The sequence below is a fragment of the Streptomyces lanatus genome (genome assembly GCF_014655715.1).
Taxonomy (GTDB): domain Bacteria; phylum Actinomycetota; class Actinomycetes; order Streptomycetales; family Streptomycetaceae; genus Streptomyces; species Streptomyces lanatus.
In genome coordinates this window covers 115,233-230,092 of sequence record NZ_BNBM01000018.1, presented here as the reverse complement: position 1 = coordinate 230,092, position 114,860 = coordinate 115,233, and the positions used below count along the sequence as shown (strand labels likewise).

Here is a 114,860-nt window from a genome sequence, read left to right as displayed (position 1 = left end):
AGCGGCAATCCGATCCCGGTTTCGCGAGACAGCGGTCCCGGCAGGCGCGGAGCGCCCGTGGTGGGCTCATGGCCGCCGGGGCGGTGGTGGCGCTGGTCTGCCTCACAGTGGCCGTCGGGCAGCTCACCAGCGATGCGCAGGCGGGTGCGGGGACCGTGGTGTACGGCTTGAGCTTCGCCTCCGCGGGGCTCGGCGTGGAGTTGGCGCGGCGCGGACGCACCCGGCTGGCCATGATGGCGGTCATCTTCGCGGCGGCGGGCGCCTCACTGGCGGACGCGCTGTCCTGACCCGACCGCGTCACCCTGCATGCGGGCACCCGACCGGTCAGTCGGTCCCGTCCGGCCCCCGCGAGAAGGCCGTGTCGCCCGCGATCGCCACGATCGCGTCCTTGACGAGCAGCACGCGCGGCGGGGAGCCCTGTGCCTTGTCGCCGGGGTCGTCGAGGGCGGGGGTGCGCCAGATCTCGGTTCCCTTGCGGCTGTCCAGGGCCAGCAGGCGGCCGAAGCGGTTGGAGAAGTAGACGCGCTTGTACGTCGCCGAGACCGCGGGCGCGGACAGGCTCTCCATGTCCGTCGCCTTCTGCCAGAGCCGCTTGCCGCTGTCCGCCGACACCGCGGTGACCGTCCCGTCGGAACGGGCGAAGTAGACGACGCCGTCCACGAGGGTGGCCGCGCCGGTCAGCGGACGGGCCAGCGGGAGCCCGCTGGTCCGCCCGGTGTCCGGGTCCACGCGCAGCAGGGCGCTGTACGGCCGTTCGTATCCGGCTTCGTACACGTCCTTCGCCGTCTGGGGCGCGAGGAACAGGGGCTGCCCGTCGACCGCGCCGAGGGCGAGCGTCTTCTTGGGGAGTACGGCGATCTCGGTCAGGCTGCCGGGGCGGAGCTTCATCAGGGCGACGGGGGCCTGGCCGGGCTCGCGGGCGGCCGTGCACAGGGCGTAGGGGGTGCCGCCCAGCACCGACGGGGCGCAGTACTCGTCCAGTGAGGGGGCCTGCCACAGTTCCTTGCCGGAGGACCCGTAGGCGATGAACTGGGAGGCGTCGGGGGAGAGGGTCAGCAGTCCGCCGTCGTACGGGATCGCGGCCTCGGACTTGCTGATGTCGCGCTGCCAGCGCCGGTCCCCGGTGTCGGCGTCGAGGGCCACGAGGCGTCGGGTCGCGTCGTCCGGATCCTCGTACACATAGACGAGCCCGTCGCGGACGCCGATCGGCTGCACGCCCTGAGGGCGGGTGCCGGTCCGCCACAGGGTGCGGCCGGTGGCGGGGTCGATCCTGGCGGCGGTGAAGCCGGTGCCGCCGCAGTACAGGGCGGTGTCCGTGTCCGCCACGCATCCGGGTTCCTGGTAGTCGAGGGGGACGCCCGTCACGTCGTGGCGCAGGGGCTCGGTCCACGGCCGCCAGCCGGCGGGCAGCGACGCGGTACGGGCGGTGGCGTCGGCGGCGGTGGTGGTCGTCGTGTCCCCGCCCGACATGAAGACACCCACCCCGACGAACAGCCCCGTCACGGCCAGCGCCGTGGCGAGGCCGGTGAGCAGCATCCGGGTCCGGCGTCGCCTGCCGGTGGCGGTCACGGCGTCCGCGGCGGCGGTGGCCGTACCCCAAGGGGCGGGACGGGGCCGGGGTTTCGCGGGCTCCCTGGTCCTCGGAGGCGCGGTCGCGTCGGATTCCGGCAGGGCCCGGAGCGCGCCGTGCATGTCCGTCAACTCCGGCCGCGCGGTGGGGTCCTTGTCCAGGCAGCGCCCGACGAGGCCGAGGAGCGTCTCGGGTACGCCGTCGAGGTCCGGGGCCTCGTGCAGGACCTGATAACCCGTCATATAGGGGCTGTCGGCGTCGAACGGCCCCGTGCCGACCGCCGCGAACACCAGCAGCGACCCCAGCGAGAACACGTCCGAGGCCGGGGTCACCTCACGCGGAGAGGCGAGCTGTTCCGGCGACATGAAGGGCGGAGTGCCGATGATGCGCCCGGTCATGGTGAGGCTCTGGTGGTCGGCGGCGCGCGAGATGCCGAAGTCGATGACGCGCGGCCCGTCCTCCGTCATCAGGACGTTGCCCGGCTTGAGGTCCCGGTGCACCAGGCCCGCCCGGTGGATGTCGCGCAGCGCCTCGGTCAGCCCCAGCCCCAGCGCGCGCAGCTCCCGCAGGCTCAACGGGCCGTCCTTCTCGACGACTTCGGCGAGCGTGGGCCCCGGCACATAGAGCGTCGCCATCCACGGCTGCCCGGCGTCCGGGTCGGCGTCCACGACCGGCGCGGTGAAGGCGCCGCTCACCCTGCGCGCCGCCGCGATCTCCTGCCGGAAGCGGGTACGGAACTCCTCTTCCTGCGCATACGACCCGTGGACGACCTTGACCGCGACCTGCCGTCCCGAGGCGGAGACCCCCAGATAGACGACCCCCATGCCGCCCGCCCCGAGCCGGCCGAGAAGGGTGTACCCGCCTATGGACTCCGGGTCCCCGGTGCTCAGGGGCGTCATCGCCGATCATCCTCCCCAGCGCCGGCCTGCCTCACGGGGATCAGACTAGGGCCTGCCTTCTCGGAGCCGGAGGCGGAGGCGGGCATGGGCGAGGCGGGGTCAGTTCGTCGACGCGCCCGTCAGGTCGGCCAGTTCGGCGGCGTAGAGCAGCGCGGGGTCGAATCCCATGCCGGTGAACTGGCCCGCGAGTTCCAGGGACAGGACGCCGTGCAGCCGGGTCCAGAAGGTCAGGGCGCGGTGGAGGACGGCGGGCGGGGCGGGGTGGCCGGCCGCCCAGTCCCGGTGGCCGGCGAGGTGCGCCTCGAACCGTGTCTCCGGGCCGTCGGCCGGCAGTGCGGCACAGGCGTCCAGGATCATCGCCATGATCTCGGAGGAGATCGCGGTGGTGTCGTCGGGCGCGTGGTAGCCGGGGACGGGTGTGCCGTAGATCAGGAAGTAGCGCTGCGGGTCCCGCAGGGCCCATTCCCGCAGGGTGTGCGCCAGCCCGGCCACGTCGGCACCTTCCTGCGAGGCCGCGCGGAAGGTGTCGGCGAGGCTTCGGTACGCCTCCCTGACCAGCTCGGTGATTAGCTCGTCGCGACCGCCGTAGTACCGGTACAGCGCCGGTCCGCTCATGCCCATCTGCTTGGCGATCGCGTTGAGGGACAGCGCGGACGCGCCCGCCGTGGCGATCTGCTCCCACGCGCGCTGCTTGATCTCCGTACGCACCTGGGCGCGGTAGCGCTCGCGCGGGGTCTTTGCTTCCTGATTCACCATGGTTAGAGGTTATCACTGAAGTTATTGACACTCCCGGATTCGTCGAGTTATAACTTCTAACGAACGCGAAGCGGGATAACGAACCGCTCGCCTGCTCCATGGAGGTCGCCATGAACACCGAAGGACTCGTCGAGGTCGTACTGCCGGGCAAGGTCGCGCCCGAGGGGTTCGAGATCCGGCACGGGACCGTCCCCACCGCCGGCCCGGGCCAGGTCGTGATCCGGATGGAGGCGACCGGCGTCTCCTTCGCCGAGCAGCAGATGCGCCGCGGCCGCTACTACGACCAGCCGCCCTTCCCCTTCGTCCCCGGCTACGACCTCGTCGGCACGGTGCTGGCGACCGGCGAGGGCGTCGACCCCGGCCTGGCCGGCACCCGGGTCGCCGCGCTGCTCAAGGTCGGCGGCTGGGCCAGCCATGTGCTCGTCGACGCGGCGGACGTGGTGCCGGTGCCGGACGGGATCGGCGCGGCGGAGGCGGAGACCCTCGTCGTCAACGGCATCACCGCCTGGCAGATGCTGCACCGCAAGGCCCGCGTCCGCGCGGGGCACACCGTCGTCGTGCACGGCGCGAACGGCGGCGTCGGATCCGTCCTGGTCCAGCTCGCTCTGGCCGCGGGCGCGCGGGTGATCGGTACGGCGTCCGAGCGCCACCACGACGCTCTGCGGGACCAGGGAGTGGTGCCCGTCGACTACCGCACCGCCGATGTCGCCGCCCGCATCCGCGAACTCGCCCCGCGCGGGGTGGACGCCGTCTTCGACCACGTCGGCGGGCGCGGCATCGTCGACTCCTGGAGCCTCCTCGCCCCCGGCGGCACCCTCGTCTCGTACGGCAGCGCCTCGACCCGGGACGACGAGGGCTCCAAGCAGTGGCCCGTCCTCAAGCTGCTGGCCCGCGTGTGGCTGTGGAACACCCTGCCCAACCGCCGCCACGCCTACTTCTTCAACGTCTGGGCCGGCCGGGCCCTGGCCAGGAACCGCTTCCGCGCCCGCCTGCGCACCGACCTCACCCAGGTCTTCACCGCCCTCCAGCGCGGCGAGGTCAGCGCCCGGATCGCCGCGCGACTGCCGCTCGCCCGCGTCGCCGAAGCCGTACGGCTGGCCGAGTCGGGGACCGTCGCCGGAAAGGTCGTACTGACGCCGTAGCGCCACCCGACTGAACCGACCACCGCAACGACACGAGAGGAACACCATGTTCAGCACCGGCACTTCGAAGTCGCACGGCGCGGGAAAGACCGCGGTCGCGCTCGCGATCGCCGTCACCGCCACCCTCGCCGGCACCGTCCCGACCGCCCAGGCGGCACCCGCCACCGGCACCGGTACGTCGCGGTGCGGCGGGCAGGGCGTCGACAAGCACGCCTTGATCCGTTACGAGTCGGACATCGTCATCAAGGCACCCCTGAGCACCATCTGGAAGCTCCAGACCGACGTCGAACGCTGGCCGGCCTGGCAGCCCCCGGTCACCTCCGCCGAACGCCTAGACCCCGGCCGTCTGAAAGCGGGTTCGCAGTTCCGCTGGACGACCCCGGCACCGGCCACCCCGACAACCCCCGCCACCACACTCACCATCACCTCGACCGTCCAGCAACTCCGCCCCCACAACTGCCTCCTGTGGAGCGGACCGGCCGTCGGCGAGGGCCTGAGCATCGACGAGGGGGTCCACCTGTGGACCTTCAGGAAGGTCAAGGGCGGCGTCCACGTCCACACCGAGGAGACCTGGACGGGCGCCCAGGTGGAGGCGGACGTCCCTACGGCGACCGAGGCACTCGGGGCGGGTCTTGAGGCGTGGCTGCGGGACCTGAAGGCGACGGCTGAATCAGCTTGACCGGTCGGATTCAGACGGTCTTGACGGTGCCGCGGACCGAGATGACCATCCCGACCAAGCCGCTGTTGCGGTCGGCGTCGTGCGACCCGCCGGCTCAGGGAGCCGTTTCCGACGACGACTCCGTGGCCGCCTCAAGTCCCGTCAGTGCCGCGGACACCTGCTGCCGCATCGTCTCGGAGAGCGCGCCGCCCTGGACCGTCGTCACGAGTTCGTCGGCGAGGCTGTGGAGCTTGGTGTTCGTGTTCTGGGAGACGCTGACCAGCACGGTCCAGGCGTCCTCGGGGCTGAGCCCGAAGGACGCCATCAGAATGCCTCTGGCCTGGTCGATGGCGGGACGCGTCTCCATGGCCCGGCGCAGCTGGTCGACCTCGTCACGGAGGTCCTTCTGCTCCTCGTGGTTCACCCGTGCTCCCTGGTTGAGGCCGCCTGTGCCGGGCTTGTCGGGCTGCTCCCCTCCCTCAGGTTGCGCCCTCATGTCAAACCCGTCAAGCGATACCGGAAATAGATTTCGGTCTTTCCAATACGCGAACAAGTGGTCCTATGCTGAAGGGATGGGAGAAGTGCCTGAGCCGCATACCGGGTGGACCTTTCTCACCAACCATGCCCGGGTCCTGGCGGCGATCGCCGACGACCACACGACCCGCATCCGAGACATCGCCGCTCACTGCCGGCTGACCGAACGCGCGGTGGGGAAGATCATTTCCGATCTGGAAGCCGGCGGATATCTCACCCACACCCGCGAAGGCAGATCGAACACCTACCGCATCCGATCGGGAACCACCCTGCGTCACCCGGCGGAGTCGGGGCTGGCCGTGGCGCAACTGCTGGGACTGCTGGCCGACGACGACGCCCGGCGACAGGGCCTCGTCGACGGCGGCGAACGGCATGGCGCGGGCCGGGAGGGCGCGGAGTCGCCGTAAAGGTGCCTGCGACCCCGCCGTCACCCGTCACCCGTCGGCGACGAGCGACCAGACCTCCACGTCATGCCGGACGCCGTCCAGCGCCAACGCCGAGCGCAGGGCCTCGCCTTCGAGGGGCCCGGCATCACGTCCTTCGACCTGTCGAGCGGCAGCTGGATCTTCTCGCTGAAGTCGACGGCCGGATCGCGGGCCCGGGGCCGGTCCTTCCGCTCCGCAGTGGCTGTGCACCGCGATCCTCGCGGTCATCGGCCTGGAGACGGGTGCCCCGCCGATGGTGGTACTGACGTTGTTCCCGGCCGACCGAGATCCGGGGGATCGGAACGGGCTTCATGGCCGCGAGGCGGTTGCCGGATACGGCGATCGACGAGGGCCTCTGCCTCGGGGCCGGCATCCTTCTCCTCCCTGAATTCGACGGCCCGTTCCCGGACGCGAAGGCTCTCCCCGCCGTTCGACTCGCCCCCCCCGGCCCGTCTCTCCGGTTCCAAGGGTTCGGTCACTGTCCCCGTCTTCGCCCCGGACGACCCCACCAGGATCGCCGCGGTGGTCGGCCTCGGCTTCCCGGAGCCCCGCGAGTTCACGGACGAGGAGATCGCGCGCTACAAGGCGGATGCGACAACGGTCCTCAACATCAGCTCGGCTTCAGGATGATCGCCTGGCCGCCCGCCGGCGCCATCGCCACGTCCAGCGTGGTCTCCGAGGTGACGGTCCGGGTGCCGACCACGACCGGGGTGCGGAACGGGTCGGTGCCCGGTGTGCCGTCGGAGTAGACGGTCGCCGTGTAGGTCCCGGCGCCGAGGAAGGACAGGGGGATCGACAGGTTCCGGGGTGTCTCGTTCGTCATGGCGCCGACGTACCAGGTGTCGCCTGCGCGGCGGGCGACCGCCACGTACTCGCCGATCGCCCCGGCCAGGGTGTGGCTCTCGTCCCAGGTCGTGGGGACGGCGTTGAACCAGGGCAGGCCCGGCCAGTTCGCCGGGTTGGAGTACTTGGACGGCTTGTCGTACCAGAAGAGGAAGTTGAGGGGCTGGTAGTACACCGCGGCCATCGCCATCTGGTGGGCGTTGGTCGTCCTGTTGCGGGACTGGCCGTGACTGGTACCTCGGCTGGGTCGAGAAGACCGAGGCTGCCGTACGGCGGGGCCGCTAGGACGACGACAGACTCCGCGCCGCGCACCCTGACAGATGTCAGGTACCCAGGTCCGCCCCCCTGCCGTTCACTGAGGTCAGCAGATGCAAACCGCAACCTCTCGGGGGCACAAGAATGATCCGCAGTAAGAAGATGTTCGCCGCAGGTCTCGCCACCACCGTCTCGGCGGTGGCCCTGTCCCTCGGCGCCGCGGCCGCCCCGGCGTCCGCCGCCGGCTCGGTCGACTGCCGTGGCGCGGTCCACGGTGTCGACACGGACCGGGGCATCGCCAGCTGCACGAACAACAGCGACCGCACCATCCGGTTCCGCGCCGAGGTCGTCTGCGGCCGGGCCCCCGACGTCTCCGGTGACTGGGTGACCCTGAACCCGGGCCAGTACGGCCAGTCCTCCGCCACCTGCGCCTGGTACAGCACGGGTGTCGGCAGCGTCGGCTGGACCATCCAGTAACACCCGGTCGCACGGCGGGGAAGGGGCGGCGGCCGAACTCTCAGGAGTCAAGGAGTACGGCCGCCGCCCCAAGCGCTTGGTCGAGTACGTCGAGTACTTCGGCGCACGACCGGAGTCCCCTCAGAACTCCAGCACCTCGCGGTCCAGCGGATACCGCGCACGGTGAGGGCCCGCGTACGGCGAGCGCGTGATCGGCAGGACGCCGGTCGGCTGCAGGCCCAGGTTGTCGTCCCAGAGCCGGGGTTCGACCTGTCCGAGGACGCGGAACTGCCGGAAGGTGAACGGCGGGCTGTCGGTCGGGAAGAACTCGGCCGTGGTCATCACCTGGAAGTGCAGGTGCGGCGTGGTGGAGTTGCCGCTGTTGCCGATCAGCCCGAGGACCTGGCCGCAGTCGACGCGGTCGCCCTCCCGGACCTTGAGCGAGCCTGGCTTCAGATGGGCGTAGAGCAGATAGCGGCCCGGCGCGACTTCCACGGTGACGTGGTTGCCGACGGTGTCCTGGATCGGCGGGGTGGGCGGTGTGACGGGCGGCGATTGGTCCGGGAGTCCGTCCTGGACCTCCACCACTCTGCCGCCGGCCGCGGCCACGACCGGCTGACGGTAGCTCAGGTAGCTGTCGAGCCGTGTGGGGTCGCCTTCCCAGGTCTGCCCTCGCTCGCCGACCCGGTACCAGTCGATCGCGAAGCGCTGCGGCACGTAGAAGCGACCGTTGATCGGGGCGAGGCCGCGCCGGTGGTGGGTGTTGCCGCAGCACGACTCACTGGAGTACCAGGTACCGGGCCGGACAGGCGGGCTCAGATTCAACGGCGCGCTGTCGGAGGTCGGGGTGGCCTGCACCGTCTCCTCGAAGGCGGCGGGACCGGAGGGGCTCAGGACGGCGCCGGAGAGATGGTGTTCGAGGACCGCGGGCACCGCCCGACCACGCTCGAGGACCAGGTCGAGCCAGATGACCCACTGCTGGGAGCCCTGGATGACGGTCGGCGTCGGCGCCGGGGGCGCCGGGGTGTAGCCGTCCGCACCCGGCAGGGGGTCACCCACCGGATTGGCGGCCTCGGCCAACGCCTGCCCGCTCAGCGAGCCGACGACGCGGTGCGTGCGGGCGTCCTGGACGTCGACACGGTCGAGCCGCAAGGGTGTGCTGCTGGGCAGTGAGCTCGTGGTGAGCAGTTCGTACGAGAGATGCGTCCTGCCGTCCGTGGCGACGAACGGCGTCGGTTCGGTCATCACGGCCGCCGTCAACGGCGTGAACTGTGTGCCGGGCGGCAGAGTGGCCGCGCCGGTCCCGAATCCGGGTCCCGCCGAGACCACCAGCATGCCGACCGCGAGCACGGCAGCGGCGAGCCCGCGAAGTAGCGGGCTGCGGCCAGTGCGGTCGCGAGAATCGCGCTCTGCCATCGCGCTCCTTGATTCGTCGGATCCGGGGCCGCGAAGGACGCCGGCACGCCCCGTGCCGAGACGCAGGCTCATGTAATCCGGCCACGCACCACTCCGGGCGCAGGGCACCGGAGGCAGCTGCCGAACTACACCCGTCCAGCGGCATCGACCACCGAGCCCTCACCTCATGGCCGCTTCGGGGCACTTGGGGGCCGCTTTTCACCGTGACCCCTTGTTCTGGCCGGTGTTCAGCGCGCCTCTGCGTTCGGGCCACACCATCTACGTCGTCCACTCACCACATGACGAGTCTGGCCCTGCCGCTCATGCGGCAGGGCCAGAACCCAAGATCTTCATCGACCGTCTAGGGGGCTTTTGATGGATCTGGGTGTTCCGGGACGCTCAGCCGCCGTACTCGATGGCCGCGCCGCCGACGCCGGTGCTCAACGGGCCGCAGCCGATACTGACAGTGGTGGTCCCGCCCGGCGTCACGTAGTACCAATTCGAGTAAGCGTCCGGGGACCAGCCGCAGATGGCGTGTACGGAGAACGCGTGCAGCTGCGTCCCGGGGTTGAAGCACTCGCCGTAGGCGCGATTGTCCGCGACCCAGGCCCTGCACTGCAGCACGTTGGGCTCCGCTGCCGCCGCGGGTGAGGCGGTCACAAGACCGACTCCGCCGGCGAGAGCGATCCCCGCTGCTCCGGTGACGAGTGCGCGTTTCCAGAGGATCGTCATGTCCTGCCCTTCTGTTCCGCCCCGTGCCGGGCGTCCTGCGCGAAAGGCTAGGAGACAGGCAGGCAGGAGGGATCCTGACAGATGTCAGGGCTCCCGGGCATGGCACGACGAGGCCCGGTGTGCTGCACAGTTGCAGTCATCTGAGGAGGCAGACACCCGACGGTTTCCCGACCGCATCGGGGCGTGCCCCCCCGCTGGTCGCCGGGGCGGGCGTAGCCTCGTATGCGCCGAGGGCTTCTCGTGCGCCGGCGCATGTGCCGAGTGCCGTTCTCGGCGAACGACGATGCCGGGTCGGACCCGTCCGGGCCCGGGGGCAGGGTTCGCCTCATGACTGCGCACATGCCGGCCCGCCCAGCGACCCCCCTTCCCGGGACGCCTCCCGAGATACCGTGTCCGCCGCGACACCGGCAGGGGCCGTCACCCGACAGGGGCGAGTTCGTCCGGCCCTTGACCCGGCGCCAGATCGACGACCGGATCTGGGAGCTCGGAGAGTTGTACGCTCACACCTCGTCGAGCGAGCCGGCCGAGCCGGGGTTCCTCGACCCGTCGGACCGGGCCGGGTCCGACGCCTTCATGCTGCGGCTCGCCGGTCATATGCGGCGGCCCGGGTTCGAGCTGCTCGTCGCGGAGGCCGTCCGCCCTTCGGGCGCCACCGTCCTCACGGCATGTGCCTACGGCTTCCCCATACGCGGCACCGGCCCCTGGTGGCAGGGCCTCGACGGATATCTCCCGGAGATCCTGTTCCGTGCCGCTGTCTCGGGCAAGCTCTTCGCGGTCGCCGACGTCCTCGTGGAGCGCCGGGTGCGCACCCAGAACCTGACCCGCGAGTGGAACCTCGCCCGGCGCCTGCAGAGGCGGCTGTTGGGAGGACACACCGGCGCACTCGGCGTCACCCTGGTCGACCGCGGTGACATGGACACCTACCGGGCACTGCTGGCCTGGGGCTGGAGCTGCCTCCCGGCTGAGGACGCCGGGGCGTCCCGTTTCGCCCCACGCCGCCTGCTGGTGCTCCGCTGAACGGGGTGGCATTCCCGCCCGCCCGACCAGAGTTCCGGTACGGGAACCGGCTACGGGGTTGCGTGCCGTGCCGCCGGCGGCCCGTGGGAAGGCACACATGCCCGCCGGGTGGCGGGGCGCACTCCCGCCCACCCGGCGCTGACGCAGCGCCGGTGCATCACAGGGACAGGGAGAACTAGCCGGCGGCCGGGCACAGTGTGCCGAGGACGTCCCGCAGGCGGACGCGGTCCGTGTAGGCGGAGCTGTCGCGGTGCGTGACGAGTTCGGCCAGGGTGACCGAGCCGGTGCGCTCGTCGTCCCCGTCGCACAGGAGCAGATACTCCACATCGGCACCGGCCATGACGGACAGGGCGACCTCGACGGTCATGTCGTCACCGACCCGCAGCTCGGTAGTGTCCCCGCCGCAGGCCCTGGTCGTGAGGTCGGGAGCGGTCGGGTTTCGATGCGTCCGGACCGGTGTCATGGCTGCCTCCTGTGGTACGGGCTTCTGGTCGGGACGGCTCCGGACGGGTCGCCGGGCCGACGGTGGATCGCCTGCACGTCACGCGGCGTGGCGCTGCCCTGCGGACCGGCCCCGAGCGGTGCGCCCTCGACGGCTCCGGGCCGAGGCCGACGCACGGGCCGCGGCCCCGCGGAGCGGCTCCATGGTCGGCGCGGGGATGACGACGGGGACACCGGACGGGGCCTTGGCGCCCGTGATGCGGCTCAGCTCCGCCTCGCCCGAACGCACCGCGGTGATCTTCGGGTTGATGCCGGCCGAGCCCATCAGCCGGGTCATGCCGCGACGTTGGCCGGGCGTCACCAGGGTGACGACGCTGCCGGACGCGCCGGCACGGGCCGTACGGCCGCCACGGTGCAGGTAGTCCTTGTGATCGCCGGGCGGATCCACGTTGACGACCAGGTCGAGGTCGTCGATGTGGATGCCGCGCGCCGCGACATTGGTCGCCACCAGCACCGTCACCTGCCCGCTCTTGAACTGAGCGAGAGTCCGGGTGCGCTGTGGCTGGGACCGGCCGCCGTGCAGCGCGGCGGCGCGGACGCCGCTGCCGAGGAGGTGCTTGGTCAGCCGGTCCACCGCGTGCTTCGTGTCCAAGAACATGATCACCCGGCCGTCCCGCGCCGCGATCTCGGTGGTCGTGCGGTGCTTGTCCGCCTCGTGCACATGGAGGACGTGGTGCTCCATCGTGGTGACCGCACCCGCCGACGGGTCGACGGAGTGGACCACCGGGTCGCTCAGATAGCGGCGGACGAGCAGGTCGACGTTGCGGTCGAGGGTCGCGGAGAAGAGCATCCGCTGGCCGCCGGGCCGCACCTGGTCGAGCAGCGCGGTGACCTGGGGCATGAACCCCATGTCGGTCATCTGGTCCGCCTCGTCCAGGACGGTGATGGAGACGTCGCGCAACCGGCAGTCGCCTCGGTCGATGAGGTCCTTGAGCCGCCCCGGCGTCGCAACGACGACCTCTGCCCCGTTCCGCAGCGCATGCGCCTGCCTGCCGATCGACATCCCGCCGACCACGGTGGCCAGCCGCAGCCGTACGGCACGGGCGTACGGGGTGAGGGCGTCGGTGACCTGCTGGGCGAGTTCGCGGGTGGGTACCAGGACCAGGGCCAGCGGTTGCCGCGGTTCGGCGCGCCGGCCCGCCGTACGGGCCAGGACCGGGAGGCCGAAGGCGAGGGTTTTGCCGGAACCGGTACGTCCACGGCCGAGTACGTCACGGCCGGCCAGGGAGTTCGGCAGGGTGGCCGACTGGATCGGGAAGGGCACGGTCACACCTTCGTGGCCGAGCGCGGCCAGCAGGGGTGCCAGCATGGCGAGTTCGGCGAACGACTCGACGGCGGGCAGCGCGGGCTCGATCGTCTGCGGCGGAGTGAAGTCGGCGCTGGGCGCGGCGGGTCGGTCACCCCGGCCCTTGGGCTTGTGCCGGTGCCGGGTGCCGGCGCGGCCTGTGCCGGAGCCCTCGGAGTGATCGTAGGTACGGGTGGGCCGGGTGGTGCGTGAAGGACGTGCTCGGTTCATGCGGAACCTTCCTTGATGCAGGCGCGTATCAAGGAATTCCCGCAGCACGATGAAGAGCGCAGAGAATCGCGAGAACGGGCCGAAGACAGCAGGGGCTCATTCCCCTGGAAAAGCAGCGAGCTGGGGCCCGCACCCCAAGGTGCGGGCCCCAGCTGCGAAATATGTGTCAGAGCCGGTGTCAGGCCGGAACGATGTTCTCGGCGGTCGGGCCCTTCTGGCCCTGAGCGACGTCGAACGACACCTTCTGGCCTTCCTGGAGCTCACGGAAGCCCTGGCTGGCGATGTTCGAGTAGTGGGCGAAGACGTCGGCGCCGCCGCCGTCCTGCGCGATGAAGCCGAAGCCCTTTTCGGCGTTGAACCACTTCACAGTGCCGGTGGCCATATCATTTCTCCTTCGGAAACGGTGCTCGAAGCTCGCCATATGCGGGCTTCGTGTCGCCGTGATGATCAACCCGTCGGAAAATGAATCCTTTTGGCAACCACAACTGCAACCTGATTCGACAGTAGCACGGCGTGGTCGATCGCGGGCCGGGAATAGTTCCGCAGGTCTTCTTGTTTAGGGAATGGGTGTTTTACCGTCGGGTTCGGCCCGCGTTGGTGTCGATGAGGATCTGCACGGCCTGCTTGGGGTTGTCCGCACTGATTGCTTCGGCCATCGCGGCCCGCGCCGCGTCGGGAGGCGTGTCCGGCGGTATCACCAGCAGGGAGAAGTAGTCCTGGTCTCCTCGCGTCACGAGCGCGGTGTCGTCGCCCACGGAGAAGGCGTCGATGTGCACGACACGGTCGTCGACGGTCATCCGCGTCGGCATCTCGTCCCAGGCCCCGGAGTCCAGGCCGATCCGGGTGACCGGTCCGAGGCGCTCGGTCAGTGCGCTGATCAGGCCAGGCAGTTCGGTGGCGGGGTCCCTCGAACGAGGCCACCACGCACCGTCGAGCATGCCCTGGCGGTCGTGGGTGGTGGTGAGCCGCAGGAGAGCCGTTCCGGGGCGCAACGACTCGTGCACGCCGTCCGCCAGGAGCCCTTCGGGATGCGAGGTAGGGGAGTCCGGCATCGCGCTCACCTGCCTTTTCGCGTTGCCCGAGCCGAGGGCTCGCGGTGTGGGGGTCGGCCGAGCGGCCACCCGACGGAGAGGGTCCTGCATCCTGGCTCTCCCTGCTGTTCACGTTACTCCTGCCGGTCCCGGGTGCGGCATTCCACTGCCGCGGTCATGAGCGGCTCGGCCTCCTCCGCAGCCGTACGACCTGGTTGCAGACGAACATTCGGCCCGGCGCAACGGGGGAAGCTCCGCCAGGAGAGGCGACGGGCTGCCCCAAGCCGGCATTGCTGTGCGTCAGAGGTCCTTTGCCGGCCAGTCCAGCAGCCGGGCACCGATCACCGCGGTCTGGAGCATGTAGCGGTGCGCCGGATCAGCCGGATTCGCGCCGGTGAGCTTGTGGATGCGTTCCAGCCGGTAGGTCAGGGCGCGCACGCTGAGCGAGAGACGGCGGGCGGCCTCGGCGGCCACGCAGCCCGAATCGAAGTAGGCGGTGAGAGTGCCGAGCAGGGGCCCGGCGCCACCGCGAGCCGTCGTCAGCGGACCGAGGCTGCTCACCACGAGATCCGCCATGGCCTGCCGGTCGCGGGTCAGGACGGGGTACACGAGCAGGTCCGCAGCGTGGAGGACCGGGTCCTCCAGTTCCAGGCGCTCGGCCAGTTCCAAGGCGTTCAGCGCCTCTTCGTACGAGTGGACGACTCCGCCGGGGCCTGGCTGGGCTCGCCCGATGGCGACGCGGCCGCCTTCCGTGGCCGCGTGGGCCTGCTTGGCGAAGAACGCGAGAACCTCGTCCTGGTGGCCGGAGGCGATGCAGAGGAGCCGGCCGTCCTTGGTGGTGAGCAGGATGCTGCGGTCGCCGAAGCGGGAGATGAGGGCGCGTTCCACCTGGCGGGGGACCGGGGCGCCCTCGTCGTAGGCGGTGGGACCTTCGGCGACGGCCACGGCGTGGGCGTGTGAGAGGCGCAGGCCGAAGCGTTCGGCGCGTTCGGCGAGGCGCCCCAGGTCGCTACGGCCGTAGAGAAGGTCGTCGATGAACTCCCGGCGCGCGGCCTCCTCCTGACGAACAGCGTGGCGTTGGGCGCGTTCGTAGCCCTCCGAGAAGGCGTCTATGACCTGGTGCAGGGCGGCCAGGGCCGAGTCGGCTGTGCCGGGAGTGGCCGGCCACGCCGCGCGTGCGGCGGTCAGATGGGCGCTGACGAGGGCGCGCAGTCCGTGGCCGGCGTCCGCGGCCAGCTCACCGAGGTCCCGGCGGGAGGTGAGTTCCTCCCGGGTGAGGCGCCGCCCCGTGGCCGCGACCTCGGCCAGAATCTGGGCACAGCCCTCCAGATACTGCTCGGGAATCTCCCGTTCCACCACGTCGCCCCCGGGTTCTTGACGCGCCGGTGACGGTTTCTTAGCGGCTTACCGGCACGCAGACACTAATGAATGCTGCCGGGACCCGGCAATGCGCGGGCGGGGGAGTGCCGTGCACCATGACCTGCGGGGAGCACTGCGGGGGATTCCGGTGCCGGACACCGGCAGGTGTCCGGCACCGGAGCCCGGAGCACGCGATGCGTCACCGAGACACGGCGGACGAGCACTGCGGCCGGAAAGGGGGACCAGCTGATGCGGACGTTTCTGGCGGTCGCCACCGGTCTGCCCACGATCCTGCTGACCGCCGCCCTCGTCGTGGTGCTGTGCTTCTGGATCCTGGTTGCCGCGCGCCTCACCAGCACCCACAGCTTCGATGCGGACCTGGATCTTCGTGCGTGGGGCATGGGCGGCGTGCCGGTGGCGATCGCCCTCTCCTCGCTGACCCTTCTGGCCTGGGCCCTGAGTGTGGGCGGGACTCTCGTCCTGGTCGTGTTCACCTCGCCGGGACCCGCCATCGGACTGCTGCGCATGGTCGTGCCGGTCCTTGCGCTGCTTGCCGCATGGCGGATGACCCGCCTGTTCGTACGGCCCCTGCACCGTCCCTTCCCCGATGAACCAAGTCCGTCCGACCGACTCCGGACAGAGGACAGGAACAGGGACAGGGGCCGAGGCCGGGATCTCATGGACCACGCGGCCTGACGCACGGCGCCACCGGGCCGCGACCCGCCCTCCTGCCTCACGTTTCAACTCCCTTACGCCTCACCTTCCTTATGCCCTAAGGACGTATGCAATGAATGCCATCACTCTGGGCGTCGGCGTGCTCGTCGTCGTCGCCGCGCTCGCCGTCCTCGTCGTCTCCCAGCTGTTCCGCAAGGTGGAGCAGGGCAAGGCGCTGATCGTCTCCAAGCTGCGCAAGGTCGACGTGACCTTCACCGGGCAGGTCGTGCTGCCGGTGCTGCACAAGGCCGAGGTGATGGACATCTCGGTGAAGGCCATCGAGATCACGCGGACCGGCAAGGACGGGCTGATCTGCCGGGACAACATACGCGCCGACATCCGGATCACGTTCTTCGTGAAGGTCAACAAGACCGTCGAGGACGTCATCAAGGTCGCCCAGGCGGTCGGTACCGCACGGGCCAGTGACCGGGACACGCTGCAGGAGCTGTTCCACGCGAAGTTCTCCGAGGCGCTGAAGACCGTCGGCAAGCAGCTGGACTTCACCGACCTGTACACCAAGCGCGACGAGCTGCGGTACCGGATCATCGAGGTCATCGGCGTCGACCTGAACGGCTACCACCTGGAGGACGCGGCGATCGACTACCTGGAGCAGACGCCGCTGACCCAGCTCGACCCGGCCAACGTTCTCGACGCCCAGGGCATCCGCAAGATCACCGAGCTGACAGCCGTCGAGCACGTACGCACCAACGAGGCCCAGCGCACCGAGGAGAAGGAGATCACCCGGCAGAACGTGGATGCCCGGGAGGCCATCCTGGAGCTGGAGCGTCGGCAGACCGACGCGGAGATCAAGCAGCGGCGGGAGATCGCGACCGTACGGGCCCGGGAGGAGGCCGAGACGGCGCGGGTGGTGGAGGAGGAGCGGCTGCGGGCCCAGGGCGCGTTCCTGGCCACCGAGGAGAAGCTCGGGGTGCAGCGGGAGAACCAGGCCCGTGAGGTCGCCGTCGCCGCGAAGAACCGCGAGCGGGTCATCGCTGTGGAGAACGAGCGCATCGAGAAGGACCGTCTCCTCGAAGTCATCGCGAGGGAGCGGGAGACGCAGCTGACCCGGATCGCCGCCGAGAAGGAGGTCGAGGCGGAGAAGCGGGACATCGCCGAGGTCATCCGCGAGCGGGTCGCGGTGGACCGTACGGTCGCCGAGCAGGAGGAGTCCATCAAGAAGCTGCGCGCCGTGGAGGAGGCGGAGCGGCAGCGGCAGGCCGTGATCATCGCCGCCGAAGCCGAGGCGCAGGAGAAGCTGGTCAAGGACATCAAGGCCGCCGAGGCCGCCGAGCAGTCGGCCACGCACCGTGCCGCCGAGGAACTGACCCTGGCCGAGGCCCGGTTGAAGACGGCCGACCTCGACGCACGGGCCAAGCTCCGCCTCGCCGAGGGCGTCCAGGCCGAGGCGGCTGCGGAAGGGCTCGCGGCGGTCCAGGTCCGCGACAAGGAGGCCGAGGTCATCGAGAAGGCCGGCCGCGCGGAAGCCGAGGCGACGCAGGCCCGGATGAGGGCCGAGGCCGAGGGCACCAAGGCGCGGGCCCTCGCCGAGGCCGAGGGTATCGGCGAGAAGCTGAAGGCCGAGGCGGCCGGGCTGACGGAGAAGGCGGCGGCGATGGCCGCCCTCGACGACGCGTCCCGTGGCCACGAGGAGTACCGGCTGCGGCTGGAGGCCGAGAAGGACATCCGGCTCGCGGGCCTGGACGTGCAGCGTCAGGTCGCCGAGGCGCAGGCCACTGTGCTCGCCACCGGGCTGGAGAACGCCGACATCAACATCGTCGGCGGCGAGTCAGTCTTCTTCGACCGGCTGGTGTCCTCGATCGCGCTGGGCAAGGGCATCGACGGCTTCGTCCAGCACTCCGAGACCGCGCAGGCGCTGGCCGCGCCCTGGCTCGACGGCACCTCCAGCTTCACCGACGACCTGGGCCGCATCCTCGGCTCGGTCTCCACGGCCGACGTGCAGAACCTGACCGTATCGGCGCTGCTGATGAAGCTGATGCGGACCGGCGGGGCCGACTCGGGGCAGTTCCAGCAACTGCTCGACAAGGCCGGCGAGCTGGGTCTCGCGGACAAGCCGCTCAGCGCCCTCAACGGCAAGGCCGTCCACGCCTGACCCGCCCGCCCCGGTCCGGAGCCGCCGCACAGGGGACGGCGGCTCCGGACCGTGTTCCTTCGACTTCCTGAGAGGGAATCCATGACCACCGGCCTGGACACCGGCGCGTACGAGCCATCGGACACCGGGACGTACGAGCCACTGGCCTCGGGTACGTACGACGTTCTGCGCGACCGACTCACCACGCAGGCCGCCGAGCTCGCCCGCCGCACCGAGGCGCTCAACGCCCGCCGGGGCGAGGAGTTCGGCTCGATGCGGCTGGAACTCGCCCGCACGGAGCGGCTGCGTACCGACGACACCGTGGTGCCCCGGGACATCGTCGCCGTGGGGGACGTGCTGCTCTTCGGCTACAACGCCGTCCCGGGCCGCGAGGCGGACACCGGCGTGGGCGAGGTCCTGGCCCTGCACGACCGCACCCTCGGGCGGCTGCCGGACGACGCCGTGCCCGGCCTGCTCGACGACCCCTCCTTCGTCCGGGAGTTCGCGGCGCTGCACCGCTACTACCGCCAGGCCCGTCTCCTGCGACTGCGCCTCGTCGAGGACAAGCTGCTCGCCGTCTTCCAGACCGGGGAGAAGACGGACGACATCCGCGTCCTGCGCTGGTCCCTGTCCGGCGACGGCCGGGCCACGTTCCTGGACGCACGCGGCGACCGTGACCACGTCCTGCCGGCCTCCCACGATGTCGAGTGGACGCCGGTCACCCGCGACGACCACGTCCTCGGCCGCCATCCCCATGTCTCCGTCGATGGCGAGGTGTTCGTCTCCACGGTCGGCGGCACCCTCACCGTCAAGACCGAGGACGACACCGAGACCGCTGAGGGCATTCACAGCGAGCCGGTCGACGAGCCGCTCCAGTCCCTCGCGGACGCGGACATCGCCCACGCGCGCGTGGGCGCCCTGATCCTGCTGCGCGTGCGCCCCTACAAGGAGGCCACCGACCGCCACCTGGTGTACAACACCCTCACCAGGGCCGTCGTCCGCCTCGACGACATCGGCAGGGCCTGCCGCCGCCTGCCGGACGACCAGGGCATCGTCTTCCCCGGCGGGTACTGCCTGGCCTCCGGGACCCACAAGACGTACGAAATCGACACGGCGGAGCTGGAGTTCGAGCGGGAGATCCGCTCCCCGAACGGCGAGGACGTGCTCTACGCCTTCCACGCGAGCGCCGAGGGCCGCAGCCTGCTCCTGCCGTACAACACGATCCGCAAGGAGATGGCCGCCCCGCTGTCCTGTCACGGCTGGGCACTCCTCGGCGACGGCGCGCTCGTGGTCCTGCGTGCCGAGAGCGACGACCCACGGCGCGTTCACCCCGCACAGCTGTGGAACTCCCCGTACGTCTCGGACACCCACGCGGCCGCCCAGCCCGTCGGCACCGGCCCACTGGCCCGCGTCGGCAACGCCGACCTGGTGCGGGGCATCTCCGACTGCCTGTCCATCACCGGGGCCGTCGCCGAGACGACTCCCACCAGCGAGGTGTACGGGGCGCTGGTGGCCGCCTGCGTCCGGGTCGCGGACACCCACCACTGGTTGGCCGACCCCGAACTCGGTGATCTCCAGACCCCGTTGGCGCAGCTGACGGCCACGGCGGAGCAGGTCCTGGCCGAGTTCGAGACCGTGCAGACCCTCACCCGGCGGGCCACCGACGCGCTCGACGAAGCCGCAGCACGGATCGCCGCCGTCGTACGACGGCTACGCGGTGAGGCGCCGCGTGGAGCCGCCGCGTGGGTGACCGGGCTGACGGAGCTCCGCCAGGCGCAGGGGCACCTGCTGACCCTCAAGGAGACGCGGTACGCGGACCGCGACCGCATCGACGAGCTCGCCTCCGACACCGAGGCCGATCTGGTCGCGTTCGGGCAGCGGGCCGTCGCCCACCTGGCACGCGAGGACGCCTTCGCCGGCCACCACGTGGACGTCGAGCGGCTCATCGAGGATGCGGAGGCCATCGCCACCGTCGCGGAGACCGGGCCCATGATGGCCCGCCTCGACGAGCTGGCCGAAGGGATGAGCGTGGTGACCGAGGTGGTCGCCGGGCTCGACATCGGTGACGCCACGGTCCGTACGTCCGTACTGGAGCGCGTCGCCGAGGTCCTCGGCGGAGTCAACCGGGCTCGCGCCATCCTCGAAACCCGCCGTCGTTCCCTCCTCGACCAGGAGAGCCGGGCCGGGTTCGCCGCCGAGCTCGCGCTGCTGGGCCAGACCGTCGCCGGGGCCCTCGCCGCGGCCGACAGCCCCGACGCGTGCGACGAACAGCTCTCCCGCCTCCTGGTCCAGGTGGAGAACCTCGAATCCCGGTTCGCCGAGTTCGACGACTTCCTCGACACCCTCGCGGACAGGCGCGACGAGGTCCACGAAGCGTTCTCCGCCCGCAAGCAGACCCTCGCCGACACCCGCGCCCGTCACGCCGAACGCCTGGCCGGCTCCGCGACCCGCGTCCTCACCACCGTGGCCCGCCGGGCCGCGACCCTGACGGACGCGGACGCGGTCACCACCTACTTCTCCTCCGACCCGATGCCGGCCAAGGTCCGCCGTATCGCCGACGAACTGCGGGACCTCGGCGACCAGGTGCGGGCCGAGGAACTGGACGGCCGCCTCAAGGCAGCCCGGCAAGAGGCACTTCGCGCCCTGCGCGACCGCACCGACCTGTACTCCGACGACGGCCGCGCCCTTCGCCTGGGCCACCACCGTTTCGCCGTGAACACGCAGCCCCTCGATCTCACCCTGGTCCCGCACGGCGACGGCCTGGCCTTCGCGGTGACCGGCACCGACTACCGCTCCCCGGTCACCGACCCCGACTTCACCGCCACCCGCCGGTACTGGGACCGCCCCCTGCCCTCGGAGTCGCCCGAGGTCTACCGCGCCGAGCATCTCGCCGCCCGCCTGCTGGACGAACACGGTCCCGAGGCCCTCGCGGAGGCCGACCTGCCCGCCTTCGTGCGGCAGGCAGCCGAGACGGCGTACGACGAGGGTTACGAGCGCGGCGTCCACGACCACGACGCGACGGCGATCCTCACCGCGCTCCTGCGCCTGCACGACGAGGCGGGACTGCTCCGCCACGAGCCCGTCGCCCGGGCCGCTGCCCACCTGTTCTGGGCGCACGGGACGACGCCCGAGGCGCGCGACAACTGGACGCGGCGTGCGGTGTCGCTGGCCCGGGCGCGGGACACCTTCGGCCTCGTGCCCGCCATCGCCGACCTGCGGGCGGAACTGGCGGAAGCGATCGGAGGCGAGGACGCAGGCAGCTCAGCCGCCTACCTGTTCGAGGAGCTGACCACCGGACCCGACGGCTTCGTCATCAGCGCCGGCACACGCACGATGCTCGACAAGTTCCGCCGCACCGTGGGCACATCCGCCTACGACGACGACCTCACCGCACTCGTCGAGCCGGCCGCCCGCAAGCAGCTCGTCGAGGCATGGCTGTCCTCGTACGCCTCCTCCACCGGCCTGGACATCACGCCCGGCGACCTGGCCGAGGCGGTGGCCGCCGAGCTCTGCCCGGATCTGGTCCGGCACGAGTCCGACGCGGCACTGACCGAGACCGTCGAGGAGCTGCTGGGCACGCACCCGCGCATCACCGGCCGCAAGCTCACCGTGCGCATCGACGAACTCCTGGCCCGTACGAAGCACTTCCGCCTGCACGACGTCCCCGCCCACCGTGCGTACCAGCGCCACCGGACAGCCCTGGTCAACGCCGAGCGCACGCGGATCCGCCTGGACGAGTACCGGCCGCGCGTGATGTCCGCTTTCGTACGGAGCAGGCTCATCGACGAGGTCTACCTCCCCCTCATCGGCGACAGCCTCGCCAAGCAGCTCGGCACCACGGGTGAGTCCAGGCGCACCGACACCGGCGGACTGCTCCTGCTCATCTCGCCGCCCGGCTACGGCAAGACGACCCTCATGGAGTACGTCGCCGACCGGCTCGGCATGGTCCTGGTGAAGGTCAACGGCCCGGCGCTGGGCCACGCCGTCACCTCGCTCGACCCGGCGGAGGCGCCGAACGCCACCGCCCGGCAGGAGATCGAGAAGATCAACTTCGCGCTGGAGGCGGGCAACAACACCCTCCTGTACCTGGACGACATCCAGCACACCTCCCCGGAGCTGCTGCAGAAGTTCATCCCGCTGTGCGACGCCACACGTCGTATCGAAGGTGTGCGGGACGGCGAGCCGCGCACCTACGATCTGCGCGGCAAGCGGTTCGCCGTATGCATGGCAGGCAACCCCTACACCGAGTCCGGCAGCCGCTTCCGCGTGCCCGACATGCTCGCCAACCGAGCCGACGTGTGGAACCTCGGCGACGTCCTGACGGGCAAGGAGGACGCCTTCGCGCTCAGCTTCATCGAGAACGCCCTGACCTCGAACCCGGTGCTCGCTCCCATGGCCGGCCGCGAGCGCACCGACCTGGACCTCCTCATCCGCCTGGCGGAAGGCGACGGGTCGTCCCGTGCCGACCGCCTCACCCACCCGTACGCCCCCACCGAGCTGGAGCGGATCCTGGCCGTCCTGCGCCACCTGCTCACCGCCCGGCGGACGGTTCTGGCGGTGAACGCGGCCTACATCGCTTCGGCGGCCCAGTCGGACGCGACCCGCACGGAACCGCCCTTCCAACTGCAGGGCTCCTACCGCAACATGAACAAGATCGTGCAGCGCATCCAGCCCGTCATGAACGACACCGAGCTCGCCGCGCTGATCGACGACCACTACACGGCCGAGGCACAGACTCTGACCACCGGTACCGAGGCGAACCTGCTCAAGCTGGCGGAACTTCGCGGCACGCTGACGGCGGAACAGTCGTCGAGGTGGGCGGCGGTGAAAGCGGCCCACGTCCGCTCTCAAGCCCTCGGTGGTCCCGAGGACGCGCCCCTGTCCCGGGCAGTCGCCGCGCTCGGCCTGCTCGCCGACCGGATCGCCGCGATCGAGACGGCGATCGACCGGGCCGCCGACCCACGCCACTCGCCGGCGAACTCCCGGGCCCGCCACGCCGCGGGGCGGCAACCGGGAGGGGAGGAGCACTGACATGCGTGCTGTGGGCGGGATCCATGAACACGACGGCCATAGCGTCCTGCCCGACCGGTGGATCGGCCCGGGTGTCTTCACGGGCGGTCGTCGCGATGCCGGTTTCGAGGAGAAGCTCGCGCTGATCCATGGATACCGGGCCGACGCGGCCACTGATTGACGGCATGCCGGGCCGCTGTCGGCTCAGTCCGTCCGTCCTGTCCTCTCCGGACCCGTGCCGTGCGGCTGTCGGCCGAGGAGCTCGGCCAGACCCTGTCGGGTGGCGGCCAGGACCACCCGGTCACGAGGACGCAGGACGTAGCCCGGGTGAATGTCCCATACGAGCCCGGCGGGCCGGTCGGAGTCCTCGTGCGCCGGGTTGGCGGCGAGGTCGGGGAGCCGGTCGTCCGGGGCGGCGGTGTCCAGGGCCAGGACGCGCCAGGCACCGGCCCGGAACGACTCGGCGACCGTGCGCCCCTCCAACTGGGGGTGTCCGGCGACGTTCAGGGCCGCGAACAGCAGGACGCGGCGTTCGACCGGGATCGCCCCCAGGATCTGGCGGCCCATCATGGCGCCGGCGAAGGCGGGCGCGGCGAGCGTGGACACGCTACGGCTGCGGGTGAGGGCGTGAGGGTGGGCCGCGCGCAACGTGCGGTACAACGCGGTGGCGAAGTCGTCGTCGTGCAGGCGCAGCGCGACCCGCAGGCCGGGAGCGCACGATCGCACCGTAGCTGACCGTGGTTCACCGGTCTTATGGGTCCGCGAGGAGCATCCCCACGTGCCGCCCGCCGGCCAGCGTCTCTGCCTCTCGTGAACGGTCTTCCGCTACGCGAAACGTGCAAGCAAGAACCCTCCAGAGTCGCCCCTGGTCCGAATTCACCTGCCGACGCGGCGGGGATCGGCTGACGCTTGAGCTTGCGCTGGGAAACCGATCGGTCTACTCTTTTGGAAACCGATCGGTTTCCCATTCTCCGGAGGTAGTCATGACCGCTCTGAAGGGCGCCAACGTCTTCGTCACCGGCGGCAGCCGCGGCATAGGCAAGGCGCTGGTGGAGGAGTTGTACGCGCGCGGCGCCGGCAAGGTCTACGCCACCGCCCGCGACCCGCGCACCGTGACGCACCCCGACGCGGTCCCGGTGGCGCTGGAGGTCACCGACCCGGCCTCGGTGGCCGCGGCCGTCGCGCAGGCGGGGGACGTCACCGTGCTGATCAACAACGCCGGCGCCTCGGTGGGCGGGTCCTTCCTCGACACCCCGGTCGACGACATACGCCGGGAGTTCGAGACCAACTTCTACGGCCCGCTCCTCGTCGCCCGGGCCTTCGTGCCGGTCATCGAGCGCAACGGCGGCGGCCACCTCCTCAACGTGCACTCCGTGCTCTCCTGGATCGCGCTCGGCGGCTCCTACAGCGCCTCCAAGGCCGCCCTGTGGTCGCAGACCAACTCCCTGCGCCTGGAGCTGCAGCCGCGCGGCATCGCCGTCACCGGACTGCATGTCGGCTACGTCGACACCGACCTGACGACAGGCGTCGACGCCCCCAAGTCCGACCCCCGTGACGTGGCCGCACTCGCCCTCGACGGCATCGAGACCGGCGCCCACGAGGTCCTCGCCGACGACATCTCGCGGCAGGTCAAGGCGGGCCTGGCCGGTGACCTGGCGGGGCTGTACCCCCAGCTCGCCAAGTAGACCGGGCCCCACCATCAACCACAATCTACCGGAGAGGGTATTGGCGATGAGCGTGAATTCAGCGAAGAAGAAGTTTTACGCCCTGAATATGTTTGACGTGGTCGACGTGGAGAAATACCTGGCGTATTTCAGCCGCTTGCCCGAAGTGGCTCCGCAGTACGGTGGTCGCATGGTGGCATTCGGCCGCTTCCGGGACAACGTGGCCGGTGACCTCGCGCCACGACAGGTTCTGTTTCTCGTTGAGTGGGAGTCCGAAGAGGCGTTCAACAGCTTCCGGGACGATCCGGAATTGGCCGACCTGCATCCGCTGCGGGAGAGCGGGACGGCGTCCTATATCTGGCAGACGTTCGACGGGTCCGATATGAGTGACCCCGCCGACGTTTCGCTCGACGATGTTCTGGCGGTGCTCAAGCCCTAGCCTCGATCTTTCCGTGAGGTTGTTCTTCAGCCGGCCAGCCGGTTCATCTTGCGGATCTGCTTGTCGAAGACCGCGGCGGGAGCGAGGCGGCGCAGTACGCGTGCGCGTCCGGCCAGGGGGCCGGCGGTGTAGCGCGGCTTCGGCTTCGGGGCGGTCGCTGCCGCGACGATCGCCTTGGCGACGATGGCGGGGGCGTCGCCGCCCCTGACAGCCTCCGCCATCACGCGGTCGACGGTCTGCCGCTGCTTCGCGTACACGTGCAGGGGGATCTCGGGTTTCGCGCTGTTGGCCTCGAACCCGGTCCTGGTGTAGGCGGGTTCGACGATGAGCGCCCGGACACCGTGGTCACGGACCTCGTGGTCCAGGGACTCGGTGTAGCCCTCGATCGCGTGCTTGGAGGCGGCGTAGGCGGCCATGTAGGGCTGGGGCAGGAACCCGAGCACGGACGAGATATTGATGATGCGCCCCCCTCGCCGAGCGCGCATGTGCGGCAGGACCTCGTTCACCATGCGCATGACCCCGAAGACGTTGGTGTCGAAGACGGCCTGGGCCTGTGCGACGGAGGTTTCCTCCGCCGCCCCCATCGAGCCGACGCCGGCGTTGTTGACCAGGACGTCGATCCGCCCGAACCGTTCGCTCACCTCCTGGACCGCGGCGGTGACCGAGGCGTCGCTGACCACGTCGAGGTCGAGGAGCGTCACACCCTCGAGCGGGGTGACGCGTGAGGTGTCGCGGCCTGTGCCGACCACGTGGAAACCCGCTGCGACGAGGGCGAGTGCGGTTTCCTTCCCGATGCCGGATGACGCACCCGTCACGAGTGCCACCGGCCGATCTGTCGTCATCATGGACTCCCGCGTTCACTCGAAACCGATCGGTTTCCGCTACAGTAAACCGATCGGTTTCTGTGTGCAAGTTCAAGCAGGGGTGGGGTCATGGGCGGAGTCAGTGCGCGGGAGCGGCGCGAGAGCGTCATTCGCGCGGCGATCGCCGAGTTCGCGATCGCCGGCTACCGCGGCACCACCACAGCTGCGATCGCCGAGCGGGTCGGCGTCACGCAGCCGTATCTCTTCCGGCTTTTCCCGGACAAGAAGGCGATCTTCGTCGCCGCTCTGGTGCGGAGCGCGGAGGACACTCGCCTGGCTTTCGAGCGGGCGGCCGACGGGGTGGAGGGAGGCGAGCGAGCCCGGCAGGTGATGGCGGACGCCTATGCGCAGCTGATCTCGACGTACCCCGAAACGCTCCTGATGCAGATGCAGGGATATGCCGCCGTGGCGGCCGCCGAGGCGCAGGGCGACGACCTGATCGGTGAAGTCGTCCGGGCCGGCTGGATGAGCATCTGGGAAACCGTGCACCTGTCGCTGGGCGCTGATGCCGAGAGGACCGCAGGCTTCTTCGCCTGCGGCATGCTCGGCAACACGCTCACGGCCATCGGGCTTCCCGCGAACGCCGGGAGGTGAGGGGGTCCGAACGGGGATGCGTCAGTGCACGCCCGCCGCGTCGAGCAGGGTGGTCACCGTGGGTGCGACGAGCCCGGTCAGGTTGTCGGCCCGAATTCCCGCGCGGGCGCTCGCGCCGTCGAAGACCAGGCTGAGCTGACGGGCCAGCAGATCGGGATCGCTCGCCCCGCCCTGCTCGGCCTCGGCGCGGAAGAAGGCCGTCAGGTTCGCCTTGACCTGGTGGGCCACGCGGCTCGCCGGGTGACTCTGGTCCTTGAGCTCGACCTGCACCGCCAGATACCGACAGCCCCGGAACTCGGGCGCCCCTGCCTGCGATTCCACCTGCTCGAAGACGTGCAAGATCCGCTCGCGGGGTGACCGGCCGTCGTCCGCCGCGGGCAGGAGAGTGGCCGCGTAGGCGGAGGCGCGCTCCTTCAGGCTCGCCGCCAGGAGTTCGTCCTTGCTCTCGAACAGCTGGTACATGGAGCGCTTCGACACCCCTGCCGCCCTGCACAGCGCCTCTACGCCGATGCTGACGCCGTCTCGGTAGGTGAGCGTGGCCGCCGCCTCCAGCAGGCGCTCCCTGGGGCTCAGTTTCACTTCGGTGCTCATGCCGTGAGGTTAAGCGTGAAAGGGTGACTGCCGCTCATGACGTACGTGTCTCCCGGCCGGTGGACGCGGAGCGCCTCGCCGGGGGCTGCCAGCCGCCGGTGACTTCCTTGACGGGCTTGTGGGGGAAGCGGCGCCGGGCGTACTCCTGTGCCTGGGAGCCCGGCAGGACGTACAGGGTTTCCTTCTTGTCCTGGAGCGGGCGCAGCACGGTGTCCATGAACGTCTTGCGGTCGTCCAGGTACGGGCCCAGGACGTCCTCGCCGGCGGGGCAGACGGCGAGGCAGTAGCCGGACTTGTAGCCGGGCGGAGAGCTCAGGCTCTGCCACATGGAGGCGCTCTCGGAATCGCTGACCCGGGAGCGGTAGTCGGCGGCGTCCTCGCTGTCGGCCACGGTCTGCGCCCAGTCGGTGAACCCGCTCATGAACTCGCGGTAGTTGTGCGTGGTGCAGGCCAGTGCGTCGAACGCGCCGTCCTTGGCGATGGCGCCGACCGGACAGGCCGCGACGCACAACTTGCAGTCGATGCACGGGTTGTAGTCCAGGGCCTGCCCGTACTCACTCACCTCGGCGTCCACCAGGACGGTGACCAACAGGATGAAGCTGCCGAACTTCGGGTGGATGACGTTGCGGTGCAGGCCCATCACACCGAGCCCGGCGGCCACCGCGACCGTCTTGTGCGCCACCACCCAGATCCGCTCGTGGGGGAAGCGGTCCATCTCCTGGGGGAAGCCGACGGAGGGATTGAGCGCGCGGTGACCGGCGTCCTGGAGCGCCTGGGTAACGCCGCGGGCGGCGTGGTTGGCCTGCTCGTCGGTCTGGTGGAACTCCTGGTTGGCCACGCTGCGGGCGGGGGAGCGGCAGTTGTCGCGGTTCATCCGGACCGCCATCGCGATCAGGGTGCGGGTGCCGGGCAGCGCGGACTGCGCGTGCTCGCGCTCACCGGCCAGGTCCGGGTGGTCCAGGCTGACCGCGGCGACATCGTCCGCCCCGGCCGCCAGGCACAGCTCGCGCAGCCAGGCCGCGTCGATCACCGCGGGCGGGCGTCCCGCGTCACCGGTCCTGCGCCGGGCGAGTACGGCCTGTACGGAGGGGTGGGCGGCGAGCTTCGCCGGAAGCCTGGGAGGCGGGGCCGTCGGTTGCCCCTCGGCGTTGCGCGCGGCAGTCATCCGTACTCCTCGGGATTCGAGTCACCGGCTCTCCCGCACAGCGAGAAACCGATCGGTTTCACCACCGTAAACCGATCGGTTTCTGGACGCAACCCCGTGCGGCGAGCCGCTCCTTCGGGCCGATGGTCAAGTTCCTCCCGGGCGTGGGCCGGTCGCCGGAGGCCGGGTGTCGCGCGATGCGTCAGCGCATGCCCGCCGCATCGAGCAGGACGGCCACGGTGGGAGTGATGAGCCCGCCCTGAGTGTCGGCCTTGATTCCCGCACGGGCGCTGGCGCCGTCGAAGACCAGGATCAGCTGACGGGCCAGCAGGTCCGGGTCGCTCGCCCCGCCCTGTTCGGCCTCGGCACGGAAGAAGGCGGTCAGGTTCTCCTTGACCCGACGGGCCACCCGGCTCGCGGGGTGGCTAGGGTCCTTGAGCTCGATCTGCACGACGAGGTACCGGCAGCCCTGGAAGTCGGGTGTGCCCGCCTGCGCCTCCGCCTGTTCGAAGAGGTGCATGATCCGCTCGCGGGGTGGACGGTCGTCGTCCGCCGCGGGGAGGAGCGCCGTCACATAGGCGGAGGCGCGTTCCTCCAGGCTTGCCGCCAGCAGGTCGCCTTTGCTCTCGAACAGCTTGTACATGGAGCGCTTGGACACCCCCGCCGCCTTGCACAGCGCGTCGACGCCGATGTTGACGCCGTCTCGGTAGGTGAGTGTGGCCGCTGCCTCCAGCAGTCGCTCTCGGGAGCTTGGGATTGCTTCGGTGGTCATATTCTGAGGTTAACTCGATCCCGGGCCGTTAAAAACCGATCGGTTTACGATGGCGCCGCGAGGAAGCGTAGAAGCCGGGCGGCGCCTCGATGGGGGTGGGACCCCCGATGGCCGGCGTGTCCACCGGCCCGGGAATTCAGCCCACATCATCGGGCTCAGTGGGCGATCACAGGCTCGCCCTCCGACGGCGCCAGAGCCGCATTCGGCATCAGGAACGCCGTGAGCGCCGCGCCGACCACGAAGATCCCGGCGCCCCACGCCAGGGTGGCCGTGTAGCTCTCGACCCCGGCCTGGGCCATGGTCAGTGCGCTGGGCTTGTGTGAGGACAGGTAGTCGGTCGCGGCCGATGAGGCGACGGTGGTCAGCAGTGCCGTGCTGATCGAGCCGCCCACCTGCTGGCTGGTGTTGATCAGCGCCGAGGCGACGCCCGCGTCCTCGTGGTGCACGCCTGCGGTCGCACCTTGGAACGAGGTGGTCATCACCGCACCGATACCGAGGCCCAAAAGGATCATGCCCGGCATGATGTCGGCGACGTAGCCGCTGTCCAGCGTGAGCCGGGTCAGCAGGGCCATACCGGATGCGGAGACCAGGAAGCCGGCGCTGACCACGACCTTCGGGCCGACCCTGGGCAGCAGCAGCGAAGGCACTGTGGTCGACGCGGCGACGATGCCCGCGACCATCGGCAGGAAGGACAGACCGGCCTCGATCGGCGAGTAGCCGATGCTGGCCTCCAGGTAGTAGGTCAGGAACAGGAAGATCGAGAACATCCCCATGCCCAGGACGAACACGGCCAGGAACGAGCCGCCTCGGGTCCGGTCCAGTACGACTCGCAGCGGCAGCAGCGGATGTGCGACCCGGCGTTCCAGCCAGGCGAACACCGCGAGCAGCACCACCCCGCTGATCATGGAGCCGAGGGCGACCGGGTCGGTCCAACTGGTGGATTCGACGTGCGCGAAGCCGTAGACGATGCCGAACAGCGCGGCGCTCACCACGACGGTGCCGGGAATGTCGATCTTGGGTCGCTCGGTGACCGCGGGCTTGGCCAGCAACAGCAGCGCACCGGCCAGCGCGACGCCCGCGAAGATGACGTTGACGTACATCACCCAGCGCCACGACGCCCATTCGGTGAGCATGCCGCCGAGCAGGAGTCCGACCGCGGCGCCCGCACCGGACAGCGCACTGAAGATGCCGAACGCCTTCGGCCTCTCCGCCGGGTCGGTGAAGGTCACGCTGAGCAGTGAGAGTGCCGCGGGCGCGAGCAGCGCGGCGAAGAGGCCCTGGGCCACGCGTGCCGCGACGAGGATCTCGAAGCTGCCGGCCGCGCCACCAACGACGGAGGCGACCGCGAAACCGATCAGGCCGGTCACGAACGTCGTACGCCGGCCGAACAGGTCACCGAGCCGGCCCCCGAGCAGCAGCAGGCTGCCGAACGCCAGGGCGTACCCCGTGATGACCCACTGCCGGCTGCCGTCGCTGAAGCCGAGGTCATGTTGCGCTTCGGGCAGCGCGATGTTCACCACGGTCGCATCGAGCGTGACCATGAGCTGTGCCACGCCCAGCACGACGAGCACCCACCAGCGCACGGCGTGTGAGCCGCGGCGGCCCGAGTCTGTTGTCCCGGAGGCGGGCGCCCCGCGGTCGAAGGTGGTACTCACTTTTCCCCTTAGTCGCTGGTCATGGGCTGGCCATCGATCGGAAACCGATCTGTTTCCACCTAGGAAAACAGATCGGTTTCCACGGTGCAAGCGAGGGGTCCTCTTTGGCCTTCGGGTGACTCGGCAACGCCGAAGCCGGACGGGTGGGAGGCGGCAAGCGGCACAAGCTTGCGCTTGGAAACCGGCCGGTTTACTCTGCTGAAAACCGGTCGGTTTCTCGCCGTGAGGGCAGTCGTGATCGCGCTGAAGGACGCGAGTGCCCTCTGCGCTGGCGCCAGCAGTGGACAGGCGAGGCGCTTGTGGAGGGGTCACCCCAGGCACGTATGCGCAGTTCACACACAAGGAGTCGGCGAAATGCCCAGCCAGGATTCACGTCCCACGATGCACATTCCCGGCACCACCAGCCACACGATCGCCCCTCGCGCAGGACGTCACAGCCGCGAGGGAACGCTGCGCTACCTCAAGGCGGGCGCTGGTGCTCCGCTGGTCCTGCTGCACACCGTGCGCACGCAGGCCGAGCACTTCCGCTCCCTCATCCCGTTGATCTCGGACCAGTACACCGTGTACGCCCTGGATCTGCCGGGGATGGGTTACTCCGAGATCGTGCCCGGTGCGTCGTACGACGAGCCGGCGATGCGTGCGGGCGTGGAACGGCTGCTCACCGAACTCGACCTTGAAGATGTGACGTTGGTAGGAGAGTCGATGGGGGCGGTGCTCGCCCTGACCACCGCCGCAGATCTGCCGGAGCGGGTCCGGCGCGTCGTCGCGGTGAACACGTACGACTTCCGCGGCGGAATCGCCCGGTCCAGCCTTCTCGCCCGTGTGGTGGTCAGCGGTGTTCTCGCCCCGGGGGTGGGCCCGGTGATCGCCGGGGTGGAGCCCAGGCCGGCCCTCCGCAAGATCCTTCAGGGCGGCCTCGGCGACAAGACCGCGCTGCACGAGGACTACGTGGACGAACTCCTCCAGGTGGGCGCCCGATCCGGCTACCCGACCGTCGCCCGGGCCGTCTACCAGGCCCTGCCCAGCCTCATCGCCGCCCGCTCGCGCTACCGCGAGGTCAAGGCGCCCGTCCACCTCGTCTACGGGGAGAAGGACTGGTCCCGGCCCTCGGACCGGGAGGCCAACAAGCAGCTGCTTCCGGCCGCCGACTTCACCCAGGTTCCCGAGGCAGGCCATTTCATCGCCCTGGAACGGCCCGACGTGCTGGCCGACCTGTTGAACGCAGTGGCCTGACCGCCGGGACCACTGACCCAAGGAGAAGTGCAGCGCGGAGATCGAGATCGACGTCGACGTTTCGGCGCGGTGGCGCGGGGCCGTGGCCGGTGGCTCGACGGCCTCGTCGACCAGCTCACCGCCGAGGGCATCACCGCCGGCGCGTTCCCCGCGGACGTACTCGACCGCGACGCTCTGACCCAGGCGCTCCAGGACGCCGCCACCGCCTTCGGCCGCATCGACGTCCTGGAGTACTCCCCGGTCGGAACCTTCGGCTCCACCGTTTTGACGGCTCCGTCCGAGACCGAGCCGTCCCATGTGGAGGCCGAGATGAACTTCCGGCTGTACGGGGCCATCGCCGCCACCCAGGCGGTGCTTCCCGCCATGCGCGAGGCCGGAGCGGGCACCCTGCTCTACACCACCGGCGCCGGCTCGATCTGGCCGGACCCGCGGGTGGCCAACGTCAATGCCGCCGCAGCAGCACTGCGCAACTGGGTGAAGAACCTGCACGGGGAACTGGCCGGCACCGGCATCCAGGCTGCCCACGTCGGTATCGACGCTTCGATCGGCGTCTCCGTCATCCCCAGCTGCCGTGGGTGAGCGATGTCCCGTCCCCGCTGGTGCGTCTGATCGGCGCCGCCGAGTTCGCTGCTGCCCTCGGGCTTGTCCTCCTTCTCGCCCTCGGACAGAGGCCGGTGCCAGGAGCTCGTGCAGGACGAAGCGCGGTCCCTCAGCCGTGGCGGGGCCGCAGGCCGTTGTGGCTGCGGCCCCGCTCGGGCGTTGGGGTCAGGACGGGTCGCCGTACTGGAGGCCGCGCCCGTTGGTGCCGACGTAGACGCGGCCGTAGGTGTCGGGGTCGCCGGTGATGACGCCGACGCCGCCGATGGCGCCCCACTGGTGGTCCTTGTCGTTGACGCGGAGCCAGGTGGCGCCCTTGTCGGTGGAGCGGAAGACTCCGGTGACGTCCTTGACGGTGCCGATCAGGTAGAGGGCCTGGTAGCCGGTGCCCGGCTTGGCCTTGCCGAAGCCGAGGGCGGAGGCGGACTGCACCGACCTCAGCGTGGTGAAGGTGCGGCCGCCGTCGGTGGAGTGCAGCAGGCCCTTGTCACCGCCGGCGATCCACAGGTCCCCGGCGATTCCGGGGACGGCCGTGAGCTTGCCGGAGGGCAGGTTGCCGGCGCGGGCGGTGAAGGTCGCGCCGCCGTCGGTGCTGGCGTAGAGCGTGCCGCCGGACAGGGAGTAGAAGGTCCTGGCCGAGGAGCGGTCGGCGACGACCACGGCGTCGTTGCCCAGGCCGCCGACCCTCGACCAGCTCGCCCCGTTGTCGGTCGAGCGGTACGGGGCCTGACCGGCCTCGGTCCAGACGATGGCGGAGCCGTCCGCCGCGAGCGCGACATGGCCGTCCTGGGCACCGGCCACCGGCTCTGCCTTGAAGCCGTTCCAGCTGCTGCCGCCGTCGGTGGAGTAGGCGCCGTCCTGCGCGCCGCCCCGGCCGACGCGGACCATCATCGAGGGCTTGGACTGGGCGAAGTCGATGTCGGTGCTGTTGGTCATCATCGGGTTCTTCAGCCGCCCGGACGGCACCTTGGTCAGGTCGTCGTGCCGGAAGCCGCCCTGGTCGCCCATGGAGGTGATGACGGTGGCGCCGCCGGGAGGGGCGATCGCGTCGATCAGCGCGGTCTCCTCCAGCCCTCGGGCGCCCATGCTCCAGTGGCTGGTACCGCCGCTGTCGGAGGCATTGGCGTCCTTGCTGCGCAGGATGCCGTTGCCGGTGCCGTACAGCACGTGCCCGGAGTTGAAGGGATCGATGGCCAGAGCGGTCATCCAGTGCCCGGTGTGGGTGCCGACGTACGGGGCCGCGGCGGCGCTGCGCTTCGACTTGTCGGCCAGTGCCTTCCAGGTCGTGCCGCTGTCGGTGCTCCGGTAGATCTCGTCCTCGGGCCACCAGCGGCCGAGGGTGGTGACCATCACCGTGGACGGCTTGCGCGGGTCGACGGCCAGACCGGAGAACCCGTAAGAGCCCTGGGACGGGGAGACGTTCTTCCACGCCCCGGAGGCCGGCGTGTACTTCCACACCGAGCCCCCCGTCACGCCGTTGGGTCCGAGGTTGTTGGTGTACGTCAGGTACAGCGAGCCGTCACCGGAGAGCACGCCGTGCTGCGGCATCTGGCCGGTGGGCTGCCCGGAGACGGCCTGCCAGGAGCTGCCGCCGTCGGTGGAGCGGTACAGGGAGGTGGACCTGTCGCCGACACCGACGTAGATCGTCCTACTGCCGGCCTTGCCGTACGTCACGAAGGAGATGCCCCCGCCGCTGCCCGCCCCGTCCTTGACGGGGAACGACGAGACCTGCCGCCATGTCACGCCGTGATCGGTGCTGCGCCACAGGCCGTTCTTGCGGCTGCCCAGCAACAGGTTGCGGTTGTCCGCGGGGTCGATCACGAGGCGTTCACCCGCCCCGCGGCCGTCCTCGTTGCCGCCCACCTTGAACGGCAGATCGGTGCGCTTGAAGGTGCGGCCCCGGTCCGTGGAGCGCAGGATCGCGCCGTTGCCCGCCCAGTCGTTGGTGTAGGTGCCCGCCGAGAGGTAGAGCCGCTTGGGGTCGACGGGGTCGGTGGCCACCGAGTCGATGCCCAGCAGGTTCCAGTCCTTCTCGCCGATCCAGTCGGTCAGGGGGATCCACTGCTCGGCCCCGGTGTCCCAGCGGTAGGCGCCGCCCATGTCGGTGCGCGCGTACAGCAGGCCCTTCTCGCGCGGGTTGAACACCAGCCCGGTGACGTAACCGCCGCCCACCACCTGGGCGTTCTTCCACCTGTACGGTCCGGCCGCGGCCGTGGTCTGCGCGGTGCCGGTCCCGGACGCCTGGGTCCCGCCCGTCTTCACCAGCTTCCACTGCTGGTTGGCAGTGCCCCGGCCTGGATACTGGATGACCGTCGCGCCGTCGGCCGTGGAGCCCCCGGAGACGTCCAGCACCTGGCCGCTCCTGCGGGAGGTGAGGGTGACGGCGTCGGCACCGCTCACCTCGTCGATGCGCCACTCCTGGGAGGTGGAGGAGCTGTCGGTCTGCTGCTCGGCGGCGGCCGCCTGAGCGGTCGAACTGCCCGCTATGCCCAGCACTTTGCCGCTGTTGCGGTTCACCAGCTCGTAGTAGCCGCCCCCGGTGGGCTTCAGCTTCCACTGCTGGTTGGCGGTGTTCTGGTCGGTCCACTGCTGGATACGGGTGCCGTCGGCGGTGGAGAAGCCGTTGACGTCCAGCGCCTTGCCGCTGCGCACGGAGACCAGCCGGTAGTAGGCATCGCCGTCGACCGTCGCGGCCTGCGAGTCCTCCTGCGCGTACAGGAGATACGGCACGAGGACGGCGGGCACGCCGAGCAGCAGACCGGTGGCGGTCCAGCGGCGGCGGTGACGCCCGCGGCGCCCGCCGTTCGTGGGGTTGTCCATGGGGGTGAGGTTCTCCTTGCGTGCTGTTCACCGGAGGAAATCCGGATCCCGGCCACCGGAACTGGCCGGATCCGCTCCCTTGTCGCCACAGGCCCCACACAGGGTTGCCGTGAGTCGGGAACTTTTTGCAGGTCACCTCGTGGTGAGGCAGACGTCGATCAGCGTTCACGATGGCGTCGGTGCCCTCGACATCGACGGCCTAGGCCCGGAATGACACCGAACCGGGCGTCCTCGGCCGGCTCGGTGAGACCAAGTCCGAGGCCGGCGTGCGGACCGTCGTTCTTCCGGCCTTTCTCCACAAGGAGGTGAAGCGGCACGTCGCTTGGTTCGCTGAGAAGGGACCCGATGGTCTGATGTTCGTGGGTGAGAAGGGAGCTCCGTTCCGCCGGACATCCTTCGGTCGGATGCGGCGGCGGGCTCGTGCTCCTGTCGGTCTCCCGGACGGAGCTGCCCGGCCTCCGCCGCCGGGACGTCGACCTCGACAACCTCCGCGTCCGCGTTCGCCTGGGCGAGCCGGAGCGGATGAACGGGCGGCGGGTCCAGGGCGACACCAAGTCCGAGGCGGGCACCCGGACCGTGATTCTTCCCGCCCACCTCCGCCGGGAGCTCCGCCGGCACCTGGAGAGCTACGCCGAGTCGGGCCCTGACGGTCGGCTCTTCGTCGGCGGGAAGAGTGCACCGTTCCGTCGCAGCACCTTTGGACGGAGGTGGTGCAGAGCTCGGGAAGTCGTCGGTATGCCCGAGGGCTTCCGGTTCCACGATCTCCGGCACATCGGACACACCCTGTCCACCCGATCCGACGCCACCCGTGCCGGGCAGTCCTCCGAGCAGGCGGCGCTGATCCATCAGCACTCCGCCGACGAGCGTCAGCAGGAAGTTGCAGCCGGCCTCGACGCGACCGTCCGCAAGGCACGCCAGGATGCTGCGGCCGTGCCAGAACAGCTCACCGCCGACCCGCCGATCAGCGTTCCGGCACGGATCTGGCACGGCGCCCGAGGGCGCAGGACTGCACCGTTGTTGACCGTGGTTCACCGGGAGGTAGCAGCTCGCTTCGACGGCGCAGGCGTCTTGCGCACCTTCTGGCCGGTCGTCCCCGCCCAGGCGGGCCGAGCAGGGCGGGACGACCAGCGGGCCGTGTCGGCCCCCGTCGACCGCCCGGCTGCACACAGCCCTGGCATCGCTTGCTGGCCCCGGCCTCCGGAAACTACTCTGAATGCGCTTACATTGTCTACGGTTCACGTTCCGACAAGCACGGGGGTCCCGTCCCATGAGCGTTTCCGGTCCTGCCCCCACGGTGTACGACGTGGCCGAACGGTCCGGTGTCTCCATCGCCACGGTGTCCCGCGTCTACCGCAACCCCGAGGCCGTACGGCCCGAGACCCGGGAACGCGTCCTTGCCGTGGCCCGTGACCTGGGCTATGTGCCCAGCGGTAGCGCGCGGGGGCTCGCCAGCCGCTCCACCGGCGTCCTGGGGCTGTGCTTTCCCGACTACTCCGACCCGGACGTGGAAGCGGCGGCGGCCGATGACGACGACGCGGCGATGCTCTATTCGGACGAGATCATCCGGGGCATGGAACGGGCGGCACGCCGCCACGGCTACGCGCTCCTGATCGCGGGATCGCTGCAGGGCGGCTCCGAGGTGGCCAAGGTGGCCGGGCGGGTCGACGGGTTCGCGGTGATCGCCCGCACCGTGGCAACGGCGGAGCTGGAGGCCATCGCCCGGCGTCAGCCGGTGGTGATGCTGGCCGGGCCGCGCGAGGACGTCGACGGCGCGGACCACCTGGATCACATCGAGGTCGCCAACTTCGACGGCCAACGGGAACTGACGCGCCACCTCATCGAGGACCACGGCCTGCGCCGTCTCGCCTACATCGCCACCGGCGAGGACTCCCCGGATGTGCAGGCCCGCTTCCGGGGGTTCCTGGCGGCCTGCCATGCCGCGGGGGTGGAGGTGGATGACGAGCCGGCTCTGCGGGTGTGGATGACACAGGCGGAAGGGGCGCGCGCCGCGGACGTGCTGTGCGAACGGGGCGGTGAGCTGCCCCAGGCGTTCCTCTTCGCCAATGACCAGATGGCTGTCGGCGCTCTGCACGCGCTGGAACGGCGGGGGTTGAGGGTTCCGGACGACGTGGTGGTGACCGGCTTCGACGGGATTCCCCTCAGCCGTCTGGTCCGCCCGCCGCTGACCACCGTGCGTCAACCGATGCTGCGCATGGGGGAGGCGGCCGTGGACCTGCTCGTGGAGCGTCTGAGCGGTCAACGCACGGGAGACCCGGTGTCGATGATGCTTCCCGTGGCGGTCGTGCCCCGTGCCAGCTGCGGATGCGGCGAGGAAGTGGCGGCGGGGCCTGGCGGGCGGTGAGCCGCGCGTCCGCTTGTGCGCGGTGCGGTACCCACCTGAAGGCTGAGCGGTTGAGGCGTGCGCCGGGGGCTCCCCGGCGTGCTGTGCGGATCACTCCGTGACGGACCCGAGGTTGCCATGGTCGCCCCATCGCCCGGGGCTTCCCGTCATGCATCAATGCGTCGTACACATCCCGACGGCTCCGACGACTCCGATGGCTTGAATCAGTGGAGCGAGGGCCGCGGGTACGCGCCCCCGTTCCGCCGTCGCCCGCTGTGTCGATTTCCACAGCGGGCGCTCCGCCTCATGCCCGCCATTACATGAATAATCCGGCATATCTGTGCCGTCTGATGTCGCCGCCGTTACGGGAGCGTGACCAAGCACCCTCTTGTCAGGCTCGAAGAGTCTGCCCGACAGTGTGATGTATGCGCTTACAGGTAGCGCATACATCGGCCATTCCCGACGAGGAGCCGTCCATGCACCACGCCGCCAGAACCGCTTCGATCGCCGTCACCGTGGCGTCCGCGCTCACCCTCACCGCGTGCGGTGGCTCCGGCGGTGACGACGTCGGTGCCGATGCCAAGCAGACCCTGACCGTCTGGGCCATGGGCGCGGAGGGCGAGAAGCTCGTCGACGTCGCCAAGGAGTACGAGAAGACCCACTCCAACATCACCATCAAGGTGACCCCGGTCGGATGGGACGTGGCACACCAGAAGCTGGTCGCCGCGTCAGCCGCGGGCAAGCTGCCCGACGTCATGCAGATGGGTTCGAGCTGGCTGGGCGAGTTCGCCGACATGGGCGCCCTGGAACCGGTCGACACCAAGGTCTTCCAGAAGGGCGACTTCTTCCCGGCCGCCTGGGAGCAGGGCACGTACGACGGCAAGACCTACGGTGTTCCGTGGTACGTCGACACCCGCGTCCTCTACTACCGCACCGACCTGGCGAAGAAGGCCGGCATCAAGGGCGCCCCGGCCACGATGGCGGACCTGCAGAAGGCGGCCGAGGCTTATCAGGACAAGGCCGGCACCAAGTGGGGACTGAACATCCAGCCGAGCAATCAGGACGCCGTCCAGAGCTTCTACCCGTTCCTGTACTCGGCGGGCGGCGCGGTCCTCGACGACAACGGTAAGCCCGTCGTCAACAGCCCCGAGGCCGTCAAGGCGCTGGAGAACTACGCCGGCCTCTTCAAGAAGGGCCTGAGCGACAAGACGTTCCGGCCCGGCTACGACGTCACGAAGGACTTCAACAGCGGTGCCGTGCCGATGTTCTTCAGCGGCCCCTGGACCATCGGCCTGATCGACGACAACTTCCCCGACCTGAAGGGCAAGTGGGCTGTCGCTCCCGTACCGGCCGACAAAGCCTCCGTGTCGTGGGCCGGCGGGGCGAACCTGGCGGTCTCGGCGGACAGCTCGCACAAGGCCGCCGCGCAGGAGTTCATCCAGTACCTCACCGACACCAAGAACCAGGCCGACTGGTACCAGCGCACCAAGGATCTGCCCGCCAACACCGCCGCCTGGAAGTCGGGTGAGCTCGCCACCGACGCGAACCTGAAGGTGTTCCGCGAGCAGGCGGAGACCGCGAAGGTCCTCCCGGCCGAGCCCAAGGGCACTGAGATCACCGCCAAGGTCGACGACGCCATCGGGGCGGTCACCCAGGGCAAGTCCTCTGCGAAGGCGGCCCTGGACAAGGCGCAGTCCGAGATCGAAGGACTCGTGAAGTAGGGGTGTGGCCGGGATGTCCCTCGTGACCGGATCGGCCGCCGACGACGCGGCCTCCAAGACGAAAGCCCGCCGGGCCGGAGGCGCGAAGCCTCCGGCCGCAGCGGCGGGGCGGCGTAGCCGGGGCCGCTCGCTGAGCAGACGCAATCTGCACGGCTGGCTGTTCTCCACCCCGTTCCTGGTGCTGTTCGGCGTCTTCATGCTGTTCCCGATCGTCGCGACGCTCCTGATGAGCTTCACCGACTTCGGGGTGCGCGACGTCAGGCAGCCACTGGAGGCGGAGTTCGTCGGCCTCGACAACTACGTGAACCTGTTCGGCGACGACACGTTCCGCACGGCCCTGTTCAACACCGCCTACTTCGTGGTCGTCGGCGTACCGGTGACGGTCCTGCTCGGCCTGCTGGCCGCGATCCTGCTGAACAACGGCATCGACCGGGCCCGGACCTTCTTCCGGGTCGGCTTCTACGCCCCGGTGGTCACCTCCATCGTCGCGGTCGCCGTCGTCTGGCGCTTCGTGCTCAACCCGACGGACGGGCTGATCGCGGGCCTCGCCACGGAACTGGGCGCGAAGGCACCGGACTTCCTCGGCTCCGAGACCTGGGCCATGCCCTCGCTCATCGCGCTGGCGGTGTGGCGCAACCTCGGCACCGTCATGGTGCTGTTCATCGCGGGGCTGCAGGCGATCCCCACCGAGGTACGGGAGGCCGCGCGCCTGGACGGGGCCAGTGGCTGGGGGGAACTGCGGCGCATCACCGTGCCGTTGCTGCGGCCGACGCTGCTCTACGCCACCGTCATCACCACCATCGGCTACCTCAACGTTTTCGAGGAGCCCTTCGTGATGACCCAGGGCGGCCCCGACAACGCCACCCTGACCGTGTCCCTGGACATGTACCGGGAGGGCTTCAACTTCTTCCACATGGGCTATGCGAGCGCCATGGCGTACGTGCTGTTCGTGGTGATCATGGGCATCACGGTGCTCCAGCTCCGACTGCTGAAGGACAACACCCGATGAGCGCCCCCACGGCAACCGCACCGACCGGCCGCCGCAGCGAGGGCCGCGTCCGCAAACCGCTGCTGTACGTGATCGCGTCGCTGGGCCTGCTGGTGATGGCGGCACCGCTGCTGTGGATGGCGCTCTCCGCGTTCAAGACGAAGAAGGACCTGACGGCCAGCCCGCCCGTGTGGCTCCCGTCGCAGTGGACCCTGAGCAACTTCAGCGAGCTGCTCGACCAGCTGGACATGCCGCTGTACTTCATGAACTCGCTGATCGTGGCGGTGCTCGTGACCGTGTCCAATCTGCTGTTCTGCTCGATGGTCGGCTACGCGCTGGCGAAGCTCGACTTCACCGGCCGCTCCAAGGTCTTCGGCGTCGTGCTCATCGCCCTGATGGTGCCGGGAAACCTGCTGATCCTGCCGCTGTACGTGCTGATGAACAGGCTCGGCCTCATCGACACCTATGCCGGGCTCGTCCTGCCCTTCGCGGCGGGCGCCTTCGGGGTCTTCCTGATGCGGCAGTTCATGCAGTCCGTCCCGGACGAACTGCTCGAAGCGGCCCGGATCGACGGCGCCGGCGAGTGGTACATCTTCTTCCGCATCGTGCTGCCGCTGGTCAGACCGGCCCTGGCCACCCTGGCGATCTTCACCTTCCTCGGCTCCTGGAACAACTTCGTCTGGCCACTGATCGCGACCAACGACCCCGGCAAGTACACCCTGCCAGTGGCCCTGGCCACCTTCGCCAACGACCCCAACCGCACCATCGCCGGCGGCAACGGAATGCTGATGGCCGGGTCCCTGCTGGTGGTGCTTCCCGTCCTGGTCGTCTTCATCGCCCTGCAACGCCACTTCACCCAGGGCATCGCGACCGCCGGCCTGAAGTAGCCGCCACCCCTTCATCTCACCGTCCGGCTCCCGCGCCTCACGTTCGCCGACCGGACCTTCCTGCCCCCACATCAGAGAGACAGAAACGCACGATGACGCACACCGCGACCCGCTTCCCCGACGGCTTCCTGTGGGGCGCCTCCACCGCGGCCCACCAGATCGAGGGAAACAACGTCAACAGCGACTGGTGGCGCAAGGAGCACGACCCCGCGGCCAAGATCGCCGAACCGAGCCTGGACGCCTGCGACAGCTACCACCGCTGGGACCAGGACATGGACCTGCTCGCCGAACTCGGCTTCACCGACTACCGCTTCAGCGTCGAATGGGCCCGCATCGAACCGGTCCCCGGCACCTTCTCCCGGGCCGAGATCGCGCACTACCGCCGCATGGTGGAAGGCGCCCTCGCCCGCGGTCTGCGCCCGATGGTGACCCTGCACCACTTCACCGTGCCGCAGTGGTTCGAGGACCTCGGCGGCTTCACCGCCGACGGGGCCGTGGACCTGTTCGCCCGCTACGTCGAGGCGTGCGCGCCGATCATCGCCGACGGCGTGCGCCACGTGTGCACCATCAACGAACCCAACATGATCGCCGTGATGGCGGGTGCCGCGAAGGCGGGCGATCAGGGCTTCCCGGCGGCGGGACTGCCCACCCCCGACGAGGAGACCACCCACGCGGTCATCGCCGCGCACCACGCCGCGGTCAAGGTGGTGCGAGCGGTCAACCCCGACATCCAGGTCGGCTGGACCGTCGCCAACCAGGTCTACCAGGCCCTGCCCGGCGCCGAGGAGGTCACCGCCGCCTACCGCCATCCCCGCGAGGACGTCTTCATCGAAGCCGCCCGCGGCGACGACTGGATCGGCGTCCAGTCCTACACCCGCACCAAGATCGGCACCGACGGCCCCGTTCCCGCACCCGAGGACGCCGAGCGCACGCTGACTCAGTGGGAGTACTACCCGGCCGCCGTGGGCCACGCCCTGCGCCACACCGCCGACGTCATCGGCCCCGACATGCCGCTGATCGTCACCGAGAACGGCATCGCAACCGCCGACGAGACCCGCCGTATCGACTACTACACCGGCGCCCTCGCAGCGGTCGCCGCAGCGATCGGGGACGGCCTCAACATTCAGGGCTACCTGGCCTGGAGTGCCCTGGACAACTACGAGTGGGGCTCCTACAAGCCCACCTTCGGCCTCATCGCAGTCGACCCGGTCACGTTCGAACGCACACCCAAGCCTGCCGCCGCCTGGCTCGGCAACCTCGGCCGCACCCGCGAACTCCCGCGCGCCGCCTCCTGACACACGCGGCCGGGCGCTCCCTGCCCCGCTGAGCCCGGCCGCGTGACCGGGAGCCGGTGGGACCCCTGACCCCCACCGGCTCCCGCCTCCTTGTCCAGCCCATCCCTCACCCCACGCGCACGCCCCTTCACCCGCCCCGCTTCGAGGAGTTGAGCCCGCATGAACCGTCGTCGGTTCCTCACGTCCGCTGCCGCAGGAACAGCAGCCGTCTGCGCCACCGGACCCATCGCCTCGGCGGCTCCGGCGGCCGATACCCGCGCCGCCTCGCACACCGCGCCGCTGCGCACCTGGTTCGAAGCGACCTACCGCTCGATCACGGCCATGACCACCGACTTCGGCCTCACCACCGACAAGATCGACGTCAGCGGCACCGGCACCCCCGTTCCCTCACGGCAGACCTCGCCCACCAACATCGCCTGCGGGCTGTGGTCCACGGCGGCGGCAGGCGGCCTCGGCGTGATCTCCCGCTCCACCATGCACCACCGCCTCGCCCGCACGGTCGCGGCCGTCGAGAAACTGGAACGCGCCCACGGCTGGTGGTTCAACTGGTACGACGCCCACGACGGCTCCGTGCTGACGACCTGGCCGGAGAACGGAGACACCGTCCGCCCGTTCCTGTCCACCGTCGACAACGCCTGGCTGGTCACCGGCCTGAAGATCGCCGCCGACGCCGACCCCGCGCTGCGCCCGCGCATCGCCGCGCTCCTCGACGACGCCGACTGGTCGTACTACTACACGCCCTACGACGCGGCCGACCCGGTGGCCGGCCCCGGCCAGCTGCGCGGCGGCTTCTGGCCCGACAAGCCCGGCAAGGGCGAACCCACCGGCCACCACTACGGCGCCCTCAACACCGAACCCCGCATGGCGAGTTACCTCGGCATCGCCGACGGCTCGCTGCCCTCCGACCACTACTGGCACATCTTCCGCACCCTGCTGCCCGGCATGGGCCAGGAGCAGGAACCCGCGGGCGCGTACGCCATGATGGACGGCGTACGGGTGTGGGAAGGCCACTACACCTACCGCGGCCGCAACCTCGTCCCCTCCTGGGGCGGGTCGATGTTCGAGGCCCTGATGGTGCCGCTGTTCGTACCCGAAGCGGAGTGGTCACCGCACTCCTGGGGCACCAACCACCACCGCTACGTACGCAGCCAGATCGAGCACGGCCTGATCGAGGCCAAGTACGGATACTGGGGCTTCTCGCCCGCCAACATCCCCGAAGGCGGCTACCGCGAGTACGGCGTCGACGCGATCGGCATGCAGGAGGACGGCTACAACAGCCTCGGCGTGGTCACCCCGCACGCCTCCTTCCTCGCCCTCCCGCAGGCACCGAACGAGGCCCTCGCCAACCTCACGGCACTCGACCGGGACTTCGGCGCGTACGACGACCGCTATGGCTTCCGCGACTCCGTGAACGTCACCACCGGCCGCGTCAGCGACTTCGTCCTCGCACTCGACCAGGGCATGATCGCCGCGGCACTCGCCCAGCAACTGCGACCGGGACTGCTGCAACGCCCCTTCCGCACAGGCGGGTTCCGGTCACGGGTACGGCCCCTGCTGGGCAAGGAACGCTTCAGCATCTGAGCTTCCCGGTCCGCACGTTGCGCCCGCGCCTCCCACCGGTCTGGACAACAAAGAACCCCGGGTCCCTGACCTGGGGTTTCGCATGGAGCGGGTGACGAGAATCGAACTCGCGCTCTCAGCTTGGAAGCGACGGTGTCGCGCTGGGCTCGGTCGGACGTCCAGTCAAGGCACGCCTTTCCGCGTGCACGGGGCTTGGGTGAAGCCCGTTCTGACGCTGCAAGGCCCATGGCCGCTTCTGCTGCCCTCTTGTGTTCGATGCATTCGACTCCTAATGTCGTCTTCGTTTCGCGCGTGTGCTCTGATCTGCGGTTTTGTGCACGGAAGCGCTTCGACACGGGTGCCGACCGGGCCCCGTCGGCTACATCGCGCGTCCCGCCGTTCCCTGCCCGATGGTTCCCTGACAGCTGGAGATGTCATGCAAATGTCACGTCGTGGCGTTCTGATCCTCGGCTCCGTCGGCGCGGCCGTCGCCGGAGGTCTTCCCGCGGGATCGGCCCGGGCCGCTGAGACGGCCGACACAGCGGACGCCTCCACGCGCACCGAGCGCCTGTATCTGTCCGGAGAGGACGCCGACCACCCGGTCGACTGGGACTTCCTGTGCACCAGCGGTCGGCGCAGCGGCAGTTGGGGCAGCATCCCGGTTCCGTCCAACTGGGAGTTCCACGGATACGGTACGTACAACTACGGGTGGAATCTGGTCCCGGAGGAAAAGGGCCGCTACCGGCACACCTTCACGCCGCCCGCCCACTGGCGTGACAGACGCGTCTTCCTCGTCTTCGAGGGCTCGATGACCGACACCGAGGTGTGGATCAACGGCGAGTCGGCCGGGCCCGTCCACCGCGGCGGCTTCTACCGGTTCCGGCACGAGGTGACCGGAAAGCTGCGTCCGGGCCAGGACAACCTCCTGGAGGTGACGGTCAGCAAGGAGTCCACCGACGACTCCGTCAACCGGGCCGAACGCCTGGGCGACTACTGGAACTTCGGCGGCATCTACCGCCCCGTCCACCTGGAGGCGTTCCCGCTCCAGCACATCGAGCGCATCGCCGTCGACGCCCGCGCCGACGGCACGCTGCGGATCGACGCCCATCTGTCGGGTACCGGCACCGCCGACCGTCTCGTCGCCCGGGTCACCGACCTCTCCGGGCGCCCGGTCGGCGCCCCGTTCACCGCGGCCGCCGCTCCCGGCGACACGACGGTGACCCTCAGGACCACCGTCGACTCCCCCCGGCAGTGGACGGCGGAGACCCCGCACCTCTACCGCGTCGAGGTCGCGCTCCGCGCCGGCGACCGCCGCACCGTCCACCGCGTCGACGAGAGGTTCGGCTTCCGCACCGTCGAGGTCCGGCCCGGCGACGGCGTGTACGTCAACGGCGTCAAGATCCTCCTCAAGGGAGCCAACCGGCACACCATCTGGCCCACGTCCGGCCGGGCGACCAGCGCGCGCATCAGCCGCAAGGACATCCTGCTGATGCGGGAGATGAACATGAACGCGGTCCGGATGTCCCACTACCCGCCGGACAGTCACTTCCTCGACCTCGCCGACGAACTCGGGCTGTACGTGCTCGACGAACTGGCCGGCTGGCAGAAGTCGTACGACGAGGCGGCGGGCAGGCCCCTCGTCGCCGAGATGGTCACCCGTGATGTCAACCACCCGTCGATCCTGTTCTGGTGCAACGGCAACGAAGGCGGCTGGAACACCGCCCTCGACGGTGACTACGCCCGCCACGACCCCCAGCGGCGCACCGTCCTCCACCCCTGGGCGAACTTCGGCGGCATCAACACCGACCACTACGAGACGTACGACAGCACGCGCCGCATCCTCCAGGAACGGGGCGACGTCTTCATGCCCACCGAGTTCCTCCACGGCCTCTACGACGGCGGCGCCGGCGCGGGGCTCGACGACTACTGGAAGCTGATGGGCCGTGAACGGCTCTCCGCCGGAGGCTTCCTGTGGTCACTGATCGACGAGGGCATCGTGCGGGACGACCTCGGCGGCGCCATCGATGTGGCGGGCAATGCCGCACCCGACGGCATCCTCGGCCCCTTCCGCGAGAAGGAGGCCAGCTTCCACACGATCAAGGACATCTGGTCTCCCGTACAGCTCGCCGAGCCGGAGCGGTTCGCCTCCGGCCTGCCGGACGACTTCGACGGGCGGATCGGCCTCACCAACCACTACGCCTTCACCAACACCCGTACCTGCCGGTTCACTTGGCGCCTCCTGGACTTCCGCACCCCGTCGCAGCGGCGGGACGGCCACACGGTGCGTGCCCAGGGCAACGCCTCCGCCCCGGACATCGAGCCCGGCGCGCAAGGAGTGCTGCGCCTGCCCCTGCCGTCCGGCTGGCGACGTGCCGACGCCCTGGCGCTCACCGTCACCGATGCCGACGGCCGCGAGATCCGCGGCTGGACGTGGACCATCGCGTCCGCCGCCGACCAGGCCCGACGGCTGGTACGGACGGGCCCGGGACCAGCCGTACGCGGCCGGCTTGCGGACGCCAGGCTCACCCTCGCATCCCGCCACACCACGGTCACGCTCGACGCCACGACGGGCATGCTGGCCGGTGTCACCCATCGAGGGAGTGACTTCGCGCTGTCCCGCGGCCCGCTGCCCACCACCGGAACGGCCGACCTCACCCGCCTGACGCACGGGCCCGACGGCAACGGCTACACGGTGCGGGCCGAGTACTCCGGCGTCCTGCGCCACGTCCGGTGGCATCTGCACCCCAGCGGCTGGCTGCAGTTGGACTACCGCTACCACCTCACCGGCGAGCACGACTTCTTCGGCGTCGGCTTCGACCACCCCGAATCGCAGGTGAACGGCGTGACGTGGCTCGGCCACGGACCCCACAGGGTGTGGAAGAACCGGCTGCGCGGCGTCGCGACGGACGTCTGGACGAAGCAGTACAACGACACCGCGACCGGTGCCGACGGCTGGGTGTACCCGGAGTTCAAGGGCTACCACGCGGACGTCCGCTGGGCGTCCCTGCACACCACCGCCGGACGTCTCACCGTGGTCTCCGAGGACGAGGACCTCTACCTGCGCCTCTTCACACCCCGGTTCGGACCCGACCCCCGCCACACCGCCCCGCCCTTCCCGAAGGGCGATCTCTCCTTCCTCGACGCCATCCCGGCGATCGGCACCAAGTTCGACCCGCCGGCCGCGCTCGGCCCCAGCGGCGCCCCCACCACGGCGACGGGCGACTACGGACGAACCCTGTACTTCTCGTTCTCCCAGTAGCACGGCTCTGGTGACGCAGCTGTCTGGGGCATCCCCGACGAAATGTGGAAAGTCTGTGTCAGGCCACGATCCAAGTGCGTGAACTCTCAATAAAAGTACGTCCCTTGTGCAAGGGTGGCGATCATCCGGGGCCTCGATCCGGCCGCCCCTGCCTACCTTCCTTTCGCACCAGGGAACACGCATGCCCCCCACCCCCCACCCGGCCCCGATACCGGGCGCGAGACGCGCCGCCCGGATCACCGTGGCCGCCCCGAGGCCGTGTCGGAGACCGCGTGCCCACTGACCGCGACCTGGCAGTCGGCCTGCTTGCCCGGCGCACCGCGGCACTGGTTCTGCTCGTTGCCGTCCGGCAGCGGCGAGGCCATGGCCTGGAAGGACTTCCGCTGCCCGGCACGGGTGCAACTTTCGGATGACCGGAGCCCGGCCTGTCGGCGGGGACCGTCCCACTGGCCGGCGGAGTGAATGCCTCACGGGGCCGAGATGGGATGGCGGTGCGGGTCACCACCGATGAGGAGTACGCGAATGAACAGAGCGAGGGCCAGGACCGCGACAGCGTTGGCGATCGCCCTGGCGGTCGTCTCCGGCACCGCGTCGGCGGCCACGGCTGCCGGCACGGGCGCTGTACGGGCAGACATCCGTGCCGATGTGAACCGTGACGGTGCAGTCGATGTCACCGGGGAGTCCGATGTCGCGGGCAAGACGGCGTGGTGCAGCGGGCGGGGTGCGATCTTCCTGCCCAACCTCGGTGACAGGCAGCGGCGTTGCAAGACGAGGACCCCGGACGGCCGTTGGCTGTCCAACGCCCGGCTCCAGGCCTGCAACGACGCCCAGGGCAACGTCGTACGGGCTCCGGAGTACCTGGGGCAGCAGGCGCAGGACCCGCTGGTGCTGGAGACCGGCTGGCTCGGCATCGGTCACGTGGACGAGTTCGTGCAGTTCCTGCCCGCCGACACCCCGCGCGGCTGGAAGATCGGCGTCGCCGACCCAGAGGGCGGGCTCGCCCTGCTGCGCAAGGCACAGCGCGACGGGCACGGGCACACCAAGGTGTTCTCCATTCCCCGCTCCTCCGCCGACGGCCGCGTCCCCACGATCGACCAGGCCCTGTCCGACCGGCAGTTGCTCAAGGACAAGGGCGGCTTCGCAGGCTTCCCCGGTCAGCGTCCCGCCCCGGCGCAGGACCGCCCGGTCGGCGCCTACCACCCCGGGGCCGTCAACGGCGTCGCGCTGACCCCCACGACCTACCTCGCCCCCAAGCAGTGGGGGCCGGTCATCGGCGGCAAGGACATCCTCGCCGAGGCGGTGACCCGGGCGTACGCCAAGGCCGGCATGCGGGTGCGCTACCTGGACGACTGGCGTACCCACCACGTCTTCGGCGGCGAGGTGCACTGCGGCACCAACACGATCCGCGCCGCCGGCACCCCCTGGTGGAACTCCCCCAAGTAGGACCGGACTGACCGTACACAGGAGACTCAAGTGAGATACCGCAAGACCCTGCCCTGCCTCGCTGCCGTGGCCCTGGCCTGCTTCGCGACCGCCTGCAGCAGCACGTCCGGCGGCGACCCGGCCACCCCGTCGACGACGTCCGCCGCGGCCCGCTCGTCGTCGGCCTCCGAGGAGCGGAACAAGGCGCTCGTTCTGCGCCTGTACTCGGAGGCGTTCAACAAGGACAAGACCGACGTGGTGAAGGAACTCGTCGGCACCGACTACGTGCAGCACGACAAGTCGGTGCCCGGCGGAGCCGACGGACAGGTCAAGCAGTTCAAGGACGTCAAGGCGAAGATTCCCGGCGCGGTGGCGACCGTCAAGCACGTGGCCGCCGACGGTGACCTGGTGGCCGTGCACTGGCAGGCGTCGGCCACCCCGAAGAACGAGGCGACGGGCGAGGCCAAGGCCGACCTGTTCCGGGTCGACAACGGCAAGCTGGTCGAGCACTGGGGCATCACACAGACCGTGCCGGCGAAGACGGCCAGCGGGAACTCGCTGTTCAGCGACGTGTACCGGTACCCGAACGGGGCACGGACCCTGTCCGAGGAACAGGAGGAGAAGAACCGGAAGTTCGCGGTCGACGCGTACCGCAAGCTCTCCGACGGTGACGCGAGCGTGATCGACAAGAGCTGGGACCGGCGGTACTACCAGCACAACCCGATCGCCCCGAACGGAACGGCTCCGCTGAAGCGGTTCTTCCAGCAGAACACGCAGAGCTCCCCCTCGCCCAGCGGTACCGGAGGCGGCGGGACCCGGTTCGGCAACACCCTCGCCGACAGGGACCTGGTGTGGGTCTTCAGCTCCGACTACGTCGTCGTGGACCTCTTCCGCGTGGTCGACGGAAAGATCATCGAGCACTGGGACGTCGTCGCCGACGGGCAGTAGCTCCCTCGGGTCACGCGGAGCGAACCACCAGCGGCTGAGCCATACCCCGCGCGGCGCTTCGCACCGACCAGCGGGCATCGCCTGCCGGACTGATCCGGAGTGGCGGTTGCGATGGCGGATCCGGCAACACCGCCCGGAACGGAGACCGGCCCCCGCCGATCGGAGGGGGCCGGTCTCGGCCGACCGGCGGGGCACCCCCCGAAGCCCGGCGGATGGTCGACCTCTCCCCGCCTCGGCAAGGTTGTCCCGGTGACCGAGATCGAAAGCGCCAAGAAGACGCCTCGTCGGCCCTCACCCTCACCCGGGTCCGCCACGGCGACGGAACGCCCCGCACCGATGGCCCGGCTGGTCGGGGTGGACCTCGCCCGTGCACTGGCCGTGTTCGGAATGTTCGCCGTGCACGTCGGCCCCGCACCCACGCCGGGCGGCGGCGTCGGCGACTGGTTCCTGGAGCTGGCGAGCGGCCGGGCGTCGGCACTGTTCGCCACCCTCGCCGGGTTCTCGCTGATGCTGATCGCGGGCCGCCTCGAGCCGAAGACCGGACTGGCCGGCCGGCAGGCGAAGGCCCGGATCGTGATCCGCGCCGTGATCCTGCTGGTGCTGGGCAGCGCGTTGGCGATGACCATCTTCGGCGGCGCCGGGATCCTCAACTTCTACGCGGTGTACTTCCTGTTGGCCTTGCCCCTGCTGCGGCTGCGGGCCAGGACGCTCGCGATCATCGCGGTGACGCTCGCGGTCGTCACGCCACAGGTGGCGTATGTGACCCGGGCACTGCTCACCGAGTCGATCGTGCACAGCATCGACTCCTACGACCCGATCGCGCGCATCTCCGGCGTGGGCGTGCTCGATCTCCTGCTCACCGGCCTCTACCCGGCGATCACCTGGATGACGTTCGTGGTCACCGGCATGACGCTCGGCCGACTGGATCTGAGCTCCGGTGCGGTGCGGCGGCGGCTGGCCGTGGTGGGTCCCGCGCTGATCGCGTTCGGATACGGCGTCTCGTGGCTGGTGCTCCGGCTGACCGGCGGCGCTCAGAAGATCATGGCCGGGATGGCTGGGATGCCCGCCATGAAGGACCCGGGCGCCATGAAGGACCCCGGCATGGCGGCGGGATCCTTCGACTCGCCGGTCGGTGGCGGGCTGTGGGGCCCCGACGCATGGGGGCTGCTGGCAGCCGAGCCGCACAGCGGTTCCACGTTCGACCTCATCGGCAGCATCGGGATCGCGATCACCGTGCTGCTGTGCCTGACGGTGGCCCTGGACCGACTGTCGTGGCTGCGTCGGCTCGCAACTCCGATCATCGCCGTCGGCACCATGTCCTTGACCCTGTACGTGGGCCACATCCTGGTGATCCTCGCCCTGCCCGGCGAAGCGGCCACCCCGCCGCAGTCCGCCTCCGCCGCGCTGCTGCTCTGCTTCATCGTCGGGGCCACCGTGTTCGCGGCGGTCTGGTCGCGCTTCTTCCGCCGCGGACCGCTGGAGTATCTGCTCAACGGCGCCACCAAACTGGCGAATCGCGTCCGCTGAGCCTGCCGCTCCGCCTCAACCCTGACTCCAAGGACCTTCGCCATGGCCGCCATCCCCACCGCGCCCGCCCGGAGCGCCGACTCCCATGGCCTCCGCCGGGAATCGCACCACCGCGCCCACCGGCCGGAGGCTCCGGCGCGCTGGGAACGCCCGGCGCTGGCCGCGGTGCTGGGCGTCGCCGCACTGCTGTACGCCTGGGGCATGGGGCACGCCGCGATCCACCCCTACTACAGCTCGGCGATACGGTCGATGGCCACCAGTTGGCGGGCCTTCTTCTTCGGCGGTCTCGACACCAGCGGTTCGATCACGCTCGACAAGTTGCCCGGCGCCTTCTGGCCCGATGCCCTCTCCGTATGGATCTTCGGGCCGCACACGTGGGCGGCCGCGCTGCCCCATGTGATCGAGGGCGTGCTCACCGTCTGGCTGCTGCACCGGATCGTACGGGCCTGGGCCGGACCGTTCGCCGCACTGATCGCCGCGCTGACGCTCACCTTCACTCCGGTCACCGTGGCACTGAACAGGGCCACCATCCCGGACACCGCACTCACCCTGCTACTGGTGGCGGCCGCCGGAGCCCTGCAGAAGGCGATCCGGACCGGGCGGCTGCTCCCGCTGATCACGTGTGGCGTCTGGGTCGGGCTCGCCTTCCAGACGAAGATGCTGCAGGCCTGGCTCGTCCTGCCGGTCTTCGCCGTGGTCTATCAACTCGCGGCGGGCGACTCGCCGTTGCGGAGGGCACTGCGCCTCCTGCTGAGCGGTGCGGTCGCGCTGGCCGTCTCCTGCTCGTGGGCGCTGATCGCGTGGGCGACTCCCGCAGCCAACCGCCCGTATGTCGACGGTACGTCGAACAACGACCCCTTCAGCCTGGTCTTCGGCTACAACGGCTTGAGCCGCTTCAGCGACGACGACACCGCCTTCGGCGCCGTCTCGGCCACCGCCGCCAGCCGCACCTCCGGAAACACCGGCTGGGGGATGCTCGTCAACGACACCGTCGGCCCGCAGATCGCCTGGTTCCTGCCGCTCGCCGTGCTCGCCGTCGTCACGGCCCTGGTCTGGCGCGCCCGTGAGCCGCGGACCGACCCTCTGCGTGCGGGTTTCCTCCTCTGGGGTGGTTGGCTCGCCGTCCATGCCGTGGTGTTCAGCGTCTCCAACGGCAATCACGTCTACTACACGGCCGTGCTCGCACCGGCGATCGCCGCGCTGGCCGGAGGCGGGCTCGCGCTCTTCCGCTCCGCGTACGAGGCGGGCGGCCGGCGACGGCTGTGGCTGCCGTCGGCGATCGTACTGACGGTGGCCTGGGCGTTCGTACTCGACGGGCCGACGTGGTTCGTCTCCCGGCTGCTGGCGTTCGCCGTGATCTCCGCGGTGTGCGCGGCGTTCGGCCTGTGGTCCAGCGGGTCACGCGCCTCCCGGCGGCTGGTCCGAGGCTCCCTGGCCGCCGGAATCGCGGCCACTCTGCTCGTACCCGCCGGCTGGGCCGCCTCGTCCCTCGACCCGCGCTTCGCGGGCGCCGCCACGTCGCCGACGGCCGGTCCGGTCGGCGAGTTCCACCACAGAGCCCTCCACGACCCGCGCGTTCTCCGCCGGGCCGAGCTCGACCGGCCCAGCGCCCGCGACACCGCCCTGCTGGACTACCTCGTAGCGCACCGCAGAGGCGAGAAGTACCTGCTCGCCACTCAGGCCGCCTACCCCGCGGAACGTCTGCTGCGCGCTCAGGCCCAACCCGTGCTCGTCATGGGCGGGTTCACCGGGAAGGCCCCCTTCCCCAGCGCCCCGCAGCTGGGCAACCTGATCGCCACTCACCAACTCCGCTACGTGCTGCTCACTCATCTACGACCCACGACCCCCGCCACAACCTGGGTGAAGTCCCGCTGCGGGCGCATCCGCTCCGGGGCCTACGGCTGGCGCACCAAGGGCAACTTCGGCCTTTACGACTGCCGCGCGCAGGGCTGAGCGGAACGCACCCCCGCCGATCGGCGGGGGTGCATCAGCCGACTGCCGGATGGGCAATGCGGAAGAAATGCAAAATAATCCTTGCGGGCGATTGTCACCCTCACTCGAAACCGGCCTTCGCGATTTGTTCGCATTCTGTGAAGGCTGAATTCACTTTCCCTGCTAATGCGGCAAACTGGCAGCTCAGCAGCTATGCGCCTCTTTCGATAATGCATGAAGCAGCGCTTTTCGCAGGTGTGGTGAGCGCCGTCACACGCCTCCGATAAACCGGCGAAGTATTCCCGTCGTCAGACAGGTCGAGAACTTCGTTTCACTGCTTCACGCGACCTCGACAAAGCCTGGAAAGGATTTTTCTTGACCACCACTCAACCCCCGATATCCACGCAGCGCCCGAATCGGCGCCGGGCGGACATGGCGGTGTTAGGAGGTGTGCGGCCGCCGCTCGCGGCCCTGCCGGTTCTGTTGGCGCTCGTCGCGGGCCTGACGGTGTTCGCCGTCGGGAGCGATGCCGAACGGGGCGTTCCCGAGGCCGTCCTCAGCTCCCAGCAGCACATCGCCGAGGACGGGGCGGTCGCGCTGCAGGGCGCCGTCGACCAGAGCGTCACCGATCTGCGGACAGCGGCCGCGGACTTCGCGGGCTCCAAGTCCGTACCGGCGGACGGAATGCTGACCCGCCTCGACCGGGCCAACCGCAAGTGGCGCGGTACCGCCGTCGTCGACCAGTCCACCGGCCGGCTGCTCGCCGCCCAGGGCGAGGCCCTACCGCTCGGGAAGGTGAACCTTCGTGGACTGCCGGCGAACCCGCCACCGAGACTGGTGCGGGACGACTCGGGCGTCACCCGGCTGCTGGCCTTCGCGACGCTGTCGCAAGGCGGCAGGCAGGAGTTGCTCGTCGCCTCCCAGAGCGTGAAGCTGCCGGGCATCTCCGTCGGCAAGAAACACACGCTCAACGTCGTGGACCGTGATGGGGCCACTCTCACCTCGGCCGGGCCGGGATCCGGCACCGACCGGGCCAAGGCGCTGGCAGGCACCGCCGCCCGCGAGGCGCAGAGCAAGGGACCGTCGGACACCGCCGTCGCCGGCGGCTTCGACGGTCCGAGCGGCAGCCTCGTCCGGGCAGCGGACGGCGACACCCGTACCGCCGTCGGATACGCCGCAGTCGCCCGAGGAACCGCCGCGAAGGAGAGTCCGAGCAGCGGACTCGGACTGACGGTCGTCACGACGGTGCAGACCGAGCGTCATGGCGCCGGGACCGGTCACCTTCGCCTCGCCCTCCTCGCCGCGGCCGTGCTCCTGGCCCTCGCGGCCGGGGTCACCGCCGCCCTGCACCTGCTGGTGCAGCGGCCTGTGCTGCGGTTGTATCGCGAAGCGAAGAGGCTCGGCTCGGGTGACCTCACGGCTCCGGTCCGCGTGCCCCGCTTCGGGGAACCCGCCCGGGTCGGCGCCGCGCTGGAGGCACTGCGCCTTCAACTCCGGGGCAGGGGCGGGCCGTCGCAGGACACGGTCGCGCAGCCGGCGGCCAAGGGGCGTGTTCCGCGCGGGACGGGCAGGTTCCGGCGTCGGCTCGGACTGCGCACCGTCCTCGTGGTGTGCGCGTTCGCTCTGCTGGCCTGGCCCGCGTCGATGCTGCTGACGCTCGGCAGCACCTTGCCACGCGCGGCCGCGGTCGTACCGCGGGTGATCTCCGACGACCAGCGGCAACGCACCGAGACGACGGCGGATCGCCTGCGCAGGGGGATCAACGACGGATACGCCGATCTCGCCCGTCTCGCCACCGTGATCGACGCTTCCCGGTCGGAGGAGGCGCGCAAGGTCCTCGACCGTTCCCTGGAGCAGCACGGCCGGTATCGGTCCCTGTACGTCGTCGACGGCACCGGCAGGATCCTCGCCCGCGCCGGTGGTGAACCCCGTACGCCGGACAAGGCCCGCGTCAGGACCGGGGTCACGCAGACGAACACCTCCGGCAGGGAACCGGTCCTCGCCGCAGTGGCCGCCCAGCCGGTCAAGGGCGCGCCGACGAAGGCCGGACGCCACTATGTCGTGGGCGAGTTCAAGGTCCAGTACCTGACCGGCATCCTCAACCGGCCCGGTCTCGGCTCGGTGTGGCTGGTGGACTCCGCGCATCGGGTCATCGCGTCCAACAAGGGGTTCGTGGCCTTCGGGCGGGTCTCCGACAGCCGGCTGCGGGCCCAGATGAAGGCCGTCGGCACGACCAAGGGCTCCGCTGAGCTGCTGCTCGGCTGGAGGAACCCGGCGGTCGCCGCGGTGGCACCGTTCAACGCCAAGCTGGGCGTCGCGGGCGCACTCGGCTGGAAGGTCGCCTCCATCAAGCCGGTGTTCTGGATCGGGCTGCCCGAGTACGAGGCACAGCGGCGGATCATGCTCGTCGGTCTGCTGGGGCTGACGGCGGGCACCCTCTGCGTCGGCTGGCTGTACCTCGTCGTCGTACGTCCGCTGCGTGACATCACCCAGGGCGCCGAGGCGTTGGCAGCCGGGGACCGCACCACGGTGCTCTACCCGCGCTACCACGACGAGGTGGGATCCGTCGCCCGCAGCCTCGAACTGATCCGACAGCGACTCCCGCGCACCGGCGCATCGCCCGCGCCCGGTTCCCCGGACGGGGCGCCCACTCCCTCCACCTCCGTGTCCGACCCCGGCCCCAGGAGCTGACCCGCCGTGCTCTTCCTGTACTGCGTCCTCGCGACGTGCTGCTTCGGCCTGCTCGTCGCAGGCATCGTCGAACAGCGCCGCCATGACGTGAATCTGGCCGTCATACCCACCCGAGTGCTGGTCAACGGCATTCGCGGCAAGTCCTCCATCACCCGGCTGTGCGCGGGCGCGCTGCGCGGCAGCGGCCTGGTGACCGTCGCCAAGACCACGGGCACCGCGGCCCGGTTCATCCACCCCGACGCCACCGAGGAGCCCGTCTACCGCAAGTTCGGCATCGCCAACGTCGTGGAGCAGATCGGCATCGTCCGGCGGGCCGCCGCCTACCGGCCCGATGTCCTGGTCATGGAGTGCATGGCCGTCATGCCGGCGCTCCAGGAGATCAACCAGTCCAAGCTGATCCGCTCCACCATCGGCGTGCTCTGCAACGTCCGCGAGGACCATCTCGCCGAGATGGGCCCGACGCTGGACGACGTGGCCCGCTCCCTGTGCCGGTCCCTGCCGGAGGGCGGCATCTGTGTCACCGCGGAGAAGGAGCGCTTCCACATCCTCCAGGAGGAGGCCGACGCCCGGAACTGCCGGCTGGTCTACGCCGACCCGGAAACCGTCACCGACGAGGAACTGCGCGGCTTCAGCTGGTTCACCTTCAAGGAGAACGTCGCCATCGCACTCACGGTCGCCGAACTGCTCGGCGTCGACCGTGCGACCGCGCTGAAGGGCATGTACGAGGCGCCGCCGGACCCGGGTGTGCTGTCCGTCGAGCGGTACCGCACCCCGGACGGAAAGCGGCTGCGCTTCGCGAACGTCTTCGCCGCCAACGACCCCGAGTCGACGCTGATGAACATCAATCAGCTGCTCGAACTGGGCGCGATCCACCGTCCGTTGCACGTCGTCATCAACTGCCGTCCCGACCGTGTGGAGCGCAACGGGCAGATGGGCGCGCTCATCCCCGAGCTCGACCCGGAGACGGTGTTCCTCATCGGCCACCCCACCAAGTCGGCCGCCGACGCCATACCCGCCCACTGGACCGGGAACGTCGTCGATCTCGGCGGCGACCGTCGCGACCCCGACCAGCTCACGACGGAACTGCTGGCTCACCTGGGCCCGGACTCCTCGCTCGTCGCCATCGGCAACATCCATGGCCACGGCGAACTCTTCCTGGAGCGGCTCGCGGCACTCGCGCCCGACCACCCCGATGCCGCCGTCGACCCCGCCGGTCCCTCCGACCCGAGCGACGCCCCCACCTCACTCGTCGCCCACCACAACTCCTCCCATGGAGCATCGCGTTGATCCCCGCAGTAGTCACACCCCAGATCGCGGCCATCGGCATCGCACTCGGTCTGGTCTTCTCCCTCCTGTGCTACCTGACCACGAACCTCTCACCGGGCGGAATGATCACCCCCGGCTGGCTCGCCCTCACCCTCGTCGAGGATCTGCGGCGCGCCGCCATAGTCGCGGCCGTGGCAGGCCTGACCTACCTGCTGACCAAGTTGCTGCAGCGCTTCGTCATCCTCTACGGCAAGCGGCTGTTCGCCTCCGTCGTGCTCATCGGCGTCCTGCTCCAGGCCGGACTCTCCCTGTTGCTCCAACAGCAGTTCCCCACGCTGTTCGCCCATCAGGCCCTCGGGTTCATCGTCCCCGGTCTCATCGCCTACCAGCTGGAGAGGCAGCCCAAGACGGCGACGGTCCTCTCCACCGGCGCGGTCACTTTCGCCACCTACGTGATCTTGGTGTCCGGGCTGCTGCTGGGCGCCCTGCCCACGACATGAGCCGCCCCCTCACCGGCCTTCGGCGCCATCTCTCCTTCCCCCCATCGGAGTTGTCCAGTGAAACGCCTCCATCCCAGAATCCGTAGGTTCTCCCTGACCAGGAACGCGGCCCTGTCCCTGGTGACAGCTGTCCTGCTCGCGGCGAGCTGCGGGCTGTCCCTGCAGCTCAGGCACCGCACAGACCGTCCGGAGGCATCACAGGCCTCACAGGTGGCACGGGTACCGCATGTATCGCATGCATCGCTGGGTGCCGGAATCCGGGTCAGGAGCGGTCCGCTGCACTTCGAACGGATCGGCAACCCCGCCCGCACGGTCGCCCGCGACCGGCACGGCACCGTCGTCGCCACGTTCACCGACGGCGCCCGTACGGCCGTACTGACAGGGCCCGGCAGGACCTTCGCGGAGCCGCGTACGACGGGTGCCAAGGTCGTCACCAAGAGCTGGGTGCGGCTGCTGCCCAAGCCATGGGCCCGTGGCGCGGAGCGGAGCGGCTGGTTCAGGACCTGGCTCAAGTCCCGGCTCGGCAGCCGCGATCCCGACATCCTCGCCACGGCCTTCGACTACGTCGCCGGTGCCCCGGCCCGGACGACGACAGCGGGAGTCAGATACAGCGGTGCCGCCCGCTACACACCCGACACCGCCGGCGACTCCGCGCGTGCCGGGCAAGGGAAGTCGAAGCGGCGCACGGGCTCGGACTTCTACGACTACCTGGGCATCCCCTACACCTTCCCCGACACGGTCACCCGCCGCCCCGAGAAGGACCGCGCGCGCTCCGTCGACAGCTCCGGCTATGTCCGGCTGGTGTACGGATACCGCTCGGGGTTCCCGCTGAACAGCAGGGACAGCGCGGCGGGCAGCGGGTTGCAGCGGACCCCCGACGCGATCGCCCACGAGCGGCTCGGCATACCCGTGATCCCCCTCACCGACCGCCGCCCCGCCGTCATCCAGCAGCTCCAGCCCGGCGACCTGGTCTTCTTCAGAACACGGGAGCTGCCCGGCAAACGGATCGGCCACATCGGTATCTACCTCGGCCTGGACACCGCCGACCACCCGCGCTTCATCTCCAGCCGGAAGAACGCGGGCGGCCCCACCATGGGTGACAAGGGCGGCACCGCACGGCTCGACGGTGAGGGCTACTACGCACAGGGGCTGCGCGGGGCCCGACGCCTCTGACCGCGCTCCGCTCCGACGGCTACTACCCCAGGCCGGTCTTCTCCAGCCACTCGGCGGGGGCGGACCCGACAGTCGCCGGATGTGCCGAAAGCGGCTGGGCTTCCAGGCTGGTGGCATGGCACACAGTGCGCCATCTGTGCCTGGCCGTCGTACGCCCTGATCTCCGTCGCGGTGCGCGGCCGACCACGTAGGAGAGGAATCCTGTGAACACCGCATCCGCCCCAGAGGCGACGGGTGCCGAGTCCCTGCGCGCCCGCGAGACGCTCAAGGCGCTGTACGGGTACGTCCGTCCGCACCGGTGGGCCGTCGCGCTCGGTCTGCTGTGCGCGCTGGCCGGGGCCGCCGGCGGGCTGCTGCAGCCCCTGGCCACGAAGACGCTGGTCGACCGGCTCTCGTCCGGTGGCACGATCGGCACCATCCTGCTGGCCATGACCGTTCTGGTCCTGCTGAGCATGGTGGCCGAGGCGTTCGGTGCCTATGTGCTGGAACGGACGGCGGAGTCGGTGGTGCTCGCCGCCCGTCGCAGCCTCATCGGACGGTTGCTGCGGCTGCGCCTCGCGGAGGTGGACCGGATGCAGCCGGGCGATCTGATGTCCCGGGTGACCTCCGACACCACGCTGTTGCGGGCCGTCAGCACCCAGGCGGTGGTTTCCGCGGCGACGGGGGCGGTGACGCTGGTCGCGGCGGTCGTGGTGATGGCGTTCCTCGATGCCGTCCTGCTGGGCGTCACGCTCGGCGTGGTCGCGGTCGTCAGTGTGGCTGCCGCGCTGGTGATGCCGAAGATCGGGCAGGCCGCCGAGCGTGCGCAGGCGGCTGTCGGGGAGATGTCCACGGGCCTGGAGCGGGTCTTCGGCGCGTTCCGTACGGTGAAGGCGTCCGGCGCCGAGGAGCGGGAGACCGCTCGCGTCGAGGCGGCGGCACGCAGGGCGTGGCGTCACGGGGTGCGCAGCGCGAAGTGGGAGGCCGTGCTGGGTTCGGCGGACGACCTCGCCGTCGAGCTGGCGTTCCTCGCGGTACTCGCCGTCGGCGGGGCGCGGGTGGCGTCCGGGGACATGCCCGTGTCCACGCTCATCGCGTTCCTGCTGTACCTCTTCTACCTGATGGAGCCGGTGTACAAGCTGGTCGAGGCAGCGTCCCACTACCAGGAGGGCGCGGCCGCGATCGCCCGGATCGCGCAGGTGGACGGCCTGGCGACAGAGAAGACAGAGAAGCAGGACCGGCAGCGGTCGGTGCGGCCACGTCCGACGTCGGTCCGCTTCGAAGAGGTGTCCTTCCGGTACGGGCCCGGGTTGCCGGACATCCACCAGCGGGTGGACTTCGAGGTGCCCGGCGGCGGGATGACGGCGTTCGTCGGCCCCTCCGGCGCGGGCAAGTCGACGGTCTTCGCGCTCGTCGAGCGGTTCTACGAGGCGACCGGCGGCCGTGTCCTGGTCGACGGCAAGGACGTGACGAAGTGGCCGCTGTCCGAGCTGCGGTCCGTCATCGGGTACGTCGAGCAGGACGCGCCGGTGCTGGCCGGCACGCTGCGGGAGAACCTGGTCTTCGCCGCGCCCGGCGCGACCGACGACGACATACGCGAGGTCCTCGCCCGGACCAGGCTCGACGCCCTCGTCGAGCGTCTCCCGCACGGCCTGGACACCCCGGTCGGGCACCGCGGCACGAAACTGTCCGGCGGCGAGCGCCAGCGCGTCGCGATCGCCCGCGCGCTGCTGCGCAGGCCCCGGTTGCTGCTCCTGGACGAGGCGACCTCGCAGCTCGACGCCGTCAACGAGCTGGCACTGCGGGACGTCATCGCCGAGACGGCACGCGAGACCACCGTGCTGGTGGTGGCCCATCGCCTGTCGACCGTCACGGACGCCGACCGCATCGTCGTCATGGACGCGGGCAAGGTCCGCGCGGTCGGCACCCACGAGGAACTGAGGGCCGAGGACGAGCTGTACGCGCAGCTCGCGGCGACGCAGCTCCTGACCTCGGCGGGACGCGGGTGAGACGGGCCTGACCCGTGGGCCCGCCGGTGCCGTCGGCCGTCGGCCCTCGTCCACCGGCTGCCCCCGCCGTTCGGCTGCCCCCGCCGTGCGGTGGGGGCAGCCGGCTGCGGTGGTTCGCTGCCCGCCCAGTCCGTCCCTCGCCCGGGAGTCCCCATGCCCGTGCTCATGGCCAAGGGCGAGCAGGTCCGCTGAGCAGGCCGGACGGCCGCCCGCTCGACCAGATGCGCACCGGCATCGGCGGCAGCAGCCGACGCGTGGATCAAGACGGTCATCGGCGAACCGGCGACCTGCACCCCCTTCGCGGACCTCCTCCAGGCCATCGAGCGCCCTGGCTGAGCACGCGAGCACGATCCCCGCACCACTCGGCGCCGTCGGCACCCGGCACACCATCCAGGCGACCCGGTCGGGCATCGACCGACCTGAGGACCGAGTGGTGGCGCGCACACAAAGCGGAGGCTGAAGAGCACCCTCCAGCGAGCACTGGAGATACTCAGCCGCGCACGGACGGGAGTCGGCGGGTGTCCCGACGGCCGGGTCACGTTCGCCTGGGGGTTCGCTTGTGAGTCACACCGTCGGCCGCTGTGTCCTGACCCGCACCGGTCCTCGCTTCCGGGCCGTGCCGACACCAGGCCCACGCATGTCCCGCAGTCGTCCAGACCGCGTCCATGGACGACCGGTTGGCGCCGGGCGGAGCTGAGATCAGTCGGCCAGGGACCACAGCCGAGGCCCGCAAGGGCAATCCCCTTGCGGGCCTCGGACGGCGGACCAGGCCGGGATGGGCAGGAAGCGGGCCACCCTGACCGGACCTCACCGGATGTACTTGGCGGGCTTGGTGGCGGTGTTGAGCAGGTACTCCAGGGGGCCGCGGCGAAGGAAGCGGGACCAGATCGCGGCGAACACGATCGCCCCCAGGATGTACGTGAGCACGGGCACCCAGGACTTCGTGGTGCCGGCGCCGGAAGCGGGCCACGCGGACTGTGCGAGGAAGTGTCCGACGTAGGCCGTCAGGGACATCGTGCCCACGGCGATGACCGGTTTCGCCAGGCGGCGCAGTCGCGGCAGCCGGTCGATCGCCACCGTCGCGCCCACGATCACGAGGATCGCGACACCCAGGCAGCCGATGGTGTCGAGGGTGGTGCCGGTGTGCGACACGGCACCCAGCAGGTCCGAGGCCGACAACTCGGGCCCGCCGGGCCCACTGCCCATGGACCCGCTGCCCATGGACCCGCTGCCCATGGACCCCGCTCCGGAGCCGCTGGACGGCCCTCCGCCTCCCCCGAAGCTCAACACCGCGCTCGTGCCACCCAGCAGCATGGCCAGGCCGTAGGCGCCTGCGGTGAGGCTTGCACCGAGCGCCGCCAGGCGCCGCTGGACGGTGGCGGCGGTCAGGTCGAGGCGGGCCAGGGCCATGCCGGCGATCACGAACGCCATCCACGTGATCGTCGGGTAGAGGCCCGTGAGCAGCAGATCGAGTACTCCCACGGTGCTGAGCTTCTCGAGCGGGTCGTAGGCGTTGATGCTCTGCTGGACGGAGTCGCTCAGCCACATCTTCAGGACGAACGCCAGCTGCGGCATGACGAGCGCGATCCCCGCCGCGATGATCGCCAGCGTCTTGGCGCTCAGTCGTACCAGGAGCAGCGCGAGGAAGAAGTAGACGCCGTAGTAGGCGAGGATGATGATGTCCCCGTACTCCATCGCCAGCACGGTGCCCAGCGCCAGCAGGATCACGGCGCGGATGGCGATCCGGGCCTTCGCCTGCCGGCCCGCCAGGCCGGTCTTGGGCTCGAGGCGGCCGGCGATCAGCATCAGCGAGAACCCGGCGAGGGTGGCGAACAGGGCCGACGAGCGCCCCTCCGCCAGGGAGTACACCCAGCTACCGAGGTCGTTCCCGGCTGACTGCATCGGGGCGATGTGCACGATGTACATGCCGAACACTGCCAGCGCGCGGGCCAGATCCAACCCGACCAGGCGTCCCATCGAGGGGCCGGGCGAGACCTGCCCGGCGGACTCGGACGAGGTTCGGGGCGGTGGAGGCGAGTTCTCCTGCGGAGCCGATGTGTCCTGCGGCGGCTGTATCTGTGTCATACACAGAATCCTTCGGTGCCGTCAGGAGGCGGCCCATCCGGCAGGCTTCGGTGACACCCCCGCCGATCGGCCGGGACCATCCCGCCGACCGGCGGAACAGCGCCGCGGGGGCCGGTCGGCGGGCCCGGTCGGCCAACTGCCCTATTTGATAAAGGCGTTGGCCACCACGACCGTCAGCCCGAGCAACGAGTCCACGGTGCCGATCATCAAGGCGGAGCTCCACGTGCGACCGGCGGCGCGGGCCGCGAGCAGGCCCCAGGCGAACAGCAGCACCACGTTCACGGCGAAGGCCACGTACTCGATGCCCGCCGAGGGCCACCACCCCCAGGCCGCGCCGAGCAGCAGGACCAGTGTCGGCGCCGTCGCCACCACCAGCGGCCACTCGGACAGCAACAGCCGCACCGTGGCGCGGACACCGTGATGGGTCCGGTCGCCGCGCAGGGCGATCAGGTGTGCGTAACCGTGCGCCAAGGCCGATGCGACGGCCGTGACCAGGAGCCACTGGGCGCTGCTGAACCGGTCGGCGGGCGCCGTCTCTCCCTGTTCCGTCAGGGCGGCCACCATGGAGTTGGCCAGTACCGCCCCGTACACGCCCCCGAACAGCACATGGGGCCGCGCCGCACAGCGGCGCAGAGCACGGACAGGCTGACGCAGGTACAAGTGGGGCATGGCTGGGTGATCCTCGAACGGTACGGAAATCGACTGCGGCCCGCGGACTGGGGCGGGCCCACGGACCGATCCCACCGGACGAGAACCACGGACACCATCCGCCGAGCCTCGCCCACCCGCCCGCCGATGGGCCGGAGCGCTCCCCCCGAGCGGCTGGAACCCCCCTGCCGGGTGGCTGGAGTCCACAGCGGCCGTCCCGTCGCGCGCCTGGCCGGACGTACTGTCGACAGCGAGCGATCAAGCAGACGAGGGTGAGGCGGAACGCCGGTGATCCGGGTAGTGGTGGTGGACGACGAGGCCCTGGTGCGGTCCGGGTTCGAGCTGATCCTGAACGCCTCCGACGGCATCCAGGTCGTGGCGACCGCGGAAGGAGCGCAGGCCGCCGACGCGATCCGGCGCGAGCACCCGGACGTCGTGCTCCTCGACATCCGCATGCCGGACGTGGACGGCCTGACCGTCCTGAGGGAGATCCAGACGCTGCCCGAGCCGCCGACGGTGGCCATGCTGACCACCTTCGACACCGACGAGTACATCCTGACCGCGCTGCGCTCGGGAGCCGCGGGCTTCCTGCTCAAGGACACCGAGCCCGAACAACTCGCCCAACTGGTACGCACCCTGGCCGCGGGCGGCGTCGTCATGTCCCCGAAAGCCTCGCGGGCTCTGCTGCGCGGCCATCCGGGGGCGGGCACGCCCCAGGACGCGGGCGTGGCGCGCGTGCATCTGCTCAGCGACCGCGAACGTGACGTCCTCGTCCTGATCGCGGAAGGGCTGTCCAACGCCGACATCGGCACCCGCATCCATCTGAGCGCGGGCACCGTCAAGGACCACGTCAGCTCGATCCTGACCAAACTCCGGGTCTCCAGCCGCGTCCAGGCGGCGCTCCTCGCGGAGCGGGCCGGACTGCTCAGCGACGACGGCGCCGACACGGCACGGAGCAATGGATGATGAGCACGGGTCAGGCACTGTGGCGGCGGTTGCCGCCCTGGGCCGTCGACGCGGGCCTCGTCGTGCTCGCCGCGCTCGACGCCTGGATCAACCTCGACGACGAGGCGACACCAGTCATGTGGGCCTGCGCCGCCCTCGGCAGCGCCGGACTGCTCCTGCGCAGGCGCTTCCCGCTCGCCGTCTTCCTGCTGACACTGCCCATGCTGCTGTTCATGGACGTGGGAGTCGCGCCGATCACCGCGCTGTACACACTGGCCGCGCGAACCCGCAACCGCCCGCTGCTGGCCGGCTGCGCCCTGCTGAACGCGGCGGCGAGCACCCTCGCCTGGCCCCTGTCCGACACGTTTTCCGACGACACGTTTCCCGGTGACCGGACCTGGACGCTCATCCAGTTCGTCTACACGCTGGCCATGGCCTTCGCCCCGATCCTGTGCGGCCAGCTCGTGCAGGCCAGACACGACGTGGCCCGCCGGCTCGTCGAGGTCCAAGTGGCCCGCGAGCACGAACGCGCCCTGTACGCCCAGACCGTCCTCGCCCGCGAACGCGCCCAGCTGGCCCGTGAGATGCACGACGTCGTCTCCCACCAGGTCAGCCTCATCGCCGTACAGGCCGGAGCCCTGCAGGTCGCCGCCAAGGACCCCGACGCCCGCGACGCCGCCCGCACCATCCGCACCCTGAGCGTGAACACCCTCGACGAACTCCGCCACATGGTCACCCTGCTGCGCGCCTCCGGCGGCAAGGAAACCGAACTCACCCCCCAGCCCACCCTCGCCGACCTCCAGCAGCTGATCGCCAACAGCGGCATCGAGACCGCCCTGACCGGCGGGCTCCCGCCCGGCATCAGCACAACCGCCCAGCGCACCGTCTACCGCACGGTCCAGGAAGCCCTCACGAACGTACGCAAGCACGCCCCCGGCGCCCGCGCCGAGGTACGCCTGTGGCACGACACGCAGCACTTCGGCGTCACCGTCACCAACACCGCCCCCACCCGCCCGTCCGTCGCCCTGCCCAGCGCCCGGCACGGCCTGATCGGCCTGAGAGAACGCGCCGAACTGCTAGGCGGCGCCCTCATCGCCGAACCCACGCCACACGGCGGATACGAGATCGAACTACGGGCCCCCACCCAGCCCGCCTGAGCCGTCGTTTCGCCTCCATCCAAGGGACGCGAAGGGCACGCCGCCCTCAAATCGGCCTGGGCAGCAAGCACGTGCCGGTCCGTCAGGTTCCGGGCGTATCTGCCCGAACCCGGGCAGCGGTGCGACGTGTTGAGGCCGAGTACCTGCGGCCGGACGCCGTTGCTGGACTGGCCCTTATGAGAGTCCCGGCATCGAGATCGAAGACGGCCGAGATGACCTGGAAGTGGCCCTGCGGCGCCTCCCGAGAGGAGCCCGAGCTGATCTGGGCCGCCTGCGAGAGGGGGGGGCACCCTTTCCGGCGCACCTCCTTCGGCCGTAAGTGGCGGCACGCCCGTACGGCTTCCGCTTCTACGACCTTCGTCAACGCTCTTGAGCACGGTGGCCGATCAGCTGCCCGCAGGTACCACCGCCGATCAGGGCAAGCCCTTCGACGAGTGAGAACCACAGCTGCGGTGCGAAACCGTGTGGGCCGTCACGGACGTCCCCGCAAGGGGGACAGTCCCGGGGACTGTCCCCCTCGCAGGCCGCCCCATGCCCCGGGCCGCATGCGTACGCGGGTGTGTCACATCGCGGCGATGCCTTCCATGCCCGACTCGTCGAAGGCGGGCAGTCCCTCAGCCGTGGTGACCTTCGTGAGGGATCCGTTCCTCTCGACACGGAAGCCGTCCACGGTGCCGGAGACGGCGTTCTGGACGTAGACGAACTTCTCGTCCTCCGTCACCGCGAGGTCGATCACACCCTGGGAGTTGGCGGAGGGCGGGGTGGCGATGCCGACGTCGTTGGTCAGGGCGAGCTTGCCGTGCTTGTCCATGCGGTAACCGCTGACGGTGGAGTTGCCGGTGTTGCCGCCGTAGAAGAAGTTGCCCGCGCGCTCCAGCCAGCACAGGACCTCCTGCCCGTTGGCGAGCGGCTTCTGAAGGACCTTCAGCTTGCCGTCACGCTTGACCTGGTACGTGGTGACCGTGGACTTCTCCGCCTCGGCGACCAGCATCCGCTTCCCGGTCCCGTCGAAGCTGATCGCGAACGGGACACCTCCGGCCGACTCGTTGACGACCGGTTCGGCGACGGACGGGAGGCCGTTGCGCTTCATCGGGAAGACCTCGACGGTGTTGTTGCCCTTGGTGGTGACCACCAGGTTGCGGCCGTCCGGGGTGAACTCGACCTCGCCGGGCGAGGTGTCGAAGCGCGGTATGTCCTCGTTGTCCAGGCCCAGGGAACGGTGGGAGCCGTGCAGCGGCTTGAGCCCCTTGCCGGTGATCCGGAAACCCTGGACGCTGCCTTCCCCGCCCGCGTTCATGACGTACGCGACCTTGCCGTGCACCGCGATGCTGGAGGGGAACTCCCCGCCGGAGTCCACGACTTGGCGGTCCTTCAGTGTCCGGCCCTCGACGCGGAAGGACGTCACCGTGCCGCTGCCCGCGTTGACCGCCAGCAGCATCCCCGAGGCGTCGTCGTAGACCAGCGAACCCTGGGAGGCGAGCGAGTCGGTTGGGGCGTCGACCTGGTCACCGCCGTTGCCGCCGGCGTCGTAGGTCCCCGCGGGTTCGAGCTTGCCGTCGTCACCCCGCGCGAACACATGGATGGTGTTGCCGTCCAGTTCGTTGCCCTGGACGAAGACGGCGTGGTCGGCACCGGCGCTCCCGGAGTACTGACCGGCCGAGGCCAGGGACACGGCCACCGTGGCCGCCCCGGCGACGGCGAGGGCTCCGCCGCCGATCACGATCCGCCGTGTCCTGGACTTCCCCCGGTGACCCCTGCGGCTGCTGTGCGTGCTCATGTCCCGTCTCCTTCAGCTCCGTTGCCCATGGGCACCCGTTTCGGTATCCGTTCCTGCGGACGGGACAAGAGTGGCCAGTGGGTGTGGTGGGACGAGAGGGGAACGAGCTCCGCGTCAGACTCTTGTAAGCAGTGGCTGTCAGAGCGTCGGCACGCGAATCGACGGGCTGTGCAGGCCGATTCACACGTCCGCTCGGTGCGCCAGGGGCGAGGGGCTCGGCGGGCTCGTCCTGCGCGGTGAGCGTGGTCGCCGCCCGAGAAGGCCGTGTGCGCTGCCTTGCAGGCCACCGACAAGGCGGTGACGCCCTCGAACCGGTCGAGTGACGCGGCTGCTCCTGAGGGTCAGAGGCACGGTTACCCGCCGGACCCACCCGTGCGGGCATGCGACCGCACACCGCGCGGCACAGGGTTTGCCTTCAGCCCGCTGTCCGCGGCCGGTGCCGGCTGTGGGACCCGGTCGCCCAGGCGAGCAGAGCGAACCCCAGGGCGAAGCCGCACATCGTCCAGACCCCGCGTGGCCAGAAGATGTGGCTGTCGACGAAGGACCAGCCGGCCACGAGCAGTACGGCTGTGCCCGGCAGGACGCGGGCGCCGTGCCGTGGCCACAGTGCCGCCGAGGCGCACACGACCGCGCAGATCAGTGCGTAGGCGCCGACCTGTCCGAGGGACTCACCCACCTCGTAGAGCGGGCGTTTCAACGGCCCTGGGTCCGCGCCCGCGGCGGCGTGCTCGACCGCGGTTCCGGCCGCGATCCCGGCGACGGCGTCGAGCCCGGTGTAGAAGGCCGCGTAGACGAAGGCACCGGCCCAGGCCGCGACCGTGGCGGCGCCTTCGATGCCGGCCCGGGGCCGGTGCCACAGCGGGACCAGGAGACCGATGGTGAGCAGCGGAAAGAGAGGCAACAGCAGGATGTGCAGGTCCTTCCAGTCCGCCGCCGTCGACGGCGACAGTCCGTGGGGGTGTACAAGGCCCACTGCGGCCAACGCCAGGGGCGCGGCGGTCACCAGGGCGATGCGTATGGAGGTCGTCACGAGAGAGGTCGTCACGCGGCGATCGTAGGTGCGGGACCCCGCACCGTGCGGGTGCGTAAGGGTTTCGTAAGACACCAGAGCCCCGAGGGCCGCCGGAACGCTCTGCTGGGCTCAGACCACCCACAGCTCACCGTGACCTGTCTGGTCACCGACCAGGCGCAACTGCGGGAACTGGCCGTGTACAGCCTCGTCCTGCCGCCCCCGACCACGGACTGCGGGCAGGCCATCCTGCACGCCTGCCACCAGGTCGGCTTCACGCCCACGACGCGCTACATCACCGCCGACATCGCCGCCCGATTCACCCTCGCACGAGCCGGCCTGGCCACCGCGCCCCTCCCTCGGACGGCCATCGACCCGGCCACACCCGGAATCCGCACGGCGTCCATCGAGGAATCACCCGATCCCGCGCCTGCTGTTCGCCGCGACGCGTCACACCGAGACCGCGAACCCGACGACCACGGCCGTCGTCGCAGCGCTGCGCACCGCCGCGCGGGAGAACCGCACCCCGCGCCTTCCGCCGGCCTAGGACACGCCGTCGAGCGGCCGGAGGAAGCGGCGCTCGTAGCGCTTGATGCACCGGGTGTCACGGGCCAGTTCGAACGCTTCCTGGCACTCCGGGTCGGACATGCTGTCCGTGCGGTACTGCTCGTACGCGGCCAGGCTGGGAAAGGAGAAGAGGGCGTAGGCGATGTCGCTGTCGCCCTCGCTCGGCAGGAAGTAGCCGTGGTGCGTCCCGCCGAAACGGTTGACGAGCCGGACCCAGCGGCGGCCGTATTCCTCGAAGTCCGCAAGCTTGTCGGCGTCGATCTCGTACTTCAGATGAATGGTGATCATGCGTGCATGATGCCGTCTGACGGTTCGGGCCCGATGGCAGCCTGTGTGATCGCGCAACCCGGCCCGGATGCCCAGTGCAAGGCTGCCATTACCGGGGTGCGCGGTGCTGCACCGTTACCTGCCCAGAGGGACCATGTTCTGGGGGAGAGAGCGGCCGACTCACCGAGCGGGTGGAGCGGCGCGTGAGAGGACGTACGCATGCCTGAGCTGCCGGACGTCGAGGGATTCCGGAAGGTGCTCGGGTCCTGCGCGAAGGGCAGGATCATCCAACGCGTCGACGTGCGCGACACCGGCGTACTGCACGGAGTCAGCACGAGGCGGCTGCGCGACGCGGTGGAGGGCCGGCGTTTCACCGAGCCGGAGCGGCACGGGAAGTGGCTGCTCGCCCGCACCGGCGGTCCCACCCTCATGCTGCACTTCGGCATGACCGGCGAACTGGTCTGCTGTCATCCCGATGACATGGTCGAGGCGCACGACCGCGTCCTGTTCACCGTGGCCCGTGACCGTCAGCTTCGCTACCGCGACCAGCGCAAGCTGCAGGGACTCTGGCTGGCCGACGACGAGTCGGAGGTCGCACGGCTCCTGGAGCGCCAGGGGCCCGACGCGATGGCCGTGAGCCGCAAGGAGTTCGAGGACGTGCTCTCCGCACGTCGCGGCAGCGTCAAAACGGCCCTCACCGACCAGTCCGTCCTCGCCGGACTCGGCAATCTGCTGGCCGACGAGATCCTGTGGCGGGCGAGACTGCGCCCCACGAGCCGGGCGAGCGACCTCGCCGAGGCCGACTGCCGTCGCCTGTACACGCACATGCGTCGCACCCTGCGCTCCACGGTCGCCGCCGGCTGCGTCCCGCCGCGCGACTCCTGGCTCACCGGCCACCGCGACGACCCCGATCCGGCCTGCCCCCGCTGTGGCCACTCCCTACGCCGGTCCCGCGTGGCAGGCCGCGGCACGGTGTGGTGTCCGCAGTGCCAGTAGCACGGATCCTCGCAGCGCCGATGCGTCTTGTCATGTGGCGGATCCCGGGCGGGCAGTTCGGCATCGCACATCGGCATCCAGTCGGGCCCCGCCGCCGCCGGGTCGGCTCACCAGGTCTTCGCGGCGGCCAGCAGGTGCTCGCGGACGAGTGTCACGTGTGGGTTGGTGGAGCTGCCCGGGCGCTGGACGAGGTAGGAGGTGTTGATCGGCGGGTCCTCCGGCTGGTGCAGCAGACGGAGGACGCCGGAGGCGAGTTCGGTGCGGCACAGATAGCCGGGCAGGACGCTCCAGCCGGCGCCGACGGTGACGGCGGTGAGGACGCTGCGCAGGTCGGGGACGGTGATCGCGGCCTGGGCGTGCAGACGGCGGTCGAAGACATGGCGCCAGTAGCGGCGGGCGATGGGCAGATCCTCGGCGTAGGCGATCAGCGGGAGGCTCTCCAGGGCAGTTGGCAGCTCCTGCCCCTTGAGCCGTTCTGCCCATACCGGTGCGGCGACCAGGACGAACTCCTCGTCGCCGAGGAGTTCGGCGTGCAGCGTCCGGCCACGGGGACGCCGGGTGGCGACGACGAGGTCGTGGCGCCCGGCCCGCAGTTCTTCCAGCAGTACTTCGGTCAGCCCGGTGGCCACCCGCAGCCGGACGCCCTGCGCGACCAGCTCGGCCAGCACCGTGAGGCCGAGAGTGCCCAGGAACTCCGCGGGTCCCGCCAGATGGACCGGTGCCACGGTGCTGCTCGGTTCCTCGCCGCTGATGACGGCCAACTGGTCGAGGGGCGCCGACAGCCGGGCGGCGAGTTCGTCCGCATGGGGCAGCGGGGTGACGCCTTGCGCCCTGCGTTCGAACAGCTCGCGGCCCAGGCGCCTCTCCAGTGCCCGGATGTGCGTGGTGACGGTGGACTGCGACAGGCTCAGCCGGCGCGCCGCGGCGGTGAAGGAGCCCAGGCGGTGCACCGCGAGGAAGGTGCGCAGCAGGTTCAGGTCCAGCGGACCGGACCCATGAATGTCGTGATCGCTCACGGCTTCGAGCCTACGAGGTAGGCAGGCCGGCCAGGTGCCGTATGTCCCCGGACCAGGCATCGGTTCTTCGATACCCGGTATCGGTCCCTTCATTGGCGCCGATACATCAACAGCTTTAGCTTCGAAACCACGGGCCGCCCAGGAGACGAGGGAGAAGTGAGACAGAAAAGGATTCTTGCGGTCGTGACCAATCAGGCCACCTACGGGACGAGCGAGCACCGGACCGGACTGTGGCTGGGCGAGCTCGTCCATTTCTACGACAAGGCGGTGAAGGCCGGTCACACGGTGGACGTGGTGAGCCCGGCGGGCGGCGAGGTGCCGCTCGACCCTCGTAGCCTCGGCCGCTTGTTCGTCGACCGGACGGTTCGCGGTTATCTCGACGACCAAGCCTTCATGGACGCCCTCAAAGCCACCCCTTCCGTTGCCGACACAGATCCGGACGACTACTCCACGATCTTCTTCACGGGTGGTCACGGCACCATGTGGGACTTCCCCGACAGCGCCGACCTGCAGCGAACGGCCCAGGCCATCTACGCCGACGGCGGCATCGTCTCCTCGGTGTGCCACGGCGCCTGCGCCCTCATCAACCTCCGCGACACCGACGGAAACCCCCTGGTACGGAACCGCACCGTCACCGGCTTCGCGACGGTCGAGGAACGACTGGCCGGCGTGAAGAGCAGGGTGCCGTTCCTCCTGGAGGACGAACTGCGCGCGAAGGGCGCCAAGTATGTGCGCTCCACTGTCCCGATGACACCGCACGCCGTGCGCGACGGCCGCCTGATCACAGGACAGAACCCGGTGTCCACCAAGGCCGTCAGCGACTTGATCCTCGCTGCCCTGGCCGGCACCGAACAACAACCCAGCTGACCCCGACTCCCGGAGACCACCCCATGTCGAAGATCCTTTTCGTGCTGACCGGCGCCGACCACTGGACGCTCGCCGACGGCACCAAGCACCCGACCGGCTACTGGGCCGAGGAGCTCGTTGCCCCGTACGAGGCGTTCACGGCCGCCGGCCACGAGATCGTCGTCACCACGCCGGGCGGCGTGGTGCCGCCCCTGGACCAGGGCAGCCTGGCGCCGCAGTTCAACGGCGGCGAGGAGGGCGCGAAGAAGATCGCGGACACCATCGCCTCGATCAGCGAGATCCAGCACCCCCTCAGGCTGGAGGACGTCGACCTCGACGACTACGCCGCCGTCTTCTACCCCGGTGGCCACGGCCCGATGGAGGACCTGGCCGTCGACGCCACCTCCGGCAGGCTCCTCGTCAACGCCCTCACCTCGGGCAAGCCGCTCGGCGTGGTCTGCCACGCCCCGGCCGCGCTGCTGGCCGCCACCGAGGCCGACGGCGGCAACGCCTTCGCCGGCTACCGGCTCACCGGTTTCAGCAACGCCGAGGAGATCCAGAGCGGTCTTGCGGCAGGCGCCAAGTGGCTGCTCCAGGACCGCCTGGTCGAGATCGGCGCCGACTACCAGGAGGGCGAGCCGTGGGCCCCGAACGTGGTCATCGACCGCAACCTCGTCACCGGCCAGAACCCCGCCTCCGCCGGACCCGCCGCAGCCGAAATGCTCAAGAAGCTGGCCTGACCCAGGGCTTCGGGACGACCATCCCCCCGTCTCTGAGGGGTTTTCCTCGACTTGGGTACGCAGTGGGCACGGCGCTCGCCGGCGGGTGGGCGCCGCGCTGAAGTGGCCCACCTTTTGCACGAGGTCGTCCGTACCGAGGCCGACTGCGCGGAACCATTGCCCGGCAGGTGCCGGCATCCATGGACACCATGACCCGGTCAATGCGGCCCTGCGCGTCGGCTGGCGCACGGACCGACTGCGCGCCGCACTCGCCATCCTCGCCTTCACCGCTGCCCTCGCGATGTTCTTCACGCCTTTTCCGGACCGTCGTGATTGCCTGGTCAACCTCATTTTGTCATCCCGTGGCCTGCTCGGACGGATATCCGGAGCGGGCCGTATTAGATTGGTAAAGGAGGGAAGAAGGTGAGAAACCATGCTGAAGTACACCGCTCCAACCATCACCTGCCTGGGGCGAATCGAGGAACTGACCGGGCAGCTTCGTCGTGGCGTGCCTGACCTCCTCGGTCACGGCAACATTCTGTGACCAGCAATCGGCCCGGCCCCTCACCTGCCACAACTGTCGGTCGGGGAGGGGCCGTCACATCCCGTCGGCACCTGGCGGTGGACTTCGTGGGGTGCTCGGGACATGCCGCACTCGGCACCTCCGGAATCCCCGAGCACATTCCGGCGGAGAAATACTTTTCGCTTCAATGGTTGAGTCCTGGATCTCCCGGGATTTCGCCCCGGACCGATAACGGAAGCTGCGTTCTTTTCTCCGGACCCCTGATATCCCGTCCATCATTGGAATTCGTCCAGCGCATGGTCGACGCGACGGCCGACGCGCACTTTCGAACCGTCGCCGGCATCCTCAGGACGCTCCCCGCGGAGCTCTCCGGCTGCGTCGTCACACCGGAGCGGATCCTCGTCTTCCGCGGGCTCTCCAGCCCCGACCAGATCTTCCACCGCAGGACCGGAACGCGTATCTCCTGGTCCTCCGACCCGAGGGACCTGTTCGACGGACGCCTGCCGGACCTCGACCGGGAGAAGCTCTGGCGGAGCTGCCGGGGCGAGGACGTCTTGCTCTACCCGGGGCTCGGGCTGCTGCGGCCGGGGCAGTTCACCGCTTTCGGCCCCCGCGCCACCCGGACCGAGACCTACGAACGTGCCGTGCCCCTGGACCTCCCGCACCGCACCACCCTGCGCGACTACGCCCGTCTCACCCACGACCTGCTGCTGGAGGAGACCCGCCCCTGCACCGGCGGCAGGATCGGCATCCTGCTCTCCGGCGGCGTCGACTCGGCCCTCGTCCTGGCCGCACTCACGGAGCACGGCGCCGACGTCACGGCCTACCACATGGGCACGGACGACCCGGCCGCCGACGAGTCCGGCTTCGCCCGCCAGGTGTGCCGGCGCCTGGCCGTCCCCCTGGTGACCGTCCCCCGCGTGACCGACGACGACTACTTCTCCACCACGTGCGACTTCTCGCACCCCTTCAACCACGTCTGGCCGCGCTCCCTGGAGCGCGTCGCCGACCGGATCGCGGCGGACGGCGTGCGCGTCGTTCTGTCGGGCCTGGAGGGTGACACCCTCTTCGGCCCGCTGCGGTACGGGCTGTACGACATCCTCGCGGGCGAGGTGCCGGCGTACGAGAAGTGGCGGATGCTGCGCGGACTGCTCGGCACCCGCTGGGAGCTGAGCCGCATTCTGCGCAGTGCCCGGCCCTCGTACTCCCTGTACGCCGACCCGCAGGCGCTCGCCGAGGTCGAACTCGGCAGCGACTTCCTCGTCCCGGTGCAGGGCGCAGCCCCCGAACCGTACGACCTGGACTTCGCGCCCCAGGAACACACGCTGAACCTCGCTCTGTGGCGCCCGCGCGGCATCCACCTCGCCAAACCGCTCGGCGGCCGGTCGCTGCGCCGCCTCGCGGCCGGGCTGCCCGACGCCTACCGGCTGATCCCGCACGCGGGGCGCACCATCGACAAGCCCGTCCTGCGACTGGCCGCCGCCGATCTGCTGCCGCCCGACATCTGGCGTCACTACGGGCGGACCTGGCTGGGCTCGCCCGACGAGACCTGGTGCCTCAGCCACCCGGGGGCGCTCGCCCGGATCCTGGGCGACCCCGACGCCCGGCTGACCGCGCTGGGCGTCGTCGATCCGCGGCGCCTCGACGAGGTGCTCGGGGACCCGGGGGCACTGCGCCGCAACGCCGAGAACCTGCTCTGTTCCGCGATGGTCGAGCTCTTCCTGCGCGATCTCGAAGCACACCTGAGCCGCCGCCCCCGTACCTCGGCGGCGGACGACCGGAGGTGACCGCCATGCCCCTGCTCCGGCTCACCGAGCAGACCGCCTTCGACCCCGCCGACGGCACCGGCGTGCTGCTCGACGGTGCCGAGGGCGCCTATTACGAGCTGAACCCCGTGGCCACCCTCATGCTGCAGGCCGCACTCCGGTACGACACCACCGAGGAGGCCGTACGACACCTTGGCGAGCGCATCGATGCCACCGACACCATGCTCCGCGACGGCCTCGCCACCCTCACCGGCCGGCTCACCGAGAACCACCTCGCCGAGCCCGGCACCGACCCGACCGCGGCGCCATGAACGACCCCGCCGCCGACTGGGAGTTCCTCCTCCGGGACCCCGAGCCCGACCCGCCGCCCCGCCCGCCCCGCCGGGCACGGCTGCTCGCCGCCGCCCGCACCGTCCGCGCCGCGCGCCTGCTGCGGCGGCGCGGCTGGCCCGACGCCCAGCGATATCTGCGCACCCTGCGGCCCGCGTGCCCGCCCCGGTGGGAGCCCGCGGAGGCGGTCCGGCTCGCCCGCCGCGAGGTGCTGCCCTGCCTGACCTGGCTGCGGCTGGCCGACCCCGACGCGTTGTGCCTGCCCCGCTCGTACGCGCTCGTCACCTACCTCACCACGCTCGGACTGCCCGCCGAGGTCGTCGTGGCCCGGCAGCGCTCGTCGATCGGCGGCCGCTTCGCCTTCCACGCCTGGGCGGAGCTGTACGACGAGGTGCTGGGCGACATCCCGGGACTGCGGACCGGCTTCGCCGTGCTGCAGCGCGTCGGCTCCGAGCAGGTGGGGAGAGCGGGGGAGGAAAGCGGGGCGGGGAGTGAGGCCGGGAGTCCGAGGGCCATGGGGTCCCCGGGGAGCGCCGTATGAAGCACGCACAGGACGACCCTCGGGACCACCCACTGCACTCACCGACCGGACCGACCAGCCCCGGCCGCCGCCGTACGGGCCCGCAGGAGGTCCGGCGCGTCCTGCGCGGCCAGGGCCGCAGGATCTCCCTGGCCGTCGCGCTGGCCGCGGCCGGCTCCGCGCTCGCCCTGGCACAGCCCTTGGTGGTCAGGCGGGTCATCGAGGCGGCGGGCGCCGGCCTCGCGACGGGTGGTGCCATCGGCCTGCTGGTCGTGCTCTTCCTCGCGCAGGCCGCCGTCCAGGCGGTGGCGCGCTATGTGCTCACCCGCACCGGAGAAGGCGTCGTCCTGGGCCTGCGCCTGGACCTCATCGCCCACCTGCTGCGGCTGCCCATGCGTACGTACGACCGCAGCCGCACCGGCGATCTCATCGCCAGGACCGCCGCCGACAGCACCGCGCTGCGGCTGCTGGTCTCCGAGGGTTTCACGGACGCGGTCACCGGCCTCGTCGGGCTCGTCGGCGTCGTGATTCTGATGGTGTGGCTCGACTGGGTGCTGTTCCTGATCGTGCTGGCCGTGATCGCGGTCGGCTCGGTGGCGGTGGCGTCGGTGCTGCGCGGTATCGAGCGGGCCTCACTCCATGCCCAGCAGGCCACCGGGGCGATGACCGCCGAACTGGAGCGCGCGCTGGGCGCCATCCGGACCGTGCGCGCCAGCCGCGCCGAGGAGCGCGAGACGCGGCGGATCGGGGCCGAGGCCCGGTCGGCGTACCGCCAGAGCGTCCGGGTCGGAGCGATGGACGCGGTGGTCGCCCCCGCGATCACCCTCACCATCAACGGCTCGTTCCTCCTGGTGCTGCTGATCGGCGGCATCCGGGTCGCCGGCGAGGACGGCTCGGTCGCCGACCTCGCCGCGTTCCTCCTCTACATGCTCTATCTGATGTCCCCGGTCGCCGCCGTCTTCCAGGCGCTGAGCACCATGCGGCAGGGCCTCGGCGCGCTGCGGCGCATCAGCGAGGTCCTCGACCTGCCCGGCGAACCGGGACCCGAACCCGAGCGCCGGCCCGCGAGACCGGCCCACGACGTCCCCGTGCTGGAATTCCAGGACGTCCGCTTCCGCTACGAGCCGGGCCGCCCCGTGCTCCGCGGGGTCTCCTTCACGGTTCCGCGGCGCGGCCACGTCGCCCTGATCGGCAGTTCCGGCGCCGGCAAGTCCACCGTCTTCGCACTCGCGGAGCGCTTCTACGACCCCGACGCCGGCCGTGTCCTGTTCGAGGGCCGGGACATCCGCACCCTGGGCCCGGCCGAACACCGCGCACGGATCGGCCTGGTGGAGCAGCACGCGCCCGTGCTGTACGGCACGCTGCGCGAGAACCTCCTGTACGCCGCCCCCTGCGCGGACCCGGCCGAACTGGACCGGGTCGTAGGACTGGCGCAGCTCTCCGACGTGGTGGCCCGTTCACCGTACGGACTGGACACGCCGGCCGGTGAACACGGCATGGCCCTGTCCGGCGGCGAACGCCAGCGCGTGGCCCTCGCCCGCTCGCTGCTCACCCACCCTTCCCTCCTCCTCCTCGACGAGCCGACGGCCCACCTGGACGCGCTCAACGAGGCCGCCCTGCGCCGCTCGATCCGACGGATCACCCACGAGTGCGCCCTGCTGGTCATCGCCCACCGGTACTCCACGATCCGCGCCGCCGACCTCGTCGTGGTCCTCGACGGCGGCAGGGTCGTCGCCACCGGCACCCACGACGAACTCCTGCGCACCAGCGAGCACTACCGCTTCCTGGCACGGGCCCAGGGGACGGGGGACGTCCTTTCCGGGTAGCGGCAGTTCGTGCCAACCGGTGTCACTCGGTGAGTCCGGCCTTCTTGCAAGCGGACGCGATCTCCGGGATGCAGATCTGCTCGGTCGTGTACACGCCGTCCTCGACCACGGTGGCCTTGATGTCGTCGACGGTCACCGGGACGGGGTCGAGCAGGACGGCGGGGATGTCCTTGGTGGTGGCCGTGTCGACCGTGGTGTCGGCGATCCTGTCGAGCTTCTCGCCGCGGCCCAGGGCGACGGCCATCTCCGCGGCCGCGTCGGCCTCGGCCTTGAAGGGCTTGTAGACGCTCATGTACTGCTCGCCCGTGATGATGCGCCGCACGGCCGCGAGGTCGGCGTCCTGGCCGGTGACAGGGGGCAGCGGGTCGATGCCGGCGGCCTTGAGGGCGGAGATGACGCCGGTGGCGAGACCGTCGTTGGCGGCGTAGACGCCGTCGATGCTGTCGGCGCCCAGGGCGGCGATGGCGCCGTCCATGTTGGTGTGGGCCGTCTCCTGGCTCCAGCCCGGAGTGTCGTACGTCTTGCCGATCCTGACCTTGCCTTCCAGAACGGACCGCGCGCCCTTCTCGAAGGCAAGGTGGGTCGGGGAGGTCTGGGGCCCGTTCATCATGACGATCTGGCCGCCCTCCGCCTTGTCTCCCAGGGCCTTGAGGAGCGCCTCGCCCTGGACCCTGCCGACCTGTTCGTTGTCGAAGGAGACGTGGGCCGCGATCGGGCCCTCGACGAGGCCGTCGTAGGCGACGACCGGGATGCCCGCGTCGTGTGCCCTCTCGACCGAGGAACGGAGTGATCTGAAGTTCACAGCGCTGAGGAGCAGGACCCTGACGTCCTTGTCGATCAAGGTCTCTACCTGTTGCTGCTGCGTGGCCACATCCCCCTCGGCGTTGGCGTACTCCGTCGCGCAGTCCGCGCACAGCTCCTTGATCTTCTTCTCGATCAGGGGCTTGTCGAACGCCTCCCAGCGAGTCTGGACGTTCTGACTGAGCAGCAGACCGATCGCGAAGCCGCCCTCGCCGGGCGCGGTCCCACCCGAGCCGGCGGATTCCCCTCCCTGTCCGCAGGCCACCAGGGACACGGCCATGGCCGGCGACAACACGGCGGCGATGGCCGTACGCCTCCGGCACGCACTCATGGGGTGCTCCCTCGATCGTCCGAGAACCCCCTGACCATCGACGTTGGCCACTCACTGTCAGGATAGGCCGGGTGGTGCGGAACGGTTGATATGCGGGCAAACAGTGGCGATGGCGGTGAACGCGGTGGCGGCGTTTCGGAATGGGGGCACCGTGTCGCCCGAGGGCGGGCGATAAACACGCGTGGTGCCCATGACACTCGAGTTCTCCGACCTGCTGCGGTTGCTCGACGAACGGTCGACCTCCTTCCGTGCCGCGATCGCCGCCGCGCCCGACCTCGACGTGCAGGTGCCGACCTGCCCCGAGTGGACGCTGTTCGATCTGGTGCAGCACCTGGGCCGGGGGACCGCTTCTGGGCCGCTGCCGAGCGCGCGAGGCCCTGCCGGCCTGGTCGGCCGCGTCGACGCGGCTGCTGCTGGGCGCGCTGCGGGAGGAGGGCCCGGATCGCGGTTGCCGGACGTGGTGGGGTACGTCGCAGTCGCCGCGGAACGCCGGCGGCGTCGCCCGGCACCGGGTCCAGGAGACCGTGGTGCACACCTACGACGCCCAGGTCGTCCTGGGTGCCCCGCAGCCCCTGCCGGACGAGGTGGCACTCGACGGTGTCGACGAGTTCCTGTCCACCTGCGTCGCGACGACGACCGCCTGGCCGCACAGGCCCACGGCCTTCGACTTCCACGCCACCGAGGGCCGCTCCCGGCGCCGCACCGTCGACGGAAACGGCACACGGTCCACCCTCCTGCCCGCCACCCCTACCGCCGAGCGCCCGGACACGGCCAGCGCCTCGGTCTGAACAGGGAAGACTCCTTCGCCTTCTCCTCCCGGGCGAACACACAGGTGGTGAGCGTCCCGTCGAAGCCGTTCGCGCGCAGCTCGCGGAAGAGTTCGTCGAAGTCGACCTCGCCCATGTTGAGGTGCTGGTGGATGCGGGCGGTGGTGCCGGCGGGTTGAGGATGTAGCGGTTCGCAGCGGCGGGCGGCACCGTCGTCCCCAGTCTGGCGGGGCTGGCCCAGTTCCAACGAAACGGGCGGGCCACGGCATTGTGGTGATGGTCGCGGCGACCAGCAGGCGTATCCGGCGGGCGAGTGCGTCGCGTCGGGCCGCGCGTCAGCAAGTCGCCCTTTGCGTACGTGACTTGCGTACCGTTTGCTGACTATGTGGCCCAGCTCATGGAAAATGCGTCTCGCCATTGCGCATTCGCGCGACTTGGGGCACGGAGCCCCCCAGAATGGTCTAGTCAACAAGTAAACCCCCGGTCGCTGACCTGGGGTTTTTCTCTGGAGCGGGTGACGAGAATCGAACTCGCGCTCTCAGCTTGGGAAGCTGATGTTCTACCATTAAACTACACCCGCGTAAGACGCCCGCTCCGTGATGATCCGGAGGCGGTGTCCGAACGCTTCGTCACTCTACCCCATCACCGGCGCCGGGCGCTGACGCCATGGAGGCGGGGGTCGATTCAGGGGTGGGATCCGGCTGCGGGGGGCCGGAGTTGGGGCGTACGGTGGAGGGGTGGGAGAGGGTCCGGGTGGGGCGGAGTGCCGCCTGGAGGGCCGTCCCTTTGATCCCGTAATGTGGCCTCTCGTCGTCAGGCAGGCAGCAGCCAGACGCGGCTCTTGGGGAAGGGACTCTTGGACTTGATGGAGCGCACCGTCGTCCGTTGTGCCGATGGGCACGTGTTCAGCACCGCTTCGTTCCCGATGCAGCAGGCCGAGCGCCTCGGCCCCGGCCGGCTCGTCCGGTGTCCTCGGTGTGCCCGGCTCCGCAGTGTGGTGCCGGTGCAGTTCGAGAAGCGGTAGCGGTAGCAGTAGTAGCGGAACAGGGGCGCGTGGGCCGTGCGATTGTCGTCGGTCCGCGCGCCTTGCGTATCCTCGGGGCGTGCTTCTCTCAGACAAGGACATCCGGGCCGAGATCGACGCCGGGCGGGTACGGATCGATCCCTATGACCAGACCATGGTGCAGCCGTCGAGTGTCGACGTGCGGCTGGACCGGTACTTCCGGGTGTTCGAGAACCACCGGTACCCGCACATCGACCCCTCGGTCGAGCAGGTTGACCTCACTCGGCTCGTCGAGCCCGAGGGCGATGAGCCGTTCATCCTGCATCCCGGGGAGTTCGTGCTCGCCTCCACGTACGAGGTGATCTCCCTTCCCGATGATCTGGCCTCCCGGCTCGAAGGGAAGTCCTCGCTCGGGCGGCTCGGGCTCGTCACCCACTCCACCGCCGGGTTCATCGACCCGGGGTTCAGCGGGCACGTCACCCTTGAGCTGTCCAACCTCGCCACGCTCCCCATCAAGCTCTGGCCCGGCATGAAGATCGGCCAGCTGTGCATGTTCCGGCTCTCCTCGCCGGCCGAGTTCCCGTACGGCAGTGAGCGGTACGGATCCCGGTACCAGGGGCAGCGCGGGCCCACCGCCTCCCGGTCCTTCCAGAACTTCCATCGGACCCAGGTATGACGGACAACCGCGAGAACCTCACCTACGAGCGGTTCGGCGTCGCCATCCGTGAGCTTGCTCAGACCATCGCCGACGACGGGTTCGAGCCCGACATCGTGCTCAGCATCGCCCGGGGCGGGGTCTTCGTCGCCGGCGGGCTCGCCTACGCCCTTGACTGCAAGAATCTGCATCTGGTGAACGTCGAGTTCTATACGGGTGTGGGCACGACGCTTGAAATGCCCGTCATGCTCGCTCCCGTCCCCAACGCCATCGACTTCACCGACAAGAAGGTGCTGATCGCCGACGACGTCGCCGACACAGGCAAGACGCTCAAGCTCGTCCACGACTTCTGCCTCGACCATGTCGCCGAGGTGCGGTCCGCCGTGATCTATGAGAAGTCCCACTCCCTCGTGAAGTGCGAGTACGTGTGGAAGCGGACCGATGAGTGGATCAACTTTCCGTGGAGTGTCCTGCCTCCTGTCGTCCGGCGGGACGGGCAAGTCCTCGACGCCTGAGACACGTCGATAAAACAGGCCCCCGGCTTTCTCGCCGGGGGCCTTTCTCCTACCCGTCTGCCTAGAACGTGCCCAGCTTCACGATCGACAGCAGTGCGATCAGCTGGATCGAGCTCGCGCCCAGGGCCTTGGGCCACGGCAGGTCGTGGGACTTGGAGACCATCAGGGTGAGGAGGGCGCCGCCCGCCACCCAGGTGGCCCAGCCGAGGATCTGGACGAAGGTCGCGTCGCCGCCGGCGAACATGGCGCAGACCAGGCGGGGGGCGTCGGTCAGGGACATGATCAGCATGGAGAGGCCGACCGTGGGCTGCCAGGCGCCGTCGCCGCCGAGCTGGCGGGCCAGGCTGTGGGTCACCACGCCCAGGACGAAGGAGGACACCACCATCGCGATCGCTGTTACCGCGACGATCGGGACCGCGTTCGAGAGGGTCGCGTTGATCGCGTCCTCTCGTGCCGTGTCGAAGCCGAAGACGGCCAGGAGGCCGTAGAGGAACGTCACGATCAGGGCCGGGCCCCACATCGTGTAGTCCCGCATCTGCAGATACGTCTGGGTGGGGGAGAGGACGACGCCGCGCAGCAGGGGCTTCCAGTGCAGGCGGGGGCCGATCGGGCCGGCCGGGGCCGCGCCCGCCTGGTAGGTGCCGCCCTGGTTGTAGGGGTCGTCGTTGACCGAGAACGCCTGGGTGTGACCCGGGTTGTTCGCCGCGTACGGGTCGTGCGGGGGGTTGTGCGGATAGCCGCCGTCGTCGCCGAAGTACTCCGGCTCGCCGTGGCCCCCGTGACCGCCCTGCTGACCGTGGCCGCCGTAACCGCCGTGGCCACCGCCGCCGTTCGCCTGCGGCCAGCCGCCGCCGCCCCCGCCGCCCGGCTGCGGCGGCGGGGGATAGCCGTACGACGGTCCCTGGGGCGCCTGCTGCCCGTACGGAGGTTGTTGGGGGCGCGTTTGCGGGGTGCCGTTGTTCCGGCTGCCCCGTCCGATCCTGAATCCAGCCACGTCTTCGAACGTACCTGGTCCCGGGGAATCGCGTGCCGGGCCCCGGCATTCGGGCCCCCCATTGCTGCCGAGCTGTGACATCCCCTAGGGGCAGATATACGCCCTACCTAGGGGGTGGTCAGCCCAGCATCACCTGGCCCAGCCGCAGGTACCCCGTCGGCAGGCCCAGCGAGCCGGGGCCGAAGCTGGTCGCCTTGGTCGTCGTCACGCCAGTGGCCGCGCCGCGCAGGCTGTAGATGGCGCCCGCCGGGTGGTTCTCGCCGTCCGCGCCGATGGAGAGGTCGGCCCGGCCGTCGCCGGTCAGGTCGGAGAGGCGTACCGAGGCGCCGAAGCGGTCGGCGGACTCGGCGGTGCCGGGGACGCCGGACGTGTTCTGGGTGAAGGACTGGGCGCCGGTGGCTGTCAGGCCGGTGGCGGAGCCGCGGAGCACCGTCACGCTGCCCGCGATCTTCGCCGTGCCGATCGTCTCGTGCAGGGTGCCCACCGCCACGTCCGCGTAGCCGTCGCGGTTGATGTCGGCGATGGAGAGGGCGTTGCCGAACCAGTCGCCTTCTTCGTCCGAGCCCGGGACGCCGGGGGTGTCCTGGGTGATCGTGGTCTGGGGGCGGGTGCGCAGGCCGTCGGCGCTGCCGAGGTAGGCGTTGAGGGAGCCGCCGAGGCTCGTCGTGCCGTCGTCGCCGTACGTCGAGGTGACCACGTCGGCGTAGCCGTCGCCGTTGAGGTCGCCGACCGCGGCCAGCTCGTAGGCGCCGTTCTTGATGAAGGTCTTGCGGGCGAGGCCGGAGGCGGCGCCCTGGTAGACGAAGGTGCCGTTGTCGTATGTCTCCGCCTGCGTGCCGCTGACGATCAGGTCGGCGATGGCGTCGCCGTTCACATCGCCGGCGGCCAGGTGCTGGGAGCCGTAGATGGCGCCGGTGTACAGGTCGGTGGCGACCTTGTAGCGGGACGCGGCGCCGGAGGCCTTGAGGAAGCCGCCCTTGTGGATCCAGATGTCGCTGCCGGTACTGCCGACGGCGAGGTCCGCCTTGCCGTCCCCGCTGAAGTCGCCGACGGTCAGGGACATGCCGTACTCGTCATGGGCCGAGGTCGCCGGGTCGGGGACGACCTGGCCGCCGGAGAGGCCGTTCTTGCCGCCCCAGACGATCACTACGGCACCCGCGCCGGCGTTCTCGCCCGTGGAGCCGACCACGAGGTCGGCGTATCCGTCCCGGTTGAGGTCGCCGGAGGTGAGGGCCCGGCCGAACTTGTCGCCCTGCTCGGCGGTGCCGGGGATGCCGGCCGTGTTCTGGGTGATGACGGTGCGGCGGGCGGCGCTGATGCCGTTCGCGGAGCCGTAGTTGACGACGACCGCGCCCGCGTCGGTCTTGCCGCCGACCGGGGTGTACGGGGCGGCGGTGGCGAGGTCGCGGTAGCCGTCGCCGTTGAAGTCGTCGGCGTACTTGGCGGGGGCCGCGGTGGCGGGGGTGGGGGTGAGGAGCGTGAGCGTCGCGGCGACGGTCGCCGTCGCGAGGGCCAGGGCGGGGAGGCGGGCCATGTGGGGTCTCCTGCGGGTGGTGGACGGCCGGGCCCGTGGAGGGACGGGCCCGGCCGGATGTCGCGTACGGCGGCTCAGTCGGCGAAGTTCGCGCCGAAGTACGGCGAGCCCGTCGTCGAGACGCCCGAGGTGCTCGGGGCGATGGTGCGGGAGCCGGTGGTGGTGATCTTCGACCCGTTGGACGGCAGGTAGGTGACGCCGCCGTTGCCGTCGTTCTCGGCGGAGCCGGCGATCAGATCGGCCTTGCCGTCGCCGCTCACGTCGTCCAGCTTGACGTCGATGCCGAACATGTCGTTGTTCTCGTCGTTGCCGGGGACGCCCGCGGTGCTCTGCGCGAGGGACTGCGCGCCCGAGGTGGTGTTCAGGCCGTTCGGGCCGCCGTACAGGATCGTGACGGCTCCGGTGTTCACCGCGCTGCCGAAGTCCTCGCCCGCGACTCCGATGGCGAGGTCGAGGTAGTGGTCGCCGTTGATGTCGCCGAGGTCGAGCTCGTAGCCGAACATGTCGTTGGTCTCGGAGCCGCCGGGGACGTTGCCGGTGTCCTGGGTGATGCCGGTGGCCGTGCCGGGGCCGGAGGCGGTGCCGTACGTCACCCAGACCTTGCCGCCCTTGGCGGAGTCGGGGACGGAGGTGCCGTCGGAGGCGGTGGCGTTCCAGGCGGCGCCGCTGACGATGTCGCCGTAGCCGTCGTTGTCGATGTCGCCGATGGCGGTGATCACGCCGGGCTTGATCGTGCGGATGTTGGCCGTGGACAGGCCGGTGGAGGAGCCGGGGACGTAGTAGTTCCGGTTCCAGCCGTACTCGGTCTGGTTCTCGTAGCCGTCGATGACGAGGTCGGTGCGCTTGTCGCCGTTGACGTCGCCTGCGGTGAGGTTCAGGGGGCCGTTCAGTTCCGTGCCGACGATCGGGGGCTTGACGGTGTAACGGCCGCCGGGGGTGCCGGAGCTGGAGAAGCCGCCCTTGAGGACGTACACCGTGGTGTTGTTGCTGCCCACGGCCAGGTCGGCCTTGCCGTCGCCGTCGAAGTCGCCGGCCGCGAGGTTCTTGCCCCAGCGGTCGTGCGCGGTGGGGGCCGGGTCGGCGACCGTGACGCCCTTGCCGGTGATGCCGGAGGCCGAGCCCCAGAAGATGGCCAGGCCGCCGCCGTCGACGTCGCTGCCGGCGTCCTCGCCCTGGGCGCCGACCGCGATGTCGTCGTAGCCGTCGCCGTTGAAGTCGGCGTAGGCGGTGTCGTAGCCGAAGCGGTCGCCGGCCTCGGCGGTGCCGGGGGCGCCGGTGGTGTTCTGGCTGATGGTGTGCCGCTTGGCGGACGAGACGCCGGTGGCCGTGCCGTACAGGACGACGAGCTGGCCGGCCTCCTTCTTGCCGTCGACGTAGGCGCCGTCGGCGGAGAAGGCCACGTCGCCCCTGCCGTCGCCGTTGAAGTCGGCGTGCGGGACGGTGGCCGAGTCGGCGGCGCTCGCCGTGCCGGCGGCGGAGAGGCCGAGCAGACCGCCCGTCAGCGCGGCCGCGGTGGCCGTCGCGAGGGCGAGTCTCAGCTGGTGCTTGTGCATGCGGGTTCTCCTGCTGCATGCGGGGATGCCGGGCGGGCATCCGCAGTTGGTGGGGTGCGACCGCGGGGGTTGGCCGGGAGTTGTCCTCGGGTTCACCTAGCGGTCGGCGATCAGGAGACTCGCGGTGGGGTGGAAGGGTTGTACGTGAGTTCGGTAAATCTGTGGGGCGAGGGTAGAGGGGGGCGCGGGCGCGGTCGGGGGTGTACGGCGAGCAGGTAACCGCGTCCATTTCGTGTGGATTCCGTGACCTCGCCGGGCCTCTCCGCCCCGCCGTGCCATCATCTGGCGCGGCCGGCGTGGACCTGATCAGGGGCGGGCACATGACCATGAAACTCGAGAAGCAGGGCTTCGACGGCACGGTCGCCTGGGACACACCCGGCACCCGCCGTGCCCTCCGCCGCTGGGCGGCGTGGAATCTGGCCAAGTCCCTCGGCTGGGTGGGGCTTTGGAGCGGCGCGCTGTATGTCACGGTCATGCGGTTGCCGGTGACGGCCGTGGTGCCCATGGTGTTCGTGCTGTTCGTGATCGCGCTCGCGGCGATCCGGGCCCTCGGCCGCCTCGCGCAGGGGGCGCGGATCCGGCGCATCCTCGCCGTGTACCCGTGGCGCCGCCAGCACGGCGCCGTCCGGATCGACAAGGGCAGAGCGGTCTTCGTGCTGCCCGACCCCGACGACCCGGAGCGGACGGCGTCGCTGCGGCTGGCGGCCGCGCTGCTCCGGGCCTGGACCCATGAGGCGCTGAAGGACTACGACGAGGAGCTCTGGTACGCGGGCGACCCGCGCTTCGCCTGCGTGGTCGCCAAGCCGGGCCTGCGGGGACTGGACTGCCTCACCCAGCCCACCGCCTACGACACCCGCACCGACCCCCGCCGCAAGGGCCTCAGCCCCGAGGCCCGCCGCCGGGCACGGGCCATCGGGGCGCGGGTCGGGGACTGAGCGGGCCCGGACGACGCGCATACACCTCAGCCGGTCAACCCCGCCCCGAACGCCCCCAGCCCTCAACTCCCCCCCCCAGCCCCCGCTACTTCGCCAGGAACTCCGAGCTGGAAAACGTCACCGACGGCTCCGCCGCCACCAGCCCCTTCTCCGCCCCCGGGTACACCGCGACCGTGTCCTTCGTCTCGCCGGTATACGTCCGTACGACGAGGTCCGCCCGTCCGTCCCCGTCGAAGTCGCCGGTCGATACGACGCGGGTGGTGCCGCGCGCGGGTGGTTCGACGGTCACCATGCCCGTCGTCGCGAGTCCCGCCGTACGGCCGTGGAAGATCCGCAACCGTGAGCCGCTGGAGAGGAGTTCGCTCAGGCCGTCGCCGTCGAAGTCGGCGGCGTCGAGGGTGGAGCCGGGGGAGGGGAGGGTGCCGCGTGCGGGCGTCGTCGTGACGTCGTAGCGCAGGGACGTTTCGCCCATCGTGCCGATCGCCGCGTCCAGGGTCGCCTCGCGTTTGCCGAAGCTGCCGAGGGCCACGTCGATGCCGGCCGGGAGGGCGGCTCCGGTGCGGGTGGGGCCTGCCGGGCCGCCGAGGACGACCGCCGAGGTGCCGGTGCCCTGTGCCGTACGGACCACCAGGTCGTCGTATCCGTCGTCGTTCACGTCGGCCGCCGGGCCCTTGGGGGCGTTGCCGGGTGCCTCGATCGGTGCGCCCGCCGCGCGTGGGGTGCCCTTGCGGCTGAACGGGCCCCGCAGGAAGCTCAGTCGGCCGCCGGACGCGTGCACGACCAGGTCCTGCGCCTCGTCGCCGTCGAAGTCGCCGCACACCGGCTGGTCGGGCCAGTCGTTGCCGACGCGGGCGCGCGCCGGGATCGCCAGCTTGACGGCCTTGCCGGCCAGGCCCTTCGGTGAGCCGAAGAGGATCTGCAACGGCACCGGGGGCGCGCCCTGGCCGTCGTAGGGCGGGTCGGTGGAGACCACCAGGTCGGTGAAGCCGTCGCCGTCGAGGTCGCAGGTCGCCTCCGCGTCGAAGACGGCCGGGAGTTGTCCGTCGGTCGGGGCGGCCTGCCGCTCGGGGCTGAGCAACTGCCGTGCGCCCGGGGCGAGTCCGCGCTCACCGCCGTAGACGATGCCGATCCCCGCGTCGTCCGCGTGGGCCTGTGCCTTGACCAGGTCGTTGAGGACGAGGTCACGGTGGCCGTCGCCGTTGAAGTCGTCGGGTGTCTTGCTGCCCTTCCCCTGCGGTACGGGGAGCAGGGCGGGAGCGTCGGCCACCTGGACGGGGGTGTGCCGGGCGGGCCCGGAAGCGCCGTCGTGCGAGGTGCCGCCGCAGGCCGTCAGGGCGCCGAGGGTGACGAGGGTGCAGGTCAGGGCCGTCGTGCAGATCCCGTATCTTCGCGCGCGCACCGCTCACCTCGTCAGCATCATCGGCAACAACTGGGTAATGATGCACGCGTTCGACAGGGGGCGACAGTCCTGTGCGGACGTGGGCTGGGCCGTGATCCGAGAGTGGCCGAAAGCCCCACCCCGCGCTCTGGACATGAATTCCCGGGAAAGTCCGTGCGACGTGCGGATGCCGATATGTCACGGTCCGCGTCGGGCCACAACCCGCCGCATCGGCGGGCGGTCACCTGGGGTGTCGAAATCACCCACTCCCCACGGAGGTTCACCGATGCTCTCCCGCCCCGCAGGCCGCAAGGCATTACTCACGACAACGGCCGTGACCCTCGCCCTGACCGCGTCGATCGCCGCCCTGTCGGGCGTGGCCGGCGCCGCGCCCTCCTCCGCCCACGCGGAGCGCCTCAACGACCGGTCGATCGAGTACACCGCGGCGTCCGGCCAGGCCAACAAGGTGACCGTCACCGCCACCGCCGCCGAGGGCCTGGCGAGCATCACCTACGTCATCGACGACGTCGTCCCGATCACCGCGGGGGAGGGCTGCACCCACCCCGACGCCGCGGACCCCACCAAGGTCTCCTGCGAGGTTGCGACCCTGGAGAGCCAGGACCCGTACCCCACGCTGAACGCGCGGCTCGGTGACGGCGACGACACCGTCAAGTACGCCAACGCCACCGACCAGGCCTACTACATGGCCTCGTTCGACCTCGGCGCCGGAAGGGACACCTCGACCCAGACCGGCGGCGTCGACGGCAGCCAGGTCCTCGGCGGCACGGGCGACGACACCATCACGCTCGGCTCCTCCGCGGTGGCCCTCGGCGGCGACGGCAACGACACCATGCGCGGCGCCGACGGCACCATCAACATGGGCGGGAACGGCGCCGACCGGATCACGGCCGCCGGCGACGAGAGCGACGCGGACGGCGGCGCGGGCAACGATGTCATCGACGGCGGCGCGGGCCGGCAGCGCCTGAACGGCGGCGCCGGCAAGGACACGGTGCGCGGCGGCACCGGGAACGACTGGCTGTACGGCGACCCGGGCGACGACATCCTCTACGGCAACAGCGGCGACGACACCATCTACGGCAACAGCGGCAACGACAAGCTGTACGGCGGGCCGGGCCGCGACACCCTCTCGGGCGGGCCCGGCACGGACGTCGAACGCCAGGACTGACCGGCCGACCCACCTTCTGCCCTCCCGGCGCGGCCGCCGTAGGATCCGACGAGCGGGCCGCTCCCGCGCCGGGAGGCGTGCCCCACCCGACCCGCGGAGGCGAGGCGCACCATGGCGGACGGCGGGCAGTCGTTGGAGCAGGCGGCGGACGCGTTCCAGGAGCTGCGGCCCAGACTTTTCGGCATCGCCTACCGCGTCCTCGGCAGCGTCTCCGAGGCCGAGGACGTGGTGCAGGACGTGTGGGTGCGCTGGCAGGGCGTCGACCGGGCCACGGTGGAGGAACCCGGGGCGTATCTGGCGAAGATCACCACCCGGCTCGCCATCAACGTGGCCCAGTCGGCGCGGGTGCGGCGCGAGGCGTACGTCGGACCGTGGCTGCCCGAGCCCGTGGACACCGGCGTCGATCCGCAGGTCGGCGCGGAGCGCGGCGAGGCGCTGCGGCTGGCGGTGCTGCATGTCCTTCAGAAGCTGAACCCCGTGGAGCGGGCGGCCTACGTCCTGCGCGAGGCCTTCGACTACCCCTACGACGACATCGCGGTCATGATCCAGCAGAGCCAGGCCAACACCCGGCAGATCGTCAGCCGGGCCCGCAAGCGGCTGTCCGCCGAGCGCCGCGACCCCGTCGACCCGGCGGAGCACCGGCGACTGCTCGACGCGTTCGTCGCGGCGGCGCGGGACGGTGACGTGGCCGCGCTGGAGGATGTGCTGGCGGCCGACGTCGTCGCCTACGCGGACGGCAACGGCATGCGGGGTGTGGCCCGTCTGGAGATCATCGGCGTCGACCGTGTCGCCAAGGTCACCGCCTTCGCCCAGAAGTTCTTCCCGGGCGCCGAATACAGCATCGTCGAGGCCAACGGGGAGCCCTGTGTGCTGCTCGTCCAGGACGGGACGCCGGTCGCCCTGGTGAGCGCCACCGTGGGCCCGGACGGCATCGACGCCCTGTACTGGGTGCTGACCCCGGAGAAGCTGGCGGCGTACGAACGCTCGACGCACCGGCTCACCACCCCTGGCTGGCGGATGTAACCGCTGATACATTTTCTGGTGTGACTGACAACGGCACCGGAACTCGCTGGATCGTGCTCGTCGTGAAGGTCCCCGCCGAGCCCTCTCGCCACCGGGTCGCCGTCTGGCGGGAGCTGCGGAAGATCGGCGCGCTGTCGCTCGGGCAGGGGGTGTGGGCCGTACCGGACGTGCCGGTGTTCGGCGCCGGGATCGCCCGTGCGCTGGAGCTGACCGAGCGGGCCGGGGGCGAGGCGGTGTCGCTGGCGGCGACCGGGCGCGGTGCGCAGGACGGGCAGCGGCTGCGGGAGATGTTCACCGCGGCGCGCTCCGCGGACTGGGCCGAGTTCCTCGCCGACTGCGGCAAGTACGAGGAGGAGCTGGCCAGGGAGATCCGTATCGCCAAGTTCACCCTCGCCGAACTGGAGGAAGAGGAACAGTCACTCGACCGGCTCCGCCGCTGGCACCGCGATCTGACGGCCCGCGACGTCTTCGGCGCCCCCGAGGCCCCGGCGGCCGCCGAACGCCTCAAACTCTGCGTCACCGCCTGCGAGGACTACGCCGAACGCGTCTTCGCCGCACTGCACCAGGTACCGGAACAGCGGATGCCGGAGGACGGGACACCGGCGTCGGGGGAGGGGGCGGGGGATGAGTGAGGTACCGATGACGGCGATACGTCCCGCGAAGTGGCCCCGCCCATGACCGCGACGCCGCCCCGCGAGACCGCCACCCCCGTCGCCCCCGCCACCCAGATGTGGCCCCTCTACGCCGCCGGTTTCACCACCGCCTTCGGGGCGCACGGCATTGCCGCCAACCTCGGGGGGCACTCCGACGACGCGGTGACGTCGCTGCTTGTGCTCGGTGGTCTGCTCGCTCTGTACGACGGTGCCGAGGTGCTGCTCAAGCCGGTGTTCGGGACCCTCGCCGACCGGGTCGGCGCCCGCCCGGTGCTGCTCGGTGGGCTGGTCGCGTTCGCGTTGGCCTCCGCCGCCTATGTCGTGGCCGACAGCCCCGGCTGGCTCTGGGCGGCCCGGCTCGGTCAGGGCGCCGCGGCCTCCGCGTTCTCGCCGTCGGCGTCCGCGCTGGTCGCCCGGCTGAACCCGGCGGCGAAGCACGGGCGGGCGTTCGGCAGCTACGGCTTCTACAAGTCCATCGGCTACACCCTCGGCCCGCTCCTCGGCGGCGTCCTGGTGTGGGCCGGCGGGCTGCGGCTGCTGTTCGTCGTGCTGGCGGTGCTCGGCGTCGCCGTCGCGCTCTGGGCCGCCGTCGCCGTACCCCACGTACCGCCGCTTCCCAAGCAGCGTCAGACGGTGCTCGACCTCGCCCGGCGTCTGGCCGACCCGGCGTTCCTACGGCCCACGGCCGCTCTGGCCGCCGCGACGGCCGCCCTCTCCGTCGGCGTCGGCTTCCTGCCGGTCTCCGGTGCCGCCGCCGGCCTCGGCACGGTCGCGACCGGCGCCGCGGCCTCGGTGCTCGCGGCCTGCGCGGCCGTCGTACAGCCGAAGGCCGGGCGGGCCCTGGACGACGGCCGCCTCAGCACCCGCACCGGCCTCACCGCCGGGCTGCTGACCACGGCCGCCGGGCTGGCCTGCGCGATGCTCCCCGGGCTGGCCGGCATCCTCCTCGCCGCCGCCCTCATCGGCGTCGGCACCGGTCTGATCACCCCGCTCGGCTTCGCCGCCCTGGCCGCCTCCACCCCGGCCGAACGGCTCGGCCAGACCATGGGCTCCGCCGAACTCGGCCGCGAACTCGGCGACGCCGGCGGCCCGCTGCTCGTCGCCGCCGTCGCCACGACGGCCACCCTCACCTACGGCTACGCGGCCCTCGCCCTCGTCATCGCGGCCGGCCCGCTCCTCGCCCTCGCCGCCCTCGCCGCAGGCAAATCAGACGATGTATGAATTTCAGCTTCCGGGCGCTGTCATTGGATATTCCTGATAATCACCGTTGACGCATATTCCCCCGAATGCCAGATGTCCTGCCCCGTGTGGCACTCGTTATGTGGGAGTGACTTGGCAGGAAAAACACGCAGCTGAGGCTCTCCCGCCCCGTTCGTTTCAGGCAGCTGATCAGACCGCAGCGGACAGCATTACACACTGCTCCGATCTTCTGGACGATTTCCTGAAAACCATCAGTCGGATGGAGCGTGAATATCTCCGGGCCGCGATGGAAGGGGAAAAGTTCTAGAAATGAGGACCGACTATGACGCGGTAGGCGAACAGCCTCATTACACGCAGCAGCTCGACATGCACAACCTGTGGCAGGTCTCCGACCAGACGACGGGGTTCTCGCCCGAAGGCTGGGACCTGGACCAGGAACTGGCCCAGATGCTGGGTGCCACCCATGTCGCGGAACCCGTGCCGCCCAGGCGGGAGAAGGAGCGGACGCCCACGCCCCGCCCGGTGCACCGCAGACGACCACAGCCCGGCACCCACAGCATCACCCGAAACCCGAGGTTCCTCACCGTCTCGATCCTGGTCACACTCATCACCCTGTGTGCAGTGACGATGCTCACCTGGTCCATTTCGTATTCATACGATCAGCTGCGTTCCATCGCGCTGCTCGTGGTCTCGCCGAAACTGGCGCATTGGTGGCCGCTGACGGTGTACGGGCCGTGGCTGCTGGCCGGTCTGTCCATTCTCCGGGCATCCGTCCAGCGCCGTACCGCCCGACGTTCCTGGGCGGTCATGTTCATCTCCTCCGGCGTGGCGGTCGCCCTGTGCATCGGCCAGTCGGCGGGTTCCCTGCTGGCGATGGTGATCGTCGGAATTCCGCCGATCACGGCACTGGTCTGTTTTCGCGAGCTGGTCGGCCAGTTCTCGTCGAAGCCCGGCCCCAAGCACGCCGCCGACACGATGAACGGCGGGCCCAAGCAGCCGAAGCCGTAGGCCGCCGCCGGGGGTTCCGGAATGCCCGACGGCGGGTCAGGACCGGTACGGCTGCTGAGGCTGTCCGTACGGCTGCTGACCACCGGGACCCCCGGCGGTGGCCTGCGCCTGGAGCTGCTCGGCCTGCTCCTGGGGCACTTTCTGTTCCGCGCCGCAGAAGGTGCACTGCGTCGCGTACTTGGTCGAGACCGGGAACAACGGCACGAAGAACAGCGTGAACTTGGTGACGCGCTTCCTGAGCGTGTGTGCCGCGGGGTTGCCGCACCGGCCGCACACCAGCGTGAGTATCGCGAGCTGGTAGAGATAGCCCTTGGTGCCGAAGATGATCACGCCGTGGGTCCTTCCGATCGGTTCCTGCCCTACAGCCTGCCGCACTACGGCGCCCCCTGTCCCGTACGGAACAGGGGGCGCCGTAGTGCTGCCGTAAAGGCCCGGCTACTTCACCGGCTCGGGCTCCGGCTCGTTCTCCGTCTCCGCGCTGTCCTGCGGGTCCACCGGGGTCTTCACGGACTCCAGCAGCAACTGGGCGACGTCGACGACCTGGATGGACTCCTTGGCCTTGCCCTCGTTCTTCTTGCCGTTCACGGAGTCCGTGAGCATGACGAGGCAGAACGGGCAGGCGGTGGAGACGATGTCCGGGTTCACGGAGAGGGCCTCGTCGACGCGCTCGTTGTTGATGCGCTTGCCGATCCGCTCCTCCATCCACATCCGGGCGCCACCGGCGCCACAGCAGAAGCCGCGCTCCTTGTGGCGGTGCATCTCCTCGTTGCGGACGCCCGGGACGGCGGCGATGATCTCGCGCGGCGGCGTGTAGATCTTGTTGTGCCGGCCCAGATAGCAGGGGTCGTGGTAGGTGATGATGCCCTCGACCGGGGTCACCGGGACCAGCTTGCCCTCGTCGACGAGGTGCTGGAGCAGCTGGGTGTGGTGGATGACCTCGTAGTCGCCGCCGATCTGCGGGTACTCGTTGCCGATCGTGTTGAGGCAGTGCGGGCAGGTGGCGACGATCTTCTTCGCCGACTTGGGCTTGGCCGACTCGGGCGTCACCTTGCCCTCGTCGTCCATCTCCTCGCCGAACGCCATGTTCAGTGCCATGACGTTCTCCATGCCGAGCTCCTGGAACAGGGGCTCGTTGCCGAGGCGGCGGGCGGAGTCACCGGTGCACTTCTCGTCGCCGCCCATGATCGCGAACTTCACGCCCGCCATGTGCAGCAGCTCGGCGAAGGCCTTGGTGGTCTTCTTGGCCCGGTCCTCCAGGGCGCCGGCGCAGCCGACCCAGTACAGGTACTCGACCTCGGTGAGGTCCTCGATGTCCTTGCCGACGACCGGCACCTCGAAGTCGACTTCCTTCAGCCACTCCAGGCGCTGCTTCTTCGCCAGGCCCCAGGGGTTGCCCTTCTTCTCCAGGTTCTTGAGCATGGTGCCCGCCTCGGACGGGAACGCGCTCTCGATCATCACCTGGTAGCGGCGCATGTCGACGATGTGGTCGACGTGCTCGATGTCCACGGGGCACTGCTCGACACAGGCACCGCAGGTGGTGCAGGACCACAGGACGTCCGGGTCGATGACGCCGTTCTCCTCGACGGTGCCGATGAGCGGACGCTCGGCCTCCGCGAGAGCCGCCGCAGGCACGCCCGCCAGCTGCTCCTCGGACGCCTTCTCCTCGCCCTCCATCGTCTTGCCGCCGCCGGCCAGCAGATACGGCGCCTTGGCGTGCGCGTGGTCGCGCAGGGACATGATCAGCAGCTTGGGGGAGAGCGGCTTGCCGGTGTTCCAGGCGGGGCACTGCGACTGGCAGCGGCCGCACTCGGTGCAGGTGGAGAAGTCCAGCAGGCCCTTCCAGGAGAACTGCTCGACCTGGGAGACACCGAAGACGTCGTCGTCACCGGGGTCGGTGAAGTCGATCGGCTCGCCGCCGGAGGTCATCGGCAGCAGGGCGCCCAGCGAGGTCTCACCGGTGGCGTTGCGCTTGAACCAGATGTTCGGGAAGCCCAGGAAGCGGTGCCAGGCCACGCCCATGTCGGTCTTCAGAGAGACGACGATCATCCAGATGAACGAGGCGGCGATCTTCAGGGCGGCGAAGAAGTAGGTGAGGTTCTGGAGCGTGGAGAGGTCCATGCCCTCCAGCCAGTGCACCACCGGGTACGAGATGAAGAACGAGGCCTCGTAGCCGTCCACATGGTGCTGGGCGCCCTCCAGCGCGTGCAGCATGAAGATGCAGACACCGACGATCAGGATGATCGTCTCGACGAAGTAGGCCTGGCCGGTGTTCGAGCCCGCGAAGCGGGACTTGCGGCCCGCCCTGCCCGGCCGGGACAGCTGCCGGATGACGACCAGCGTGGCGATGCCGATCACCGTCATGGTGCCGATGAACTCGACATACATGTTGTACGGCGCCCAGTCGCCGATGACCGGCAGGATCCAGTCGGCCTTGAACAGCTGGCCGAAGGCGTTGACGATCGTCAGCAGCAGTGTGTAGAAGCCGATCGCGACGAACCAGTGCGCGATGCCGACGATGCCCCAGCGGTTCATCCGGGTGTGCCCCAGGAACTCCTTCACCAGGGTGACGGTCCGCTGGTAGGGGTCGTTGGTCCGGGATCCGGCGGGCACGTTCTGGCCGAGCCGCAGGAAGTTGAAGATCTGCAGGAGGGCGCGGCCGAACAGTGCCACGCCCACCACGATCAGGACCAGCGACACGATGATCGCGGCGAGTTGCATTTCGGGGCTCCTCGGGCCTGCGAGGCGACATTACTAAGCGGTAACTTATGCAGTCCTCTGAGACTACCCGCATCCTCCGTCGCACTGTAGCCAGCCGCGAGGTGATCTGAGTCGCTGAGGGTTGCCTTAAGAACGATTCGTGTTATTCATCCCGAAATGGTATATACGCCACTAATCTAGCTCCGTGCTTTACGGGATCGCCGCCGCCACCACCGCCCTCCTCCTCACCGCCCTGCTCACCGCGCTGCTCCGCCTGCCCGCGCTGCGCTTCGGTGTGCTCGACCGGCGGTGCCGGCGCCCGCTGCCGCTCCTCGGCGGGGTCGCCGTCGCGCTCGTCACCTGCCTGGTGTCCGCCGCCGGGGAGTGGACGGGCTTCGCCCCGCTCGACTCGGAGTTCATGCGGCTGCTGATCGCCTCGGGCGCCGTCGCCGTGCTCGGGCTGGTCGCCGACGTACGGCGGGTGAAGGCACGGTTCCTCGTCGGCGGTACGGCCGTGGCGGCGCTGTTCGTGGTGCCGTACGCCGACACCGGGTTCCTGCTGGCGCCGGTGGCCGTCGGCTGGATCGTGCTGGTCGCCGTCGGCTTCCGGGCGCTGGACCACGCGGACGGGCTGGCCGGGACCGTCGGGGTGCTCACCGCCTTCGGCGTCGGCATCTGCGCGGCGGCCGAGGTGATGGACCAACTCGCCGTGCTGCTCAGTGTGCTGGCGGCCGCGCTGACCGGCTTCCTCATGCACAACTGGCATCCCGCGCGGATCGGCCTCGGGGCGTGCGGGTCCCTGTTCGTCGGGTTCGTGCTGGCGTCGTCGGCCGTGATGACCCGTGCCGGGCACGATCCGGTGTCGAGCGCGGCCGTGCTCTACCCGCTCACCGCCCTCGCCGCCGCAGATGTGCTGCTGGTGGCGCTGTCCCGCCGGCTGGCCGGACGGCCGCTGCTGCGGCGCGGGCCCGACCATCTCGCCCACCGGCTGCGCCGCATCGGCCTCACCGCGCAGGGCGCGACCGTGCTGCTGGGTGTCGCGGCCTTCTCCGGGGTGCTCGTCGGTGTCCTGGTGCACATGGGATGGATGGCGCGGTCCGGGGCGTTGTGGGTGGGGCTGGGTGCCCTCGTCGCCGTATTCGCGCTGCTGCACATCAAGCCCTACGGTCCTAGGCGTCAACCCTATTTCCCCGTAGGGGGTGCCGTCCGGCCGCCGGCGCAGGCTACATCGTCGCAGGTCGGAGCCCAGTTGCGTGTAAGGAACGGATAAGAGTTGAGCGGGGTCGACTCAGCTCTGTTGACCCATTCCGGGCCGTCGTGCACACTTGAGTCCGTTCCACTCAAGTCAGCTGGAGGAATTCACCATGGCACGTGCGGTCGGCATCGACCTGGGCACGACTAACTCCGTCGTCAGCGTTCTGGAGGGCGGCGAGCCCACCGTCATCACCAACGCCGAGGGCGCCAGGACCACGCCGTCCGTCGTCGCCTTCGCGAAGAACGGCGAGGTGCTCGTCGGCGAGGTCGCCAAGCGCCAGGCGGTCACGAACGTGGACCGGACCATCCGCTCGGTGAAGCGCCACATGGGCACCGACTGGAAGGTCGAGCTCGACGGGAAGCCCTTCAACCCGCAGCAGATGTCCGCGTTCATCCTGCAGAAGCTGAAGCGGGACGCGGAGTCCTACCTGGGCGAGAAGGTCACGGACGCGGTCATCACCGTCCCGGCCTACTTCAACGACTCCGAGCGCCAGGCGACGAAGGAGGCCGGCGAGATCGCGGGCCTGAACGTCCTGCGCATCGTCAACGAGCCGACGGCCGCCGCCCTGGCCTACGGCCTCGACAAGGACGACCAGACGATCCTCGTCTTCGACCTCGGTGGCGGCACCTTCGACGTGTCCCTCCTGGAGATCGGCGACGGCGTCGTCGAGGTGAAGGCCACCAACGGTGACAACCACCTCGGTGGTGACGACTGGGACCAGCGCGTCGTCGACTACCTGGTCAAGCAGTTCCAGGCCGGCCACGGCGTGGACCTCTCCAAGGACAAGATGGCCCTCCAGCGCCTCCGCGAGGCCGCTGAGAAGGCGAAGATCGAGCTGTCCTCGTCCACCGAGACCTCGATCAACCTGCCCTACATCACCGCCTCCGCCGAGGGCCCCCTGCACCTCGACGAGAAGCTCACCCGCGCGCAGTTCCAGCAGCTGACCGCGGACCTCCTGGAGCGCTGCAAGACCCCGTTCTTCAACGTCATGAAGGACGCCGGCGTCTCCATCAACGAGATCGACCACGTCGTCCTCGTCGGTGGCTCCACCCGTATGCCCGCCGTCGCCGAGCTCGTCAAGGAGCTGACCGGCGGCAAGGACGCCAACAAGGGCGTGAACCCGGACGAGGTCGTCGCCATCGGCGCCTCGCTCCAGGCCGGTGTCCTCAAGGGTGAGGTCAAGGACGTCCTGCTCCTCGACGTGACCCCGCTGTCCCTCGGTATCGAGACCAAGGGCGGCATCATGACCAAGCTCATCGAGCGCAACACCACGATCCCGACCAAGCGGTCCGAGATCTTCACCACGGCCGAGGACAACCAGCCGTCCGTGCAGATCCAGGTCTACCAGGGCGAGCGCGAGATCGCGGCGTACAACAAGAAGCTCGGGATGTTCGAGCTGACCGGTCTGCCGCCGGCGCCGCGCGGCGTCCCGCAGATCGAGGTGTCCTTCGACATCGACGCCAACGGCATCATGCACGTGACCGCCAAGGACCTGGGCACGGGCAAGGAGCAGAAGATGACCGTCACCGGCGGCTCCTCGCTGCCGAAGGACGAGGTCGACCGCATGCGCCAGGAGGCCGAGCAGTACGCGGACGAGGACCACCGCCGCCGCGAGGCCGCCGAGTCCCGCAACCAAGGCGAGCAGCTCGTCTACCAGACGGAGAAGTTCCTCAAGGACAACGAGGACAAGGTCCCCGGCGAGGTCAAGACCGAGGTCGAGGCCGCCGTCGAGGAGCTGAAGACCGCGCTCAAGGGCGAGGACACCGCCGAGATCCGCACCGCCACCGAGAAGGTCGCGGCCGTCTCGCAGAAGGTCGGCCAGGCGATGTACGCCGACGCCCAGGCCGGCCAGGCCGCCGCGGGTGGCCCCGAGGGCGCCACCCAGGGTGGCAAGCCCGCCGATGACGACGTCGTGGACGCCGAGATCGTGGACGACGAGCGCAAGGACGGTGCCGCGTAATGACGGAGGAGACCCCGGGCTTCGAGGAGAAGCCCGACGTCCCCTCCGGCGCGACCCCTGACGACGCCGAGTCGAAGGCCGCTCCTCAGGAGGGGGCGGCCCCGGCCGGGGACGGAGCAGCACAGATCGCCGGCCTGACGGCCCAGCTGGACCAGGTCCGTACCGCGCACGACGAGCGCACCGCGGACCTCCAGCGGCTCCAGGCCGAGTTCCAGAACTACCGCCGCCGCGTCGAGCGGGACCGGATCACGGTCAAGGAGATCGCCATCGCGAACCTCCTCACCGAGCTCCTTCCCGTCCTCGACGACATCGGCCGCGCGCGGGAGCACGGCGAACTCGTCGGCGGATTCAAGTCCGTCGGGGAGTCACTGGAGACCGTCGCGGCGAAGATGGGTCTGCAGCAGTTCGGCAAGGAGGGCGAGCCCTTCGACCCGACGATCCACGAGGCGCTGATGCACAGCTACGCGCCGGACGTCACCGAGACGACCTGCGTCGCGATCCTCCAGCCGGGGTATCGCATCGGCGAGCGCACCATCCGCCCCGCACGGGTGGCCGTCGCCGAGCCCCAGCCGGGCGCGCAGACCGTCAAGGAGGACGCTGCCGAGGCGGCCGACGACAAGGAGAGCGGTGGCCCGGACGAGGGCTGACGTTGAACTGACGTCGAGAGAGGAGGGACGTCGAGGATGAGCACCAAGGACTTCATCGAGAAGGACTTCTACAAGGTCCTCGGCGTCCCCAAGGACGCCACCGAGGCCGAGATCAAGAAGGCGTACCGCAAGCTCGCCCGCGAGTACCACCCGGACGCCAACAAGGGCAACGCCAAGGCGGAGGAGCGCTTCAAGGAGATCTCCGAGGCGAACGACGTCCTCGGCGACCCCAAGAAGCGCAAGGAGTACGACGAGGCACGCGCCCTGTTCGGCAACGGCGGCTTCCGCCCGGGGCCGGGCGGCGCGGGCGGCGGTTCCTTCAACTTCGACCTGGGCGATCTCTTCGGAGGCAACGCCCAGGGCGGGGGCCAGGGAGCCGGCGGCTTCGGCGGCGGAATCGGTGACGTCTTCGGCGGTCTGTTCAACCGCGGCGGCACCGGCACCACCCGTACCCAGCCGCGCCGGGGCCAGGACATCGACACCGAGGTCACCCTCAGCTTCACCGAGGCGATCGAGGGCGCGACGGTCCCGCTGCGGATGTCCTCGCAGTCACCCTGCAAGGCCTGCGCGGGCACCGGCGACAAGAACGGCACGCCCAGGGTGTGCCCGACCTGCGTCGGCACCGGCCAGGTGGCCCGGGGTTCGGGCGGCGGCTTCTCGCTGACCGACCCCTGCCCGGACTGCAAGGGGCGCGGCCTGATCGCCGAGCACCCCTGCATGGAGTGCAAGGGCAGCGGCCGGGCGAAGTCGTCCCGGACGATGCAGGTCCGCATCCCGGCGGGTGTCTCCGACAGCCAGCGGATCCGGCTGCGCGGCAAGGGCGCCCCGGGCGAGCGCGGCGGCCCGGCCGGCGATCTCTACGTCACCGTGCACGTCGACGCCCACCCGGTGTTCGGCCGCAAGGAGGACAACCTCACCGTGACCGTCCCCGTGACCTTCACGGAGGCGGCCCTCGGCGGCGAGGTCAGGGTCCCCACCCTGGGCGGACCGCCGGTCACCCTGAAGCTGCCGCCCGGCACGCCCAACGGCCGCACCATGCGGGCGCGGGGCAAGGGCGCGGTCCGCAAGGACGGCACCCGCGGAGACCTCCTGGTCACCGTCGAGGTGAGTGTCCCGAAGGACCTTTCGGGGAAGGCTCGTGACGCGCTGGAGGCGTATCGCGAGGCGACCGCGGGTGAGGATCCGCGGGCGGAGCTGTTCCAGGCCGCGAAGGGAGCTTGATCGAGATGGACGGCCGTCGACGCAATCCGTATGAACTGACCGAGGAGACCCCGGTCTACGTCATCTCGGTGGCGGCCCAGCTCTCCGGCCTGCACCCGCAGACACTGCGCCAGTACGACCGTCTGGGCCTGGTGTCCCCGGACCGCACGGCAGGCCGTGGCCGCCGCTACTCGGCCCGCGACATCGAACTGCTGCGTACCGTGCAGCAGTTGTCGCAGGACGAGGGCATCAACCTGGCCGGCATCAAGCGCATCATCGAACTGGAGAACCAGGTCGCCGCGCTCCAGTCCCGGGTGGCCGAGCTCACGGCCGCCGTCGAAGGGGCCGCCGCGGCGATGCAGCAGCGCGAGGCGGCGGTGCACGCGTCGTACCGCCGCGATCTGGTGCCGTACCAGGAGGTGCAGCAGACCAGCGCGCTGGTGGTGTGGCGGCCGAAGAAGGCCAAGGACTAGCACCGCGCGAAGCATGGACGAAGGGGCCCCGAGGTACGTACCTCGGGGCCCCTTCTCGTACCTGGGTGGCTGCCTGGGCAGCTACTTGGGCGCCACTACGACCGGTGCGAGGCCCGTGTAGGCCTCCGAACCGTCGGCCGCGACCGCCGAGACGACGTAGTGGCTGGTCGTGCCGGCCGGGGTGCCCGGGTCGGTGTAGCCGCGGGCGTCGGCCGCCAGCGGCAGCTCGGTCAGGCGGACGTACTGCTGAGCCGCGCGGTCCCACCGGTAGACGTGGAAGCCGGTGGGCGTCCCGCAGCCGATGCGGCAGCCCCACGACAGCACCGCGTGCCCGGACTCGTCGGCCTCGGCGGACAGGGCCCAGGGAGCGGTGTTCGGCGGCGCCTGGACCGGGGTCAGGTCGAACTCGTTGACGCTGACGTTGGCGACGACCTCCGCCGGGTTGCCGGACAGCGTGTAGAGGGAGTTGTTCGACGTGTCCACGGGGTCCACGAAGTAGACCCAGTTCTGGTCGTCCGGGACCTGGACGTCGACGTAGCGGGTCGTGCCGGGCGGCACCGAGGCGATCCACTCGTAGGTGGCGGTGTCATGGGCGTCGGTGGCGCGGAACACGGTGTACGCCTTGAGGTCCTCGGCGGTGCTCTCGTCCCAGTCCAGCACCGTGCCGTACTCCGTGCTGGTGTGGGTGAGGCCGGTGACGGCGGGCGGCGGGGTGGTGTCCCGGCGGCCGACGTAGACGGTGCGCGAGGGCGCCGACTCCCGGCCCTGGCTGTCGACGCTGGTCACGTAGTACGCGTACGCCACATGCCGCTCGGCGGTGAAGTCGGTGCAGCCGTACTGCGGGTAGTAGTCGGACGGGTTCCCCACCCGGTAGGACTCGCAGGTGACCTGCACCGGGACGGCGTTCGGGTCGGAGCTGTCCCAGCGGTAGGCCCGGTACTGGGTGGGCGCCGCCTTCGACGTCGTCCAGCGCAGCTCGATCCCGGTCTCGGCCTCGTTGGTGCCCGGGGTGTCCATGAAGGGCACCGCCAGCGGCCGGGCGAAGGGGACCACCTTGGAGGTGGCGGTGTTGCCGGCGCCGTCCTTGGCTATGACGCGGTAGTACGAGGTGTCCCCGTACGGCGCGGTCTCGTCCACGCGGCTGGAGCCGTACGACAGCCCGAGCTTCACGAACTCCCCGTCGGCGGACGCGGCACGGTAGACGTCGAAGGTCACGCCGTACACGTCGTCCTGCCAGTCGAGGTTCACCCCGCGCACCGGATCGTCGCTCACGGACAGGACCGGCGTCAGGGGCGCGGTGCGGTCCACGGTGGAGACGAGCTGATCGGTGCTGCCCGCCGACTCGTTGCCCGCCCGGTCCACGGCCCGCACCTCGTAGTAGTACTCGGTGCCGGTCGGCGCGAGCGCCTCCGTGAAGGACGTGCCGGTCAGCAGGCCGCCCACCACGCGGTAGTCGCCGGTCCCCTTCAGCCGCCGGTAGACGCGGTAACCGGCGAGGTCCATCTCCTTGTTCTTCGCCCAGGTGAGCTTCGCCTTGCTCGTCGCCTTGTCGTACGTCACGGAGGCGCCGGTCGGCGCGAGCGGCTTGACCTTGTCTACGGTGGCCGAAGTCCTCGGCGCATAGCCGAACTTGACCCTCGCGCTGCCGGTCCAGTTGACGTAGTCGACGCGCAGGGTGTGCTTGCCGGAGGGGACGGTGACATTGACGGTCTTGGAGACGGTCGTCGAGGTGTTCCGCCACAGGTCGATCTTGCGGACGCCGTCGAGATAGACGCGGATGCCGTCGAGCCCGGAAGCGGTCAGCGCGAAGGGGCCGCCGGAGCCGAAGTCCCGGGTCAGGCTCCAGCGGACGGAGAAGTTGTCCTTCGGCAGACCGGAGACGGGGGCGTTCGTGCCCCAGTTCTGGTCGATGACGTCGTCGCAGTCGGTCTTCTTCGGCGTACCGGAGAAGCCGGTGTTCGCGAAGAACTGCCGCTTGAAGAGCGGCGAGTTGCAGGTCACGGCGGCGGATGCGGGCGCGGCGAGGGTCGTGAGCAGGGTGCCCGCGGTGGCGAGCACGACGGCGGTCGCGGTGACCGCGGTCGTGCGTCTGGCTGGGTTCATTCGGTCCTTCAGTTCGGTTCAGCAGGTAGGTCGGGGGGTGTGTCCGTCAGGGGAACAGGTCGCCGATCGCATCCGCGACCAACATCCACATCGGCTGTGCGCCGGTCCCGAACCCCGCCGCGAGAGCGTGTCCGAGGGCCACGTCGAGGGGTTCCGGAGCGGCGTCCGCACGCCACTCGGCATCGACCTCGCCGTTGCCCTCGGAGCTGAACGCCCCGAGGCGTCGCCCGTCGCGCAGCAGCCGGCTGTCCGGGATCGAGTCGGGCACCAGCCGCCACACATGCCCGGCGTGCCGCACGTCGACCGCGTACGAACGCCGGGTCAACCGCCCCTTCGCCGGGCGTATGTCCGCCTCCACGCCGTCGACGGTGAGCGTGAGTCGGCCGCCGTCCCGGGTGCCGACGGGGATGTGCTCCTCGGCCTCGGTACCGGCGGCGCGGCGCAGCACGATCCGCGGGATCGCCTCGCCCTCGACGACGACTTCACTGCGCCCGGTGTCCAGTCGGACGGTCAGCGGGCCGGACACGGTGTCCTCGACGGTGGTTTCGGTGACGGTCATGTGGGTGATCTTCGCAGGTGGGGCGGTTGCGGCGGCGAGTTGCCTAGGGCGCGGGCTCGGTCGGCGTCAGGTCGAGTTCCCTCGCGACCACGGCCTGGACCGGGACGTCGCTCCACTTGATGGCGGAGTTGTTCTCGTCGTCCACGGCGTCGACGAAGAAGCACACCTCGTCACCGTCCGGCACGGTCTCGTACGCGTAGGTGGTCTCGCTGGGGGCGACATAGTCCACCAGGCTGCCGTAGCAGACCTGTTCGCCCTCGTCGCCGTAGAGCTCGCCCCAGTGGATCGTGTAGTACTTCAGATCCTCGGCGGGGCTCTTGTCCCAGTCCAGCTGGAAGCCGAACTCGGTCGGGGTGACGCTCAGCCCCGTGACCAGCGGCGGCGGATCGTTGTCCCAGATCCGGCCACGCTGGGGCGCGGACCGCGCGGACTCGTTGCCCGCCGCGTCGACGGCCGAGACCCGGTAGTAGTACACGGTGCTCTCGGCGGCCGAGGTGTCCAGGTGCGAGAGCTGGGCCGTGCTCGCGATCCTCGTGTACGTCCCGTTCTCGGTCGCCGCCCGGTACACACGGTACGTCGCCGCGTCCGCGACCTTGCTCCAGCCGAGCTGCAGCCCGCCGGTCCCGCCGGTCGGCGTCACCTCGCCCGTCGCCTTGGTGATGGCGGGCGTGCCGGGCGCGACCCGGTCGACGGTGGTGACGGCCTGGTCCGCCGTGCCGGCCGACTCATTGCCCGCTTTGTCCGTCGCGCGTATCTCGTAGTAGTACGTCGCGCCGGTCACCGGCAGGGTGCTGTCGGTGTACGTGGTGGAGGTGGTCGTCGCGAGCGGCGTGCTGCCGTAGGCGGCGCCCTTGAGCCGGCGGAAGACGCGGTAGCCGGCGAGGTCCATTTCCTTGTTCTTGGACCAGGTGAGCTTGGCCTTGCCGGTGGCCGGGTCGTAGGTGACCTTCGTGCCGGTGGGGGTGAGGGGCTTGACCTTGTCGACGGTGGCCGACGTGCGGGGCGTGTAGGCGAGGCTGACGTTCGCGGTCCCGGTCCAGTTGACGTAGTCGACGCGGAGGGTGTGCTTGCCCGCCGGGACGGTGACGTCGACCGTCTTCCTCGCGGTCGTCGACACGTTCTTCCACAGGTCGATCTTGCGGCTGCCGTCGAGGTAGACGCGGATGCCGTCCTGGGTGGCGGCGGTGAGGGTGAAGGGGCCGCCGGAGCCGAAGTCGCGGGTCACGGTCCAGCGGACGGAGAAGTTGTCCTTGGGCAGCCCGGTGGCCGGGGCGTTCGTGCCCCAGTTCTGATCGATGGCGCTGTCGCAGTCGGTCTTCTTCGGCGTGCCCGAGAAAGCCGTGTTGGCGAAGAACTGCCGTTTGAAGACGGGCGAGGTGCAGGTCACGGCGGCGGACGCGGGGGCGGTCGCCGTGAGCAGGGTGCCCGCGGTGGCGAGCACGACCGTCGCCGCGGCCGCGGCGGTCGTGCGTCTGGCTGGGTTCATTCGATCCTCTGGTCGAGTGCGGGACAGCGGGGTGGAGCTGTCCTGATCAGGACTCGCGAGAAATGGGGTTGGTTGTACGGATCTTGGTCCTGCGTTCGATCGAGGTTCGGTGGAGAGGGTGTAATGGGTGTTTGGAGAGGTTCCTTCATGTCTTTACATGCACAGCGGAGCGTGGTGTTGCGCACTCGTTAAGTAGTTCCGCTTGACGGTGAGGGTCGTCGGCGCGTTGGCTTTTCAGTCATCTGGGCGCGATGGAGCGCCCGTGTCCCGATGGCACCAGAAGTGAGCTGTTTTATGCGTCCCTTGCGTCCGCTGCGCCGTACCGCCACCACCGTGGCCGCCGCGTCCACGATGACCCTCTCGCTGGCCGCGTGCGGGGCGCTGGGCGTCACCGGGGACAGCAGCGAGGCGAGCCCGACCAAGGGCAACGACGTCACCGTGGGGCTGCTCCTGCCGGAGACGGCGAACACGCGCTACGACAAGTTCGACTTCCCCATCATCAGGAACAAGGTCCTGGAGCTCACCGACAAGCAGGGCCGCGTCGTCTACAAGAACGCCGACGCCGACGCCGGCAAGCAGGCGACCCAGCTCCAGCAGATGATCGACGACCAGGTCGACGTGATCCTGCTGGACGCCGTCGACGCGCACGCCATCGCCTCCGGGGTGAAGAAGGCCAAGGAGGCCGGGATCCCGGTCATCGCCTACGACCGCCTCGCCGAGGGGCCGATCGACGCGTACGTCTCCTTCGACAACGAACTCGTCGGCGAGGTCCAGGGCCGCACCCTCCTGGAGGCCATGCGCCCGGTCGACTCCTCCGACAAGATCGTCATGATGAACGGCTCGCTCACCGACCCGAACGCCAAGCAGTTCAAGGCGGGCGCCCTCTCCGAGCTCAAGGGCGCGGTCGACATCGCCAAGTCCTACGACACCAAGGACTGGAAGCCGGAGAACGCCGAGGACAACATGGCGGCGGCGATCAAGTCCATCGGCGTCAACAACATCAAGGGCGTCTACTCCGCCAACGACGGCATGGCCGGCGGCATCATCAAGGCCCTGGAGAACGCGGGCGTCACCAAACTGCCGCCGATCACCGGCCAGGACGCCGAACTGGACGCCGTCCAGCGGATCCTCGACGGCGACCAGTTCATGAGCGTCTACAAGTCGTACCCGCAGGAGGCCGAGAGCGCCGCCGAGATGGCCGTGGCCAAGGTCCAGGGCCATGACATCCAGTTCGAAGCGCTCGCCCAGGACCAGGTCGACAGCCCGACCGACAAGGACATCCCGGCCCTGCTGGTCCCGGTGGTCGCCCTGACCAAGGAGAACATCAAGGAGACCGTCATCGCGGACGGGATCTATCAGGTGTCCGACATCTGCACGGGCGAGTACAAGGCGGACTGCTCGGCGGCCGGGCTCAACAAGTAGCGCCGGCCGCCCTGTGTGCAGGCCACCCGCTGTTCAGGCCACCCGCGTGAACTGCACCGTCACCTCCGGCGGCCCGCCGGGCACACCCCGGTAGATGCCCTTGTGCGGCGTGACGTCGTCGTAGTCCCGTCCCCGGCCCACAACCACATGGGACTCGTCGGCCCGGGTCCGGTTCGTGGGGTCGTAGCCGCACCAGTCGCCCGCCCAGTACTCGATCCACGCGTGGCTCTGGCCGGCCACCGGGCGGTGCAGTTCCGCCTCACGTTCGGGGTGGAGGTAGCCGGAGACGTACCGGGTCGGCAGCCCCAGGCCCCGTAGCAGGGCGATGGTCAGGTGGGCTATGTCCTGGCAGACGCCCGCGCCCTGGTCCCAGGCCTCGGCGGCGGACGTGTTCACACCGGTGGTGCCGGGGAGGTAGGACACCCGGTCGGCGACCAGCGACGACACGGCGACCGCGGTCTCGTGCGGGTCGAGCCCGGCCGCCGCCTCCCGGGCCCGCTCGACCAGCTCCGCCCCAACCGTCGTACGCGGGGTCGAGGTCGCGAACTCCAGCAGGCGGGAGACGGCGGTGCACTCCGTCACCTCGGCCCAGGCGGGCGCCACGGGCAGGGGGCCCGGCGGGTGGGTCTCGACCAGGCTGGAGGCCGTGATGATGAGGTCGGCGTGCGGGTCCATCAGGTCGAAGCCAGTGACCTGGGTGCCCCAGTAGTCCCAGTACGACCAGGTGGCGGCCGCCGGGCTGACGGTGACCCGGGCGTCGAGCGTGGTCTGGCCGGGCAGCGTCAGCGGGGTCATGCGGACCTCGTTGTGCGACGAGGCCGCCGGCTGCGCGTAGGAGACCTTCGTGGTGTGGTTGATACGGAGCCGGCGAGTTCCCTGGGTGGATATCGTGGTGGATATCTGGGGGGTCATCTCACGCTCCTTCCTGGGCCCACTCGACGGGCCCCTGGTACGGGAAGAACCGGTCGGCCACCGCGTCCGCAGAGGTCATGCAGGCCTGCTGCAAGTCCCCGAGCAGCACGGGCAGTTGATCCTCCAGAGCGTGCGTGTCCAGGTATTCGAGACGAGTACGCATCCGGCCGATCGGACGGCGCGCCGGGTCCTGACGGGGGCGGCCCAGCGCGGTGAGGCACTCCTCCGCCGTGGTCAGCGCGTGCAGCGCCGAGCGCGGGAAGTCCCGGTCCAGCAGCAGGAATTCGGCCACCCGAGGGGTGTCCCCGAAGCCGCCGTGCACGCGCGCGTACGCCTCGTCGGCGCCGGACGCGCTCAGCAGGGTCGGCCAGTCGGGCGCGTGGGCGGCGTCCAGCACCCGCACCGACAGCAGCCGTACGGTCATGTCCACCCGCTCCAGACTCCGCCCCAGGACGACGAAGCGCCAGCTGTCGTCCCGGCTCATGGTCGAGTCGGCGAGACCGAAGAACAGTGCGGCACGGCGGCGTACCAGTTCCAGGTACGCGTACGGACCGGTCCGCCTGGCTGCCATCCGCTGGTCGGCCAGCGCGTGCCACGTCGAGTTCAGGCACTCCCACATCTCGGACGAGACGGCCTCGCGGGCACTGCGCGCGTTCAGCCGGGCGGCGCCCAGCGCGCCCTCGATCGAACCGGTCGAGCGGGCATCGAAGGCCAGCTGATCGAGGACCCGCTGCATGTCGACCGGTTGGCCACCGGCATCCATCCCGAGGATCGCGTACAGCGACCGGCAGGCCACGTCCTCGTCACGCCAGGGGTCCTCCAGCATGCGGTGGAGGTAGGCGTCGAGGATGCGCCCCGTGGCGTCGGCCCGCTCGACATACCGTCCGGTCCAGATCAGGGCCTCGGCTATGCGGGACAGGATCACGTCGTTCACTGCTGCTGCGCCCCTTCCTGTACGACGGTGGGGGTGCCGTCGGGTCCGAGCTGACGCGGGGCGACGTCGGGCAGTGCCGTTGTCGGTGCCGCCGGTCGCACCGCCGGGCCCTCGGCCAGCACCCAGGTGTCCTTGGATCCGCCGCCCTGGCTGGAGTTGACGATCAGGTTGCCCTCCTGGAGCGCGACCCGGGTGAGGCCGCCGGGCAGCACCCAGACATCGTTGCCGTCGTTGACGGCGAAGGGCCGCAGGTCGATGTGGCGCGGTGCCATGCGCTCACCCGCGAGGGTGGGGGAGGTGGACAGGGCGACGGGCCGTTGGGCGATGAAGCCGCGCGGATCGGCGATGACCGCTTTGCGAGTGCGTTCTATCGTGTCCCGGTCGGCCTTGGGGCCGATGACGATGCCCTGGCCGCCCGCCCCGTCGACGGGCTTGATGACGAGCTGCTCGATCTGATCGAGCACGGCCTCCAACTGCCCCGGCTCTTCGGGCCGGTAGGACTCCACGTTGGGGAGGATCGGTTCCTCGGCGAGGTAGTACCGGATGAGATCGGGGACGTACGTATAGAGGAGCTTGTCATCGGCGATGCCGTTGCCCACGGCGTTCGCGAGTGTGACGTTGCCCGCCATGGCGGCGCCCATGATGCCCGGGCAGCCGATCACCGAGTCGGGGCGGAAGTGCAGCGGATCGAGGAAGTCGTCGTCCAGTCGCCGGTATACGACGTGGACGGGCACTTCGCCGCGGGTCGTCCGCATCCACACCCGGTTGCTGCGGCACACGAGGTCGTGCCCCTCGACGAGCTGTACGCCCATCAGCCGGGCCAGCAGGGCGTGCTCGAAGTAGGCGGCGTTGTTGGGCCCCGGGGTGAGCACTACGACACGTGGGTCCTGGGTCCCGTCAGGTGCGGCGGCACGCAGGGCGGCGAGCAGCTTCTGCGGATACCCGTCGACGGGGAGCACATGCTGCTCGCCGAAGAGGGAGGGGAAGATCCGGGTCATCGCACGCCGGTTCTCGATGACGTACGAAACCCCGCTCGGCACCCGGACGTTGTCCTCCAGCACCCGGAAGTCCCCGGCCTCGTCGCGTACGAGGTCGATGCCGGCGACATGGATCCGTACCCCGCCCGGTGGCTCGACCCCGTGGGCCGCCCGATGGAAATGGGGGGAGTTGAGCAGCAGCCGCCAGGGCACGACGCCGTCCTCGAAGGCGCGGGCGTGCCCGTAGGCGTCGGCGAGGTAGGCCTCGAGGGCACGCACCCGCTGACCGACCCCGCGTTGTACGAGGTCCCATTCGAGGGCGTCGAGAATGCGGGGCACCAGATCCAGCGGCCAGGGCCGCTCCTCACCCGCGAAGGCGTAGGTCACGCCACGGTCGGTGAACGCCCGGGCCATCTGGTCGGCCCGGAACCTCAGTTCACTCGGCTCGATCGGCTGAAGCGCAGCCAGCACCGGCTCATAGGCGGTCCTGACCTCACCCGGTCGCTCAAACATCTCGTCCCACGCGTCGGCCAACGCGTACGCGTCAAATATGTCCGCCATGGCCTGACGCTAAGTGCGGGGTGTAACGCGGTGATCACTGGGGGATTTCCGGGACGTGCACGTGGAAGGGTGCGGTCCGGGTGGGCCGGTCAACTCGCGGAACCGCGAGGAGAGGGCTGCCGAGCTTGCTGCTCGCGGTGGGCTCCGGATCGTCGGCGAGCGCGTTGATCGCTTTGAGAAGTGGCTTCACGGCGTCGCCGTCACAGGTCCTGATCCGCTTGAGGCCTTCGGAGGCGGGCCACTTCGGCTCACCGCTAAGACGTGGGCGGAGCGCCGCGTACGCAGGAAGGCGTCAGCACCGCGTCAGGCGCGTGGCCCGCACCATCGGGCGGTGGCGGCGTCTCAGGGCCACTACCTCGTCACCCCTCTGACGCAAGGGCCTGGGCCTGAGCGCAGCCACAAGAGGTCGGATGTGCCCGCAGGATGTGCGGCCGCGAGCCTGGCGCCGCCAGTCAGGGCGAAGCCGGCTTCACGACGCCCGGCAACGGCCGCGGCGCCCCCCAGCTTGTTGCAACTGGACGTGCGGAGGCCCGGAGATAACGGGGCGGAACGGTGTTTTACGACGGCCCTCCCCGCCGGAGCCGTGTTGCGGAGCACGGCCGGTCCGCGCATAGTTGCGCTGCGGAAGCGCGAGCGAACCGCGGGGCCGACGTGGCCGAGCACGATGGGTCCGTCGACCAGGACCCGCTCTGCCGGGTGTCCCGGCAGGGGCGTCGACACCGCGCTCCGGAGGTGAGCGAGCCGGCGGACGAGGCAGGAACCGGGGGTGGATGGGCGATGGCCGGGCACAGGGCGAAGGAGCATCCACACGGTGCCGACCGGCTGTGCGAGGCCGGGGACCATGTGTATTCACGGGCCGTACGACGCGGCCGGGTGCCGCGCCGGGACGCGGAGTCGGTGCCCTGTCTGCTGGAACTGGCCCTGCTGCACCCCGACCCCGACGACATGGACTGGCTGGTGCCGACCTCCCCGCAGGAGGTCATGACCCGGCTGCTGCGGGGGGTGTACGACGAGGTCAGCGCGAGCCAGCGGCGGATGGGCTCGGCGGTGGCGGCGTTCGAGTGGTACGCCGGGCTCGGGCCCGGTCTGTCGCAGACGTCCGGTGCCGAGGGCACGGCTATCCGCGTCCTGGACGGCGCCTCCCGTATCCAGGGGGCGCTGGACGAGGCGACGGAGGCGTGCACGACGGAGGTGCTGACCGTGCAGCCCGGCGGCATCCGCCCCGAGCACGAGCTGACGGAGGGGCTGCACCGGGCGCTGGCGCTGCGCGGGCGGGGCGTGCGGATGCGCGACCTGTACACGCACGTGGCGCGGCATGGCCAGGGCCTGCTCAACTACCTGGAATTGATGGGCGATTCGGTGGAGGCGCGCACGCTGGACGAGGTCATCGATCGGCTGATCGTCTTCGATCGCACAGTCGCCTTCATCCCTGCGAACGCGGACCGCACGATGGCGCTGGAACTGCGTCACCCGGCCCTGGTCCACTATTTGGTGACGGCCTTCGAACGCTTCTGGCGCCTGGCGACCCCGCTCACGGCCTCGCTCCCTGACACGGGCATCGAGGGTATCTCGCACCGTGAGCACTCCATCGCCGCACTTCTGGCGGAGGGACACCAGGACGCGGTGATCGCGGAACGGCTAGGCATAAGTGTCCGCACCTGCCGTGCCCATATCGCCCGGCTCTCGGAGACGCTGGGAGCGGCGAGCCGTACGCAACTGGGCGTCCGCATCGCCCAGGTGGGCCTGGACGGGCCGCCGCAGGCTGCGGATGCCGCGTCGCGGTCACTCAACCTTCCTGATCAAGGATTCCCGACTGCCCGATGAGGTAGCCGAGTTGGGCCCGGCTGCCGCTGCCCAGCGTCGCGGCGAGTTTGGCGATGTGGACGCGGGCCGTGCGGGTGTTCAGGCCGAGGCGGCTGGCGATGACGGCGTCGGTGTGGCCTTCGATGAGGAGGCCGGCGATGGCTGCAATCGGCGTGGCCATGTGCCAGAGGAGGTCGAAGGTGGTGGCGAAGGAGTCGATCAGGACCGGGTGGCGGATCTCGAGGGCGAGCGTTCGGTCCTTGGTGGCCGGGATGAAGGCCACTGCGCGGTCGATCACGAGGAGGCGTTGAGTGACCTGGTCGAGGGTGCGTGCCTCTTCAGCTGCTCGTAGCGGGCGATCACAGCGGGGTTATGGCGCTGCGTGTGTTGGTGGAGGGTGTGGATGGGGCCGCCGCGGTCGAGTAGGGCTTGGTCGCGTTCAGGCCCTCGGCCAGGCGGGCGGCTGGGTTTCCCACCTTGGGTTGGACAGCGAGGAGTTCGCGGGAGGCGTCGGCCATGGCCTCGGCGACGGCTTGTTTGATCCGGGCCAGGCCCTTCAGAAGGCTGATTTCCGCAGGTTTCGCTGGGGGTAGGTGGTCCGAGCCGAGCGACAGGAGCGGTTCGAACGCTTCGGCAAGACGTGTCTCGGCCCGGCGGCGCTGGGCGATGTCCTCAGCGACATTTCGCAGCAGCCTGGGGAGAGCCAGGCAGGGGCAGTCCTGAGTGCAGCAGGCAGGACACCGGAGTGGCGTCCTGCTCCGACACGGATCCCTCACGCAGGGCGCGGGCATACAGTGCCAGGCCTGCCGCACAAACCTCTTCCGCTGGGTGACTGTGTGCCCCTGTGGTCACGTCGGGCTCTCGCCCCCTGACAGTCGGTGATCTTCGTTCAGGATGCCTGACTGCGCTATGAGATAGCCGAGTTGGGCGCGGCTGCCGCTGCCCAGGGCGCTGGCCAGTTTGGCTATGTGGGCGCGACAAGTGCGTACGTTCATGCCCAGACGGCGCGCTATGGCCTCGTCGACGTGGCCCTCCACGAGGAGCTTGGCTATGGAGTGCTGGATGTCGGTGATGCCGTCGGGGTCGGTCTCGTACGGGGTGCCGGCATGCAGGGGCACGGCGCGAGCCCACATGAACTCGAAGACCTTGATCAGGTAACTGACGAGACCCGGGTGGCGGAGCTCCAGGGCCACCTGACGGTCATCGCGTATGGGGATGAAAGCGACAGTTTCGTCGCAGATGATGAGGCGCTCGACAAGCTCGTCGATGGTGCGGTACTCCACCTTCCCGTCGGTGAAGTGGTCCATATAGGACAGCCGGTCGGGAATGAACCTGGCCGTGTGCTGGTAGAGGGTTCGGATCCGCACCCCGCGTTCGATCAGCGGCCTGTCGCGTTCCAGTGCTTCGACGAGCCGGTTCTCGGGGCGGCGGCGGCCGCTCGGCTGGACCGTGAGCATCTCGGTCTGGCACTGAGTGATCGCCAGGTCGAGCGCCGCATTGATGCGGTCAAGGCCCTCCAGCACCGTGATCGAGTGGGTGGAGGCGGTGTCCTGGACGCCGAGGGCCATGAACGGCTCGAAGGCCTCGGCGAGCGCGATCGAGTTGCGCCGCTGTGCCGTGATTTCGCGCTCGATCGGGTTGAGCCGCTGGGCCAGGGCGACGGAGGGTGGAACGGGGCGCAGCCACTTCGCGTCATCGGGATCGGGGTGAAGGAGGGCGAACTCCATCAGACACGGAGCCGGTTCCACATCCGCCCGCAGGATGCGACCGGTGCGCAGGGCGCTCGCATAGAGGCGGCTTCCTTCTTCGCACAACTCGGTCACCGCATGGGGATGTGTCGTCTTAGTCCCATTTGTTGCCAAATCTCCACCCCCCAGGGTCCTGAACATGCAGGAACATGATGCACCGATCGTGTGGCCATAACGTGCCTGAATGAGCCATCGTCTTACTCGACGGGGGAAGAGGGACCTTCAAGTGAGGACGAAGCCGACTATGCGTAACAGAATGCTTCGCTCGGTACTTGTCGCCGCCTTCTCCGCCGTGGTGGCCATCGGAGCACTGACTGGCCTCTCCGGTGCGAAAAGCGATGCGTTCAAGTCGGGTGGTGCTCAGTCCGTTGCCGCCGGGGCCGTCGGCGATGAAACGCCGGCCTTTCCCCTCGACAGCACGTGGGACTGATCGCGATGACGACTCCACCCGACGACCGCTCCTTCCGTAGAGAAATGGCCACTGCCTACCGCTCCGGCTGGCACTTCATCGACTTGGTCACCGCGATCCCCCACTCCGGTGACTCCTTGATGGTGACCGTCTTCGGTGAGCCGGTCGTCGTCACGCGCGACGAGGACGAGGACGTGCGGGCGTACCGGTGTCTGCGGCGGCCTCGGGGGGCGCCGCAGCCTGTGCGGTGTGCCATCCGGTATGGAATGATCTTCGTCAATCTTGATCAGCGCGACCACCGACTGGTGGAGCCGGAGGCCCCGGCCCCAAGCACTATTTCAGCCACCCCCCGCAGTGCCTGACGCGATTCCCCCGTCGTAACAGATCGCTCAGGTGCTTCCCCCCGCAG

At 70.1% G+C, this 114,860-nt stretch carries 93 protein-coding genes, 1 tRNA gene and 8 pseudogenes (1 of these 102 only partly in view); 60 read left to right on the top strand and 42 right to left on the bottom strand.

The window, feature by feature from the left end:
- Positions 1–287: the 3' portion of a hypothetical protein gene (locus IE325_RS36600; RefSeq protein WP_190074456.1), read on the top strand. 109 nt of this gene lie to the left of the window's left edge; only the last 287 of its 396 coding nucleotides appear in the window; its start codon lies off the left edge, out of view; its stop codon occupies positions 285–287.
- A gap of 37 nt (positions 288–324) precedes the next feature.
- On the opposite strand, the gene IE325_RS36595 is transcribed toward IE325_RS36600, so the two are convergent.
- Both IE325_RS36595 and IE325_RS36590 read right to left on the bottom strand, forming a co-directional pair.
- The gene (locus IE325_RS36595) at positions 325–2,469 is read right to left on the bottom strand and encodes a serine/threonine-protein kinase (RefSeq protein WP_190074455.1); all 2,145 of its coding nucleotides are present in this window, start codon (positions 2,467–2,469) and stop codon (positions 325–327) included.
- A gap of 99 nt (positions 2,470–2,568) precedes the next feature.
- Positions 2,569–3,225, bottom strand: a complete 657-nt coding sequence (locus IE325_RS36590; protein WP_190074454.1) for a TetR/AcrR family transcriptional regulator — start codon at positions 3,223–3,225, stop codon at positions 2,569–2,571.
- A gap of 110 nt (positions 3,226–3,335) precedes the next feature.
- On the opposite strand from IE325_RS36590, the gene IE325_RS36585 reads away from it, so the two are divergent.
- Positions 3,336–4,367 (top strand): medium chain dehydrogenase/reductase family protein, encoded by a 1,032-nt coding sequence (locus IE325_RS36585; protein WP_190074453.1) that lies wholly within the window; start codon positions 3,336–3,338, stop codon positions 4,365–4,367.
- Positions 4,368–4,413: 46 nt separating this feature from the next.
- Entirely contained in the window at positions 4,414–5,046 is a 633-nt protein-coding gene (locus tag IE325_RS36580; RefSeq protein WP_190074452.1) for an SRPBCC family protein, read from the top strand.
- Positions 5,047–5,140: 94 nt separating this feature from the next.
- On the opposite strand, the gene IE325_RS36575 is transcribed toward IE325_RS36580, so the two are convergent.
- Positions 5,141–5,449 (bottom strand): ANTAR domain-containing response regulator, encoded by a 309-nt coding sequence (locus IE325_RS36575; RefSeq protein WP_373315284.1) that lies wholly within the window; start codon positions 5,447–5,449, stop codon positions 5,141–5,143.
- A gap of 148 nt (positions 5,450–5,597) precedes the next feature.
- Here IE325_RS36575 and IE325_RS36570 point away from each other — a divergent pair, with 148 nt between their 5' ends.
- On the top strand, positions 5,598–5,966 hold the full coding sequence (locus IE325_RS36570; RefSeq protein ID WP_190074450.1) for a MarR family transcriptional regulator: 369 nt from the start codon (positions 5,598–5,600) through the stop codon (positions 5,964–5,966).
- A gap of 628 nt (positions 5,967–6,594) precedes the next feature.
- Here the strand turns inward: IE325_RS36570 and IE325_RS36565 are convergent.
- Positions 6,595–7,011 carry a glycoside hydrolase family 97 C-terminal domain-containing protein gene (locus tag IE325_RS36565; RefSeq protein ID WP_229912274.1) on the bottom strand — a complete coding sequence of 139 codons (417 nt, stop codon included), beginning with the start codon at positions 7,009–7,011 and terminating at the stop codon, positions 6,595–6,597.
- Between the two features lie 215 nt (positions 7,012–7,226).
- Between IE325_RS36565 and IE325_RS36560 the strand changes: the two genes are divergently transcribed.
- Complete coding sequence (locus tag IE325_RS36560) at positions 7,227–7,559, top strand: hypothetical protein (protein ID WP_190074449.1); 333 nt, start codon at positions 7,227–7,229, stop codon at positions 7,557–7,559.
- A 120-nt stretch (positions 7,560–7,679) separates the two neighbouring features.
- Here IE325_RS36560 and IE325_RS36555 read toward each other — a convergent pair whose 3' ends face one another.
- The gene (locus tag IE325_RS36555) at positions 7,680–8,954 is read right to left on the bottom strand and encodes a M23 family metallopeptidase (RefSeq protein ID WP_190074448.1); all 1,275 of its coding nucleotides are present in this window, start codon (positions 8,952–8,954) and stop codon (positions 7,680–7,682) included.
- Between the two features lie 378 nt (positions 8,955–9,332).
- A complete protein-coding gene (locus IE325_RS36550; RefSeq protein ID WP_190074447.1) occupies positions 9,333–9,665 on the bottom strand; it encodes a hypothetical protein in 333 nt (110 codons plus the stop codon).
- A gap of 447 nt (positions 9,666–10,112) precedes the next feature.
- Here IE325_RS36550 and IE325_RS36545 point away from each other — a divergent pair, with 447 nt between their 5' ends.
- The gene (locus tag IE325_RS36545; protein WP_190074446.1) at positions 10,113–10,682 is read left to right on the top strand and encodes a hypothetical protein; all 570 of its coding nucleotides are present in this window, start codon (positions 10,113–10,115) and stop codon (positions 10,680–10,682) included.
- 175 nt (positions 10,683–10,857) lie between these two features.
- Here IE325_RS36545 and IE325_RS36540 read toward each other — a convergent pair whose 3' ends face one another.
- From IE325_RS36540 to IE325_RS36520, 5 genes are all read right to left on the bottom strand, one after another.
- Complete coding sequence (locus IE325_RS36540; protein ID WP_229912273.1) at positions 10,858–11,145, bottom strand: CBS domain-containing protein; 288 nt, start codon at positions 11,143–11,145, stop codon at positions 10,858–10,860.
- 78 nt (positions 11,146–11,223) lie between these two features.
- The gene (locus IE325_RS36535) at positions 11,224–12,699 is read right to left on the bottom strand and encodes a DEAD/DEAH box helicase (protein ID WP_190074445.1); all 1,476 of its coding nucleotides are present in this window, start codon (positions 12,697–12,699) and stop codon (positions 11,224–11,226) included.
- Between the two features lie 178 nt (positions 12,700–12,877).
- A complete protein-coding gene (locus IE325_RS36530; protein WP_190074444.1) occupies positions 12,878–13,081 on the bottom strand; it encodes a cold-shock protein in 204 nt (67 codons plus the stop codon).
- A 190-nt stretch (positions 13,082–13,271) separates the two neighbouring features.
- On the bottom strand, positions 13,272–13,751 hold the full coding sequence (locus IE325_RS36525; RefSeq protein ID WP_190074443.1) for a DUF5994 family protein: 480 nt from the start codon (positions 13,749–13,751) through the stop codon (positions 13,272–13,274).
- Between the two features lie 279 nt (positions 13,752–14,030).
- Positions 14,031–15,089: a PucR family transcriptional regulator gene (locus tag IE325_RS36520; RefSeq protein WP_190074442.1), complete on the bottom strand. Its 1,059-nt coding sequence runs from the start codon at positions 15,087–15,089 to the stop codon at positions 14,031–14,033.
- Between the two features lie 249 nt (positions 15,090–15,338).
- Here IE325_RS36520 and IE325_RS36515 point away from each other — a divergent pair, with 249 nt between their 5' ends.
- The 4 genes from IE325_RS36515 (at position 15,339) to IE325_RS36500 (ending at position 23,083) form a co-directional block, all read left to right on the top strand.
- Positions 15,339–15,785, top strand: coding sequence for a hypothetical protein (locus IE325_RS36515; RefSeq protein ID WP_190074441.1), 447 nt, complete (start codon positions 15,339–15,341; stop codon positions 15,783–15,785).
- A gap of 91 nt (positions 15,786–15,876) precedes the next feature.
- Positions 15,877–17,913 carry a flotillin family protein gene (locus IE325_RS36510; RefSeq protein WP_190074440.1) on the top strand — a complete coding sequence of 679 codons (2,037 nt, stop codon included), beginning with the start codon at positions 15,877–15,879 and terminating at the stop codon, positions 17,911–17,913.
- An 81-nt stretch (positions 17,914–17,994) separates the two neighbouring features.
- Positions 17,995–22,923, top strand: a complete 4,929-nt coding sequence (locus IE325_RS36505; RefSeq protein ID WP_190074439.1) for a DNA repair ATPase — start codon at positions 17,995–17,997, stop codon at positions 22,921–22,923.
- A gap of 1 nt (position 22,924) precedes the next feature.
- The gene (locus tag IE325_RS36500; RefSeq protein ID WP_190074438.1) at positions 22,925–23,083 is read left to right on the top strand and encodes a hypothetical protein; all 159 of its coding nucleotides are present in this window, start codon (positions 22,925–22,927) and stop codon (positions 23,081–23,083) included.
- A gap of 23 nt (positions 23,084–23,106) precedes the next feature.
- Here IE325_RS36500 and IE325_RS36495 read toward each other — a convergent pair.
- Positions 23,107–23,625, bottom strand: a pseudogene (locus IE325_RS36495) (potassium transporter TrkA); the annotation flags it as partial.
- A gap of 260 nt (positions 23,626–23,885) precedes the next feature.
- Here IE325_RS36495 and IE325_RS36490 point away from each other — a divergent pair.
- Positions 23,886–24,587 (top strand): SDR family oxidoreductase, encoded by a 702-nt coding sequence (locus tag IE325_RS36490; RefSeq protein ID WP_190074437.1) that lies wholly within the window; start codon positions 23,886–23,888, stop codon positions 24,585–24,587.
- Positions 24,588–24,633: 46 nt separating this feature from the next.
- Positions 24,634–25,005, top strand: coding sequence for a DUF1330 domain-containing protein (locus IE325_RS36485; protein WP_190074436.1), 372 nt, complete (start codon positions 24,634–24,636; stop codon positions 25,003–25,005).
- 26 nt (positions 25,006–25,031) lie between these two features.
- On the opposite strand, the gene IE325_RS36480 is transcribed toward IE325_RS36485, so the two are convergent.
- Positions 25,032–25,847, bottom strand: a complete 816-nt coding sequence (locus IE325_RS36480; RefSeq protein ID WP_229912272.1) for an oxidoreductase — start codon at positions 25,845–25,847, stop codon at positions 25,032–25,034.
- Between the two features lie 90 nt (positions 25,848–25,937).
- On the opposite strand from IE325_RS36480, the gene IE325_RS36475 reads away from it, so the two are divergent.
- The gene (locus tag IE325_RS36475; protein ID WP_190074434.1) at positions 25,938–26,462 is read left to right on the top strand and encodes a TetR/AcrR family transcriptional regulator; all 525 of its coding nucleotides are present in this window, start codon (positions 25,938–25,940) and stop codon (positions 26,460–26,462) included.
- Positions 26,463–26,483: 21 nt separating this feature from the next.
- Here the strand turns inward: IE325_RS36475 and IE325_RS36470 are convergent, their stop codons facing one another.
- From IE325_RS36470 to IE325_RS36455, 4 genes are all read right to left on the bottom strand, one after another.
- The gene (locus tag IE325_RS36470; protein ID WP_190074433.1) at positions 26,484–27,053 is read right to left on the bottom strand and encodes a TetR/AcrR family transcriptional regulator; all 570 of its coding nucleotides are present in this window, start codon (positions 27,051–27,053) and stop codon (positions 26,484–26,486) included.
- A gap of 34 nt (positions 27,054–27,087) precedes the next feature.
- Complete coding sequence (locus IE325_RS36465) at positions 27,088–28,218, bottom strand: 4Fe-4S binding protein (protein ID WP_190074432.1); 1,131 nt, start codon at positions 28,216–28,218, stop codon at positions 27,088–27,090.
- Positions 28,219–28,399: 181 nt separating this feature from the next.
- On the bottom strand, positions 28,400–28,969 hold the full coding sequence (locus IE325_RS36460; protein ID WP_190074431.1) for a TetR/AcrR family transcriptional regulator: 570 nt from the start codon (positions 28,967–28,969) through the stop codon (positions 28,400–28,402).
- A gap of 155 nt (positions 28,970–29,124) precedes the next feature.
- The gene (locus IE325_RS36455) at positions 29,125–30,624 is read right to left on the bottom strand and encodes an MFS transporter (RefSeq protein WP_190074430.1); all 1,500 of its coding nucleotides are present in this window, start codon (positions 30,622–30,624) and stop codon (positions 29,125–29,127) included.
- Positions 30,625–30,978: 354 nt separating this feature from the next.
- On the opposite strand from IE325_RS36455, the gene IE325_RS36450 reads away from it, so the two are divergent.
- Both IE325_RS36450 and IE325_RS36445 read left to right on the top strand, forming a co-directional pair.
- Positions 30,979–31,857, top strand: coding sequence for an alpha/beta fold hydrolase (locus IE325_RS36450; protein WP_190074429.1), 879 nt, complete (start codon positions 30,979–30,981; stop codon positions 31,855–31,857).
- 69 nt (positions 31,858–31,926) lie between these two features.
- Complete coding sequence (locus tag IE325_RS36445; protein WP_229912271.1) at positions 31,927–32,436, top strand: SDR family NAD(P)-dependent oxidoreductase; 510 nt, start codon at positions 31,927–31,929, stop codon at positions 32,434–32,436.
- A gap of 186 nt (positions 32,437–32,622) precedes the next feature.
- Here the strand turns inward: IE325_RS36445 and IE325_RS36440 are convergent, their stop codons facing one another.
- The gene (locus IE325_RS36440) at positions 32,623–35,274 is read right to left on the bottom strand and encodes an RICIN domain-containing protein (RefSeq protein WP_190074428.1); all 2,652 of its coding nucleotides are present in this window, start codon (positions 35,272–35,274) and stop codon (positions 32,623–32,625) included.
- A 242-nt stretch (positions 35,275–35,516) separates the two neighbouring features.
- Between IE325_RS36440 and IE325_RS46345 the strand changes: the two are divergent.
- The 9 genes and pseudogenes from IE325_RS46345 to IE325_RS36400 all read left to right on the top strand — a co-directional run.
- Positions 35,517–35,669 (top strand): annotated as a pseudogene (locus IE325_RS46345) (tyrosine-type recombinase/integrase); the annotation flags it as partial.
- A gap of 49 nt (positions 35,670–35,718) precedes the next feature.
- A pseudogene (locus IE325_RS36435) lies at positions 35,719–36,198 on the top strand (site-specific integrase); the annotation flags it as partial.
- Positions 36,199–36,541: 343 nt separating this feature from the next.
- The gene (locus IE325_RS36430; RefSeq protein WP_190074427.1) at positions 36,542–37,636 is read left to right on the top strand and encodes a LacI family DNA-binding transcriptional regulator; all 1,095 of its coding nucleotides are present in this window, start codon (positions 36,542–36,544) and stop codon (positions 37,634–37,636) included.
- Positions 37,637–38,091: 455 nt separating this feature from the next.
- The gene (locus IE325_RS36425) at positions 38,092–39,336 is read left to right on the top strand and encodes a sugar ABC transporter substrate-binding protein (protein WP_190074426.1); all 1,245 of its coding nucleotides are present in this window, start codon (positions 38,092–38,094) and stop codon (positions 39,334–39,336) included.
- A 13-nt stretch (positions 39,337–39,349) separates the two neighbouring features.
- Entirely contained in the window at positions 39,350–40,345 is a 996-nt protein-coding gene (locus tag IE325_RS36420) for a carbohydrate ABC transporter permease (RefSeq protein ID WP_190074425.1), read from the top strand.
- On the top strand, positions 40,342–41,211 hold the full coding sequence (locus IE325_RS36415; RefSeq protein ID WP_190074424.1) for a carbohydrate ABC transporter permease: 870 nt from the start codon (positions 40,342–40,344) through the stop codon (positions 41,209–41,211). The genes IE325_RS36420 and IE325_RS36415 overlap by 4 nt, the downstream gene beginning before the upstream one ends.
- 92 nt (positions 41,212–41,303) lie before the next feature.
- On the top strand, positions 41,304–42,506 hold the full coding sequence (locus IE325_RS36410; RefSeq protein ID WP_190074423.1) for a glycoside hydrolase family 1 protein: 1,203 nt from the start codon (positions 41,304–41,306) through the stop codon (positions 42,504–42,506).
- A gap of 159 nt (positions 42,507–42,665) precedes the next feature.
- Complete coding sequence (locus IE325_RS36405) at positions 42,666–44,087, top strand: glucoamylase family protein (protein ID WP_190074422.1); 1,422 nt, start codon at positions 42,666–42,668, stop codon at positions 44,085–44,087.
- 421 nt (positions 44,088–44,508) lie between these two features.
- Positions 44,509–47,325 (top strand): glycoside hydrolase family 2 TIM barrel-domain containing protein, encoded by a 2,817-nt coding sequence (locus tag IE325_RS36400; protein WP_190074421.1) that lies wholly within the window; start codon positions 44,509–44,511, stop codon positions 47,323–47,325.
- 236 nt (positions 47,326–47,561) lie between these two features.
- Here IE325_RS36400 and IE325_RS46735 read toward each other — a convergent pair whose 3' ends face one another.
- On the bottom strand, positions 47,562–47,690 hold the full coding sequence (locus tag IE325_RS46735; RefSeq protein WP_268256383.1) for a hypothetical protein: 129 nt from the start codon (positions 47,688–47,690) through the stop codon (positions 47,562–47,564).
- A gap of 97 nt (positions 47,691–47,787) precedes the next feature.
- On the opposite strand from IE325_RS46735, the gene IE325_RS36395 reads away from it, so the two are divergent.
- The 9 genes from IE325_RS36395 to IE325_RS36355 all read left to right on the top strand — a co-directional run bounded on the left by IE325_RS36395 (position 47,788) and on the right by IE325_RS36355 (position 60,772).
- Positions 47,788–48,768 carry a protein-arginine deiminase family protein gene (locus tag IE325_RS36395; protein ID WP_373315283.1) on the top strand — a complete coding sequence of 327 codons (981 nt, stop codon included), beginning with the start codon at positions 47,788–47,790 and terminating at the stop codon, positions 48,766–48,768.
- Between the two features lie 30 nt (positions 48,769–48,798).
- Positions 48,799–49,695 (top strand): nuclear transport factor 2 family protein, encoded by an 897-nt coding sequence (locus IE325_RS36390; protein WP_190074419.1) that lies wholly within the window; start codon positions 48,799–48,801, stop codon positions 49,693–49,695.
- A 249-nt stretch (positions 49,696–49,944) separates the two neighbouring features.
- The gene (locus IE325_RS36385; RefSeq protein ID WP_190074418.1) at positions 49,945–51,222 is read left to right on the top strand and encodes a DUF418 domain-containing protein; all 1,278 of its coding nucleotides are present in this window, start codon (positions 49,945–49,947) and stop codon (positions 51,220–51,222) included.
- Positions 51,223–51,264: 42 nt separating this feature from the next.
- Positions 51,265–53,175, top strand: coding sequence for an ArnT family glycosyltransferase (locus tag IE325_RS36380; protein WP_190074417.1), 1,911 nt, complete (start codon positions 51,265–51,267; stop codon positions 53,173–53,175).
- 429 nt (positions 53,176–53,604) lie between these two features.
- Complete coding sequence (locus IE325_RS36375) at positions 53,605–55,845, top strand: HAMP domain-containing protein (protein ID WP_190074416.1); 2,241 nt, start codon at positions 53,605–53,607, stop codon at positions 55,843–55,845.
- Positions 55,846–55,851: 6 nt separating this feature from the next.
- Entirely contained in the window at positions 55,852–57,132 is a 1,281-nt protein-coding gene (gene pgsB, locus IE325_RS36370) for a poly-gamma-glutamate synthase PgsB (RefSeq protein ID WP_190074415.1), read from the top strand.
- Entirely contained in the window at positions 57,129–57,611 is a 483-nt protein-coding gene (locus IE325_RS36365; protein ID WP_190074414.1) for a poly-gamma-glutamate biosynthesis protein PgsC/CapC, read from the top strand. The genes pgsB and IE325_RS36365 overlap by 4 nt, the downstream gene beginning before the upstream one ends.
- A 120-nt stretch (positions 57,612–57,731) precedes the next feature.
- On the top strand, positions 57,732–58,784 hold the full coding sequence (locus tag IE325_RS36360; RefSeq protein ID WP_229912268.1) for an NlpC/P60 family protein: 1,053 nt from the start codon (positions 57,732–57,734) through the stop codon (positions 58,782–58,784).
- Between the two features lie 203 nt (positions 58,785–58,987).
- Positions 58,988–60,772 carry an ABC transporter ATP-binding protein gene (locus tag IE325_RS36355; protein ID WP_190074413.1) on the top strand — a complete coding sequence of 595 codons (1,785 nt, stop codon included), beginning with the start codon at positions 58,988–58,990 and terminating at the stop codon, positions 60,770–60,772.
- Positions 60,773–61,579: 807 nt separating this feature from the next.
- On the opposite strand, the gene IE325_RS36350 is transcribed toward IE325_RS36355, so the two are convergent.
- Both IE325_RS36350 and IE325_RS36345 read right to left on the bottom strand, forming a co-directional pair.
- Complete coding sequence (locus IE325_RS36350) at positions 61,580–62,857, bottom strand: DUF418 domain-containing protein (RefSeq protein WP_190074412.1); 1,278 nt, start codon at positions 62,855–62,857, stop codon at positions 61,580–61,582.
- 141 nt (positions 62,858–62,998) lie between these two features.
- Positions 62,999–63,526, bottom strand: coding sequence for a hypothetical protein (locus IE325_RS36345; RefSeq protein ID WP_190074411.1), 528 nt, complete (start codon positions 63,524–63,526; stop codon positions 62,999–63,001).
- Between the two features lie 279 nt (positions 63,527–63,805).
- Here IE325_RS36345 and IE325_RS36340 point away from each other — a divergent pair, with 279 nt between their 5' ends.
- Positions 63,806–64,471, top strand: coding sequence for a response regulator (locus IE325_RS36340; protein ID WP_190074470.1), 666 nt, complete (start codon positions 63,806–63,808; stop codon positions 64,469–64,471).
- Positions 64,471–65,607 carry a sensor histidine kinase gene (locus IE325_RS36335; RefSeq protein WP_190074469.1) on the top strand — a complete coding sequence of 379 codons (1,137 nt, stop codon included), beginning with the start codon at positions 64,471–64,473 and terminating at the stop codon, positions 65,605–65,607. The genes IE325_RS36340 and IE325_RS36335 overlap by 1 nt, the downstream gene beginning before the upstream one ends.
- A 562-nt stretch (positions 65,608–66,169) precedes the next feature.
- Here the strand turns inward: IE325_RS36335 and IE325_RS36330 are convergent.
- Complete coding sequence (locus tag IE325_RS36330; RefSeq protein ID WP_190074410.1) at positions 66,170–67,384, bottom strand: lactonase family protein; 1,215 nt, start codon at positions 67,382–67,384, stop codon at positions 66,170–66,172.
- 415 nt (positions 67,385–67,799) lie between these two features.
- Positions 67,800–68,429, bottom strand: coding sequence for a hypothetical protein (locus IE325_RS36325; protein ID WP_229912267.1), 630 nt, complete (start codon positions 68,427–68,429; stop codon positions 67,800–67,802).
- Here IE325_RS36325 and IE325_RS47145 point away from each other — a divergent pair.
- Positions 68,337–68,801: pseudogene (locus IE325_RS47145) on the top strand (LysR substrate-binding domain-containing protein); the annotation flags it as partial. The gene IE325_RS36325 and the pseudogene IE325_RS47145 sit on opposite strands and share 93 nt — an antisense overlap.
- A 135-nt stretch (positions 68,802–68,936) precedes the next feature.
- Here IE325_RS47145 and IE325_RS36315 read toward each other — a convergent pair.
- A complete protein-coding gene (locus IE325_RS36315) occupies positions 68,937–69,248 on the bottom strand; it encodes an NIPSNAP family protein (protein WP_190074409.1) in 312 nt (103 codons plus the stop codon).
- A 198-nt stretch (positions 69,249–69,446) separates the two neighbouring features.
- On the opposite strand from IE325_RS36315, the gene IE325_RS36310 reads away from it, so the two are divergent.
- The gene (locus tag IE325_RS36310; protein ID WP_190074408.1) at positions 69,447–70,223 is read left to right on the top strand and encodes an Fpg/Nei family DNA glycosylase; all 777 of its coding nucleotides are present in this window, start codon (positions 69,447–69,449) and stop codon (positions 70,221–70,223) included.
- Between the two features lie 107 nt (positions 70,224–70,330).
- On the opposite strand, the gene IE325_RS36305 is transcribed toward IE325_RS36310, so the two are convergent.
- Complete coding sequence (locus IE325_RS36305) at positions 70,331–71,239, bottom strand: LysR family transcriptional regulator (protein ID WP_229912266.1); 909 nt, start codon at positions 71,237–71,239, stop codon at positions 70,331–70,333.
- Positions 71,240–71,422: 183 nt separating this feature from the next.
- Here IE325_RS36305 and IE325_RS36300 point away from each other — a divergent pair, with 183 nt between their 5' ends.
- The 6 genes from IE325_RS36300 to IE325_RS36275 all read left to right on the top strand — a co-directional run bounded on the left by IE325_RS36300 (position 71,423) and on the right by IE325_RS36275 (position 77,769).
- Positions 71,423–72,106 (top strand): type 1 glutamine amidotransferase domain-containing protein, encoded by a 684-nt coding sequence (locus IE325_RS36300; protein ID WP_190074406.1) that lies wholly within the window; start codon positions 71,423–71,425, stop codon positions 72,104–72,106.
- A 23-nt stretch (positions 72,107–72,129) separates the two neighbouring features.
- The gene (locus IE325_RS36295) at positions 72,130–72,825 is read left to right on the top strand and encodes a type 1 glutamine amidotransferase domain-containing protein (protein ID WP_190074405.1); all 696 of its coding nucleotides are present in this window, start codon (positions 72,130–72,132) and stop codon (positions 72,823–72,825) included.
- A 798-nt stretch (positions 72,826–73,623) separates the two neighbouring features.
- Positions 73,624–75,114: an asparagine synthase-related protein gene (locus IE325_RS36290; RefSeq protein WP_190074404.1), complete on the top strand. Its 1,491-nt coding sequence runs from the start codon at positions 73,624–73,626 to the stop codon at positions 75,112–75,114.
- A gap of 5 nt (positions 75,115–75,119) precedes the next feature.
- Positions 75,120–75,404 carry a PqqD family protein gene (locus tag IE325_RS36285; RefSeq protein WP_190074403.1) on the top strand — a complete coding sequence of 95 codons (285 nt, stop codon included), beginning with the start codon at positions 75,120–75,122 and terminating at the stop codon, positions 75,402–75,404.
- Complete coding sequence (locus IE325_RS36280) at positions 75,401–75,964, top strand: lasso peptide biosynthesis B2 protein (protein WP_190074402.1); 564 nt, start codon at positions 75,401–75,403, stop codon at positions 75,962–75,964. Before IE325_RS36285 ends, IE325_RS36280 begins: the two co-directional genes overlap by 4 nt.
- Entirely contained in the window at positions 75,961–77,769 is a 1,809-nt protein-coding gene (locus IE325_RS36275; protein WP_190074401.1) for an ABC transporter ATP-binding protein, read from the top strand. Before IE325_RS36280 ends, IE325_RS36275 begins: the two co-directional genes overlap by 4 nt.
- A gap of 22 nt (positions 77,770–77,791) precedes the next feature.
- On the opposite strand, the gene IE325_RS36270 is transcribed toward IE325_RS36275, so the two are convergent.
- Complete coding sequence (locus IE325_RS36270; protein ID WP_190074400.1) at positions 77,792–78,901, bottom strand: sugar ABC transporter substrate-binding protein; 1,110 nt, start codon at positions 78,899–78,901, stop codon at positions 77,792–77,794.
- A gap of 184 nt (positions 78,902–79,085) precedes the next feature.
- Between IE325_RS36270 and IE325_RS36265 the strand changes: the two are divergent.
- Positions 79,086–79,683, top strand: a pseudogene (locus IE325_RS36265) (maleylpyruvate isomerase N-terminal domain-containing protein); the annotation flags it as partial.
- Here the strand turns inward: IE325_RS36265 and IE325_RS46340 are convergent.
- Positions 79,649–79,857, bottom strand: a pseudogene (locus IE325_RS46340) (hypothetical protein); the annotation flags it as partial. The pseudogenes IE325_RS36265 and IE325_RS46340 overlap by 35 nt on opposite strands.
- 317 nt (positions 79,858–80,174) lie before the next feature.
- Positions 80,175–80,248, bottom strand: a tRNA-Gly gene (locus IE325_RS36260).
- Positions 80,249–80,771: 523 nt separating this feature from the next.
- On the opposite strand from IE325_RS36260, the gene dcd reads away from it, so the two are divergent.
- Both dcd and IE325_RS36250 read left to right on the top strand, forming a co-directional pair.
- Entirely contained in the window at positions 80,772–81,347 is a 576-nt protein-coding gene (dcd, locus tag IE325_RS36255) for a dCTP deaminase (protein WP_190074399.1), read from the top strand.
- Positions 81,344–81,841: a phosphoribosyltransferase gene (locus tag IE325_RS36250; protein WP_190074398.1), complete on the top strand. Its 498-nt coding sequence runs from the start codon at positions 81,344–81,346 to the stop codon at positions 81,839–81,841. The genes dcd and IE325_RS36250 overlap by 4 nt, the downstream gene beginning before the upstream one ends.
- 61 nt (positions 81,842–81,902) lie before the next feature.
- On the opposite strand, the gene IE325_RS36245 is transcribed toward IE325_RS36250, so the two are convergent.
- The 3 genes from IE325_RS36245 to IE325_RS36235 form a co-directional block, all read right to left on the bottom strand.
- A complete protein-coding gene (locus tag IE325_RS36245) occupies positions 81,903–82,916 on the bottom strand; it encodes a Yip1 family protein (RefSeq protein WP_190074397.1) in 1,014 nt (337 codons plus the stop codon).
- A gap of 37 nt (positions 82,917–82,953) precedes the next feature.
- Positions 82,954–84,369: an FG-GAP repeat domain-containing protein gene (locus IE325_RS36240; protein ID WP_190074396.1), complete on the bottom strand. Its 1,416-nt coding sequence runs from the start codon at positions 84,367–84,369 to the stop codon at positions 82,954–82,956.
- A gap of 74 nt (positions 84,370–84,443) precedes the next feature.
- A complete protein-coding gene (locus IE325_RS36235; RefSeq protein WP_190074395.1) occupies positions 84,444–85,922 on the bottom strand; it encodes a VCBS repeat-containing protein in 1,479 nt (492 codons plus the stop codon).
- Between the two features lie 320 nt (positions 85,923–86,242).
- Here IE325_RS36235 and IE325_RS36230 point away from each other — a divergent pair, with 320 nt between their 5' ends.
- A complete protein-coding gene (locus tag IE325_RS36230; RefSeq protein WP_190074394.1) occupies positions 86,243–86,857 on the top strand; it encodes a hypothetical protein in 615 nt (204 codons plus the stop codon).
- 85 nt (positions 86,858–86,942) lie between these two features.
- Here the strand turns inward: IE325_RS36230 and IE325_RS36225 are convergent, their stop codons facing one another.
- Positions 86,943–88,256 carry an FG-GAP repeat domain-containing protein gene (locus tag IE325_RS36225; protein ID WP_229912265.1) on the bottom strand — a complete coding sequence of 438 codons (1,314 nt, stop codon included), beginning with the start codon at positions 88,254–88,256 and terminating at the stop codon, positions 86,943–86,945.
- A gap of 265 nt (positions 88,257–88,521) precedes the next feature.
- Here IE325_RS36225 and IE325_RS36220 point away from each other — a divergent pair, with 265 nt between their 5' ends.
- The 5 genes from IE325_RS36220 to IE325_RS36200 all read left to right on the top strand — a co-directional run bounded on the left by IE325_RS36220 (position 88,522) and on the right by IE325_RS36200 (position 93,305).
- A complete protein-coding gene (locus tag IE325_RS36220) occupies positions 88,522–89,421 on the top strand; it encodes a calcium-binding protein (RefSeq protein ID WP_190074393.1) in 900 nt (299 codons plus the stop codon).
- A 111-nt stretch (positions 89,422–89,532) separates the two neighbouring features.
- Positions 89,533–90,444: an RNA polymerase sigma-70 factor gene (locus IE325_RS36215; protein WP_190074392.1), complete on the top strand. Its 912-nt coding sequence runs from the start codon at positions 89,533–89,535 to the stop codon at positions 90,442–90,444.
- A gap of 20 nt (positions 90,445–90,464) precedes the next feature.
- Complete coding sequence (locus IE325_RS36210; RefSeq protein WP_190074391.1) at positions 90,465–91,076, top strand: Chromate resistance protein ChrB; 612 nt, start codon at positions 90,465–90,467, stop codon at positions 91,074–91,076.
- 96 nt (positions 91,077–91,172) lie between these two features.
- Positions 91,173–92,318: an MFS transporter gene (locus tag IE325_RS36205; RefSeq protein WP_190074466.1), complete on the top strand. Its 1,146-nt coding sequence runs from the start codon at positions 91,173–91,175 to the stop codon at positions 92,316–92,318.
- A gap of 288 nt (positions 92,319–92,606) precedes the next feature.
- Entirely contained in the window at positions 92,607–93,305 is a 699-nt protein-coding gene (locus IE325_RS36200) for a DUF2637 domain-containing protein (RefSeq protein WP_229912264.1), read from the top strand.
- Positions 93,306–93,341: 36 nt separating this feature from the next.
- Here IE325_RS36200 and IE325_RS36195 read toward each other — a convergent pair whose 3' ends face one another.
- Together IE325_RS36195 and IE325_RS36190 are read right to left on the bottom strand one after the other, a co-directional pair.
- Positions 93,342–93,635, bottom strand: coding sequence for a zinc-ribbon domain-containing protein (locus IE325_RS36195; protein WP_190074390.1), 294 nt, complete (start codon positions 93,633–93,635; stop codon positions 93,342–93,344).
- Between the two features lie 105 nt (positions 93,636–93,740).
- Complete coding sequence (locus IE325_RS36190) at positions 93,741–96,023, bottom strand: (Fe-S)-binding protein (RefSeq protein ID WP_190074389.1); 2,283 nt, start codon at positions 96,021–96,023, stop codon at positions 93,741–93,743.
- A 184-nt stretch (positions 96,024–96,207) separates the two neighbouring features.
- On the opposite strand from IE325_RS36190, the gene IE325_RS36185 reads away from it, so the two are divergent.
- The 5 genes from IE325_RS36185 to IE325_RS36165 all read left to right on the top strand — a co-directional run bounded on the left by IE325_RS36185 (position 96,208) and on the right by IE325_RS36165 (position 101,537).
- Complete coding sequence (locus tag IE325_RS36185; protein WP_190074388.1) at positions 96,208–97,272, top strand: MraY family glycosyltransferase; 1,065 nt, start codon at positions 96,208–96,210, stop codon at positions 97,270–97,272.
- 94 nt (positions 97,273–97,366) lie between these two features.
- Positions 97,367–99,217 (top strand): molecular chaperone DnaK, encoded by a 1,851-nt coding sequence (dnaK, locus tag IE325_RS36180; protein WP_190074387.1) that lies wholly within the window; start codon positions 97,367–97,369, stop codon positions 99,215–99,217.
- Positions 99,217–99,864, top strand: a complete 648-nt coding sequence (gene grpE / locus IE325_RS36175; protein WP_190074386.1) for a nucleotide exchange factor GrpE — start codon at positions 99,217–99,219, stop codon at positions 99,862–99,864. The genes dnaK and grpE overlap by 1 nt, the downstream gene beginning before the upstream one ends.
- Before the next feature lie 36 nt (positions 99,865–99,900).
- Entirely contained in the window at positions 99,901–101,085 is a 1,185-nt protein-coding gene (dnaJ, locus tag IE325_RS36170) for a molecular chaperone DnaJ (RefSeq protein WP_190074385.1), read from the top strand.
- Positions 101,086–101,090: 5 nt separating this feature from the next.
- Complete coding sequence (locus IE325_RS36165; RefSeq protein WP_190074384.1) at positions 101,091–101,537, top strand: heat shock protein transcriptional repressor HspR; 447 nt, start codon at positions 101,091–101,093, stop codon at positions 101,535–101,537.
- An 81-nt stretch (positions 101,538–101,618) separates the two neighbouring features.
- Here the strand turns inward: IE325_RS36165 and IE325_RS36160 are convergent, their stop codons facing one another.
- The 3 genes and pseudogenes from IE325_RS36160 to IE325_RS47140 form a co-directional block, all read right to left on the bottom strand.
- Positions 101,619–103,640: a fibronectin type III domain-containing protein gene (locus IE325_RS36160; protein WP_190074383.1), complete on the bottom strand. Its 2,022-nt coding sequence runs from the start codon at positions 103,638–103,640 to the stop codon at positions 101,619–101,621.
- A gap of 46 nt (positions 103,641–103,686) precedes the next feature.
- A complete protein-coding gene (locus IE325_RS36155) occupies positions 103,687–104,199 on the bottom strand; it encodes a hypothetical protein (protein ID WP_190074382.1) in 513 nt (170 codons plus the stop codon).
- A 664-nt stretch (positions 104,200–104,863) separates the two neighbouring features.
- Positions 104,864–105,685: pseudogene (locus IE325_RS47140) on the bottom strand (PA14 domain-containing protein); the annotation flags it as partial.
- Positions 105,686–105,979: 294 nt separating this feature from the next.
- Here IE325_RS47140 and IE325_RS36145 point away from each other — a divergent pair.
- Positions 105,980–107,107: a sugar ABC transporter substrate-binding protein gene (locus IE325_RS36145; protein ID WP_190074380.1), complete on the top strand. Its 1,128-nt coding sequence runs from the start codon at positions 105,980–105,982 to the stop codon at positions 107,105–107,107.
- A gap of 33 nt (positions 107,108–107,140) precedes the next feature.
- On the opposite strand, the gene IE325_RS36140 is transcribed toward IE325_RS36145, so the two are convergent.
- The 3 genes from IE325_RS36140 to IE325_RS36130 are packed head-to-tail and all read right to left on the bottom strand — an operon-like array spanning position 107,141 to position 110,491.
- Complete coding sequence (locus IE325_RS36140; RefSeq protein WP_190074379.1) at positions 107,141–108,019, bottom strand: transglutaminase family protein; 879 nt, start codon at positions 108,017–108,019, stop codon at positions 107,141–107,143.
- Position 108,020: 1 nt separating this feature from the next.
- Positions 108,021–108,953 (bottom strand): alpha-E domain-containing protein, encoded by a 933-nt coding sequence (locus IE325_RS36135; RefSeq protein ID WP_190074378.1) that lies wholly within the window; start codon positions 108,951–108,953, stop codon positions 108,021–108,023.
- Complete coding sequence (locus tag IE325_RS36130) at positions 108,950–110,491, bottom strand: circularly permuted type 2 ATP-grasp protein (RefSeq protein ID WP_190074377.1); 1,542 nt, start codon at positions 110,489–110,491, stop codon at positions 108,950–108,952. Before IE325_RS36130 ends, IE325_RS36135 begins: the two co-directional genes overlap by 4 nt.
- 777 nt (positions 110,492–111,268) lie before the next feature.
- Here IE325_RS36130 and IE325_RS36125 point away from each other — a divergent pair.
- On the top strand, positions 111,269–112,315 hold the full coding sequence (locus IE325_RS36125) for a helix-turn-helix transcriptional regulator (protein ID WP_190074376.1): 1,047 nt from the start codon (positions 111,269–111,271) through the stop codon (positions 112,313–112,315).
- Here IE325_RS36125 and IE325_RS36120 read toward each other — a convergent pair.
- Both IE325_RS36120 and IE325_RS36115 read right to left on the bottom strand, forming a co-directional pair.
- A pseudogene (locus IE325_RS36120) lies at positions 112,278–113,146 on the bottom strand (helix-turn-helix transcriptional regulator). The gene IE325_RS36125 and the pseudogene IE325_RS36120 overlap by 38 nt on opposite strands.
- Complete coding sequence (locus IE325_RS36115; protein WP_229912263.1) at positions 113,143–114,183, bottom strand: helix-turn-helix transcriptional regulator; 1,041 nt, start codon at positions 114,181–114,183, stop codon at positions 113,143–113,145. Before IE325_RS36115 ends, IE325_RS36120 begins: the two are co-directional and overlap by 4 nt.
- Positions 114,184–114,477: 294 nt before the next feature.
- Between IE325_RS36115 and IE325_RS36110 the strand changes: the two genes are divergently transcribed.
- Positions 114,478–114,813, top strand: coding sequence for a Rieske (2Fe-2S) protein (locus IE325_RS36110; RefSeq protein WP_190074464.1), 336 nt, complete (start codon positions 114,478–114,480; stop codon positions 114,811–114,813).
- Positions 114,814–114,860 lie beyond the last annotated feature (47 nt).

What these genes read in the sequence shown, in the direction of transcription:
- IE325_RS36450 (WP_190074429.1), top strand. Translation starts at nt 30,979, where the DNA reads ATGCCCAGCCAGGATTCACGTCCCACGATGCACATTCCCGGCACCACC.
- IE325_RS36565 (WP_229912274.1), bottom strand. Translation starts at nt 7,011, where the DNA reads ATGGCCGCGGTGTACTACCAGCCCCTCAACTTCCTCTTCTGGTACGAC.
- IE325_RS36110 (WP_190074464.1), top strand. Translation starts at nt 114,478, where the DNA reads ATGACGACTCCACCCGACGACCGCTCCTTCCGTAGAGAAATGGCCACT.
- IE325_RS36130 (WP_190074377.1), bottom strand. Translation starts at nt 110,491, where the DNA reads ATGGCGGACATATTTGACGCGTACGCGTTGGCCGACGCGTGGGACGAG.
- IE325_RS36585 (WP_190074453.1), top strand. Translation starts at nt 3,336, where the DNA reads ATGAACACCGAAGGACTCGTCGAGGTCGTACTGCCGGGCAAGGTCGCG.
- IE325_RS36470 (WP_190074433.1), bottom strand. Translation starts at nt 27,053, where the DNA reads ATGAGCACCGAAGTGAAACTGAGCCCCAGGGAGCGCCTGCTGGAGGCG.
- IE325_RS36465 (WP_190074432.1), bottom strand. Translation starts at nt 28,218, where the DNA reads ATGACTGCCGCGCGCAACGCCGAGGGGCAACCGACGGCCCCGCCTCCC.
- IE325_RS36310 (WP_190074408.1), top strand. Translation starts at nt 69,447, where the DNA reads ATGCCTGAGCTGCCGGACGTCGAGGGATTCCGGAAGGTGCTCGGGTCC.
- dnaJ (WP_190074385.1), top strand. Translation starts at nt 99,901, where the DNA reads ATGAGCACCAAGGACTTCATCGAGAAGGACTTCTACAAGGTCCTCGGC.
- IE325_RS36125 (WP_190074376.1), top strand. Translation starts at nt 111,269, where the DNA reads ATGGCCGGGCACAGGGCGAAGGAGCATCCACACGGTGCCGACCGGCTG.
- IE325_RS36510 (WP_190074440.1), top strand. Translation starts at nt 15,877, where the DNA reads ATGAATGCCATCACTCTGGGCGTCGGCGTGCTCGTCGTCGTCGCCGCG.
- IE325_RS36235 (WP_190074395.1), bottom strand. Translation starts at nt 85,922, where the DNA reads ATGCACAAGCACCAGCTGAGACTCGCCCTCGCGACGGCCACCGCGGCC.
- IE325_RS36145 (WP_190074380.1), top strand. Translation starts at nt 105,980, where the DNA reads ATGCGTCCCTTGCGTCCGCTGCGCCGTACCGCCACCACCGTGGCCGCC.
- IE325_RS36415 (WP_190074424.1), top strand. Translation starts at nt 40,342, where the DNA reads ATGAGCGCCCCCACGGCAACCGCACCGACCGGCCGCCGCAGCGAGGGC.
- IE325_RS36405 (WP_190074422.1), top strand. Translation starts at nt 42,666, where the DNA reads ATGAACCGTCGTCGGTTCCTCACGTCCGCTGCCGCAGGAACAGCAGCC.
- IE325_RS36205 (WP_190074466.1), top strand. Translation starts at nt 91,173, where the DNA reads ATGTGGCCCCTCTACGCCGCCGGTTTCACCACCGCCTTCGGGGCGCAC.
- IE325_RS36115 (WP_229912263.1), bottom strand. Translation starts at nt 114,183, where the DNA reads ATGTTCAGGACCCTGGGGGGTGGAGATTTGGCAACAAATGGGACTAAG.
- IE325_RS36515 (WP_190074441.1), top strand. Translation starts at nt 15,339, where the DNA reads ATGCGGACGTTTCTGGCGGTCGCCACCGGTCTGCCCACGATCCTGCTG.
- IE325_RS36440 (WP_190074428.1), bottom strand. Translation starts at nt 35,274, where the DNA reads ATGGACAACCCCACGAACGGCGGGCGCCGCGGGCGTCACCGCCGCCGC.
- IE325_RS36400 (WP_190074421.1), top strand. Translation starts at nt 44,509, where the DNA reads ATGTCACGTCGTGGCGTTCTGATCCTCGGCTCCGTCGGCGCGGCCGTC.
- IE325_RS36285 (WP_190074403.1), top strand. Translation starts at nt 75,120, where the DNA reads ATGCCCCTGCTCCGGCTCACCGAGCAGACCGCCTTCGACCCCGCCGAC.
- IE325_RS36475 (WP_190074434.1), top strand. Translation starts at nt 25,938, where the DNA reads ATGGGCGGAGTCAGTGCGCGGGAGCGGCGCGAGAGCGTCATTCGCGCG.
- IE325_RS36295 (WP_190074405.1), top strand. Translation starts at nt 72,130, where the DNA reads ATGTCGAAGATCCTTTTCGTGCTGACCGGCGCCGACCACTGGACGCTC.
- IE325_RS36500 (WP_190074438.1), top strand. Translation starts at nt 22,925, where the DNA reads ATGCGTGCTGTGGGCGGGATCCATGAACACGACGGCCATAGCGTCCTG.
- IE325_RS36350 (WP_190074412.1), bottom strand. Translation starts at nt 62,857, where the DNA reads ATGACACAGATACAGCCGCCGCAGGACACATCGGCTCCGCAGGAGAAC.
- IE325_RS36250 (WP_190074398.1), top strand. Translation starts at nt 81,344, where the DNA reads ATGACGGACAACCGCGAGAACCTCACCTACGAGCGGTTCGGCGTCGCC.
- IE325_RS46735 (WP_268256383.1), bottom strand. Translation starts at nt 47,690, where the DNA reads ATGGCCTCGCCGCTGCCGGACGGCAACGAGCAGAACCAGTGCCGCGGT.
- IE325_RS36590 (WP_190074454.1), bottom strand. Translation starts at nt 3,225, where the DNA reads ATGGTGAATCAGGAAGCAAAGACCCCGCGCGAGCGCTACCGCGCCCAG.
- IE325_RS36345 (WP_190074411.1), bottom strand. Translation starts at nt 63,526, where the DNA reads ATGCCCCACTTGTACCTGCGTCAGCCTGTCCGTGCTCTGCGCCGCTGT.
- IE325_RS36160 (WP_190074383.1), bottom strand. Translation starts at nt 103,640, where the DNA reads ATGAACCCAGCCAGACGCACGACCGCGGTCACCGCGACCGCCGTCGTG.
- IE325_RS36220 (WP_190074393.1), top strand. Translation starts at nt 88,522, where the DNA reads ATGCTCTCCCGCCCCGCAGGCCGCAAGGCATTACTCACGACAACGGCC.
- IE325_RS36395 (WP_373315283.1), top strand. Translation starts at nt 47,788, where the DNA reads ATGCCTCACGGGGCCGAGATGGGATGGCGGTGCGGGTCACCACCGATG.
- IE325_RS36490 (WP_190074437.1), top strand. Translation starts at nt 23,886, where the DNA reads ATGACCGCTCTGAAGGGCGCCAACGTCTTCGTCACCGGCGGCAGCCGC.
- IE325_RS36230 (WP_190074394.1), top strand. Translation starts at nt 86,243, where the DNA reads ATGACCATGAAACTCGAGAAGCAGGGCTTCGACGGCACGGTCGCCTGG.
- IE325_RS36280 (WP_190074402.1), top strand. Translation starts at nt 75,401, where the DNA reads ATGAACGACCCCGCCGCCGACTGGGAGTTCCTCCTCCGGGACCCCGAG.
- IE325_RS36535 (WP_190074445.1), bottom strand. Translation starts at nt 12,699, where the DNA reads ATGAACCGAGCACGTCCTTCACGCACCACCCGGCCCACCCGTACCTAC.
- IE325_RS36290 (WP_190074404.1), top strand. Translation starts at nt 73,624, where the DNA reads ATGGTCGACGCGACGGCCGACGCGCACTTTCGAACCGTCGCCGGCATC.
- IE325_RS36330 (WP_190074410.1), bottom strand. Translation starts at nt 67,384, where the DNA reads ATGAGCACGCACAGCAGCCGCAGGGGTCACCGGGGGAAGTCCAGGACA.
- IE325_RS36140 (WP_190074379.1), bottom strand. Translation starts at nt 108,019, where the DNA reads ATGACCCCCCAGATATCCACCACGATATCCACCCAGGGAACTCGCCGG.
- dnaK (WP_190074387.1), top strand. Translation starts at nt 97,367, where the DNA reads ATGGCACGTGCGGTCGGCATCGACCTGGGCACGACTAACTCCGTCGTC.
- IE325_RS36200 (WP_229912264.1), top strand. Translation starts at nt 92,607, where the DNA reads ATGAGGACCGACTATGACGCGGTAGGCGAACAGCCTCATTACACGCAG.
- IE325_RS36215 (WP_190074392.1), top strand. Translation starts at nt 89,533, where the DNA reads ATGGCGGACGGCGGGCAGTCGTTGGAGCAGGCGGCGGACGCGTTCCAG.
- IE325_RS36410 (WP_190074423.1), top strand. Translation starts at nt 41,304, where the DNA reads ATGACGCACACCGCGACCCGCTTCCCCGACGGCTTCCTGTGGGGCGCC.
- IE325_RS36555 (WP_190074448.1), bottom strand. Translation starts at nt 8,954, where the DNA reads ATGGCAGAGCGCGATTCTCGCGACCGCACTGGCCGCAGCCCGCTACTT.
- IE325_RS36580 (WP_190074452.1), top strand. Translation starts at nt 4,414, where the DNA reads ATGTTCAGCACCGGCACTTCGAAGTCGCACGGCGCGGGAAAGACCGCG.
- IE325_RS36505 (WP_190074439.1), top strand. Translation starts at nt 17,995, where the DNA reads ATGACCACCGGCCTGGACACCGGCGCGTACGAGCCATCGGACACCGGG.
- IE325_RS36430 (WP_190074427.1), top strand. Translation starts at nt 36,542, where the DNA reads ATGAGCGTTTCCGGTCCTGCCCCCACGGTGTACGACGTGGCCGAACGG.
- IE325_RS36275 (WP_190074401.1), top strand. Translation starts at nt 75,961, where the DNA reads ATGAAGCACGCACAGGACGACCCTCGGGACCACCCACTGCACTCACCG.
- IE325_RS36525 (WP_190074443.1), bottom strand. Translation starts at nt 13,751, where the DNA reads ATGCCGGACTCCCCTACCTCGCATCCCGAAGGGCTCCTGGCGGACGGC.
- IE325_RS36190 (WP_190074389.1), bottom strand. Translation starts at nt 96,023, where the DNA reads ATGCAACTCGCCGCGATCATCGTGTCGCTGGTCCTGATCGTGGTGGGC.
- IE325_RS36315 (WP_190074409.1), bottom strand. Translation starts at nt 69,248, where the DNA reads ATGATCACCATTCATCTGAAGTACGAGATCGACGCCGACAAGCTTGCG.
- IE325_RS36570 (WP_190074450.1), top strand. Translation starts at nt 5,598, where the DNA reads ATGGGAGAAGTGCCTGAGCCGCATACCGGGTGGACCTTTCTCACCAAC.
- IE325_RS36335 (WP_190074469.1), top strand. Translation starts at nt 64,471, where the DNA reads ATGAGCACGGGTCAGGCACTGTGGCGGCGGTTGCCGCCCTGGGCCGTC.
- IE325_RS36550 (WP_190074447.1), bottom strand. Translation starts at nt 9,665, where the DNA reads ATGACGATCCTCTGGAAACGCGCACTCGTCACCGGAGCAGCGGGGATC.
- IE325_RS36485 (WP_190074436.1), top strand. Translation starts at nt 24,634, where the DNA reads ATGAGCGTGAATTCAGCGAAGAAGAAGTTTTACGCCCTGAATATGTTT.
- IE325_RS36560 (WP_190074449.1), top strand. Translation starts at nt 7,227, where the DNA reads ATGATCCGCAGTAAGAAGATGTTCGCCGCAGGTCTCGCCACCACCGTC.
- IE325_RS36165 (WP_190074384.1), top strand. Translation starts at nt 101,091, where the DNA reads ATGGACGGCCGTCGACGCAATCCGTATGAACTGACCGAGGAGACCCCG.
- IE325_RS36245 (WP_190074397.1), bottom strand. Translation starts at nt 82,916, where the DNA reads ATGTCACAGCTCGGCAGCAATGGGGGGCCCGAATGCCGGGGCCCGGCA.
- IE325_RS36460 (WP_190074431.1), bottom strand. Translation starts at nt 28,969, where the DNA reads ATGACCACCGAAGCAATCCCAAGCTCCCGAGAGCGACTGCTGGAGGCA.
- IE325_RS36240 (WP_190074396.1), bottom strand. Translation starts at nt 84,369, where the DNA reads ATGGCCCGCCTCCCCGCCCTGGCCCTCGCGACGGCGACCGTCGCCGCG.
- IE325_RS36420 (WP_190074425.1), top strand. Translation starts at nt 39,350, where the DNA reads ATGTCCCTCGTGACCGGATCGGCCGCCGACGACGCGGCCTCCAAGACG.
- IE325_RS36480 (WP_229912272.1), bottom strand. Translation starts at nt 25,847, where the DNA reads ATGACGACAGATCGGCCGGTGGCACTCGTGACGGGTGCGTCATCCGGC.
- IE325_RS36270 (WP_190074400.1), bottom strand. Translation starts at nt 78,901, where the DNA reads ATGAGTGCGTGCCGGAGGCGTACGGCCATCGCCGCCGTGTTGTCGCCG.
- IE325_RS36540 (WP_229912273.1), bottom strand. Translation starts at nt 11,145, where the DNA reads ATGACACCGGTCCGGACGCATCGAAACCCGACCGCTCCCGACCTCACG.
- IE325_RS36530 (WP_190074444.1), bottom strand. Translation starts at nt 13,081, where the DNA reads ATGGCCACCGGCACTGTGAAGTGGTTCAACGCCGAAAAGGGCTTCGGC.
- IE325_RS36425 (WP_190074426.1), top strand. Translation starts at nt 38,092, where the DNA reads ATGCACCACGCCGCCAGAACCGCTTCGATCGCCGTCACCGTGGCGTCC.
- IE325_RS36380 (WP_190074417.1), top strand. Translation starts at nt 51,265, where the DNA reads ATGGCCGCCATCCCCACCGCGCCCGCCCGGAGCGCCGACTCCCATGGC.
- IE325_RS36155 (WP_190074382.1), bottom strand. Translation starts at nt 104,199, where the DNA reads ATGACCGTCACCGAAACCACCGTCGAGGACACCGTGTCCGGCCCGCTG.
- IE325_RS36595 (WP_190074455.1), bottom strand. Translation starts at nt 2,469, where the DNA reads ATGACGCCCCTGAGCACCGGGGACCCGGAGTCCATAGGCGGGTACACC.
- grpE (WP_190074386.1), top strand. Translation starts at nt 99,217, where the DNA reads ATGACGGAGGAGACCCCGGGCTTCGAGGAGAAGCCCGACGTCCCCTCC.